Source organism: Streptomyces sp. G5(2025) (assembly GCF_049542075.1).
Classification (GTDB): Bacteria; Actinomycetota; Actinomycetes; order Streptomycetales; family Streptomycetaceae; genus Streptomyces.
Window position 1 is genome coordinate 1 of the sequence record NZ_JBMUZT010000002.1, and the last position, 115,343, is coordinate 115,343.

The 115,343-nt window shown below is 70.1% G+C and carries 91 protein-coding genes and 13 pseudogenes (1 of these 104 running past the window's edge); 42 read left to right on the plus strand and 62 right to left on the minus strand.

Going from position 1 to position 115,343, the window contains the following annotated elements:
• The 6 genes and pseudogenes from ACOBQB_RS00390 to ACOBQB_RS00415 form a co-directional block, all read left to right on the plus strand.
• The coding region (locus ACOBQB_RS00390) for a Helicase associated domain protein (protein WP_423587891.1) at positions 1–1,251 on the plus strand (1,251 nt) is incomplete at its 5' end.
• A gap of 58 nt (positions 1,252–1,309) precedes the next feature.
• Positions 1,310–3,418 (plus strand): annotated as a pseudogene (gene tap, locus ACOBQB_RS00395) (telomere-associated protein Tap).
• 5 nt (positions 3,419–3,423) lie between these two features.
• On the plus strand, positions 3,424–3,981 hold the full coding sequence (tpg, locus tag ACOBQB_RS00400) for a telomere-protecting terminal protein Tpg (protein ID WP_307718047.1): 558 nt from the start codon (positions 3,424–3,426) through the stop codon (positions 3,979–3,981).
• Between the two features lie 109 nt (positions 3,982–4,090).
• Positions 4,091–4,501: pseudogene (locus ACOBQB_RS00405) on the plus strand (TniQ family protein); the annotation flags it as partial.
• A gap of 18 nt (positions 4,502–4,519) precedes the next feature.
• Positions 4,520–7,267, plus strand: coding sequence for a helicase associated domain-containing protein (locus tag ACOBQB_RS00410; RefSeq protein ID WP_423590298.1), 2,748 nt, complete (start codon positions 4,520–4,522; stop codon positions 7,265–7,267).
• 147 nt (positions 7,268–7,414) lie between these two features.
• Entirely contained in the window at positions 7,415–9,280 is a 1,866-nt protein-coding gene (locus ACOBQB_RS00415; protein ID WP_423587892.1) for an ATP-dependent nuclease, read from the plus strand.
• A 353-nt stretch (positions 9,281–9,633) separates the two neighbouring features.
• On the opposite strand, the gene ACOBQB_RS00420 is transcribed toward ACOBQB_RS00415, so the two are convergent.
• Complete coding sequence (locus ACOBQB_RS00420; protein ID WP_423587893.1) at positions 9,634–11,055, minus strand: hypothetical protein; 1,422 nt, start codon at positions 11,053–11,055, stop codon at positions 9,634–9,636.
• On the minus strand, positions 11,052–11,660 hold the full coding sequence (locus tag ACOBQB_RS00425) for a hypothetical protein (protein WP_423587894.1): 609 nt from the start codon (positions 11,658–11,660) through the stop codon (positions 11,052–11,054). The genes ACOBQB_RS00420 and ACOBQB_RS00425 overlap by 4 nt, the downstream gene beginning before the upstream one ends.
• 189 nt (positions 11,661–11,849) lie before the next feature.
• Here ACOBQB_RS00425 and ACOBQB_RS00430 point away from each other — a divergent pair, with 189 nt between their 5' ends.
• From ACOBQB_RS00430 to ACOBQB_RS00450, 5 genes and pseudogenes are all read left to right on the plus strand, one after another.
• Complete coding sequence (locus ACOBQB_RS00430) at positions 11,850–13,244, plus strand: DNA-binding protein (RefSeq protein WP_423587895.1); 1,395 nt, start codon at positions 11,850–11,852, stop codon at positions 13,242–13,244.
• A 160-nt stretch (positions 13,245–13,404) separates the two neighbouring features.
• Entirely contained in the window at positions 13,405–14,163 is a 759-nt protein-coding gene (locus ACOBQB_RS00435; protein ID WP_423587896.1) for a TnsA-like heteromeric transposase endonuclease subunit, read from the plus strand.
• A pseudogene (locus ACOBQB_RS00440) lies at positions 14,160–16,262 on the plus strand (Mu transposase C-terminal domain-containing protein). Before ACOBQB_RS00435 ends, ACOBQB_RS00440 begins: the two are co-directional and overlap by 4 nt.
• Positions 16,263–16,348: 86 nt before the next feature.
• A complete protein-coding gene (locus tag ACOBQB_RS00445) occupies positions 16,349–17,317 on the plus strand; it encodes a TniB family NTP-binding protein (RefSeq protein WP_423590300.1) in 969 nt (322 codons plus the stop codon).
• A 272-nt stretch (positions 17,318–17,589) separates the two neighbouring features.
• Positions 17,590–17,931: a helicase associated domain-containing protein gene (locus tag ACOBQB_RS00450; RefSeq protein WP_423587897.1), complete on the plus strand. Its 342-nt coding sequence runs from the start codon at positions 17,590–17,592 to the stop codon at positions 17,929–17,931.
• A gap of 51 nt (positions 17,932–17,982) precedes the next feature.
• Here the strand turns inward: ACOBQB_RS00450 and ACOBQB_RS00455 are convergent, their stop codons facing one another.
• Positions 17,983–18,480 (minus strand): DUF6262 family protein, encoded by a 498-nt coding sequence (locus ACOBQB_RS00455; RefSeq protein ID WP_423587898.1) that lies wholly within the window; start codon positions 18,478–18,480, stop codon positions 17,983–17,985.
• Positions 18,481–19,087: 607 nt separating this feature from the next.
• Between ACOBQB_RS00455 and ACOBQB_RS00460 the strand changes: the two genes are divergently transcribed.
• The 3 genes and pseudogenes from ACOBQB_RS00460 to ACOBQB_RS00470 all read left to right on the plus strand — a co-directional run bounded on the left by ACOBQB_RS00460 (position 19,088) and on the right by ACOBQB_RS00470 (position 20,933).
• Positions 19,088–19,756: a HEAT repeat domain-containing protein gene (locus ACOBQB_RS00460; RefSeq protein WP_423587899.1), complete on the plus strand. Its 669-nt coding sequence runs from the start codon at positions 19,088–19,090 to the stop codon at positions 19,754–19,756.
• 154 nt (positions 19,757–19,910) lie between these two features.
• A pseudogene (locus tag ACOBQB_RS00465) lies at positions 19,911–20,094 on the plus strand (hypothetical protein); the annotation flags it as partial.
• Between the two features lie 107 nt (positions 20,095–20,201).
• A complete protein-coding gene (locus tag ACOBQB_RS00470; protein WP_423587900.1) occupies positions 20,202–20,933 on the plus strand; it encodes a maleylpyruvate isomerase family mycothiol-dependent enzyme in 732 nt (243 codons plus the stop codon).
• 326 nt (positions 20,934–21,259) lie between these two features.
• On the opposite strand, the gene ACOBQB_RS00475 is transcribed toward ACOBQB_RS00470, so the two are convergent.
• The 13 genes from ACOBQB_RS00475 to ACOBQB_RS00535 form a co-directional block, all read right to left on the minus strand.
• The gene (locus ACOBQB_RS00475; protein WP_423587901.1) at positions 21,260–22,072 is read right to left on the minus strand and encodes a hypothetical protein; all 813 of its coding nucleotides are present in this window, start codon (positions 22,070–22,072) and stop codon (positions 21,260–21,262) included.
• Positions 22,062–22,796, minus strand: coding sequence for a class II glutamine amidotransferase (locus ACOBQB_RS00480; protein WP_423587902.1), 735 nt, complete (start codon positions 22,794–22,796; stop codon positions 22,062–22,064). The genes ACOBQB_RS00475 and ACOBQB_RS00480 overlap by 11 nt, the downstream gene beginning before the upstream one ends.
• A complete protein-coding gene (locus ACOBQB_RS00485; protein WP_423587903.1) occupies positions 22,727–24,070 on the minus strand; it encodes an ATP-grasp domain-containing protein in 1,344 nt (447 codons plus the stop codon). Before ACOBQB_RS00485 ends, ACOBQB_RS00480 begins: the two co-directional genes overlap by 70 nt.
• A gap of 3 nt (positions 24,071–24,073) precedes the next feature.
• Complete coding sequence (locus ACOBQB_RS00490) at positions 24,074–25,585, minus strand: PqqD family protein (protein WP_423587904.1); 1,512 nt, start codon at positions 25,583–25,585, stop codon at positions 24,074–24,076.
• 48 nt (positions 25,586–25,633) lie between these two features.
• Positions 25,634–28,192, minus strand: coding sequence for a lantibiotic dehydratase (locus tag ACOBQB_RS00495; RefSeq protein ID WP_423587905.1), 2,559 nt, complete (start codon positions 28,190–28,192; stop codon positions 25,634–25,636).
• A 39-nt stretch (positions 28,193–28,231) separates the two neighbouring features.
• A complete protein-coding gene (locus ACOBQB_RS00500; protein ID WP_423587906.1) occupies positions 28,232–29,464 on the minus strand; it encodes an MFS transporter in 1,233 nt (410 codons plus the stop codon).
• Between the two features lie 28 nt (positions 29,465–29,492).
• Positions 29,493–30,734: a hypothetical protein gene (locus tag ACOBQB_RS00505; protein WP_423587907.1), complete on the minus strand. Its 1,242-nt coding sequence runs from the start codon at positions 30,732–30,734 to the stop codon at positions 29,493–29,495.
• A 114-nt stretch (positions 30,735–30,848) separates the two neighbouring features.
• A complete protein-coding gene (locus tag ACOBQB_RS00510) occupies positions 30,849–31,676 on the minus strand; it encodes a class I SAM-dependent methyltransferase (RefSeq protein WP_423587908.1) in 828 nt (275 codons plus the stop codon).
• Entirely contained in the window at positions 31,673–32,794 is a 1,122-nt protein-coding gene (locus ACOBQB_RS00515) for a hypothetical protein (RefSeq protein ID WP_423587909.1), read from the minus strand. Before ACOBQB_RS00515 ends, ACOBQB_RS00510 begins: the two co-directional genes overlap by 4 nt.
• Complete coding sequence (locus ACOBQB_RS00520) at positions 32,791–34,011, minus strand: GNAT family N-acetyltransferase (RefSeq protein WP_423587910.1); 1,221 nt, start codon at positions 34,009–34,011, stop codon at positions 32,791–32,793. Before ACOBQB_RS00520 ends, ACOBQB_RS00515 begins: the two co-directional genes overlap by 4 nt.
• 33 nt (positions 34,012–34,044) lie before the next feature.
• Positions 34,045–35,418 carry a DUF6002 family protein gene (locus tag ACOBQB_RS00525; protein WP_423587911.1) on the minus strand — a complete coding sequence of 458 codons (1,374 nt, stop codon included), beginning with the start codon at positions 35,416–35,418 and terminating at the stop codon, positions 34,045–34,047.
• Positions 35,415–35,837 (minus strand): aspartate 1-decarboxylase, encoded by a 423-nt coding sequence (gene panD, locus ACOBQB_RS00530; RefSeq protein WP_423587912.1) that lies wholly within the window; start codon positions 35,835–35,837, stop codon positions 35,415–35,417. The genes ACOBQB_RS00525 and panD overlap by 4 nt, the downstream gene beginning before the upstream one ends.
• A gap of 20 nt (positions 35,838–35,857) precedes the next feature.
• Positions 35,858–36,598 (minus strand): TauD/TfdA dioxygenase family protein, encoded by a 741-nt coding sequence (locus tag ACOBQB_RS00535; protein ID WP_423587913.1) that lies wholly within the window; start codon positions 36,596–36,598, stop codon positions 35,858–35,860.
• 846 nt (positions 36,599–37,444) lie between these two features.
• On the opposite strand from ACOBQB_RS00535, the gene ACOBQB_RS00540 reads away from it, so the two are divergent.
• Positions 37,445–37,771 (plus strand): hypothetical protein, encoded by a 327-nt coding sequence (locus tag ACOBQB_RS00540; RefSeq protein ID WP_423587914.1) that lies wholly within the window; start codon positions 37,445–37,447, stop codon positions 37,769–37,771.
• A 90-nt stretch (positions 37,772–37,861) separates the two neighbouring features.
• Here the strand turns inward: ACOBQB_RS00540 and ACOBQB_RS00545 are convergent, their stop codons facing one another.
• Positions 37,862–38,074 (minus strand): hypothetical protein, encoded by a 213-nt coding sequence (locus ACOBQB_RS00545; protein WP_423587915.1) that lies wholly within the window; start codon positions 38,072–38,074, stop codon positions 37,862–37,864.
• A 114-nt stretch (positions 38,075–38,188) separates the two neighbouring features.
• Positions 38,189–39,433: an aspartate aminotransferase family protein gene (locus ACOBQB_RS00550; RefSeq protein WP_423587916.1), complete on the minus strand. Its 1,245-nt coding sequence runs from the start codon at positions 39,431–39,433 to the stop codon at positions 38,189–38,191.
• Between the two features lie 255 nt (positions 39,434–39,688).
• On the opposite strand from ACOBQB_RS00550, the gene ACOBQB_RS00555 reads away from it, so the two are divergent.
• Positions 39,689–40,948 carry an MFS transporter gene (locus ACOBQB_RS00555; RefSeq protein ID WP_423587917.1) on the plus strand — a complete coding sequence of 420 codons (1,260 nt, stop codon included), beginning with the start codon at positions 39,689–39,691 and terminating at the stop codon, positions 40,946–40,948.
• A 1,201-nt stretch (positions 40,949–42,149) separates the two neighbouring features.
• Here the strand turns inward: ACOBQB_RS00555 and ACOBQB_RS00560 are convergent.
• A pseudogene (locus tag ACOBQB_RS00560) lies at positions 42,150–42,706 on the minus strand (IS110 family transposase); the annotation flags it as partial.
• 52 nt (positions 42,707–42,758) lie between these two features.
• Positions 42,759–42,965, minus strand: a pseudogene (locus tag ACOBQB_RS00565) (TIGR04222 domain-containing membrane protein); the annotation flags it as partial.
• Between the two features lie 270 nt (positions 42,966–43,235).
• On the opposite strand from ACOBQB_RS00565, the gene ACOBQB_RS00570 reads away from it, so the two are divergent.
• The gene (locus ACOBQB_RS00570) at positions 43,236–43,568 is read left to right on the plus strand and encodes a DUF6233 domain-containing protein (protein ID WP_423587918.1); all 333 of its coding nucleotides are present in this window, start codon (positions 43,236–43,238) and stop codon (positions 43,566–43,568) included.
• A gap of 451 nt (positions 43,569–44,019) precedes the next feature.
• On the opposite strand, the gene ACOBQB_RS00575 is transcribed toward ACOBQB_RS00570, so the two are convergent.
• Positions 44,020–45,138, minus strand: coding sequence for an abortive infection protein (locus tag ACOBQB_RS00575; RefSeq protein ID WP_423587919.1), 1,119 nt, complete (start codon positions 45,136–45,138; stop codon positions 44,020–44,022).
• A gap of 202 nt (positions 45,139–45,340) precedes the next feature.
• On the opposite strand from ACOBQB_RS00575, the pseudogene ACOBQB_RS00580 reads away from it, so the two are divergent.
• From ACOBQB_RS00580 to ACOBQB_RS00595, 4 genes and pseudogenes are all read left to right on the plus strand, one after another.
• Positions 45,341–45,789: pseudogene (locus ACOBQB_RS00580) on the plus strand (serine/threonine-protein kinase); the annotation flags it as partial.
• Between the two features lie 20 nt (positions 45,790–45,809).
• Positions 45,810–46,226, plus strand: a pseudogene (locus ACOBQB_RS00585) (carboxylate-amine ligase); the annotation flags it as partial.
• 35 nt (positions 46,227–46,261) lie between these two features.
• Positions 46,262–46,564, plus strand: coding sequence for a hypothetical protein (locus ACOBQB_RS00590; protein ID WP_423587920.1), 303 nt, complete (start codon positions 46,262–46,264; stop codon positions 46,562–46,564).
• Between the two features lie 459 nt (positions 46,565–47,023).
• On the plus strand, positions 47,024–48,010 hold the full coding sequence (locus tag ACOBQB_RS00595) for a KamA family radical SAM protein (RefSeq protein ID WP_423587921.1): 987 nt from the start codon (positions 47,024–47,026) through the stop codon (positions 48,008–48,010).
• 254 nt (positions 48,011–48,264) lie between these two features.
• Here the strand turns inward: ACOBQB_RS00595 and ACOBQB_RS00600 are convergent, their stop codons facing one another.
• Complete coding sequence (locus ACOBQB_RS00600; RefSeq protein WP_423587922.1) at positions 48,265–49,194, minus strand: LysR family transcriptional regulator; 930 nt, start codon at positions 49,192–49,194, stop codon at positions 48,265–48,267.
• Between the two features lie 114 nt (positions 49,195–49,308).
• Between ACOBQB_RS00600 and ACOBQB_RS00605 the strand changes: the two genes are divergently transcribed.
• The gene (locus ACOBQB_RS00605; protein WP_423590302.1) at positions 49,309–49,836 is read left to right on the plus strand and encodes a sugar O-acetyltransferase; all 528 of its coding nucleotides are present in this window, start codon (positions 49,309–49,311) and stop codon (positions 49,834–49,836) included.
• A gap of 341 nt (positions 49,837–50,177) precedes the next feature.
• On the opposite strand, the gene ACOBQB_RS00610 is transcribed toward ACOBQB_RS00605, so the two are convergent.
• Positions 50,178–50,300: a hypothetical protein gene (locus ACOBQB_RS00610; protein ID WP_423587923.1), complete on the minus strand. Its 123-nt coding sequence runs from the start codon at positions 50,298–50,300 to the stop codon at positions 50,178–50,180.
• Between the two features lie 478 nt (positions 50,301–50,778).
• A pseudogene (locus tag ACOBQB_RS00615) lies at positions 50,779–51,116 on the minus strand (transposase family protein); the annotation flags it as partial.
• Positions 51,117–51,327: 211 nt separating this feature from the next.
• On the opposite strand from ACOBQB_RS00615, the gene ACOBQB_RS00620 reads away from it, so the two are divergent.
• On the plus strand, positions 51,328–52,371 hold the full coding sequence (locus ACOBQB_RS00620) for an SGNH/GDSL hydrolase family protein (RefSeq protein ID WP_423587924.1): 1,044 nt from the start codon (positions 51,328–51,330) through the stop codon (positions 52,369–52,371).
• 495 nt (positions 52,372–52,866) lie between these two features.
• Here the strand turns inward: ACOBQB_RS00620 and ACOBQB_RS00625 are convergent, their stop codons facing one another.
• The 3 genes from ACOBQB_RS00625 to ACOBQB_RS00635 all read right to left on the minus strand — a co-directional run bounded on the left by ACOBQB_RS00625 (position 52,867) and on the right by ACOBQB_RS00635 (position 56,357).
• The gene (locus tag ACOBQB_RS00625) at positions 52,867–53,355 is read right to left on the minus strand and encodes a glutathione peroxidase (protein WP_423587925.1); all 489 of its coding nucleotides are present in this window, start codon (positions 53,353–53,355) and stop codon (positions 52,867–52,869) included.
• 99 nt (positions 53,356–53,454) lie between these two features.
• Positions 53,455–54,654, minus strand: a complete 1,200-nt coding sequence (locus ACOBQB_RS00630) for a DegT/DnrJ/EryC1/StrS family aminotransferase (RefSeq protein ID WP_423587926.1) — start codon at positions 54,652–54,654, stop codon at positions 53,455–53,457.
• A complete protein-coding gene (locus ACOBQB_RS00635) occupies positions 54,651–56,357 on the minus strand; it encodes a carbamoyltransferase (protein WP_423587927.1) in 1,707 nt (568 codons plus the stop codon). Before ACOBQB_RS00635 ends, ACOBQB_RS00630 begins: the two co-directional genes overlap by 4 nt.
• Positions 56,358–56,673: 316 nt before the next feature.
• Here ACOBQB_RS00635 and ACOBQB_RS00640 point away from each other — a divergent pair, with 316 nt between their 5' ends.
• Positions 56,674–57,750 carry a radical SAM protein gene (locus ACOBQB_RS00640; protein ID WP_423587928.1) on the plus strand — a complete coding sequence of 359 codons (1,077 nt, stop codon included), beginning with the start codon at positions 56,674–56,676 and terminating at the stop codon, positions 57,748–57,750.
• A 58-nt stretch (positions 57,751–57,808) separates the two neighbouring features.
• Positions 57,809–58,888: a methyltransferase gene (locus ACOBQB_RS00645; RefSeq protein WP_423587929.1), complete on the plus strand. Its 1,080-nt coding sequence runs from the start codon at positions 57,809–57,811 to the stop codon at positions 58,886–58,888.
• A gap of 44 nt (positions 58,889–58,932) precedes the next feature.
• On the opposite strand, the gene ACOBQB_RS00650 is transcribed toward ACOBQB_RS00645, so the two are convergent.
• From ACOBQB_RS00650 to ACOBQB_RS00660, 3 genes are read right to left on the minus strand one after another with little or no spacing between them, the layout of a single operon-like run.
• Positions 58,933–59,478 (minus strand): hypothetical protein, encoded by a 546-nt coding sequence (locus tag ACOBQB_RS00650; protein ID WP_423587930.1) that lies wholly within the window; start codon positions 59,476–59,478, stop codon positions 58,933–58,935.
• Positions 59,478–60,110: a winged helix-turn-helix domain-containing protein gene (locus ACOBQB_RS00655; RefSeq protein WP_423587931.1), complete on the minus strand. Its 633-nt coding sequence runs from the start codon at positions 60,108–60,110 to the stop codon at positions 59,478–59,480. The genes ACOBQB_RS00650 and ACOBQB_RS00655 overlap by 1 nt, the downstream gene beginning before the upstream one ends.
• Positions 60,111–60,165: 55 nt before the next feature.
• On the minus strand, positions 60,166–61,089 hold the full coding sequence (locus ACOBQB_RS00660; protein WP_423587932.1) for a PIG-L deacetylase family protein: 924 nt from the start codon (positions 61,087–61,089) through the stop codon (positions 60,166–60,168).
• A gap of 564 nt (positions 61,090–61,653) precedes the next feature.
• Between ACOBQB_RS00660 and ACOBQB_RS00665 the strand changes: the two genes are divergently transcribed.
• From ACOBQB_RS00665 to ACOBQB_RS00700, 8 genes and pseudogenes are all read left to right on the plus strand, one after another.
• On the plus strand, positions 61,654–63,555 hold the full coding sequence (locus ACOBQB_RS00665; RefSeq protein WP_423587933.1) for a KedN5 family methylcobalamin-dependent radical SAM C-methyltransferase: 1,902 nt from the start codon (positions 61,654–61,656) through the stop codon (positions 63,553–63,555).
• 80 nt (positions 63,556–63,635) lie between these two features.
• Entirely contained in the window at positions 63,636–63,863 is a 228-nt protein-coding gene (locus tag ACOBQB_RS00670; protein ID WP_423587934.1) for an acyl carrier protein, read from the plus strand.
• Between the two features lie 59 nt (positions 63,864–63,922).
• A pseudogene (locus ACOBQB_RS00675) lies at positions 63,923–64,612 on the plus strand (glycosyltransferase family 2 protein); the annotation flags it as partial.
• Between the two features lie 208 nt (positions 64,613–64,820).
• Positions 64,821–66,515, plus strand: a complete 1,695-nt coding sequence (locus ACOBQB_RS00680) for a beta-ketoacyl synthase N-terminal-like domain-containing protein (RefSeq protein ID WP_423587935.1) — start codon at positions 64,821–64,823, stop codon at positions 66,513–66,515.
• Positions 66,508–68,010, plus strand: a complete 1,503-nt coding sequence (locus ACOBQB_RS00685; protein ID WP_423587936.1) for a B12-binding domain-containing radical SAM protein — start codon at positions 66,508–66,510, stop codon at positions 68,008–68,010. Before ACOBQB_RS00680 ends, ACOBQB_RS00685 begins: the two co-directional genes overlap by 8 nt.
• 41 nt (positions 68,011–68,051) lie before the next feature.
• On the plus strand, positions 68,052–68,234 hold the full coding sequence (locus ACOBQB_RS00690; RefSeq protein WP_423587937.1) for a hypothetical protein: 183 nt from the start codon (positions 68,052–68,054) through the stop codon (positions 68,232–68,234).
• Positions 68,235–68,283: 49 nt separating this feature from the next.
• Entirely contained in the window at positions 68,284–70,020 is a 1,737-nt protein-coding gene (locus tag ACOBQB_RS00695; protein WP_423587938.1) for a B12-binding domain-containing radical SAM protein, read from the plus strand.
• Between the two features lie 4 nt (positions 70,021–70,024).
• On the plus strand, positions 70,025–70,990 hold the full coding sequence (locus ACOBQB_RS00700) for a Gfo/Idh/MocA family protein (RefSeq protein ID WP_423587939.1): 966 nt from the start codon (positions 70,025–70,027) through the stop codon (positions 70,988–70,990).
• Between the two features lie 7 nt (positions 70,991–70,997).
• Here ACOBQB_RS00700 and ACOBQB_RS00705 read toward each other — a convergent pair whose 3' ends face one another.
• From ACOBQB_RS00705 to ACOBQB_RS00725, 5 genes are all read right to left on the minus strand, one after another.
• Complete coding sequence (locus tag ACOBQB_RS00705; RefSeq protein WP_423587940.1) at positions 70,998–71,762, minus strand: alpha/beta fold hydrolase; 765 nt, start codon at positions 71,760–71,762, stop codon at positions 70,998–71,000.
• A 121-nt stretch (positions 71,763–71,883) separates the two neighbouring features.
• The gene (locus ACOBQB_RS00710; protein ID WP_423587941.1) at positions 71,884–77,268 is read right to left on the minus strand and encodes a beta-ketoacyl synthase N-terminal-like domain-containing protein; all 5,385 of its coding nucleotides are present in this window, start codon (positions 77,266–77,268) and stop codon (positions 71,884–71,886) included.
• Positions 77,265–78,326: a ketoacyl-ACP synthase III family protein gene (locus tag ACOBQB_RS00715; protein WP_423587942.1), complete on the minus strand. Its 1,062-nt coding sequence runs from the start codon at positions 78,324–78,326 to the stop codon at positions 77,265–77,267. Before ACOBQB_RS00715 ends, ACOBQB_RS00710 begins: the two co-directional genes overlap by 4 nt.
• Before the next feature lie 12 nt (positions 78,327–78,338).
• Positions 78,339–79,778 (minus strand): class I adenylate-forming enzyme family protein, encoded by a 1,440-nt coding sequence (locus ACOBQB_RS00720; protein ID WP_423587943.1) that lies wholly within the window; start codon positions 79,776–79,778, stop codon positions 78,339–78,341.
• Positions 79,775–81,091: an aspartate aminotransferase family protein gene (locus ACOBQB_RS00725; RefSeq protein ID WP_423587944.1), complete on the minus strand. Its 1,317-nt coding sequence runs from the start codon at positions 81,089–81,091 to the stop codon at positions 79,775–79,777. The genes ACOBQB_RS00720 and ACOBQB_RS00725 overlap by 4 nt, the downstream gene beginning before the upstream one ends.
• 176 nt (positions 81,092–81,267) lie before the next feature.
• Here ACOBQB_RS00725 and ACOBQB_RS00730 point away from each other — a divergent pair, with 176 nt between their 5' ends.
• Complete coding sequence (locus tag ACOBQB_RS00730) at positions 81,268–82,020, plus strand: SDR family NAD(P)-dependent oxidoreductase (protein WP_423590303.1); 753 nt, start codon at positions 81,268–81,270, stop codon at positions 82,018–82,020.
• 38 nt (positions 82,021–82,058) lie between these two features.
• Positions 82,059–82,763, plus strand: a complete 705-nt coding sequence (locus tag ACOBQB_RS00735; RefSeq protein ID WP_423587945.1) for a histidine phosphatase family protein — start codon at positions 82,059–82,061, stop codon at positions 82,761–82,763.
• A 329-nt stretch (positions 82,764–83,092) separates the two neighbouring features.
• Here the strand turns inward: ACOBQB_RS00735 and ACOBQB_RS00740 are convergent.
• A pseudogene (locus tag ACOBQB_RS00740) lies at positions 83,093–83,422 on the minus strand (PucR family transcriptional regulator); the annotation flags it as partial.
• 354 nt (positions 83,423–83,776) lie between these two features.
• Here ACOBQB_RS00740 and ACOBQB_RS00745 point away from each other — a divergent pair.
• Entirely contained in the window at positions 83,777–84,523 is a 747-nt protein-coding gene (locus tag ACOBQB_RS00745; protein WP_423587946.1) for a hypothetical protein, read from the plus strand.
• A 98-nt stretch (positions 84,524–84,621) separates the two neighbouring features.
• Here ACOBQB_RS00745 and ACOBQB_RS00750 read toward each other — a convergent pair whose 3' ends face one another.
• The gene (locus tag ACOBQB_RS00750; protein WP_423587947.1) at positions 84,622–85,311 is read right to left on the minus strand and encodes a hypothetical protein; all 690 of its coding nucleotides are present in this window, start codon (positions 85,309–85,311) and stop codon (positions 84,622–84,624) included.
• A gap of 307 nt (positions 85,312–85,618) precedes the next feature.
• Here ACOBQB_RS00750 and ACOBQB_RS00755 point away from each other — a divergent pair, with 307 nt between their 5' ends.
• Positions 85,619–85,921, plus strand: coding sequence for a hypothetical protein (locus ACOBQB_RS00755; RefSeq protein WP_423590509.1), 303 nt, complete (start codon positions 85,619–85,621; stop codon positions 85,919–85,921).
• Between the two features lie 365 nt (positions 85,922–86,286).
• Here the strand turns inward: ACOBQB_RS00755 and ACOBQB_RS00760 are convergent.
• The 9 genes and pseudogenes from ACOBQB_RS00760 to ACOBQB_RS00800 all read right to left on the minus strand — a co-directional run.
• Positions 86,287–86,451, minus strand: a pseudogene (locus tag ACOBQB_RS00760) (hypothetical protein); the annotation flags it as partial.
• Entirely contained in the window at positions 86,406–86,720 is a 315-nt protein-coding gene (locus tag ACOBQB_RS00765; protein WP_423587948.1) for an AzlD domain-containing protein, read from the minus strand. The gene ACOBQB_RS00765 and the pseudogene ACOBQB_RS00760, both read right to left, overlap by 46 nt.
• Complete coding sequence (locus ACOBQB_RS00770) at positions 86,717–87,487, minus strand: AzlC family ABC transporter permease (protein WP_423587949.1); 771 nt, start codon at positions 87,485–87,487, stop codon at positions 86,717–86,719. Before ACOBQB_RS00770 ends, ACOBQB_RS00765 begins: the two co-directional genes overlap by 4 nt.
• Positions 87,488–87,620: 133 nt before the next feature.
• Positions 87,621–88,211, minus strand: coding sequence for a hypothetical protein (locus ACOBQB_RS00775; protein WP_423587950.1), 591 nt, complete (start codon positions 88,209–88,211; stop codon positions 87,621–87,623).
• 741 nt (positions 88,212–88,952) lie between these two features.
• Positions 88,953–89,600, minus strand: a complete 648-nt coding sequence (locus ACOBQB_RS00780) for a hypothetical protein (RefSeq protein WP_423587951.1) — start codon at positions 89,598–89,600, stop codon at positions 88,953–88,955.
• 507 nt (positions 89,601–90,107) lie between these two features.
• Positions 90,108–90,557: an SRPBCC family protein gene (locus tag ACOBQB_RS00785; protein ID WP_423587952.1), complete on the minus strand. Its 450-nt coding sequence runs from the start codon at positions 90,555–90,557 to the stop codon at positions 90,108–90,110.
• A 321-nt stretch (positions 90,558–90,878) separates the two neighbouring features.
• On the minus strand, positions 90,879–91,655 hold the full coding sequence (locus ACOBQB_RS00790; protein ID WP_423587953.1) for an NAD-dependent epimerase/dehydratase family protein: 777 nt from the start codon (positions 91,653–91,655) through the stop codon (positions 90,879–90,881).
• A gap of 368 nt (positions 91,656–92,023) precedes the next feature.
• Positions 92,024–92,449, minus strand: coding sequence for a tautomerase family protein (locus ACOBQB_RS00795; protein ID WP_423587954.1), 426 nt, complete (start codon positions 92,447–92,449; stop codon positions 92,024–92,026).
• A gap of 55 nt (positions 92,450–92,504) precedes the next feature.
• Positions 92,505–93,206, minus strand: coding sequence for an SDR family oxidoreductase (locus ACOBQB_RS00800; RefSeq protein WP_423587955.1), 702 nt, complete (start codon positions 93,204–93,206; stop codon positions 92,505–92,507).
• Positions 93,207–93,252: 46 nt separating this feature from the next.
• Between ACOBQB_RS00800 and ACOBQB_RS00805 the strand changes: the two genes are divergently transcribed.
• A complete protein-coding gene (locus tag ACOBQB_RS00805; RefSeq protein WP_423587956.1) occupies positions 93,253–93,885 on the plus strand; it encodes a winged helix-turn-helix transcriptional regulator in 633 nt (210 codons plus the stop codon).
• A 70-nt stretch (positions 93,886–93,955) separates the two neighbouring features.
• On the opposite strand, the gene ACOBQB_RS00810 is transcribed toward ACOBQB_RS00805, so the two are convergent.
• Positions 93,956–94,471, minus strand: a complete 516-nt coding sequence (locus tag ACOBQB_RS00810; RefSeq protein WP_423587957.1) for a hypothetical protein — start codon at positions 94,469–94,471, stop codon at positions 93,956–93,958.
• A gap of 464 nt (positions 94,472–94,935) precedes the next feature.
• On the opposite strand from ACOBQB_RS00810, the gene ACOBQB_RS00815 reads away from it, so the two are divergent.
• Complete coding sequence (locus tag ACOBQB_RS00815; RefSeq protein WP_423587958.1) at positions 94,936–95,862, plus strand: hypothetical protein; 927 nt, start codon at positions 94,936–94,938, stop codon at positions 95,860–95,862.
• Between the two features lie 21 nt (positions 95,863–95,883).
• Here the strand turns inward: ACOBQB_RS00815 and ACOBQB_RS00820 are convergent, their stop codons facing one another.
• Positions 95,884–96,387 (minus strand): flavin reductase family protein, encoded by a 504-nt coding sequence (locus ACOBQB_RS00820; protein WP_423590305.1) that lies wholly within the window; start codon positions 96,385–96,387, stop codon positions 95,884–95,886.
• Between the two features lie 1,152 nt (positions 96,388–97,539).
• Between ACOBQB_RS00820 and ACOBQB_RS00825 the strand changes: the two genes are divergently transcribed.
• Positions 97,540–98,235: a L,D-transpeptidase family protein gene (locus ACOBQB_RS00825; protein ID WP_423587959.1), complete on the plus strand. Its 696-nt coding sequence runs from the start codon at positions 97,540–97,542 to the stop codon at positions 98,233–98,235.
• Between the two features lie 110 nt (positions 98,236–98,345).
• On the opposite strand, the gene ACOBQB_RS00830 is transcribed toward ACOBQB_RS00825, so the two are convergent.
• The 14 genes and pseudogenes from ACOBQB_RS00830 to ACOBQB_RS00895 form a co-directional block, all read right to left on the minus strand.
• On the minus strand, positions 98,346–99,575 hold the full coding sequence (locus ACOBQB_RS00830; protein WP_423587960.1) for a lytic transglycosylase domain-containing protein: 1,230 nt from the start codon (positions 99,573–99,575) through the stop codon (positions 98,346–98,348).
• Positions 99,576–99,621: 46 nt separating this feature from the next.
• On the minus strand, positions 99,622–100,362 hold the full coding sequence (locus tag ACOBQB_RS00835; protein ID WP_423587961.1) for a hypothetical protein: 741 nt from the start codon (positions 100,360–100,362) through the stop codon (positions 99,622–99,624).
• 26 nt (positions 100,363–100,388) lie between these two features.
• Complete coding sequence (locus tag ACOBQB_RS00840) at positions 100,389–100,982, minus strand: hypothetical protein (RefSeq protein ID WP_423587962.1); 594 nt, start codon at positions 100,980–100,982, stop codon at positions 100,389–100,391.
• A 26-nt stretch (positions 100,983–101,008) separates the two neighbouring features.
• Positions 101,009–101,767, minus strand: coding sequence for a hypothetical protein (locus ACOBQB_RS00845; RefSeq protein ID WP_423590307.1), 759 nt, complete (start codon positions 101,765–101,767; stop codon positions 101,009–101,011).
• Between the two features lie 128 nt (positions 101,768–101,895).
• The gene (locus ACOBQB_RS00850) at positions 101,896–102,348 is read right to left on the minus strand and encodes a hypothetical protein (RefSeq protein WP_423587963.1); all 453 of its coding nucleotides are present in this window, start codon (positions 102,346–102,348) and stop codon (positions 101,896–101,898) included.
• Positions 102,349–102,409: 61 nt separating this feature from the next.
• On the minus strand, positions 102,410–103,699 hold the full coding sequence (locus ACOBQB_RS00855; protein ID WP_423587964.1) for an MCE family protein: 1,290 nt from the start codon (positions 103,697–103,699) through the stop codon (positions 102,410–102,412).
• Complete coding sequence (locus ACOBQB_RS00860) at positions 103,696–104,994, minus strand: MCE family protein (protein ID WP_423587965.1); 1,299 nt, start codon at positions 104,992–104,994, stop codon at positions 103,696–103,698. Before ACOBQB_RS00860 ends, ACOBQB_RS00855 begins: the two co-directional genes overlap by 4 nt.
• Complete coding sequence (locus tag ACOBQB_RS00865) at positions 104,991–106,148, minus strand: MCE family protein (RefSeq protein WP_423587966.1); 1,158 nt, start codon at positions 106,146–106,148, stop codon at positions 104,991–104,993. Before ACOBQB_RS00865 ends, ACOBQB_RS00860 begins: the two co-directional genes overlap by 4 nt.
• Positions 106,145–107,254 (minus strand): MCE family protein, encoded by a 1,110-nt coding sequence (locus tag ACOBQB_RS00870; protein ID WP_423587967.1) that lies wholly within the window; start codon positions 107,252–107,254, stop codon positions 106,145–106,147. The genes ACOBQB_RS00865 and ACOBQB_RS00870 overlap by 4 nt, the downstream gene beginning before the upstream one ends.
• Entirely contained in the window at positions 107,251–108,309 is a 1,059-nt protein-coding gene (locus ACOBQB_RS00875; protein ID WP_423587968.1) for an MCE family protein, read from the minus strand. The genes ACOBQB_RS00870 and ACOBQB_RS00875 overlap by 4 nt, the downstream gene beginning before the upstream one ends.
• On the minus strand, positions 108,306–109,568 hold the full coding sequence (locus ACOBQB_RS00880) for an MCE family protein (protein WP_423587969.1): 1,263 nt from the start codon (positions 109,566–109,568) through the stop codon (positions 108,306–108,308). Before ACOBQB_RS00880 ends, ACOBQB_RS00875 begins: the two co-directional genes overlap by 4 nt.
• Position 109,569: 1 nt before the next feature.
• Positions 109,570–110,376 carry an MlaE family ABC transporter permease gene (locus tag ACOBQB_RS00885; RefSeq protein ID WP_423590309.1) on the minus strand — a complete coding sequence of 269 codons (807 nt, stop codon included), beginning with the start codon at positions 110,374–110,376 and terminating at the stop codon, positions 109,570–109,572.
• A 5-nt stretch (positions 110,377–110,381) separates the two neighbouring features.
• Positions 110,382–111,146, minus strand: a complete 765-nt coding sequence (locus ACOBQB_RS00890) for an MlaE family ABC transporter permease (RefSeq protein WP_423590311.1) — start codon at positions 111,144–111,146, stop codon at positions 110,382–110,384.
• Between the two features lie 661 nt (positions 111,147–111,807).
• A pseudogene (locus tag ACOBQB_RS00895) lies at positions 111,808–112,809 on the minus strand (ABC transporter ATP-binding protein); the annotation flags it as partial.
• Positions 112,810–113,384: 575 nt separating this feature from the next.
• Between ACOBQB_RS00895 and ACOBQB_RS00900 the strand changes: the two are divergent.
• Together ACOBQB_RS00900 and ACOBQB_RS00905 are read left to right on the plus strand one after the other, a co-directional pair.
• Positions 113,385–114,017, plus strand: a complete 633-nt coding sequence (locus tag ACOBQB_RS00900; RefSeq protein ID WP_423587970.1) for a hypothetical protein — start codon at positions 113,385–113,387, stop codon at positions 114,015–114,017.
• Between the two features lie 93 nt (positions 114,018–114,110).
• Positions 114,111–115,343, plus strand: partial view of a DUF6801 domain-containing protein gene (locus ACOBQB_RS00905; protein WP_423587971.1) — the 5' portion only. The gene runs 393 nt beyond the window's last position; only the first 1,233 of its 1,626 coding nucleotides appear in the window; its start codon is at positions 114,111–114,113; the stop codon falls past the right edge of the window.

Consider the following 115,343-nt stretch of genomic DNA (forward strand, 5'->3'; position numbering starts at 1 on the left):
GCTCCGCACGACATCGTCCAGGCCATCGGCCGGGCGCTCCGTCAGAAGCCCGGACAGGGCAAGGTCGCTTCCCTGATCGTGCCCGTCTTCCTCCAGCCCGGAGAAAAGCCGGAAGATATGTTCACTTCCGGCTCCTACCGGCCTCTGGTGAAAGTCCTGGAGGGCCTGCGGGCTCACGATGAAGAGGCCGTGGAATTGCTGGCAATTCCACAGGAGCCGCAGAAGGACGTCGCGCAGCCGTCCGTGAACATTGGCTCTGCGCCCGAGGAAGGCGAAGACGAGTCCCGTCTCCTGCTCCGTTTTGCCGCCCCCAGGGATCCGGTGATGGTCGCGGACTGGGTCTCCTTCAACGTGATCGACACCGAACGCCAGGACTGGGCACGCGGCTGGGCGAAGCTGAAGACGTACGTCGAGCGGGTCGGGAACGCGAGGGTGCCCTACGGACACCGCGAGGGCGCGACACCACTTGGACAATGGGTCGCGGAACAACGACGCGCCTACGCAGCCGGGCAGATGACCGGCCAGCGCGCCCGACGGCTCGAACAGCTCGGCATGGTCTGGTCGCCGGCCGATGAACGCTTCCAGGAAAACCTCGAAGCCGCCAAGGCCTACTACGACCAGCACTGGACACTCTGCGCCCCCCGCACTGCGACAGCGCTGGGCAAGCCGTTGGGGATGTGGCTCGCGAATTTGCGGCGACCCGGCGCGCTGGAGGGTCACCCTGAATGGAAGACGGCACTGGAGGCCGTGGACGAAGACTGGAACCCGGACTGGCCGGCGGAGTGGCAACGGCACTACGCCGCACTGCGCGAACTGGTCGCCGACGAAGAAGGCCAAGCCGGCCAGGTGGAGGTCCTGTCCGGCGTCACCGTCCACGGCATGGACATCGGGAAATGGCTCGCCAAGCAGCGCAAGCCCGAGGTCTGGCAGACCCTGACAGAGGGACAGCGCCAACGCCTGGAGGCCATCGGCGTCGTACCGCTGGCTCCGCCCGCGGAACCGAAGGCACCCGCCACGGCGCCCCAGACTGCCTTGAGCGCCTTTGAGAAGGGCGTTGCGGCCCTGGCGCAATACAAGACCCGCACGGGCTCCCTGACCGTCCCACGAGGGCACGCAGAGGCGTTGCCGGACGGAACCGAAGTCCGGCTCGGAGTATGGCTGACCAACACCAAGACCCGCCGGGCCAAGCTCCCCGACGACAAACTCACCGCACTCGCCACGCTGGGACTGGAATGGGCACGGCAGGGTTAAAGAGTGGGTTAAGTTGTTGGTTAAGAAGTATCGGGTTCTGGCGTGAAGGTGCAGGGAAATGGCATCTGAGGAAGAGCTGTTCGCGTCCGTCGACGCTCTGTTGAACGAGGAGCCGCACCTGCCACCGCCGGCGGAGCGTGCCCGGCTGCGTGAGGCCGCCGGTATCACCCAGGCCCGCCTCGCCACCGCGTTGAAGACCACGACTCAGTCAGTGAAGAACTGGGAGAACGGCCGCAGCGAGCCGAAGTCGCCGCGCCTGGACGCCTACCAGCGGCTGCTGAACGGATGGGCGGCGAAGTACCCCGCCCCAGGCGCAGCTCCGACAGCCTCGGTTGCCGCAACGGCTCCCGCGGCGTCTACCGAACCGGCCGCGTCCAGGGTGGAGACGGCAGATGCCCCGCAGGCTCCCGCCGTTGCGGCTGCGGCTCCGGCGCGCCCCGCCATCCGGCCCGCTGCGACATCGCGGCGTCCGGCCATGAAGAAGGCGTCGCAGCCCGCGGCCGACCCGCACTTCCCGCACGGGCCCCTCGCGGTCCTGGACGGTGACGGCTGCGCGTACGGCGTGGACGGGATCGTGCTGGACTGCCCGGCGAGCACCGTGGTGGGGCTGGTGGAGTGGACGCTGCGCGAGTCCGGCCTCGGAGCGCCGAAGCTCAACCGGTACGGCAAGGACAGCGACCCGCTGATCGTGCTCACCGCCGCGGCTGCCGTGAAGCTGGGGCTGCCGGAGCGCCTGGAAGGCCACGAGCAGCGTCGCTCCCTGCGCCTGCCCGAGGACCATCCCGTGGTCAAGCAGGTGGTTAAAGCGAAGTGGCGGCTCACCCAGCGCGGGTTCGGCCCGTGGGCAAGGATCTACCGCAAGGCGCAGGGCCGCGAACGGCAGTGCGTGCAGCTGGCGGTCCTTTCCTGAGACGCCCTTGATGAGCGGTCCTGGCCTGGCGTGAGCGAGATGGAGCCGGCCGACATCGCCCGCGTTCTGGGCGTGTACGCCACCCGGGTCATCAGCCCGCGCGGATCGACGGCCGTGTCCGGGCTGGAGCTGATGACGGCGCTACGCCCGCCGACGAAGCCGGAGCGCGATGAGGAGACCGGCAACTGGGTGTCCGCCTACAACCCGGGATCGCTGGGGACGGAGCCGATGGACCCGGCGCCGCCGGAGGCCACCGCTGAGCACCCCGTCGTCGTGGGCAGCGGCTGGACCAGTGGCTTCCTTGATGAGGAGGCGTACCAGTGGGTGCGGCCGGTGGACCTGCTCACCGATGAGGAGTGCACGCTGCCCTTCGCGGTCGGCCTGGACCTGAACACCGCCTTCCTCGCCGCCGCGGCCCGCCTGATCGTCGGCCTGTCCGCCCCGGACCACTTCCACGCCCCGAAGTTCAACCCGAAGATCCCCGGGAGCTGGCTGGTCGACCTGAGCCACATCGAGCTGGACCCGCGCCTGCCCTCGCCGTTCACGCCGGACGGCTCCCGGCCTACGGGCCCGGCCTGGTACCAGACGCACACCGTCGCCTACGCCCAGGAGCTCGGCTACGACGTCCACCCGATCGAGGCGTACCTGCGGCGGGAAACCGGTGCGTACCTGGACCCGTGGCACGACCGGCTCAAGAACGCCTACGTCGACACCCTCGCCGACCTCGGCGTCACCCGGGAGCTCTCCGACACCGAGTTCCTCGCGGCGATGGAGCGGCACAAGGACGTCGACCCGGCGATGGCGGCCGTCCTCGCCGCCATCAAGGCCACCGTCAAGGGCGGCATCGGCAAACTGCGTGAACGCCCCCAGGGCAAGAAGTACAAGGAGGGCGAGCGATGGCCGGCTCTTCAGCGGCCGACCTGGCGGCCCGACATCCGTGCCGCCGTCATCTCCAAGGCCCGCATCAACATGCACCGCAAGATGCGCAACATGGCCACGATGACGGGCCTGTACCCGCTCGCCGTGCTCTCCGACTGCGTCGTCTACCCCTCACCGGGCGACAGCCCGCTCGACTTCCTCCCCTATGCCGCCTCCGGCAAGCCCCAGCCCGGCGCCTTCCGCCTCGGACCCACCCCCGGCCTGGCCAAGCTCGAGGGCGTCCAGCCGATGCTGTGGGCGGTCGACCTGATGGAGAAGGGTTACAACCCGGCCCGCCACATCAAAGGCGGCGACGCCGTCCTGGACGAAGGCGAGTAGGCGCTGTGGGAGAGATCGACGACGCCATCGAACGCGCCGACCGGGAGGGCTTCACCCGCCAGCCGCCCAAGACCCTCCAGGCACGCATCAACTTCCTGATGAAGCAGCTCAGGACGACCAAAGCCGTTGCGCAGGAGATCGGGGTCAGCCAGCGGTCGGTGGAGCGCTACCGCAAGGGCGAACGCAAGCACCCGCCCCAGGCCATCGCCGAACGGATCGACGCGGCCGTACGGGCGCGTTGGCAGCCCCAGGTACGCAGACGCCGCCGGAAGCAGGCCGCCACCACCACGGGCATCACGGTGGAGACGAGGGCCAGGTTCGGCTACACCGCACCCATCGGCACCACCGACGACGGACGCTTCCGACGGCTCACCGTCCACCTGCCCCCCACCTACGCACAGCGCCTGTTCAACGCCCGTGACGCCGGAGCCAGCGACCAGCAGATGCGCCAGATCATCGCCGAAGGATTCAAAGACATCTACTTCCAAGACGGCGGAGCCCGCGCCCTGGGACTCTCCGACGTCACCCTCAACGACATCGACTACCTCGACCTCGACTACTGACCCGGCAGCGACCGGGAGACCGGACCTGCTCGTTGAGCCGAAGCACGATCGTTGTCACAAGCCACGGGATGGGTTGGGGAAACTGTTGCTGACTGCGGGTGCCTTTCGGGTGGCTCCCCTGCAGGGTGAGATGACCCTGTCGTTCCTGGGGCGGATCGCGGACAGGTACGGCCTGACGGTGTCGAGTCTGCTGTCGGCGGTTACCGAAGTGGCCGGCCAGCAGGGCGTCGCCGGGGCTCTACGGGGCGACAGTGAGGTGTTCTTGAACGCCTCGGCCCGGGACCGGGTCACGGCGCTGTGTCGTGTGCCGCAGGTGGGCTTACACCGTGCGTTGCCGGCCTGGACGCGGGAGGAGCCGCTGGGCCCCTCGAAGGAGAGGCCGGCGGCGCGGCTCCACAACGGGGTCGAGACGGTTGCCGCCTGGGGTCCGGCCTGCCCTGGCTGTGTGGCTGCGCGGACCGGCCGCGTGGCACCAGCCCGGGTGTACCGGGCGGCGCACCAGCGAGTCTGTCCACGCCACCGGTGCTGGCTGTTGAGCGTGCCTGGCAGCGGGGGCCGTGTCGTCGGGCTGGCCGGATGCCCGGAGGTGGTCCAGGCGCAGGAGGACCACCGGAGGCTGCTGCGCCGCTCCCCCATCGCTGCTTCGGCATTCGAGGTTGCTGAGGCGGTCACCGCCTCGTGGTGGGCGCAGAAGTGGCCCGAGGAGCGCCTGTGGCCGATGCGGCTGGAGGCGGCCATGCCCGCGGGCGAGGATCCGCAGCGGTGGCGGATCATGGCGCGGGATCTGGTCACCTACCCAGAGACCGTCGCCCTCGCCACGCTTCTGGCCAGCCGGGCCTGGCGGCTCCGTGTCGCGGCTGACGGTGGTGGTCACCTCCCCTACCGGTTGGCTGATGTGCCCTGCGTGCCCAGCGAGCTGGGCCATCTCTTGCGGCGACCGTGGCTCACCGAGCATCTGGCCGCCTGCACCCACGGACCGCTGTTTGCCTGGACGTACCAGTGCACCCGTACCAAGGGCGTCAGCGGAGACGCCGAACAGCGGCTGTGGCAGGTCCCCTTGGCGCTCCGGCCCTGGCCTCTCGCCGACATTCTCGCGGGCTACCAGCATCGGCAGACTGCAGGCACAGAGGGTCTGCAGTCTCAGAAACGGCTGCGAGGCCACAGCGTGCACGCCGACGGGGCCTTCGCCGCCGGCCTGGCCCACGCGCGCACCTACGCCACCCAGCACGACCACCTCGCCACCCAACGCGACACGCGAGTCGGTCCCTTCGCCCTGGGGAAATGGGTGCACAACCAGCAGGCCCACGCCCTGGCCCTGCCTGAAGAAAAGGCCGCCGCCCTGAAGGAGGTGGATCCGTGGTGGAACATCCCCTGGTCGGTGAAGTGGCAGCGCTCCTACTACCGCGCCCGCGACCACGTCAGGCGCCACGGCCCCCTCAACGCCGCCGACGGCTTCCCCGACACCCACGTGCTGACCGGGGAGTGGCTGTATCTGCAGTGCACGGACTACAGCTCACTCCACCCCGAACAGCGTCGTCTCCTGGCCGACATCGGCCTCACGGCCCAGGCCGCCGGCAGCGCACGCCCGCGCCGAACGAGCCGGACAGCGGGCATCGATAAGGCTGTTGCCTGTGCGCGCGCCTTCGTCGCCGAACACGGATGCCTGGCCCTGGCCACCAAGAACATCTCGTACCAGGGGTTTTTGCTCGGGAAGTGGCTCACTGCCCAGCGTGTCCTCGCCCGCCGCCAGGACGAACCCGGCGCGCATCTCCAGGTGCTCGACGCGATCGACTTGTGGTGGAACCCGCCGTGGCCCTTGGCGTGGCAGCGCACCTGGCACCGGATCCGCGCTCATGCCCAAGACCGGCGCCAACGGGCGGCAGAAGGGGGCTGGCCGGAGGGCAGTGACGGCTGGGCCACGTGGCTGTCCGTACAGTGCACCGGCTACAAGCAGCTGCATCCGCAGCAGCAGCATCTGCTGGCGCAGATCGGCATCACCGCCGAGACCGCCGCTGCTTGCCCCCACGAGATCATCGCCCAGCTCTGCGGTACGGGCCCCGGGCTGGCCCACGCGCGCACGTACGCCGCCGCACACGGCCACCTCGCCACGCCCCTGAAAGCTTGTCCTGAGGGGTTTCCGCTGGGCCGGTGGCTGAGCGAACAGCGCCACCAGGTGCGGGAGCACCATCGCAGTACAGGCGGGACATGGCCGGTCAGCACGCTCCTCGCAGCGCTCGACCCCTGGTGGAACCCGACCTGGTCCTTGGAGTGGCAACGCAATTGGAGTCGCGTACGCGAGCGGTCAGAGTCCGCGTCCGCAGCCGACGGCAGCGGTACCGGCATTCCCGGCCTTGAGAAGGAGCTGGCCGACTGGCTGAGGCGTCAGTGCACCGGCTACGGCACACTCCAACCCGAACAGCACCGCCTGCTGGCCAAGATCGGCATTACCGCCGAAACAGCCCGAGCCGCCCAACCACCGGCTCTCCGCGCCGAGCCCGGTCTCCTGGACACCGCGCTCGCACAAGCTCGCGCCTACGCAGCCGAATACGGCCATATCGCCGCGCCCACCAGCACCGTCCTCGACGGGTTCCCGCTGGGGAAGTGGCTGGCCTGGCAACGACGACGCGCCCGTCAGGGCCGCCTCTCCCCCACCCGGGCCGAAGCCCTGACCATGATCGATCCGTGGTGGAATCCGCCCTGGCCCCTGCCATGGCAGCAGGCCTACCACCGCCTCCGCACAGCAGCCACGGGCGCCGCCGGCGTGCCGACCACGAACCTCCCCCGAGGCCTGTGCCGCTGGGCCCGTGTCCAACAGGAGTCCTGGGAGCATCTCCACCCCGGCCAGCAGAACCTCCTGACCGCCCTCGGCGTCACCCCCCACGCTGCCGTAGGCGAACGGCCCGCCCCGGCCACACGCTCCTACCCCGTCAGCCCCGGACTCGACCACGCACGCGCCTACGCCACCCGACACGGCCACCTCACCCCGGACAAGCACACCCGACAAGACGGCTTCCCCCTCGGCACATGGCTGTGCCAGCAACGCCGCAAAGCCCGCGCCGGCGTCCTCTCCACCACCATCGAGGCGCTCACCGCCCTGGACCCGTGGTGGAACCCACCCTGGCCCTACACCTGGCACCGCACCTGGCAGCAATACCGCACCCTGATCAGCGGGAACGAGCCCCTCTCTGACACACTCCACCACTGGATTGCCCAGCAACGCGCCCATTGGCAAACCCTCCACCCCCGCCAACAACACCTCCTCACCCACACTGGCATCACTGAATGAGATCGCAGTGTCCAACAAGCCAGTCCAGCTCTCCCACGCCTCATCAGACGCTAGAGTTTTCCCACCTCGTCCCGAAGTGGTGTGTTTCAACGGCGCGTTGGCGGCTGCTGCCACCCTCGTGTCCGTGCCGTGCAGCAAGGGAGCATTGTGCGACTCGTCGAACTCAGCGTCACCAACTTCCGCTCGCTGGGCGACGTCCAGGGCATCCCAATCCACAAGCAGACCATCCTGACGGGCCACAACGACTGCGGGAAGACAGCGACCCTGGACGCCATCGCCTTCCTGCTCGGCGAGCGCCCTCTCGCGGATAGTGACATTTCTCAGTTTGCCGAGAGTGAACCCGCGCGCGCTGCCCTGCCATCGGACGATGACGCTGCGGAGCCGATCGCAGTGACGGTGGAAGGTCGGTTCGACCCGTCCGAAGCCGAGAAGAAGGCCCTGGGTCTCACCTCTTCCATCCAGGTGCGCCGTCGGCACGTAGAAGGCGAAGGCGTCTGCCTTGAGTGGCTGGCGCAGGTGCCGCAGAACCCCGCGCTACGGAACATCTCTTCCCTGAAGGTGTCCGAGCTCCGCAGCCTTGCCTCCGATGTAGGCGTCAAGTTGCGTGAGGGCCAGCCGAACGTCAAAGCGAGCTGGACCGAGCTTCTCGAGGAGCATGCGGCCTCAGCCTCAACAGTTGCCGGTTGGGCGCCGGCGCCCGAGCACGTCGTCAGCGCCCTGCCGCAGCTCCTCTATTTCCGGGGCGATGCCGCGGAGACTCCCGACACCGTGGTCCGCAGCATTCTGACGGCGAAGTTGCGCGAGTACACCCTGCGTGAGGAGACCCGGCAGAAGATCACCGATCTGGAGACCGATTTTTCCGGCCTGCTCAAGGACGATGCCGCCCGGCTGCAGAAATTGGTTGAGGAACGATGCGGCTTCGACTCCTTCTCGCTGGAGCCGACCGTACAGTTCCGGCCGACGGTGAGTGGTGTCTCGATGACCGCTGCGGCACCGGGCCAACGGGCTGTGTCACTGGCTGCGGCCGGGGCGGGCCGGTCCCGCCGGATTTCGCTGGCGCTGTGGGAGGCCAGTCAGCAGCTTCTGTCGGAAGCAGCGGAGGACGGCGTCACAGGCGGTGTGATCATCGCCTATGACGAGCCCGACACGCATCTCGACTACGAGCACCAGCGTCGCATCATGGACATGATCAAGGTGTCGGCGTCCGCCGCACAGTCCACCGTGATCGTTGCCACCCATTCCCTGAACCTGATCGACGGTGTCGACATCCAGGACATCGTGCATCTCAACAGCAGGGACGGACGAGCCTACGTACAGTCGCTTGGCGCAGAGGACACCGACGAAGACACCCGGCGCTTTCTGTCGAACATGGCGGTTTCTCTGGGCTTCCGCAACAGTGTCCTCCTGCACGAGCGGTGTTTCGTCGGTGTGGAGGGCCCCACCGAGTACGCGGCGCTGCCGGCACTGTTCAAGCTGGCGTTCGGTTATCCGATCCAGTCCGCGGGCATCGCACTGTGGGACTGCGGTGGCAACGACGGCGCCCTCAACTTCGCCAAATTCCTCAAGAAGCACAAGCGCACCGTCTTGTTCCTGGTCGATGGGGACTCGATCCGCGACAAGGAGAAGGAGTTCAGCCTCAATCGTCTGGAGAAGTACGGTTTCACCGAGAAGGACTGCCTCTTCCTCGGAGACCCGAACGAGCTGGAGGACGTCTTCAGCGACGAACAGTGGGCCGACACCATGAACGCCGAATGGCCTCGCAAGGACGAGCAGCAGTGGACGCCCAAGGATGTCGCAGACCTGCGCAGCAGCGCCAAGTTCAGCAAGTCGCTTCACAGCCTGCTGTACCAGCACTCCGAACAGGCTCCGCGTAGAAAAGAGAGCATGGTCGTCGAGCTGGCACAGCGACTGCGGCAGCCCTCAGACGTTCCGCCTGCCCTGGTGAAGTCGTTCAATGACGCAATCAGGGTGGCCAGCGAGGCAGGGCTGCGTCATTGGTCCGAGGACGAATGAGCCAACCGTGCTGAACGGCGGGCTTTCATCCTGCTCAGACGTTGCTCACGGGTAGGAGCCTCCCATGAGTGCACTCCCGCAGAAGCCACCCACCGTCGGCCGTGTCTGCTCTTTTCCTCACCGCACCACCGGCACCCGGACGGCGCGGGTGGATCTGTATGCCGAACACGCACAGCCATGGCACGCCCCTCAACACTCTCCACTCGGTCCGTCACTGGCGTACTCAAAGAGTCCCATGGAGCACTGACAATCGGCAGAGCGAGCACCGAGCCAGGCAGGCGGAAATCAGCACTGTTGTGCCTGCCCTCATGGCTCTGTCAGCGCCCACAGCGCTGACAGAGCCCGCGCAAGTCCTATACGTCGTCGAAGCTGGGCTGACTCCATGGCTGGTCGGGGGGTGGACCTTGGGCGCCGAGAAGCTGAGTGATCTTGTCAGCTTCATCGCTTGAGAGATCGGAGAGCAGGCGCGTCGTTGTACCGAGGAGGGCGTCCAGCGGTACCTGGGTACGTGCGCCGCGGGCGCTGGCGATTCCGGTGCCGAACAGGCACTGGAGAGTCTCGCCGGAGGGGATGCGGGCTTCAGCCTCGATGACTCCCTCGGCCTGTCCCAGCGCGTCGCTGATGCCGTCGAGTTGGGCGTCGTGGGAGATGTCGTCGCCGGGGCCGCCGTATCCGACGTGGCGGTTCGTCACGACCATGCGAAGAGAGGTCAGCGGAATGCCGAAGCGGTCGGCCCTGTTCCTCACCTCGTCGAGGCGGGGCAGGTCGTGCTCCTGTCCCTGCGGGAGCTGGCGCCGGGACTGGGCCACCAGTACATGGAAACGCGGAGTCTGAAGGATCAGCTGTCCAGCCTTCACCGCCCAGCGCCACGGGCTGATGTCCGCGTCTGCCGCACCGGGCACGATCATGCAGACGCGGCTGGTCCAGAGCCGAATCGCCTCACGCATCAGGTGCTGGAGATTGCCGGTGCCGGCGGCCGGGGTGCGCAGCAGGACGGGAAGACTGATCATGCGGACGACCCGGTCCCAGAACGCGGCGTCGGCAATGTCCTCGGATTCCAGCAGGTACATCAGGGCCGTCTCGTCGAGATGGCCGACACCTCGCCGGGGTGCGGGGAAGCTGGCAAGCGTGGATCCGCCGCCCTGCCAGAGCGCAGCGAGGAAGGCTGACATCCGGTCGGCGACGTCGGTGGTCATCCGCGCGGTGAGGGCCTCGACGGCGTCGCGGGTGGGAACGCGTTCTCCCGCGCGAGCGGCCTCGGCTCCCTGGACGACCGTGTTCACGAACTCCTCGGTCGCCGCTTTGTCGAGGGTGCCGCGGCCGCCTTCGAGAACGGAGCGGGACACCAAATGGGGGATGCCAGGAGAGTCGTCGGCCGGCTGGAGCGCGCCGAGCGCGGAGGCGTCGAGAAGCAGCGCCGTGCTGCTGCCAGGCAGCGAGGGAAAATCCCCTTGTTGCCGGGCAGTGGGCAGTTGACCGAGAGCGAGAAGCACTGGCCGGTCGGCGCGGGGAAGGCGATGGAGGTCGTCCTCAAGTTCGCGCTGGTCCGATGTGGTGCGCAGATAGATGAACCGGCGCGGTGTGCGGGGTCTGCCGGGCCATTCGAGGACCATGTCGGGGACATGGGTGTGGTTGAAGAACTCGGTCCTGGTGATGGTGGCGCCGGGGTCCATGCGGCGCAGGTGCCGGGCGACGATGTCTTTGACCCGGGTGAACATCATCCGGTCGTCGGGCTCGTCCATGGCCTGGGAGATCGACTGTTCGACGATGTTCACCACGAGCCCTCTCTGCGGGTGAGTTCGGCGGCGACGATGGCTGCCCAGTCCTTGAGCGGCAGGAGGGTCTCCTGCTTGTCCGAGAGCACGATCAGCCACAGGCGTGCGGCGACCGACTGGGCAAGTTCAGTGTCCAGAAGTTCTCGGGCTTCCTCGGTGTCGCTGGTGCCGAAGACGCGGCTGCTGTGCTGAAGGACCGCGGCTTCCACCTGGCCGGGTGAGTTGAGGGTGGACCAGGAGTTCGCGCGGAAGGGTGCCCAGGTGATCCACATGAAGTGATCGCTGAGGTGGTGCTGGGCCTGGGCGGCTACGTAGCACTTGGCGAGGAACTCGTCGAACTGGGTTCCCTGATCGCTGGGTTGCGCGTAGTTCTTGACCTCCGCGCAGAACATGTCGTTCTGGTAGGGGTCGCCGCGCATGGCGCCCCCCAGGTCGAAGGAGAACGTCCGGCCTCCGTACGGCCAGGACAGAGTCAGCCGACGGCCGCAGGACTCCGAGTCCGTGTTCGCGTACGCGCCAAAGATACGCATCGTGCCTTCGAGCCACTGCTTGGCTCTGCGGGCCCCCGAGAAGCCCTTCACCTGAGCATCTTCGCCAACCACCACAGGCGTAGCTTAGTGCGATCGGATCATCACGATGCGCTCGAACGGGCCAATCCCCCGCCTCACCGACGCCCGCCGGCTCCGAGAAGGGGAGGCCCACGGCCTGGGAAAGTAAGCAGACGACAGGGTCGAAGACCGGACGACTCCTGCGAAAACGCCCGCCCGCAGCGGTGAACACGAGACCGTGGCGTAGTGATCCCTGACCTCGGCCTGCGGCGGACCGCTCCTCTGCGGAGGGAGACAACCTCGTCGCTGATCTGCCGCATCGCCAGCCACTACGGGATGGAAGCGAAGGTGCTGCGGTCGTACTGGAAGTGGCGCAACTACCCGCTTAGGCACGAGGGCGGAGGCGCACGGGCCGACGCCGAGGTGCTGCTGAACGCAGCCGGACGCCAGCTCCTGGCAGGCATATGCGGCGTCGAGGAAGACGTGCTGGCACGGGCGTTGCCGTCCTGGGAAGAAGGGGACGCCAAGCTGCGCGTCGAGGATGGCGATCCGGTGGGGCTGTGGCGGATCGGTGGCGCGGTGGCCGGCCCGGTGGCGTTCAGCTGCCGGCTGTGCACGGCCCGGCGCACGGGGACGGCCCTCCGGGCAGTGCGATACGCACCGCGGTGGGAGCGGGCGTGTGTTCGGCATGGGCGGTGGCTGCTGGCCGCGGACGCCAACCAGCCGCTGGAGCACCTCGACCTGCGTGGCCTGCCGGAGGTAGTGGCGGCGCAGCGGCGGTGGGCCTCGGTGGCGCGGCGGGCGGCGCGGGCCGGAGCGGAGCCGGAGCGGGTGTTCGCGCTGGCGCAGGCGGTGGTGGCCCGGTGGTGGGAGCAGGCCCTGCAGTGGGAGCGAGAGACGATCTGGCCGCGGCGCCTGCACCAGGTCGCGGGCGGGGATGCAGGTGGTGATCTGGAGCGGTGGCGGATCGTAGGGCGGGACGCGGTCGTCTTCCCGGAGGTGGTGGCGGTGGCCGGCGCACTTCTGGACCCGGCCATGGCCGAGCTGGTGTGGGCCGACAGCGGTGCCGGGCGGCCGCGGGCGCTTCCCGCCGACGGGATGTTCTGCCACAGGCTCGGTGAGCGGCTGGGGCGGGGATGGCTGGGGCCGCTGGCCGCGACGGACCACGGCGGGCCGCTCATCGCGTGGATGGGCAGCGTCATCCGCGTTCGCCGCGGCGTCGGCGGGCCGCCCGGGTATGACAACGACCCGTGGTGGCTGCGCCAGGAACACCAGAGCGCGACCATGGCCGGCCAGCTGCGGGTGCTGGGCAAGGAGAAGAAGGCGCCCGGCTCGGGGACGATGTGGCGGGCTGCGGTGCCCGCCGAGCAGCGCAGGCTGATCACCAGCGCTATCTCCAGCGCCGAGGAACCGCTGCTGCAGCTGCGCGGGGTGCAGACCGGTCCGACCGCCGAGGTCGCCCGACGGCTGCTGCACGGGCTCGGTCACAGTGCCGGCCTGATCGAGAACGCCTGGAAACGGACCGCGGTGGCGGCGGTGAACGGCGGGGTGCCGCTTCAGGAGGTGGCCCGGTGGGTGGACATGCCCGTTGAGGTGCTCAGCCAGATGCTGAGGGAGGGCAGGCAGGAGAACGGCGGCTGAGAGCGATGCGTCGACGGGCAGGTCGGCTGTTAGCTGATACGGCACTCGTTCGTGGCAGAAATACTGAAAACGGGGGCTTGTGTCGGCGGGAGCGGCTTGGCTGGCGCGGGTGACCAGCACAGGAGCGGCCCGACACCGGAGCCGGGCAGGGCGAGCGGCCGTGGACCAGGGCAGCGGGTTCGAGGCGGTGTTCCTCGACCCGGTGGGGCAGGCGGTCCAGCAGCGGTGGGCGGACGCCGCCATGACCGTCGCGTTCGAGGAACTGCCGCCAGTGTCGGCGTTCCCAGTGGTCCCGGGGCGGCGCTGGGGGCCGGGCCTGTGGTGGTCGGCGACCACCAGGCGGCACGTAGCCGCGGGGTCGAACGCGATGCGTGTCCAGCTGATGGTCCTGGACCGCGACCCGGACGTGACGGGGCTGGCGGGGCGGCCCGTGCGGCTGCTGTGGCGTAATCCCCGCGGGCAGGTGCGTTCCTGGGTGCCGCAACTCTTCGCCCGCCGTGCCGACGGCACCGCGCTGCTCGCCGACTGCCCCAGCCATCCGGAGGCCGGTGGCGAGCGGGCGGTGAAGGCCGCCGAGGCGGTGGCGCAGGCGTGCGCGCACCTCGGCTGGACCTACCGGCGCCTCCCACCGCTCGACGACGTCCTGGCCGCCAACCTCAAATGGCTGGCCGGTTACCGCCACCCCCGCAACGCCGGCCGCCGGGGGCTGATAACGGCGGTCGTCGAGGCGTTCACGCGGCCGCGGCCGCTGATCGAGGGCACCGAAGCGGTCGGCGACCCGATCGAGGTCCTCCCGTGCGTATTCCACGCTCTGTGGCACGGCCGGTTGACGGCTGGTCTGGACACGCCGCTGCACGAACGCATCCTCGTCGGCCCGCGAGGCTGGAGCGACCAGGGCAAGAAGGGCGGTGCCAGGTGAGCGCGCGGCGCAATTCCAGGCAGGCCGTGAAGGTCGGTGCTCACGTCCGCTTCCGTGACGTGAAGTGGCAGGTGGTCGCCCTTTCGGGACAGGACATCCACCTCCTCGGCCCGGACGGCGGTGGTGAGGTCGTGCTCGCTGGGCATCTGTTCGCCGACCCCGGTTTCGCCATCGTCGGGGCCGATGCGCCTCAGGCGGCCCCGCAGTGGGGCCTGTTCGAGACCGCTCCCGCCGCGGCGCGCGAGAAGGCGCTGGCCTGGCAACGGCACGTTGCGGGAAGTCGAATGCGGCCTGCCTGGCGGGCCCGGCAGCGAAGGGACGGTACGGGAGCAGTACGCCCCCGAACGGCACACGCTGGCCGAGCGGGAGCAGGCCAAGGCCGAGGAGCTGACCGCGCTCGGCTTCGGCCGGGTGTCGCGCACCACTGTGCAGCGCATGCGGCTCGCCTACCGCAAACAAGGCCTGTGGGGACTCCTCGACCACCGCACCACCCGCGCCTCCAGCCCCACCGGGCGTTCCGACGAACGGGTCGTCGCCGCCGTCCGCGAGGCACTGCGCCGCCGCCGCGGCCGCTCGAAGGGCACCGTCAACGGCCTGTTCCCGCTGATCAACCAGATCCTTCAGGACCGGCACGGCCCCGACACGGTGCCCGCGCCGTCGCAGGCCACGCTGTACCGGCTCGTCACCAATCTCGCCCGGCCCGGCGAACTGCCCACCGGGCCCGTGAGGCAGGTGCCCGCGAGTATGGACGGGCGGGCCTTCACCCCCGCCACGGCGCTGCGTCCCGGCGAGCAGGTCCAGGTCGACACCACCCGCCTGGACGTCCTCGCCCTCTTCGACGACGGACGCCTGGCCCGGCCCGAGCTCACCATCGCCGTCGACGTCGCCACCCGCGCCATCCTCGCCGCCGTGCTGTGCCCGAGTGCGACTAAGGCCGTGGACGCGGCGCTGCTGCTGGCGGAGATGGCCGTCCCGCACCCCGCCCGGCCGACCTGGCCGGACATCCTGCGCATGGACCACGCCCCCGCATTCCCCCACCAGCGGCTGGCCACGCTGGACGAGCGGCTGGCCGGGGCTGCGGCCCGGCCCGTCGTCCTGCCCGAGACGATCGTCGTCGACCGCGGCAAAGTTTTCGTCTCCGCCGCGTTCACCGCCGCCTGCGAGCACCTCGGCATCAGCGTCCAGCCCGCCCCGCCCCGCCCCGCGCCCCCACCGCCAAAGGCATCGTGGAGCGGACCTTCGGCACCATCAACGCGCTGTACTGCCAGCACCTGCCCGGCTACACCGGCTCCGACGTCACCCGCCGCGGCCCCGACACCGAGAAAGACGCCTGCTACAGCGTCGCCCAGCTGCAGGACCTGCTCGATGAGTGGCTGGTGCACTATCACCACCGGCCCCACGAAGGCCTGCGTCACCCGATGATGCCGAGAAAGGCCCTCACCCCGAACCAGATGTGGGCCGCGCTCGTCGCCGTCGCCGGACACGTCCCCGTCCCGCTCACCGGCCGCGACTACCTCGAACTGCTGCCCGTGCGCTGGCAGGCCATCACTCCCGCCGGCATCACCATCCACCACCGCACCTACGACCACGATCTCCTCGCCCCATACCGCGGCCAGGCCTCCCCCGTCGCGGGCCGGGGCGGGAAATGGGAAATCCACTACACCCCCCACGACCTGCGCCAGATCTGGATCCGCCTGCCCGACGGCGAGCTCACCGAAATCCCCTGGATCCACCGCGACCACGTGCACCAGCCGTTCAACGACCACACCTGGCAGCACATCCGCACCCACGCCCACCACCACAACCACGACGACAGCCAGCAGCATGAGGCCGACCTGGCCGACGCCCTCGACCAGCTCATGCGCCGCGTCCACAGCGGTCACGCCACCACCACCGAACAAGCTCTCCTCGCCCGCGCCACCACGCTGCCGGTTCCCGCCGCACGGTACCCGCAATACGGCACCGGCCCCATCACCGGCGAGTCGGCGCACCACGGCGAGGACGACAGCATCGACGACCTCCCCGAGGACGACACACGCCCCGCCGCGGCCGCCGGATTCGGGCTCTACGACGCATACGAGGAAGCCGACAAGTGGTGAATAGCCGCCCCCACCCCGCAGCGCACCAACCGTCCAGCGCACCCGCCGACGCAGGCAGTGGCAACACGGCCGAGCTGTCCTGGCCCCTGACCACCTGGCAAGGCTGGCACCGCTTCGCCACCACCGAGCCGCCCGCACCTCCCCGGCCCGGCGACCCGCCCCGCAGCACGGAAGAACGCCTCGCCTACCACTCCGCGTTCGTCACCATCCGCACCCCCGCCATCAGCCAACTCGCCACCCAGGTCCGCACCCTGATGATCCTCGGCCGCCACCAGCAGACCACCGCACGGCCCTCCCTCATCGTCACCGGACCCGCCGCAGCCGGGAAAACCACCGCCCTGCTCAACGTCGGCCGCACCTGCCACCTCGCCCACACCCGCAAAAACCCGCCCCCGCCCGGATCAGCCCACGCCACGGCACCCGTGGCGTACGTCCTCGTCCCGCCCGGCGCCACCGCGAAAACCCTCATCACCGAGTTCGCCCGCTACCTCGGCATCCCCGTGGCCGCCCGCATGACCCAGACCCAGATCACCGACGCCGTCTGCCACACCTACACCCAAGCCGGCGTCCAACTCGTCCTCATCGACGAGATCCACCGCCTCAACCCCCGCACCACCACCGGCGCCCAGGCCGCTGACCTACTCAAAGACCTCACCGAACGCCTGGCCGCCACGTTCGTCTACGCCGGCATCAACGTCACCGACACACCCCTGTTCAGCGGCACCCGCGGCGCCCAGCTCGCCGGCCGCGCCACCCTCATCACCTGCGGCCCCCTCCCCGCCCGCCACGGCACCCGCGAACCCTTCCGCGACGTCATCACCGACATCGAGAACGCCCTCGACCTCACCCACCACAAACCCGGCACCCTCCCCCGCCACACCGCCTACCTCCACCAGCGCACCGCCGGCCGCATCGGATCCCTCACCCGCCTCATCCGCCAAGCAGCCATCACCGCCATCCACGACGGCACCGAACGCATCACCAAAACCGCCCTCGACGCGGTACAGCTCGACCACCTCGCCGAACAACACAGACGCCCCACCCGCAACCGCTAACCCCCACCCACCGAACAGGACAAACAGCCCTGACCAGCGAAAACACCAACCGAGCCTTTACACGCCAGCGAAACCCACAACGAACCCGGCCCCACTCAGCACACACGACACAACCCCAGCTCACACCCCCAACTGCCCCCCGGAACCGCGCACCCGGCCACTCTCAACGAACCCACAACACACCAGGCCAGCAAGCCCGCGATACACCAACAAATCCCCCTCCGAGCGTTACCGGCGTGACCTGCCACGGAATGGACATCGGACGATGGCTCATGAGGAACCGTCAGCCCGGCGTCTGGCAGGGACTGATGGACGGGCAGCGTGAACGCCTGGATCAACTCGGCATCACACCGCTCACCCCGCCCGCGGGGCCGGAAGGGCCCGCGAGGCCATCCAAGACGCCCGTAGGGGCCTTCGAGAAGGGCGTCGCGGCCCTCGCCCAGTACAAGGCCCGCACCGGTTCTGTGAAGGTCCCCAGGGCTCACACAGAGCGGCTGGGAGACGGAACCGAGGTCCGACTTGGGGTATGGATCATGAACCAGAAGACCCGCCGGGCAAAGCTCACCACCGACAGACTCGCAGCGCTCGCCAATCTCGGCATCGACTGGGTGTGACGGCGAACGAGGAAATGTGCCGTTTTCGGCCGGCGTTGCACTGTAGCTGGGTCACGGCGGCGGAGGTGGGGCGGCGAGATAGGGCGCGAGTTGGGCTTCAAGATCCGCGACGTGCTTGTCCAGGAAGCGGTTGTTCTGGCGGGCGTTGGCCAGACGATCTTGGAGGCGTTGGTTGTCCTGGGTGAGCTGTCGTGCTTGCTGCTTCAGGCTGGTGTTCTCGGTGACGATCCGCTGAAGTGGGCCTTTGGGGAGATCGTGTTCGAGGTCGCGGAGCTTGCCGAGGAGTTCTGTGATGCGGGTGCGTTGAGTGAGGATTTCGCGCTGTGTCTGGGCGAGTGCCTCTTCGGCATTGAGGGCGCGTTCTCTCCAGGCAGGCTGTGTCGGCTGCGTGTGGCTGCGGCGGTTGGAAGGTTCGGGGTGAGAGCTGCTTGTGCGGACGGCCTGCTCCACAAGGGTTCTGGCTTGCTGGTTTTGGTAGAGGAAGGTGCGTGAGACGCGGGCGGTAGGGGCAACGGCTGCAACGGTGACAGGGGTATGGTCGCGCGCCATAGCCGCCAGGGCGGTCTGGAGGCGTTGAAGCATCTTGGGTGGCTTGGCGGCGGGGTCGTACGGCCGCGTCGGTGCGGGAAGTCCTCATGGCTGCCCTGTGGTGTCGTCGGGGGCTGGCAGTGCTGCGAGGTCTCGGGCGCGGAAAGCGGTGCTCCAGGTGCGGTGGAAGTAGTCCTGTGGGCGTCGCAGGTCGAGGGTGCGGGCTTCGTCGAGGATGCTGAGGGCGGCCAGTGCGTGCTCGGGTCCTTTGATGGCCTGGGCGGTGGGTTCGAAGACGGTGTGGAGGTAGTCGGCAGTGGCATCGTCGGGGGTGTTCTCGGCGATGGAGCGTCACGCCTGCCGTCGGCTGTGCCAGTAATACGCCAGCGGAGGCGGCAGGGACACCGCGGGGCCACGGCCCTCCTGGCCGACTGACAGGTGGGCGGCCCGTCTGTCGCGGAGACCGCCCGAGAACTGGCCGACACCGTGCTGGCCGGACCGGACGGGTCCGTCCGCCCCTTCTCTTCCATGGAAACCACCGCACGGCAGTGCGCGGCTTACCTCACAGCGTGCTGCAACGACCACGGCAGCGTGAGCACAGGCGAGCCGACCAGCCTCCTATGCGAACGTGTCGCTGCGCACCTGCTGTTGTGGGCCGAAGATCGCAACGACATTGCCGACGGACGCTCCGAGGCCGTTCGCGCCCTGTCCATCCTCGCTGAAACCCTGTCGGCGCCTGTCCGAGACGGCACATGCAAACGGCTCATGGGACCTATACCAAGATCTCACAGAGCAGCTGGCCAACGCCCTCGACGGACACACCCAGCACCCCCTGAGCCGCTACAAGATCAACACTGGAGGAGACTGGCGTCTGCCCACAGAAATTCTGCACGCCACCGCCGTCCTGGCCACCAGCGCCGAACAAGCCAAACGCGTCGAACAGCGCCTGCTCCCCCACCTGACCCATCCCGAACAAAAACCAGACCACGGCCGGCTCCAGGCGCAGACCGTGCTCACACTCGACCGCCTGCCCCCCACGCCAACGTCCCTGACGGCCACCCACCCCTCACCACTCATCCGGCAGACCGCCGTAATCTGCTGGGGCCGCGCCGATCACCGGGATCCTTCCCTGGCACGCGTCTTCGCCGAGGACTCCAACACCGGCGTACGCCACAACCTGGCCCGTACTCTCGCTGAGCTCCCCCCAGGCGAGCGCCTGAAGTACGAAACCGTCACCGAACGCCTCCGTACCGACAACAGCGCACGTGTCCGCCGAGCCACCGCGCTGATTCCGTAAACGCGACGCTCAACGCCACAAAGCTGCGCCCGAGGCACCAACGGCATACACGTCATCGACCCCGTGACTGTCACCTCAAACCATGCGTCGCAAACATGTCCGCGACGCATCGGAGCAGCTCAAGAACATCCCGATCATCTTCAGGGTCGGTAAAATGGACGAGGCACATCGGACTTCGGGGTCGATGGGGAAGGCGTGGGCCGATATCCATGACCAGAGCGTGATCCCCTCGCGCCGTCGGCTGTATCTGACGGCGACGCCGCGGATCTGGGAGGAGCGGCTGAACCCGGGAGGTCGCTGAGGGGATGCGGAATCCGCTACCACCCGAGATGGCGGCAGAACGTCCTCAACACACCCGTGCGCTCAGAATCACAGCACCGACGCAGTGCACGGCATCGCCAACCGGGCACGGATAGAGCGACGCGTCGTCACCGATCGGAGGCCCATGCCGCACGATGAGAAAGACAACCCCGCCACCCTCCTGCCCCTGCTGCGCACCAGCGTCGACCGGTTGCTCGCGACGGCGGCCGCGCTGTCGGACAAGGACGTACGGGGCCCCTCCCTGCTGCCCGGCTGGACCCGCGGCCACGTCCTGACCCATCTCGCTCGCAGCGCCGACTCCCGCACGCGGCTGCTCACCTCCGCCCGTACGGGAGCCGACCTGCCGCAATACGCCGACGAGAACCAGCGGGAACGGGAAATCGAGGAGGGCGCCGGACGGCCTGCCAACGCACTCCTCGACGACATGGCCACCGCGCTGCGCCGCTTCCTCTCCGCGGCGGAAGACCACCCGTCTGACGCCTGGGACGTGCCGGTGCGCTGGCTCGGGGGCGGTCTGCGGCCGGTACGCGGCGCTGTCGCCAGCATGTTGCGCGAGGTCGAGGTGCACCACACCGACCTGGACGCCGGACACCGTCCGGTCCACTGGCCCGCCTCGTTCACCGCCCGCGAACTGGAGACGACCACCGCGCAACTGCGTACCGAGCCCACCGTCCCGCCCATGACGCTGTGCGCCGACGAGGACCAGGTCCCACGGGTGATCGGCAACGGCCCGGGGCCGCGGGTGGCCGGCCCGGCGGCTGAGCTGCTGGGCTGGCTCACCGGGCGGACCGACGGGCACACCTTGACCGTCGAACCGCGAGGGCCCCTACCGACGCTGCCGACCTGGCGAAGCTGACCGTCACAGCCGTGCCTCACGGGGCGAGGTCGAGCCGGGCGGCGTTGAGGAACATCTCTGGCTGCTTCAACAGCCCGAGGTCGACGAGCAGCCCGAGGGAAGGCTCGAAGGACAATGATGGGGTCGCGCCGCTGACCGTGGCCGCTTGGTCCAGGCGGTTGCCCCGCAGCGCACTGACCGTCTCGGTGTGTCCTTGCGCCGGGTGCTCGATGATGCTCCAGTGGGCGCCACCCGGCGTCCAGCAGGTCGAAGATGCGCTGACAGGTGGCGTTGCCGTCGGCCGCTGCTCTGCTCCCGCCGTGGGCCACGGCGGACGGGTGCCTCCGTCATCCCCACGCCACGGCGTGGTTCAGGGTGCCGTCCGTGAAGCCGATGAAGAAGCCCAGGGTGGTACGGGTGGCTCCGTGGACCTCTTCGATCTCGTGATAGTAGGTCGGGTTGATGAGGTAAACGTCGTATGTCTGCGGCCGGAAGATGTGCCGTGGCGCGGTGGCGACGACCTCGCTGCGGTAGCCCAGTTCGCCTGGGACCTTCCACCGCTCGTCGCGCGGTTCCCACGGTTTCCTGTAGGTGACCAGCTCGCCGCCCCAGTCGCACTCCTGGAGGCAGACGATGCAGCTGAGTTGGCCCACCACGTCGGCCACCCTCCAGGCCGTGCCTGCCGCGTCGCGGGCGATGTGGTCGTTGTGCAGGGGGTTGCGCACGCCATCGGCGTGCAGGCGGATGACGGCCTCGCCGTACGAACGGCCGTCCGGCCCGCTCGCCGGTTCCAGGGCGGCGAGTTCGAATGTCTGGCGCAGCGCAGCGCGGACGCGGGCGGGCAAGTCGAAGCCGGCGTGGGCCATGCGCTCGTTGGCGCGGGAGGCGATGTCGAAGTAGTCCTGGGCATCGTCGAGGTGGGCGGCCAGGTAGGGGCCGACGGTGGTCAGGGAACCGTTGGTGTAGTTCACGGTCGAGGCGAGGCTCAGCAGGTCGTGGGCCTGTCGGCGGGCTGTGTCTAACTCTTTCTCCCCCAGCAGCCCGCGGAGGCGGACGACCGGGGTCTCGCCCGTGATCAGTCGGCGAAGTGGTTCGGCCCCGAGGACGGTGCCGTCCGATATGTCGTAGGTGGCGCGGTTCCACGTGGGTTCATGCTGCACGGTGCGAGCTCCTCTCGTGCAGGGCGAAGGGCAGTTCGATGACGGTGGCCGGCGGGAGTGTTTCCCAGCGATGGACGTCGGCGAGCGCGGGGATGGGTTCGGAGGCGATGATCTCGGCCTCCGGCAGGCGGAGCCTGCGGAGTGTGAAGTACTGCTGGTAGGGGGCCTGCGGCGCGGTCCAGTGCACGACGTATGCCCGTCGGGGGTTGAGCAGGAGGGCGTTGCCGCTGGTACCGCCGGGTGGAATGGCTCGTAAACGCGCCAGAGTTCGTTCGATGTCGAGTTCCTCTTCTCCCCGTGGCAGCAGGTAGTCGAAGTACTCGGCCGAGTCGAAGGCCGACGCGCTCAGGCCGAGACTCTGGTACACGGTGGGCAGGAAGCCGTTGTGCATGAAGTACCAGGGGCCGGAGTCGTCCAGGCGTTCCAGGGGATGGGTGAAGCGCGGACCGATCCGGTCCGGCAGGGTGGCGTGCCGGACGTGGAGAGCGAGCATGTCGGTGCGCAGCGCATCCATCCCGGCGTCCCTGCGGCTTTCGGCCAGTGGCCGGTGGTCCCGGTGCGTGGCCAGGGTGCCCTGGGCGGTTCGCCAGACCGCGCCCCAGCCGTTGGGGTGGACGCGTGTGGGGACATCGTCCAAGGCTGTGACGCCGGTGCTCATGCCGAACGCGGCGTCGAGGATGGCGGCTGGGTCGAAGCGGCCGCACGCGATGATGAAGCGGCACATGGGTCCTCCCCTTGAGCGGTGGCACAGTGGGTGAGCAGTCGCCGGGCGCCCTCTCGCGTCTGCGCCTGGACGATGACGCGCCCGAGGACGACAGCGTGACGCTGTCGGTCGGAGACGAGGGCGGCGGCGTGTGCGGGGTCGAGGGAGACCTCGCCGGGCACCGGGGCGGCCGGCAGTATGTCCACCGAGGCGTCGGTACGGGCGAGTCGGGCCGCGCGGTCGAGTTGGGCCGGGCGGGTGCAGGCCAGTTGGCCGAGGAAGGGCCCCTGGTTCTCTGGGGGCGCCTGGAGGTCGGGGGGCGATACCTCGCCGAGGTGGACGCCGAGCGCGAGATCTGCCCAGCGGACGCCGAGGGCCCGCTCGGTGAGGGCCACCAGCCCTCCTCCCGACAGCCGGAATCCCATCTCGACGAAGTACAGGCCGCCGTCACGAGCGGCGATCGCGTCGAGGTGGAAGGGCCCGTCGTGGTAGCCGAAGGCCTTCAGGCAGGTCTGCGCGAGGGCCGGCAATCGCGGGTCGGCCGTGGCCGGTGGCATCACCAGGTGGCCCGCTTCGCGGAAGCCGCACCATTCTTCATCCGGCGCCGGTTCGAGCAGCACCAGCTTCTCGCAAACACTGAGTACGTGGGCCTGGCCGTGCCGGGCGACGCCCTGCACCGAGAACTCCGTGCCGGCCACGTACTCCTCGATCAGCGTGCCGGTGAAGGCGCCGCCGCCGTAGTTGACGGTCCGCGCCAGGACGCGCCGGGCGCGCCGCTCTTCCTCGGCGTCCTGGACGAGGAAGACGCCGAGCCCGCCTCCGCCGTCCACGGGCTTCACCACCCGCGGGTAGGGGACGGCGGCCTCCGAGGGGTCCTGTCCGCCGAGTGCGTGGCGCGGCTGACTAACCTCCGGTGCCGATCGCGCCAGCGCTGTCCGTTGGCCGGCCTTGTCCGGGGCGTGGAAGGGCGGCTGGTTTGCGGAGGCGGGAGGCACGGACAGGGCCGCGGCCGCGTCGAAAGCGGCGGCCGCGTAACGTTCGAAGCCCGCGAGCAGGACCGCGGGGCGCACGCCGGCGGTGTGCAGCGCGGCCAGGAGCCGACGGGGGTCGTGTGGGCGTTCGACGGCGATTTCCTCGTCGAAGGAGGCGCGTCCCAGCTGCCTGCGCCATGCGAGGTAGCCGGGGGTCTCCACGAGCACGGCGGTCATGCCCCGGGCGGCGGCGCCGGCCCGGTAGGGGTCCAGGCCGTCCCGGGTGGCACCCACCTGCACAAGGGCCGGAGCGGAGGCGGCCATGCCTCACCGTCCCGACAGGAGTTCGTAGACGATCGGCCCGTTCGCGCTGTGCTGCGTACGTATCCGCTCCTTGTGCGGATCGTCCTGCAGGACGAGGTCCAGCAGTTCACCGGCTTGCGGCTGATCGCTGGCGTACAGCTGCCGCATCTGGGGAACCGACAGACCACTGATGTCCTCCAGGGTCGCGCCCAGTTCGTCTGCGGCCGTATCCGGCCCGCTCGTGGGAGCGGACAGCAGGGCGCGGATCTCGGCCTCCCGACCGGCCAGTGCAGGGTGCTCGCACCGGAGGAAGGTGCTCAGCGTCTGGCCGCGGGCCGTGAAGGGGGCGTGGACGAGGCAGACCAGATGCGTGCCGGTGAGCCCGTACGCCTCATGAGCGAAACTTTCCACTGCCTGCCGTACGGCTGTTCGTCCCGTTGTGCTCTCGTAGCGTTTGGCCATGTGGTCGATGAGCCGCTGCGGAAAGTCCTTCTGCCGCATCAGCCGCAACGCGAAGGCCACGTACTCGTCCATGCCGTCGTCATAGGTACGGCCGTAGACGTGCTCACAGGTCAGACCTCGCAGATGGGCCATGAGAGCGGGGTTGGCGCAGTCGGACTCGGTGAAGCTGAAGGCGAGGTCGTCGAAACGGAACCCCAGGAAGTCCGTGAGCAGGGCCCAGTGACTGCCGGAGTCGTAGCTGGTGTCGTCGAAGATGGAGAAAAAGGACAAGTCGGCGGGTACGTCGGCGTGGACACCACGGTCGTCGGTGGGCGTGTCCTCGCCGTGGATGGTCCGGGCGTAGGTACGGCCGACGGCGTCCAGCGCACCGAGCACACGAGGGAAGCCCGACCGCTGCTGGGCCCGCGGGTCACGGCCGACCTGGCGGGCCAGGCGGTTGATCCACACCGCGTAGTCGCGTTGTTCCTCCCGTGAGTCGCCGGTGACGATGAGGTCGGCTCCACGGCCGTGGGCGGCGGCGAGGCCGAAGGAGTTCACCATGGACAGGTTGCATGCATTGCAGAAGGTAGGACGGGCCTGGGCAGCGGTGCGGTGACCCGTCATCAGGATGTCGGCGCGGCTGCGAGCCGTCACCGCGGGGTCCGGCGGCAGGTCGGGGCGGAAGGGGTGGATCAGGTCGCCGTCAAGCAGCAGCAGTTCACAGGAGGGGTCCTCGTACATGCCCAGTGCGTGGTAGACCCGGTCGATATTGTCCATAACAGCGCGTGGCATGCCCGGGTGCCGGTTGGTCGCACTGCGAAGAGTGAACAGGATTCCGTCCCGTTCGGCCAGGACCAGTTGGACAGCGCGTATGAAGGCGAGCGTGTAACTGCTGTCCTTACCGCCGCCGTAGCCCACCAGGACGGTCCCGTCCGTCGCCGAGCCGTGCTGCTCCAGCACCTCCCGCAGGCGATCAGCGGTGGTCTTCGTCGCGGCGCGGTCCTGGTCGGACAGGTGGTCGAGGAGATGGGCGAGCACGGCGGAGCGGCCGGTCGCCGTAGGGGCGGGAGTGGTCAGGGTGTCATCCAGGGACATGGGGCCTCATTGGGGTCGGAGTGAGGGGTCTTGCCGGAGCGTGTGTCACTAGGTGTGATGGGGGGCCGAGGTGCTGGTGAATACGGCGTAGCGCACCTCGCAGGTGCGGCTGCCCGACTCGTCGCCGAACCACAGTTGGTGCGGGCCTGGGAGCATCTCGCTGATCTCCAGCAGTGCGTCCGCGGGCACGCCCGCCGCCATCCGGGCGAGTTGCCCCACGAGCAGCGGGCTGTCCATGTCGCAGTAGACGGGCTTGGGTTCGCCGGGGCAGCGGACGTAGATGTGGCGTGGCAGGCGGAGCCGCTCGCGCAGTGCCTGCAGGCGGACGAAGGCATCCGGCTCCTCGGCGACGGTGGCCGCGGCAACGGTGGCCGGGTCCAGTCGCCACAGTTCGCGCTGGAGTACGACGTCGCCGACGTGGACCCGCGGCACGTGCGTACGACCGGAGCCGTGGACGGCGCTCGCGTCGGTGGTCGTGGGAAAGCCGAACGGTGCGAAGGGGTTGTGCCGCAGCATCGGCCAGGCCAGCGGCGGGAGGACGAGCCGCAGCCGGGTGCCGTCCGGAGCGGTCAGCCGTAGTCGGCCGTCGGTCAGCTCCACCGAGAGCTCCGCCAGCCGCAGCCGGTTCGGCGGTGCCGCGCCGGACCGGTCGTGTGCCTCGATGTCCAGGCCGAGCGGGGTGATGCGGGGGAACGTCTTGTTCAGGTGGCACTGCGTCACGTCGGCGATCACCTCATCCGGCTCCACCAGGGCTGCGTACCGCCGCGCCATCTCATGGCGGTAGCCGGGGAAGGCCTCGTCCACGAAGGGAGCGATGGAGCCATGGCTGAGGTGGTCGTCCATCGCGTGCAGGTCCCCGATGACGAGCATCGCCTCACCGCGGGCCAGGTGTTCCGGGCTCTCCGCGGCGATCATCAGGTCGGGGTTGCACACGGCCGGCTCGTCGAGTCCATACCGGTCGAGCAGGGCTGTGACGCGGGCCCGGTCCACTCGGTGTTCCTGGCTCGTGGAGCCGGCAGGGGGCAACAGGGCGCTCTCCAGTTCATCGGCGACGGCGCGTACGTGTGCCTCGCAGTCCCGGTAGTCCCGTTCCAGGGCGTCGAGGTCGGCGACGAAGGCGCTGAGGTAGTCACCGGCCGTTACCCGGGCCCCCGGGCCGAAACGTCGTTCGAACCACCGGGTCAGCAGTTCGCGCTCCAGGCTCAGGCGTCGGCGCGGCCGCAGCAGGAACAGGTCATAGAGCAGGCCCAGGTCGCCGCTCATGCGGCTGACCAGCGGCTGCCCCAGCACCAGGTCGCCTGCGACACCCACGCAGTGCTCGTGGAACACGCTGTTGTCGCTGTAGAAGCCGTGCCGGGGGCGGTGCGACTGCTCCCCGGTGATCTCGGTGAACAGCTGCTTGAGGGCGTCCAGTGCCCGCGGCCGTGCGTCGGGGCCGGCCGCCTGCAGGTCGGCGACGGCCTGGGCGAGGCGGGCGCACTGCCGCACGGCGGGGTGGTCACCGCCCAGGGGCGCCAGTCGCGTGCGCAGCGCCCCTAGGGCGTCCTCCACTCCGTACGGCAGGTCCGGACCGTCGACCAGGGCACCCGCCTCCCGCAAGGTGGTGATGTGCCGTTCGACCACGTGGCCCGGCCGCCCCGTCAGCGAGGCGAGTTGCCCGATGCTCCGGTCCCCGTCACACAGGGCGAACAGCCGGGCCGGCTCGGGGTCGAGGACTATCGGCGGCACTGGGCGGACCGCCTCACGCACCGCGGTGCTCATGCACCGCTGGTCGAGGCGTACCAGGTGCACGGTGTCCCCCCTCATCTGGGCTCCAGGGGCCCGGCGGGGCCGCGCGAGCAACCGCACATCCTCGTGATCGCGGCCGAGGGCGGCGGCGACAGCCTCCACTGCCCAGCGGGACAGCTCTGTGTGGCGGCGCAGCCGGAACGGCTTCCACTCCACCCCGTCGCGGGTGGCGTCCAGGCGGGCCGGTGCGAGGGGGCCGAAGTGGCTGGTGGTGTCGTTCTTGGCGCACACGCGCTGCAGGTAACGCACCAAGGTCGTCAGGTTGTTGCGGTCATGTTTGCGCCAGGTCGCGGAGCCCGGGTCGGCCCGCCGTAGCCAGCGCACCAGACGGGAGTGTGCCGACTCGTTGGAAACCAGCAGCATGTCCTGCAGGGAGGGGGTGTTACGGAAAAGGTCCAGGACCTGTGTGGCGCCGTTCACGGCCGCGTGGCTGTGGGCCGCCCGGTAGGCGCGCTCGGCGTCGTCACGACGGCGTAATGCCTGGGCGTACCGGTGATGCGTCTGGGCGAATGGCGGGGACAGGGGTTCCTCTCGCGGCGGGTAGGGGCGGCCCCGGCGCAGTGCGCGCAGCAGGGAGCGATCCGCGGCACCGGCCGCCTGCCCGCGCAGTTCCTCCGCCTCCCGGGCGAAGGCGTCGACCTCGCTCCGCGCGGCCAGGAGGTGGCGTGCGAGGTCGACGCAGCCGGAGCCGTCCAGCGCCTGTAGCCAAGAGAAGGGGTAGCCCGCCATCCGCAGGACGGCTACAGAAGCCGGTTGCCAGGTCAGGGTGGGATGCCCGGTCGTGGGCCGGGCGGCGGTGTCGGGAAGGCTGGCAGTCATGGGGCTCCTCAAATGCCGCAGGTGAGTGCGCTACCGGTGTCAGGACACTGATTCGTGCTTGACCGTCTGTTCCGACAACACGACGCGACGGGGATCGCGCCCGGCCCACCGAGCCAGGGGGCCGACCGGCGCCGCGCTGAGCAGGAACAGCACCCCCAGCAACACCCAGCCGGTCTCCCGCAGCCCGCTGACCAGCGCGGTGACCAGGGCAGGCCCCAGTGCGGTGGTGCCGGACTCGGTGGCCGCCGTCAGTCCCTGGTATTGCCCCTCGGCTTCCTTGACCATGAAGCCCAGGGAAAGCCCCCACCGGGAGGAGACGAAGTACAGCTCGCCGATGATGTGGGCTCCCATTCCCGTCAGAATGATCAGAGTGGCAAGCAGCGGGTGGTGCGCCCAGGCCGCCATGGCAAAGATCACGCAGCAGGCGGCGAGGGCCAGGGCGGAGATGCGGCTGGCGCGCACGGAGCGCGGGATGTTCACCGCCTGCCTGGTGACGCGCACCTGGAACAGGGCGATCGCGAGAGAGCTCACCGCGACGGCCAAGCCGACCGTCCACAGCGGGGCGCTGGTCCCTTCCATGATCCACAACGGCAGTCCGCTGGACAGCAGCGCCCAGCACAGCGCCAGCAGCGATGTGACGCTCATCAGCGAGAGGTAGGGCAGGTCGCGCAGCACCGCGGTGCCCGAGTGCTGCCGTTCGACGGGGGTGGGCGCCACCGAGGGCAGCGTCAGCATCAGCACGGCGGTGACGAGGAACGTGGACGCGTTGACCAGGATCGACGCGATGAACACCCAGTGGCGGCCGTCCGCCAGTACCAGCATGGCGACACCAGCACCCGCGGCATAGGCGATGTGCTGTACGACGCGCCCCTGCGCCAGGACACGCAGCCTGTCATCCTTGTCCAGCAGCTGGTAGACCAGGCTGACCCGCACGCCGACGCCGGAGCTCTGCACCGCGGAGTAGCAGCACGACACGATGAGCAAAGACCAGAAGTCCCCCGCGAAGATGTAGGCGACCGAGGCCAGCCCGCGCAGCGCGATGACGACGACGAGGACCTCCCGCGGGCCATACCGGTCGGCTGCGGTGCCGACAGGCACGGCGGCGAGGAAGCCCGCCACACCGCCGATACCGATGGCCAAACCCATACTTTCGGCGGGGATGTCCTGCACCCGGGTGAAGAAGATCGCCCAGATGCTGAACCACAGGCCGTCTCCGAAGCCGTTGACGCCCTGTCCGGCCAGTAGCCGCAGGACGATGCCGCGCTTGCTCATCGGTGCTCCATGTCCTTCGTCCCGGTCCTCACGCCGCCACGGCGACGTTCTGCGCGGCTCCGTGCCGCTCCACGCTGATCACCCCGTCCTGGCCGTCGTCGAAGTACCGCGCCAGGCAGCCGGCCGGCGCGTCACCGATGACGAACGGTCCCAGCACGGGCGCCACGCGGGACGTGTACACCTCACCGTTCTGGGCCAGGGTGGACACCGGGTACCGCAGGGACTCCACCCGCTGCTGAGCGATGCTGTCCTGGCGGACCACGGCCTCGCGCACGGCCTGCGCCCAGGAGGCGGCGTCGCTGTCGCGGCCCATGATCACCTGCTCCCCCTTCATGCCGGTGGCGCCCTTGAGCAGGAACTCCTCGGGCCGTGCGAGCAGCAGGTCCGCCAGCGGCCATGTCCTGCCCTCGTAGACCACGTCGCGGTCACCGGTGACGCGGGTCCAGGGAACGTAGTGGTCCACGAGCCGGCGTTCCTCCTCTGTCAGGGCGGGGTGGCCTTCGGAGGCGATTCCCAGAAGCTTCTTGTTGAACAGCAGGGACGACGTCTCGGAGGCGACCAGCTGGCATCCGGCCTTGATGACCTCGCCCACCGGCGAGAAGTCCACGCCGAGTTCGGTCCACTCCTGAACGGTGAAGTGGCGAAGACCGACCGGGTAGCGCAGTCGGCCGCCAGGCCCGATCACGCCTTCCACCAGGTCCTCCGGCTCTAGGAAGACCGCCTCGAAACCCCGCTTGCGCAGGTAGTCCACTTCGACGTCGAAATAGCGGGTGCTGCTGACCCCGCGCACCAGGTCGGCCACACTGCCCTGCAGGACGACCGCGTGCGGCACTCCCTCGGCGCGGCACATACTGTCGAACATGTCGGCGCGCGCCGTGAACGGGCGGTAGGCGAACAGGTGCTGGTCGCTGTAGATCGCGTCCACCCAGGTGTCGGCCAACAGTTGGGTCTGCACCGCGGCGCCCACCCCGCCCCCGGCGTTGTACTCGATGAACTTCACGCCGTCGGCTGTGACGAAGGCATCCGGCCGAGCGATGCACGCGGCGTAGCGCCACTCCCACGCCTCGTCGGAGGTGAACAGGGGGCATTCGGCGGGGTCTACGCCGAGTACCGCGAGCCGTTCGGCACGGTCGCCGCCGAGGTGATACGCCACTTTCGTCAGCACCCGCAGCACCCGGGCGGCCGCCGTATGCAGCTCCTCGTAGACCGGACGGTGCAGCAATACCGGCTGCAGGGGGACGGCCCTGGGCGGGAAGGGCACGTCGCGCATTCCGTGGAGCAGCTGTTCACGGACCCCTTCCGCGGAGGAGGCAACGAGGTGGGTTCCGGTCGGCCGCAACGATGTTCGGGGCATACGGGGCTTCCCTCTCCTGGGCGCGAGTAATCAGACGGCGGTGTCCTGAGGGCGTCGACCCCAGGCCTGGAAGAGCAGCGGATGGACGACCACGGTGCCGGGTTCCGCCAGGTGGTGCCGGAGCTCGGCGACGCAACGGTCGAGTTCGCCGGATGTGATCAGTCCACGGTCCACGAGGGAGTTCCGGCACAGCTCGGCCCGCTCCACCAGCAGCGTCTGGTAGGGGTGGTCGGGCTGGAACACCCGGGCTGAGGCGTCCACCTGCACGTCCACGAGGCCGGCGTCGCGCAGCAGCCGCGGCAGTCGGCGGCCCAGGCGTACGTCCATGCCGTTGAGCCGCCACAGTTCGGAGATGACCTCGACCAGCCGTTCCCACGCCGGGTGCGGCGGATCGCACAGCCGGGTGACCCAGTCGACGTCCTGCACGGCGACGATCCCGCCGGGCCGTGTCAGCGCGACCATCTCTTGGAGGACGGCGTCGGAGTGGGGCACGTTCATCAGCACCAGCCGGGTGTGCACGAAGTCGAAGGTGGCCGGCCGCTCCCCGCTCTTCGCGGCGTCGCCGTGCACCAGCCGGACGTTGTCCAGGCCGCGGTCGGCGGTCTCCAGCCGGGCACGCTCCACCATCTCCGCCTGTACGTCGAGCCCGACGACCTCCCCGTCCGCTCCGACGCGCTCGGCGAGCAGGTCGACGATGCCCAGCGGTCCGCAGCCGACGTCGAGGGCTCGGGCGCCGGAGCCGGGGCCACACCGCTCCAGCAGTCGCTCCGCCTCCGGGCGGAACAACTCGCCCTGGAAGAGCATGCGGTCCAGCTCGCTGGTGGCGGCACCCATGAGGTACCTGTCTGCCACGGTCACGGGGCGACTCCTTGGAGTGAGGGTTCGGGGGACGGTCCGGCCGGCGCCGGAACGGGCAGGGAACGCAGCCGGTCCCGCAACCGCAGCAAGTCGTCGCGCAGCCAGGTCAGGTCGGTCGCGGACCACTGGCCGGGCGCGTCCGGCCAGTGGCGGCGCAGCGCGGCCAGCGCTGGCTCCTCCAGCCGGACAGTGCCGTCGGAGTCGACGGCGGCACCGTCGAGCCGACCGCGTTCGGTGTTCCAGGCGATCGCCTCGCTGCGTGTCACCCCGGGCGGCAGCCGCAGGTCGACGCGCCGGTGTCGCACCGTCACGGGATAGCCGCCGGGCAGACCTGCGGGTGCCGGCAGATGGCCGTGGTGGGTGGGGCCGGCGCCCACCAGGGCGGCCAGCGGCGCGGCGGCCGCCGCGGCGCCGACCTCGTTGAGGTGAGCGCGATCGCGGCGACGGAGCGACGCGAGGTGACGGGTGAGGTCGGTGCCCTCGCCGTCCAGCCACGCCCGCGCTTCATCGGCGGGAGACGCCGGCGTGTGCAGGTGGGCGTGGTGGGCCAGCAGTTGGAGGGGACGCTGGCCAACGAGGTCCAGTCGGGCCGCGAGCACCGCGGCAAGGGTCGCCACGTTACCCAGTCCACAGGTCACCGGGGTGCCAAGGGCGGCGAGCACGGGATTGACGGCGTCCGGGAAGCAAGCGTTGACCAGCATGGTGTCGGGTGTGACCCGTCGGCAGGCCTGGCCGTAGCGCAGCACGTGGGTGGCTTGCAGCGGCAGTGTCAGACCGAAGCCGGCCTCCGCCAGCAGGGCGGTCCAGGCGGACGGAGCGGTCGTGCGCTCGGCCGGGCTGTGTTCGGAGGTGCAGACGACCAGGGCGTCGGCTCGCACCTTGGCCAATAGCCGATCCAGCTCGCCGGGGTGGCCGATGTTCACCCTGTGGGCCGTGCAGGTAGGGGGCGCGCCGGTCAGTGCCGCGTGGTCGCGGCCCAGTTCGGCGAGGTCCGCGGCGCGTCGCGCGTCCGAGCTGAGGACGTGCAGGGACAGCGGTTGGGGGTGCCGCGCCAGCGCCCGAACCAGTGCTCCGGCGAAGGCCCCGGTGCCCGCGACGGCGATGCTCGGCTGAGTCATGCGCACCCCCGGCTCAGGACGTCGAGGTCAAGGAGGCGCGGTTCGGGCAGCCCGGGGCAGCGCGCGCTGAGATCCAGACGCGGCGGCCGCTGAGCGTCGGTGAAGTACGTGGGTACCAGTTGCCGGCCGCCCGGGCCGTTCTCCCAGCACAGCAGCGGATTGGCCACCAGCAGGTCCCGTACCCGCGGAGTGTCCCGACGGATGTACAGGCGGATCTGCTTGTCCGCGAAGTGGTTGGGAGGCAGCACCACGCGAGGGGAGAACTTGCGCTTCCACTGGAAGATGCCCTTGCTGATGAACGCCTCCGTACCGAAGAAGTCCACCTGGGGGACCCCGCGTTCGCGTGCCCACCGCAGCAGCAGGTGGTAGACGGCCTTGAACGCCCCGTCCGCGTAGTGCCGTTCGTCGCCGCCCAGGACACCGAGCAGCCGAGTGGTCAACGTGCGGCGGTCCGCGGACCAGTGGCACAGCACGCCGGCCACCCGCTGCCCGTCGGCGGCGGTGACGAACAGCAGGGTGCCGTGCGGGAGGATGGCGTGCCTCGCTGCCGCGGCGCTCTCGCTGCGGCTCCGGTCGCCGTGCCGCCGCTGCATGGTCGGCCGGTGCATTCGCCAGTAGAAGAAGGCGAGGGCTTCCGGTGACGGGTCCTCCTCCAGATGCCAGTGGTGCGCACGCTGGTTGCGGTTGAACTCCCAGCGTTCACGCTTGGAGATCTGTCCCTGCAGCTCCTCGGCGTCGGCAGGCACGTCGACGACCAGGTGGACGCGGAAGGGAGCGGTGACTGCCGCGGCGCCCGGCAGCCGACCTATGCGGTTGCTGTCGGCGCCGACCACCATGAGGTCGGCCTGCGGCCAGCTGCCGGCCGCCAGCCGCTCCCATGGGACGCGCTCTCGCCTGCGCTCTGGTTCTGCGGCGGGTGCGCTTGTGCCGCCGAGCCGGGACCGTTGGTGCTCCAGGAGTTGAAGGATGTTGGCCTCCCCCTGTGGAAGGCCGAGATAGGCGATGACGGGTTCCCCCGGCGGGCCGTGGGAGATGGTTGCTGTGACCGATCGGCCGGTGGTGTCGACCAGCCGGCGCGCGGTGCGCCACACGGTGTGCGGGCTGTTGTTCCAGGCGTAGGCCAGCCGCGAGCGGACCACCGCGAGAGGGCGGGCCCGGCCGCCGGGCGGCGTCGGAGGCGTCACGGCGGCGTGCCATGCCGAGGGGAGGGCAGTCACAGGTGTCCCCCTGAGGGAAGGAACGGACGAGGATCAGGAGGCGGCGGCTGTCCGTACCAGGGCGCGCAGGTCGTCGAGCGAGTCGATCGGCCTCACGTCATCGGGCCGGGCGGGCAGGAAGTCACCGGCGCTGTACGAACCGGAGGCGTGCACCAGGACGTCGGGGGCGGTGAGCAGCCCCCGGTCGATGGCGTTGAGTACGCCGGTGAGCGCCATGACGAGGGACCATTCGCGCAGGTTGCGGAGGTCGACGGGAAGTTGCACGCCGTGTGGCGCGAGCATCTCGCGGATTGCCGCGTAGCGCTGCAGGCACTCCGTCAGCGACACGACGATGCCACCGCCGCCCTGTCGGCGGATGATCTCGTTCATCCGAGTCGAGGTGGCCGGCGTCCGGGTGTAAAACGTTGGGTCCAGCTGTTCGTCGGGAGAGTAGGCGGCGGAGGGGAAGTGCGGGTCCTCGTCCTGGACCACGAGTCCCTCCCGGGCGGTCCAGCGGGGCCGGTAGTCGAAGCGGTCGTGGTAGAGGCCGGCGACCATGTCCGGGGTGCCGAGATGCTGGACGAGGAAGTAGCCGGCGCCCTCGGCGGGCCATTCGTGTCCGGTGTGCCACTGCTGCCCGTGGAAGTGGCCGAGCAGCCCGTACGCGCTGGAGACCGCGTGGGCGTGAATGCGCGGCCGGGTCGGCAGGACGTCTCGCTCGAACAGGGCGCGTACCGCGTCGGCGACCATGTAGTTGCCCAGGTCGAGGGTGTGCCACAGCCTCACCCCGTGGGCGGCGAGCAAGGTGTTGGCCTCCTCGTCGACGACCGCCCGTGCGAGTTGCTTGACTTGGCCGGGGGCCCCGGTGCGCAGCACCGCCACCGGGTTGGCGCGACGCAGGTCCTCCTCGTGAGCCAGCGGCGAGTCCCAGACTTTGGCGACGGAGGCGGCGGGCACCACGGCAACGATGCGCAGCTCCTCCGGGGAGGCCAGACCCGTCTCGTGCGCCCGCAGCACGGCATCGCGCAACGCGGTGGCCTTGTTGGCGCTGGACGGCGTGATGATCATGATCGGCTCGCCCGTGCGCCTGATGTGGGCGACAGCACGGGCGACGATGACCAGGGACGCGAAGGTCTTGGTCGTGCGGGTACGCGGGTTGTGCATCAGGTTCAACAGGCTGATGTCGGTCGCCGCCCACTGTCCGAGCTGATGGGCGCTCATGGTGGAGGGGGCGAAGAAGTCCTCGAGCGCGGGGCTGGGATCGGGCAGTTCCCAGCGGGGCGCGAACCCCGGGGCGGTCGAGCCGGCGGCGGCTGCCGCGAGGATCTGCCTCAGCTCCCGGTCGTAGCGGGTGAGCACGGCCGGGCAGACGGCTTCGTTTGCGGGCGCGGGGGCCGGGGCCTTGGCGGGACGCGTCGTGGTGGTCATCGGGCGGCTCCTTGCAGCACGTCTCCGCGGGTCAGTTCCGTGATCGGGGCCTCGGCCGGGTCCTCCCCGACGCTGACGGGTCGGTTGCGCTGGTCGACGAAGACGATGTGCGGGCGGGCGGACCGCGCCTCGGCCTCGCTCACCATCTGGTAGCCGATGATGATGACGAGATCGCCGGGAGCAATCAGCCGGGCCGCTGCGCCGTTGATGCCGATGACCCCGCTGTCGCGCTCGCCCTCGATGACGTAGGTGGTCAGCCGGTTGCCGTTGTTGATGTCGACGATGTCGACCTGCTGGCCGGGAAGCAGGTCGGCGGCTTCCATCAGCGTCTTGTCGATGGTCACCGACCCGACGTAGTGCAGGTCGGCCTGGGTGACGGTGGCACGGTGGATCTTGCTGTGGAGCATGGTCCGAAACATGGTGGCCTCTGCAGGAGTCGTCAGTCGGCGATCTGGATGCGGCGCAGGTGTCGGCTGCGGTCGCTGAAGGCGTTGCGTGCGTGCAGGAGGCGCCAGTTGTCCCACACGAGCATGTCCCGCTCTCGGTACTCCACGGCGACGTGGTCACGTTCAAAGGTCTTGTGCCAACGGGTTTGCAGCTCCGCGGCCAGATCCTCGTCGTCACGTATGAGGTTGTTGCAACTGAACCTGACGATGGTGCCCTTGGGGTGGTCCTCCAGAATCGGGTGTCGCGTGTGCAGGTCGAGTCCGAGCCGCTGCACGCCCTCGGTGGTCTTCCACTGGTAGTCCGTCGTCAGGAAGTGCTGCCTCTCCTGGTCGGACAGCCCCTCCACCAAGGGGCGGGTGTCCATGAGCGTCGTCTCGCCGCCCGGGCCGCTGGCAGGTGTGACGCACCACAGCGCGATGTATCGGGGCGGGGTGATCGCGAAGTCGTAGCCCTCGGAGTGCGGGGTGAGTGGGCGCGTGTTACCGGCGTGGTACACGTCGTCCATGCCCGGTTCGGGACGTACGTCTCCCACCACGGCGCCCGTGTAGTTGGGGACGAACTCGCCGAGCCCCCGGCAGAAGCGCACGGGCTCGAACTCCTCGGTCACGTTGCACAGGACCACGTACCCGTGCTCGTCCATGAGTTGCTGGAATGTGCGCTGAAGCAGGTCCTCCTGCAGCGGCTGACCGTTGAAGTCGAGCTGCGACAGGATACTGATGGGAGAATGCGCCATAAACTCCTCCGTGCCATAGGTAGGGGTGGGTTTTGATGGCCTGTCGGCGCCTGACTTCTGCGAGAGCGCCGCGCCTGGGGCCCGACTGAGGCCTCTCCGAGTACTGCGCGCCATGCCACCGGTGGTTCTGTGGTGTCCAGGCAGGGGTTATGGCCTGCACGGCATCGATTCGAATAGGCACCGGAAGCGCCGGCGCCTGCTCTCAACGGGACGAAACCTTGTCAGAACTCTCCCAAGGCTGAATAGCCCGCCTCTCCAGTAACTCGTGTCCCTAACGGCCTAGTTCAGGCCGAAGCCACAGATGTCCTTGAGGGCCGTCGGCCGGGCCGTAGGGCCAGTTCGGGCAGGGGGACACTGATGTCTGCGCCGCCTGCGACAGCCTCAAGGTCGTCCGGAACCAGGTGTTGCAGATGAGCCACTCCGGTGAAGGATGTTGCGGGCGGGAGGCGGCGCCCTCAACGCGCACGAAGGGTCGGCTTACGACTCCCCTGGCCGGCGGCGGCCGGACGCGCCCGTCCGGGGGCAGGTTGCTGGCGAACGGACATGCTCGCCAGCAACGACACGGAGGGATGCCGCCCCCTTGTTCCTCCTGGGCTCCTGCCCGGCAAGAGAACGTGCCGCCCCGGGAAGCGTCCGTGCCGCCCCGAAGGCATGGAGGGCGGGGTGATTCACTTACGCGCCGCAGGGCTGACGCGAGCCCCGCTGGTCCGCGTCCGTGCACCCTCCGCGATCCGGGGTGCCGCGTCCGCACCCGGCCGCGTTAACTCTGCTTGTTCGACAGGCTTTGGAACGCGAGGCTTATCCCGGTGATGCGGCCTTTACGGGCCCTGGCCAGCGCCTAGGGGCGTGGTGACAGCCTGCTTCGTCCGCCGCCTGGGCATCCGCGAACTGCGCAACCTGACGCGGCGCGGCACCCACGCACGCATCGCAACGCTCCTGGCCGGCCGGGAGCGGCACCGGACCGACCTGGGGGCCACCACGGGAACCACCATGGAGGTCGGCCGCCCGGACACCCAGATCATCCTTGTCGAAACCGGCGGCGCCCTGACCCAGTTCGCTTCCGATCGCCATGCCCGGCATGTCCTCCACGAACAAGCCCGCTACCGAGAACTCGCAGCCGAGTACTCCGACCCCTGCTTAAAGCCATCGCGGCAGGCTGACCTGCGTGAATAACTCTACTGTCGTGTCAGACCTCACCGCGGCACCCGTGTCATCGGTCCGGGCGACCGACCGTGTCTCCTACCAGAGGGCGCCAGTTCCCGGTCACCGGCGGGCGCAGCCGCCGACCCCCGTTGTCCACGATGGCAGGCACCAGGACACGGTGGCCTCCGCTGGCACCTCGGCGCGGAGGAGCACCACCCCGACCGTGCACGCATCGATGAAACCCGTCAGACCCACCTGTCGATGCTGCGGGCAGCCGTTGTGGTATACGACTGCGTCGCCGTGCCCGGTCACGGCGGCGATGGCCTCGGTCATGGCGGCCATATGCCCCCGCAGCCTCCCACCGGGTCTGAGCAAGGTTCCGTCCACGCCGAACGGGACAAACGACGTTGATCGGTACCCTATGGTCGGCACAACCTCGCCGCTCCCTCAGCCGCGGGCCGCGGCGATCTCCGCCGCCCGGAATCCGGCCGCGGTGGCGTCGAGAGCGGTCTCGATGTCGTCATGGGTCATCGCGGCATTGATGTACCAGTGGTGGTTGGGGTGAAACAAAGTCCCACAACGCGTGGTTTCGGCGTAGAAAGCGTCCTGAATCCGGTGTTGCGTATCGTCGTCGGTGTAGCGAAAACGCATGAAGGGCATCTGCGGGACACCCAGTACGTGGGCGTCCAACCCGGACCGGTCAATCTGCTCGGCCAGGCCGCGCTGCAGGAGCGCACCGAGTTCCTCAATATGTTGCAACGCGTCGGAATCACGAAGCTGGGTGATCGTCGCGACGGCGCCGGCCATTTCCGCACCGTTCACGTGGAAGGTCGACCCGATGTGGACTTCGCCGACGGCTCGCATGACCTCCTCGCGCCCCACCACCGCCGAGATGGGGTAGCCGTTGGCCATCGCCTTGCTGAAGGTCACGATGTCCGCCTGCACCTCGTACCGCTCCTGCGCACCGCCCAGGGCGACCCGGAAACCGGATCGCATCTCGTCGAGCACGAACAAGGCGCCGTGTTGCCGAGCCAGCTCAGCCGCGGCGGCCAGAAAGCCATCAGCCGGGGGCTCCTCCTCGAACGGCATCATCAGCAGGCACGCCACCTCGCCGGGATAGCGGCGGAACTCCTGCTCCAGGCTGGTCAGGTCGTTGTACCTGAACGTGCTGACCGTCTGCTGAGCGGTCTGGGGCACACCCGCCGGGCGGTTGGCGCACCAGTCGTGCCAGCCGTTGTACCCCCAGCGGATCACCCGCTCGCGCCCGGTGTGTGCCCGGCTCAACCGCACCGCCGCACTCGTCGCATCCGACCCGCTCTTGAGCAGGAACACCCGATCGGCGTGCGGCACCACCGAGATGAGCAACTCGGCGAGTTCCACCTGAACTTTCTTTCGGAGGGTGATGGCGAACCCGTCGCGGATTTCGCGGATGACCGCTTCGGACACCACCGGATCGGCGTGGCCAAGGATGACGGTGCCGTAGGCCAGAATGAAATCCACATAGCGATTTCCGTCAACGTCCCACACGTACGCACCAGTTGCCCGCTCCCCGTACAGCGGGTACGCGCCGTCCACCAGGCGGTCGCGGGCCAGCACATAGCCGGAGTAGGCCTGGGTGGCGTCGACACGCGTCGCCCTTTCCAGCAACCGTCGGGATTCGCTCAAGTCCAGGGGCAGATTTCGCTTGACCATCGCGTCTCCTCGGTGGGGGGCGTTGTGCTTAACATCTCCTCGTTCCTGTACAGAGTCTGATGGGGTGTCGGCTGGCCGCGCACCTGCAGGGCGTTAACCTGCCATCTGTTGGCGTGAACCCGCCACCACAGCCGACGGGAGCTCAGGCGAACCTACGCTCGGCCCCATATGTAGGATCCACGCGGGTCTCCGCAGGTGTGCCACGGCGCCGGGGCGACCGTGGCTCGCCCACACCCGGCCGGGACGGAGCTGACAATGACCGCTACCCATCCGGACCGAGCCAGCGGCAGGGACCCGGAAATCATCGCGATACTCGGCGCATTCGTGCTCAACGGCGCGCTGCTTGGCTCGTGGGCCCCTCGGGTACCGGCGCTGGCCGCACAGATCGGTGCGCAGGAGGGGGCCCTGGGGCTGTCCCTGCTCGGTGCCAGCGTAGGTATGATCGTCGCTTCGATTGTCGCCGGTCGGCTGTGCGCGGCCTTCGGCGCGCGCGTCGTGATGACGGTGTCCGGCGTTGCCGGTTCCGCGTTGCTTCCGGCGCTGGGGCTGGCGAGATCGCCCGCGACGCTCGGCCTGCTGTTGGTCGCACTCGGCGCCATGGTCGGCGGGATGGACGTGGCAATGAACGTGTCCGGCGTGACCGCGACTCGGCGGACCGGTCGGGCGATCATGCCGCTGTTCCACGCGGCCTTCAGTTTCGGCACGCTGGCCGGTTCGGTCAGCGCTGCGGTCGCAGCCGGACAAGGGCTGGCACCCAGCCGTCACTTCATCATCGTCGCGGTGATCTGCGGCGGCGTCACCGTCGGCATCGCCCGCTGGATTCCCGTCGAGGAACGACTGAGGGTGCCCACAGAGGGCGGGCGCGCCGGGCGGGCGCCGTTCAGGCGACCTGCGCTGTGGCTGCTTGGCGGCGTAGCACTGTGTGCCTCGATAGCCGAAGGAGCGACCGCGGACTGGTCGGCGCTGTTCGGTGTGCAGGAACGTGGTCTCAGCGAGGCCACCGGCGCCCTGATCTACTCGTGCTTCTCGATCACCATGGCATCCACCCGCTTGTGCGGTGAGGCGATCCAGCGTCGTTGGGGCGCACCGCGGATGCTCATCGGCGGTGCGGCGATCGGCGGGCTCGGGCTGGTCACCGCGGTTATCGCGCCGTCACCGGCGCTCACCTTCGTCGGCTTCGCTGTCGCTGGTGTGGGTTTGGCGTACGCCTCCCCTGTGGTCATGGAGTTGAGCGGTTCGGCCGGGCGACGGGCCGATGGGGGCGGTGGTGAGCGCGAGGTGGCGTTTGCCACAACCATCGCCTACAGCGGGTTCTTGCTCGGCCCTCCGATGGTGGGCGGGGTCGCCGAGCTGACCAGCCTGCCGGTCGCGCTCAGCGCTGTCGCGGCGCTCGTGTTGTTGATCGGCCCGCTGACCTTGGCCGCAGGTGCTTTCCGGCGCCGGGAGTTGTCGTCGGCCGAGGAATCAGTGCCACATCCGGCCCGGGCCACAGCGAGCCGGCACAAGATGGACTGATCCCGCCCGCCGCGGTCGGGCGCAGAGTTCGTCAGGATGTGCAAGCGTCAAGTTGTCCTGCCTTCCAGGCATGGGTCTGAGCTGGCCCTTCGTATGATCAGCGGGTTCAAGGCCTGCGTATGGCTGTGAACTTGTCGCCATTGGATGGCTCAAAGAACGTGGGCGCCTGGAGCCCCGCGACGACTCGACCGCTTATTGGGATACGCGACTCGCTCGCCGTGCAGAACAACGTCGGCGAGGCCGTCTGCGGGAGGAGACCGACCGGGAGGTTCTCTGCCGTAATGAAGGTGAAAGCGGCCAGCATCAGGGCCAAGAGCACAGCCAGCCTCCGCCATGCAGCTGGTGGCCCCATGATCGCGCGGCCTCTTCCTGCCCTCGCCCGTTGCTCCTGCTCCGTGGCACCGCCCATGGAGGTACCTCACCGGGCCCACTGGGCCCATCGCAACCGGATTCATCCGGCGTGCCGGGGTGAGCTCGAAGCAGCAAGCGTGGCCCGTCGGGATGGCGACACGCGGCGACAGCTGGATCGATCAGGAGTCATCTCGTGCGAAAAGTCGCATCAGCTTCGACAGCCCAGGACACATGTGGCCAACTGTCGCTGATGTCCTGGTGACATCGATTCCTCATGCCGTTTGTCAAGACGTTCTGGTTGGGTGCGTGGGGGGCAGTCGGCCGATGGCTCGCACCTCTCGATCTTTGTAGCGACCGACCGGCGTTGCAGCCAGTCGGCAATGAACTCCATCTCGACCAGCGTGCCAACCAGACCGGTCTCTTGGAGCGCACTGGCCATCACCCGTGCCTGGCCCAAGGACAGGCGGAGCATCTCGCGCAGGACTCGCAGGACGGGGACGAGGCTCGACTCGTCGTCCGCGAGGCGAAGCCGTACGGGCCCATGCTCTGCCAGCAGGGCATTCCTGATCTCTTCCGGAGTCGCTCCGCCTGTGTCCTGCTCGCACCACCCGTTGGGGCAGGTAGTGCAGGCACCATCGGTGCCCCACCACAACTGCCCCTGGTCGATGTACTGGCCGACGTCGCGTATCAGCACGCCACCGCAGGCGTCGCACTGCGCCGGGACCTTTACTCCTTGAGTGATCAACGGGCTCCTCACCGTGGGATGCCAGCAAGCGGATACTCCCGCAAGCCTGCCTGTCAGTCGACCGTGTTACCGCTGACCCGGCAGATCGGCGGCAGGACTGAGGCGTCACGCTGCAAGCGCCGCCGGCGGCAGGGGCTCATAGGGCCGTCCGTCACGTAGCAAGGGTCCAGAGGACGTTGACGCGACGACGGGCCGGGGCGAGGACGCCTGGGTGTGGCGCTTGCCCTCGGCTCGCTTGCGGTCGTAAAACCGTCGGAAGTCCTCGCAGCTTCGGATGCTGAACAGCGCCGAGGTGTAAAAGGCGGCCAGGAACTCGGTGCCGAGGATGATGCCGACGCCGAGCATGCTCGTGATTGACGTCGAAGTGGTGGTGCTCGCGAAACCGGGCCTCGATGAGCTTGTCGAGCTCGGCGACCTGCTGGTTGAGAGCCATCACTTCCTTCGCCAGCGTGTGCACCATCTGGGCGGTCAGGTTCTCGCCTGGGAGGCTGGTGTGCTGGCGTTCGGCGGCCCGGACGGCCGTCGCGGCGAGCTGGTCGGCGTTGCGAACCCTGCGGTTGCGGAGCCAGGTTTCCAGGCTTGGCGCCGAGGCGACGCAGAGCAGCCGGCGTCTGGTAGCGGGTCAGCGGGGTGAGAGGGCCGGTGTCGGTGAGGTCCAGGGCGGACGGCTCGTACGATGTCGATGTTTGTCGGGTGCCTGCAGAAGTCGACCATCGCGCGCTCGACCGGATGCAGAGGTTGCTTCCCCTCCACGGAATGGACCTGTGCGTTGTGCACCACGAGCAGCCCCCGCTGGTGCAGCGCGGTGACCGCGCTGTCCACCACATGATGGACCCCGCCCGCCAGGAACGCGACGTCATACACGTCCAGGGGTCTCGTCTCGCCCGAGCCCCTGACGATCCACCGGAACACCCACCGCATACCAGCCCCCAGTCACGTGTCACCTGGCAGTGCAGCCTTCCCTATCCCTCAAAGTCTGATGGCACGCGCTCAATTTTGCGTGGCACAGGACAACCGGCTACAGGCCCGGTGGCAACCGGCTCAGAAATTCAAACACGTGCTCTACTGGCGGCATGGTGCACAACAACTACTCCCCCGCTCCTCTGTCCACTACCAACTGCGCCGCCTGAAGCAGGCCGCCGCACTTGTGCGCGCGGACAGCGGCAGCTGGAGGGACTACCGGCTCGCGCGATGCCCGACATTCGCCGTATCGATGTGCTCCGCTTCCGGGAACGGATCCAGGAGCGGGACCCGGCACGCACCCGCAGGTGGATCGCGGATGAGGAACGGCGAGAGGCGGAACGGATCCGCGGGCAGCAGGCCCGGCCTCCGGCCCCGGACTGGCTGATCGAGCTGGGCATCGGCCAGGGGAAGCCTCAGGTGTGCGTGCATGTCGGCGGATGTCGCATGGCCGGGACCCGCAGCCGCAGTGCCGGCCCGGCCCAAGCGCACCAGGCCCTGCACGAGGGCGTCGCCGCTTGCATCCACTGCCGGTCCGACACCGAGTTCGGCGTATTGGACTGAGGAACCCGGCTCACCTGCACCTGCGGGCCAAGATGCGGTGGCACGGAAACAACCGCGGCGCGGCCGGGCATGGCAGCGGCGGCGGAACTTCCTAGGCCGGTCGTTGTAGCGTCGCCCCGCCGGAGGCCGAACGCGCGCCCATGACCTGGCGCTTCTCGGGGTGTCTCACGCCGTGGCCAAGCTGCTCAGTCTCACGACCGTGGCCAGCCTGCCTCGGCCCGTTGTGCAATGCGGGGCCGTCCGACTTCCGCATCGGAGCCCAAGAATGTGGAGGCCGATGGTCTACGAACCCTTGAAGTCGACTCGACATTCGTAGCCCCCCTTCTGCAGACCGTAGGACTCCAGTGGCCCAGAAGCTCGTAAGCGACCTCAAGACACCGGCGTCATCGATACCGCGCGCCCTGCGGCTGAAGGGAGAAGGCCTCTTCGTCGTGCACCTGTTGGGCGAGCGCTATGAGGCCTGGAACCGGCGGGCCACTGAGTGGAAGGAGCGCTTGGGTTCCCACTGCCCGGTTTCCGCGTAGCCGCGCCGGGTCCCGGTGGGGAAGGTCTTGGCCAGCGCGAAGCTGGCGATGTCCAGGTCGTGGCGGCGCTGTGGGGAGTAGGGCGAGTCGGGGGCGATGAAGTTGTAGACGAACGCGCCGTGCACGCGCTCGGCCGCGTAGAGGTCCAGGAGTTCACCGACCTCGTCGGCCTGTTCGTGTTCGTCGCGCAGGTAGCCGTCCTTGACCACCGGGGGTTTGTGCTCCCAGTCCGCGACGTTGAAGCCATCCCCACCGTGTTGCTTGGCTCCCGTGAAGGTGCAGCAGCCGAACTCGGTGATGACGACGGGCTTGCCGTGCCGGTGCAGGGCGCGTAGCTGCTTGGTGTAGGTGGCCCTGTTGTCCGCGTTCCGGTAGAGATTGGCTCCGACGACGTCGAAGCGGCGCCAGTCGACCTCCTCCCAGCTCCCGGAGCAGTAGGTGACCGGCCCCTTGAACAGCAGTCGTACGGTTTTCAGTGCCCTGTCCAGAAAGGCGTTCAGCCGCTCCTGGTAGCCGGCCGACTCAGGGCGCCCCAGCGCCTGGCCGCGCTCGATGTAGTCCTTGCCCGGCACCAGGCCGGACATGAAGATGGTCAGTTCGGTGCCGAGTGCCATGCCCACGCCGGGGTGCCGGGCGCGCAGCCGCTCGGCGGCGCGCGCCACCGAGCCGAGGAAGGTGAGGGTCTGCTCCGCGTCCTTGTCGAACTGCCGCGGCTCGAACCAGACGAACAGGCCGTGTGCGGCCGCGATCGACGCAGCCTCCGTCAGCCGGTCGAGGTCGTGGCCGAGGAGCAGGACCGCGTTGCAGTGCAGTTGCTTCTTGATGGCGGCGATCTCCTGGCGGACGTACTCCGTCCGCCAGACCTCGCGGTCCGTGTCGAAGTTGACGCCCTTGTAGGTGAGCGGTCCAGGAGCCGGGGGCGACGCCGCCGGATCGGTGGACGTCGTACGGGCAGCCGCGTTGTCGGCGGCGAAGACAGTGGCCGTGGCGGCCAGGGCCGCGGTGCCCGCGAGCATGGTCCGGCGGGCGATCGGTGCTGATGTCATGTCGTGAGCCTGCATGGAATGCGCTCGGCCGCGCATTACCCGAAGGGCTCGCGCCCATCGACCAAAGTCGCTGCACCGCTCGACCTTTGGCGCGAGCGCGGGCGTCTGCTCCGGTCCCGCAGGTCGGGGATCGACGACCAGTCAGCGGCGGCCGTTATGAATGGCCAGTTGTGGTGCGGAGCGTGCGGTGTCGGCGAGGGAAATGAACGGTGGAGAGCTGATAGGCCAAATACTCGGAGGGTGTTACCGGGTGACCGCGATGGTCGGGCGCGGCGGCATGGGCGTGGTGGCCCGGGCGGTGGACGTTCTGCTCAACCGAGAGGTCGCCGTCAAGGTCTTGCCGGCCTACCCCGACGCCTCCGCGGCCGAACTGGCCGATCCGCGGACGCGGATGCAGCGGGAGGCGCAGGCCGCTGCCCGTACGCGCACAGGGCGTGGTCACCGTGCCTGATGTGACCGAGGAGCAGGGCATGCCGGTCATCTCATGGAACTCGTCGTTGGGCCCTCGCTCGACGACGTGTGACGGAGCGCGGCACGCTGGAGTCGCACGAGGTCGCTGCGATCGGTGCCGAGTTGATGGACGCGTTCGACGCCGCGCACCGGGCCGGGGTGCTGCACCGGGACGTCAAGCCGGGGAATGTGCTGCTGAACAGCGAACCCGCTACGCCGCGCTCACCCAGACTCTGGTCTACTGCGGCTGTCACGTCCACGTCGGCTCGCTCGACGTCGCCAGCGCGCTCCGGGTCGCGGACCACGTCCGTCCATGGCTGCCCACTCTGATCGCGCTGAGCGCGAACTCCCCCTTCCGCCAAGGACGCGACACCGGCCACGCCGGTTGGCGCTCGGCCCACGGCACGATGTGGCCCGCCGCCGGCGTCCCGCCCCGTCTGGACTCGCCGGCGCACTACCGGCGCACCCTGGACTCCCTGGTCTCCTCGGGCGCGATCATGGATGCCAAGATGGTCTACTGGGATGCTCGCCCGTCCTCACGCTGGCCCACCTTCGAGGTCAGGGCGCCTGACGTGTCCACAAGTGTCGACGAGGCCGTTCTCCAGGCCGTCCGCATCCGTGCCCTCGTCGCCGACGGACTGCGTGCCGTCCGCGAGGAACCTCACGCCCCGACGTGCGCGACGAGATTCTCTCCCTGGCCCGCTGGCGGGCCGCCCACGACGGGCTCGAAGGGCACGCCGTCCACCCGTACACCGCCGAGCTTGTGCCCGCGATGTCCCTCGTCGACGCCCTGCTCGACCAGCTGCACGTCGGCCTCCAGGCCGCCGGCGACCTTCGCCATGTCGCCGACACCGCCGCCGTGTTGCGCCGCGACGGCTGTGGCGCACGCCGTCAACGCCGGGTGTACGAGCGGCGGCATCCCTTCACCGACGGGGTGCGCCACCTCGCGGACACCACCGAGCGCCAGCACGCCTGACTCGATCGGCAACGCCGGCGCCCCAGCCGCTTCCTCGCCACGCCCCGCCGCCCCTGGACCTCGCGCCCACCAGCCGTCCGAGGAGTTCGCCATGCCCAAGACGCTCACCACGTTGATGGACACCGCCCGCCACCGGGCCCAGGGGCTGCGTCAGCTCGACGAGATCGCGGATCGGTACGGCCTGTCCGACGACCTGCGCGACTCGTTCCGCGTCACCTCCCAGGTGCTGCCCTTCCGGGTCAGCGAGTACGTGCTGTCCCACCTCATCGACTGGGACGACATCCCCGACGACCCGATCTTCCGCCTGGTCTTCCCCCAGCGCGGCATGCTCGACCCCCAGGACCAGCGCCGGGTGGCCCGCTTGATGGCCGAGCCCCGCGACAGGGCCGAGCCAACGCCGTCGTCCAGCGGATCCGCGACGGCCTCAACCCGCATCCCTCCGGGCAGAAGCAGCTCAACGTGCCTCACCTGGGCGACGCCGAGATCCCCGGGCTGCAACACAAGTACCGCGAGACGGTGCTCTACTTCCCGGGCCAGGGCCAGACCTGCCACGCGTACTGCGCCTACCGCTTCCGGTGGGCTCAGTTCATCGGCGACGCCGACCTGCGCTTCGCCACGACCGACCCCAGTGGGCTGGTGGCGTACCTCGCCGCGCACCCGGAGGTCGAGGATGTCCTGGTCACCGGCGGCGACCCGATGGTGATGTCCACGGAGCGAAGCGCCTGTGTGGCCACCTCGATCCCATACTGGACGTGGAGAGCGTACGGACCATTCGCATCGGCACGAAGTCCGTCGCCTACTGGCCAACGCTTCGTCACCGACCGGGACGCCGACGACGTACTACGCCTGTTCGAACACGTCATCTCGTCGGGGCGCGATCTCGCCGTGATGGCGCACTTCAGCCATCCCCGTGAACTCGGCACGGATCTCGCCCGCCAGGCGCTGACCCGCATCCGCTCCACCGGCGCCCTCGTCTACTGCCAGGCTCCCCTGATCGGGCACGTCAACGACGACGCCCGCGTATGGGCCCAGCTCTGGCGGGCCGAACTCGCGGCCGGCGCGGTCCCCTACTACATGTTCGTCGAGCGCGACACCGGCCCTCACGCGTACTTCGCGGTCACCCTGGCCAAGGCCGCCGAGATCTTCCGCTCCGCCTACCGCACGCTGCCCGGTCTCGCCCGAACGGTCCGCGGCCCGGTCATGTCCACCACCCCCGGCAAGGTCGTCGTCGATGGTGTCCAGGAGTGCGCCCAGGGCCGGCACTTCCAACTGCGGATGCTCCAAGCCCGAGACCCGTCCCTGGTCGGCCGCCCGTTCCGCGCACCCTACGACACCCGCGCCACCTGGCTCGACGAACTCACCCCGGCCCCGGACACCCCAGCGGACATCGCCGCCGCCCTCGCCACCCATATCCGCCGCCCGTGCCCGGAGGGGAAGGTGCCCTGACGATGACCGCATGGCGCACCTCTCCCAACCTGGCCCTTGACGAGCTGGTCGCCCGCCGCCGTGCCACCGGCGCACCCGTCGTGCACCTGGGCTTCGGCGAATCCCGTCTGCCGGTGTTCGCCCCGCTGGTCGAACACCTGGTCAGGGGTGGCGAAGCCACCGCGTACGGTCCGGTCACCGGCGGACCATCTCGCCGGCGCCGAGTGGTGGGACGACCAGCACTGCACCGACTACGGCCTGGGCCCTGCGTCTGGTCAGCGGACGACCCAGTCCGGTGCCCACAGGTCGTGCGGGGTTCGCGGGCGTGCGGTGCGCAGATGGTCGCGCAGCGCGGTCAGCACGGGGTGCTGGTCTCCGCTGCGGAACACCAGCACGTGCGGGTAGACCGGGGTCGGGTCGTGCAACGGGATGCGCCGTAGGTCGTGGGTCTGAGGCCACATGTACCGGTCTCCGCTACCGACGAGGGTGGACAGTGAGGCCGAGTCGGCCAGCGCGTCCATCAGGGCCTCGTCACCGAAGTTGGGGCCGAGCGCGTCGATGCTCAGGCCGAAGGCCTCGGTCAGCGCCCGGTAGAACGCCGCCCACTCCGTGCCCGGCCTGATCCCGGGGACCCAGATGCGGTGACCGGCCAGGTCCGCAGGCCTGACCCAGGGCGCGTCACCCAGCGGGTGGCCAGGTCCGACCAGGAGCTCCAGAGGTGCGTCCAGGAGACGTTCGGTGCTGATTCCGGCCGGAACCTCATCTGCCGGCAGGGCGCGGAATGACGCGTCGACGGTCCCTTCGAGCACCGCCTGCGCGGCCTGGGCGGCGTTCTCCGTGCCCAGCGTGACCGCGTCCAGGTCCGTCTCGGGGTGGGAGCGGTAAAACCGGTAGACGGCCTGGGCCGGGGAGATGCGCCGATTGAGGACATCGACGCGCAAGGGACGGCTTCCGGGACGCACGGCCTGCTCGGCCTGCTCGATGGCCGCCAGGACCTTCTTGACGTGCGGCAGGAAGACCTGCCCGTCCAGGCTCAGCCGGGAGCCTCGGGAGGTCCGTACCAGGAGTGTGACCTCGATGTGCCTCTCCAGAGCCGCGATCCGCTTGGAGGCCGCCTGCTGGCTGATTCCCAGTTCGTCGGCCGCAGCCTGGAACTGCCCGGTCTCGGCGACGGCCACAAACGTCCGCAGTGCTTCAACATCCACGCCCGCACCCTACTTCTACACCCATTGGTTGTGGCTGGTGCGGGGCACGGTTGTTTGAACGAGAGCTCTGCGCGGTGGTGGGATCAGCACATGTCTACCCGCACAGAGCAGGTCATGTTTGTCCATACGCCTGAGTTCGCGCGTCATGCGGAGCGGATCGTGGAGGTCACCGATGCGACGTCTCGACTGAACGTGCTTCCGTTCAGCGACAGCGAAGGCCGCGCAAAACTACTTTCTGTTGTGTTCGGTGGCCCGCTGCCGAAGTCGGTGATGATCTACCCGCCGTTCTTCACCGAGTACGGGCTGAACACGACGTTCGGGGAGAACGTCTTCGTCAACCAGGGATGCACCTTCATGGACAAGGGAGGCATCCGTATCGGGGACGGCGTCATGATCGCCCCGAAGGTCAGCCTCATCACCGGAGGCCATCCACTGCCCCTGGCTGAGCGCCGCGAGTTCCTTTCCTTCGCCCCGATCGTCATCGAGGACGACGTCTGGATCGGGACGGCTGCCGTGATCACTCAAGGGGTGACCATCGGTGCCGGTGCGGTGGTCGCTGCCGGTGCGGTGGTCACTCGAGATGTTCCTGCCGGCACCGTGGTCGCGGGAGTACCCGCCCGGGTGATCAAGACGATCGACTGAGCCCGGCCGGTCCGCCGGCCCGGGTGCGCAGCACCTCTGCCGTCTGATCCTGACACCTCGTCACGCCCGCACGCCCGGCTGACCGACCGGCAGTGGGACCGCATCCGACCTCTGCTGCCCTCCCGAACCGGTCGTCGTGGCAGGCCGTGGGCGACCACCTCCGCATGGTGGAGGCGATCGTCCACCAGCACCGCTCCGGTATACCCGGGCGAGGCCTCCCAGCCAGGTTCGCATCCTGGGAGGCTGTGTGGGCCCGCCACCGCCGCTCGGGCGCCGATGGAACTCTTGCTCTGGCGGACCGTTTCGAGGTTGAGCGGTCTTGGCTTCGGGCGGTGGTCTACCTACCGCATGCCGGGGTTCTCGCCGAGGCCGCGGGGCCAGTCGTGGGCGTGCATGGTCTCGGTCTCCCAGTCCTCGAACAGCTGGGGCGTGCCCTGGGGTCGCGGTCGGTGTCGCGGTGACACCGAGTGCACGCGCGCGTGTTGCGGAACGGTGGGCGTCGCGGGCCGGGCAGAGTTGAGCGTGCAGACCTCTTGACGCTGGTCAGCGGGCGGGCGGATCGTGCCGGTTCGCGTCATGTTTACCCCGCCGCGGTCTGTGCGCAGGAGCTGGTATCCGCCTTGCGGCGCGGGCGCGCCGTATCGGGCAAGTAAGGAGGAAGGGGCCGCGTCGACCTCCCCAGGTTGTCGCGGCCCTTCCCTGATCATCCTTCAGCCACTACCCCGACCTGCCGCTTCCACGCCTTCGCCTTCCATGCCGGCGGTAGGGCCGGTCGTAGCCGACAGGACGGCATCGTGGTTTTTGGTGGAAGAAATCCGGCAGGACGTGGACGCTGTCGATGCTGTGCTCGTCGGCCAGTCCCTCGGCGGCCACACGGCCATGCTCCCCGCCGCCGCACACCCCACCCTCGTCTGTACGCTCATCATGGCGGGGCGACCCCCGGACGAGACTGGCGACAGCTCGGTAGGTGGTGGGCAGGCTCTCGCGTCGGTGTGTCCAGCGCATCAGTTGCTTCCAGCGTTTGTGGTCGGCGAGGGCGTGTTCGACGGTGATGTGCTTCGAGGAAGGACCTCGACGTCAGGAAAGTGCTGGAAGCAGATCCCGACACCTTCGTTGTGTGCGGCAGTCACATCATGCATCCGCCCGGGCCATAGGACATCGACCCATAAGGTGCGGCCCTGGTGCTCGGGGATGAAGGGGGCGTTCATGGTGTTCTGCTTCTTCTTGCCGAATGCAGGAGACCGGCAGCGACGTTGCCACCGCCCACGCCTTCTTCTTCTCTCGCCTTCTTCTTCTCTCGCGCGCGCGAGAATAGCAGGCTGTTCCGGGAGCCGACGTGAAAGATCCGAACAAGTAGTCCCATTGGATGATGGCGGACCGTTTCGCCGGACAGGGCGGGGCGACGGCGGGGATGATTTTGGATGAGGTGCGTTCCGCTCCGGACGTCGCGTTCCGGTCGTCCGGACGTCTTCCGCTGATCCTGGAGGATCTATGCGACACCCTGTCACCCGCCCGCGCACGCGAGCCCTGGCTGTCGGGCTCGCGCTCGCCGCGGCCACGCTCTTACCCTCCGGCTCCGCCGGGGCGAGCGACCAGTACGAGTGGGCCGCGCTCGGCGACTCGTTCACCGCCGGTGTCTTCGTCGGCGACCCGCAGCCCCCACTGGGGGATCCGTCGCAGGACGGCTGCGCCCGGACCAGCGACTCCTACCCCAGCGTGGTCGAACGGGAACTCGCCGAGTCCCCGCCGGGCAAGTCCGTCCGTCTGACCAACGTCGGCTGCAGCAGCGCCGTCATCGCGAACATCGCCAAGGTCAAGCAGACGCCGATCAGCCCGGTCGAGACCCCTCCCGGCGGCTGGCCCGCGGTGGACACGCAGATCAAGCGGGCCGGGCTCGACGACCAGACCGACGTCGTCACCATCGCCATCGGTGGCAACAGCCTGCCCTTCGGCGACATCTTCCCCAAGTGCCTCGACCAGGGCACGAACGGCAAGTCCTGCCGCGAGTACTTCACCGACCCCCCCGAGGGAGTGGAGAGCATCCGGGAGAGGCTCGCCCGGGTCCAGGACGAGTACATCGAGATGCTGGCCGAGGTACACAAGGCCGCGCCCAACGCCAAGGTGATCAACGTCGGCTACCCGGCCATCATGCCGGCCAAGGCAAGTGACTGCGACCGCGGGTCCCTCACCGAACTCGGCGCGACCACCCACGCCGACATCGACTGGCTCCGTGACGACGTCCTCAAGCCGCTGAACAAAACGATCAAGCGGGCCTCGTTGTCCTACGGCGACCGCTACGTCGACGTCTACTCCTCCAGCCAGGGCCACGATGTCTGTCAGCCCGAGGGCACCAAGTGGATGGAAGGAATCTGCGGCGACGCCGCGGACTACTGGCCCACCACGTTCCCCGGCACGTCGGTGGACTGCGCTCCCATCGAGAAGCACGCCACAATGATCCACCCCAACACCGCGGGACACGCCAACACCGCGGTCCGGGTGGAGCGAGCGGTCCGCATCGCCCTCCGCCAACACTGACCCACCCCGTCCGAACCCTGACGCCGGAGCCCGGCCTCCCGGCCGACGGCTCCGGCGTCGGGGCGTCTACGGGTCACGCTGAGTCCGTAACAGCCATGGGTACGCGGTCAGGCGGGCCGGTACTCCGCGTGAGGAATCGGCCCGTTCTCGTATAGCCATGGCGAGGTGTCATCCGTGGGTGGCCAGCCTGGTCAGCGGCGGGGAAGTCCGTCGCGGCAAACCGCCTGTTCGAACTGTGCCGACCTGGTCGAGGAACGTGGCGGCACGCCCGACAAACCCCGCAGCCAGCGCATCAACCGGCAGCCGGGCCGGTTTCGGCTAACGCTGCGGACCAGCCGTCGGCACTGCCCCGGCCATGGCCGAACGCCCGGTAACTCTCCTGCACGGCCAGTTGCGAGAGTCCTGCGAGATCCCGGCGCCACACTGCACGAAGGGCCCCGGCGTACGACGGAGGGCCCTGTGCTCCCCGTGGCGCGGCCCGACGCGGGGCGGTGATCAGGACGGCAGCAGTGCTTCGATCCGGGCGATGACGTCGGGGGCGTCCGGCTTGACGCGTGACCCGATGCGATGGGCCACCGCACCGTCGGGCGAGACGATGAACTTCTCGAAGTTCCACTCGACGTCCCCGGCCACCCCGCGTTCGTCGTGGGCGGCGGTGAGGATCTCGTAGACCGGGTGCCGTCGCGCGCCGTTCACGTCCACCTTCTCGAAGAGGGGGAAAGTGACGCCGTACGTGGTCGAGCAGAACTCCTGGATCTCCTCGGGGCTGCCCGGTTCCTGCTGCCCGAACTGGTTGCAGGGGAAGCCCAGGACGGCGAACCCGCGGGGTCCGTAGCGCCGGTGCAGCTCTTCGAGCGCCGCGTACTGCGGTGTGCGCCCGCACTGCGAGGCCACGTTCACCACGAGAAGGACCTTGCCCCGGTAGGGGCTCAGGTCACCGGGCTCCCCGGCGAGTGTGCGGACGGGTATGTCGTACAGGGACATGTCGGTGCGTCGCTCCGCTTGTGTCGGTGACGGTCGTTCGGATCGTTCGGTCACATCGGTCGGTCACATCGGTATGACGGGTCGGTCGGACGGGATCGTTCAGCCGGGCCCGGTGACGTCCTGGTAGCTCTTGCGGAAGGCGGTGACGACGGCGTCGACGTCCTCGTCGGTCATGGCGGCGCCCAGACCGATGGTGACGGAGCGGCCGAGGAGTCCCTCGCTGATCCGGTAGCGCGGGGGGCGCTCCCACTCCACGCCCCAGGGTGTCCGCCCCTCCCGTACGGCGCGGTTGGCCGTGACCGGCTGCCCCTGGTACATGGTGTGTGCCGGGACGCCGGCGGCGTTCAGGTCGGCGACGAAGGCACGCGCCTGGAGACGGGAGTCGAGGAACAGCGTGAGATCGCCGCCCGATCCCTCCTCGTCCGGCAGCCTCCGCCAGCGGACCGGCAGATCGGTGGTCTCGCCGCGCACATGGCGTGCCACGTCCCGCAGGCGCCGGCACATGGGGGCCAGCCGGGGAAGCTGCGCGGACAGGACGGCCGCGGTCAGCTCGGTCATGCGCAGGTTGACGCCGACGAACGGCGGGCTGTCGCCGCTTCCGCGCGTCGCGCCCTTGGAGGTGGTGAACTGGCCGCCCTGGTCCTGGTACCGGGCCACCCGGTCGTACACGTCGGCATCGGTCGTGGTGACCGCGCCGCCCTCGCCGGCGGTGATGTTCTTGTCGAGCTGGAAGCTGAACGCCCCCGCGTCGCCGAGGCTGCCGACGGGCCGCCCCCCGTAACGGACGCCGGCGGCCTGGGCCGCGTCCTCGATCACCCGCAGTCCGTGCCGCCGCGCGACCTCAAGGATCGGCTCCATGTCGGCGGCGACGTTGTTGAGGTGCACCGGCATGACACCCCAGGTCCGCTCGGTGATCCGCTCTTCCAGCAGCGCGGGGTCCAGGGTCAGCGAGTCGTCGACCTCGGCGAAGACGGGGACGCCGCGGGCGGCGACGACGGCGCCCACGCTGCCGATGAAGGTCACGGCGGGCACGATCACCTCGGCCCCGGCCGGGATCCCGAGACCGATCATCGCGGCGGTGAGCGCGGCGGTGCCCGACGACACGGCGACGGTGTGCGGCACCCCCGCGACCTCCGAGAACGCGGCCTCGAACAGGTCGGTCCGGTGGCGCAGGTCCGGCCCGTAGTAACGGAACAGCGACCGTGACCGGATCACCTCCAGGGCGGCGGCCTCCTCTTCCTCACCCCACAGCGCGAGGGCCCGCCAGGTCTCGTACCGCATCCCCGGGTCGCCCGTCACGCGCCCGCCTCCGTCACCGTGTCGAGGTCCGTCGCGCTGTGCGCCACCACGAAGTCCTCCAGGAAGAGATAGTCGAGCTGGCTCGGCCCGAAGAAGGCCAGCGCCTGCTCCGGGGTCTCCACGATCGGCTCACCGCGGTCGTTGAAGGAGGTGTTGAGCACCACGGGCACGGAGGTGAGCTCACCGAACCGTTCCACCAGTTCGTAGAAGGCTCCGTTCGCCTCCGGCGTCAGCGTCTGGACCCGCGCCGTTCCGTCCACGTGGGTGATGGCCGGCACCTCCCGGCGCTTGTCGTCCCGCACCGGCGCGACGATCAGCATGTACGGCGACTCGATGTCGAGCTCGAAGTACTCGAAGGCCCGGTCGGCCAGAACGGCGGGGGCGAACGGACGGAACGCCTCGCGGTGCTTGACCTTGCTGTTGAGGATGTCCTTCATCTCCGCTCGGCGGGGGTCGGCGAGGATGCTGCGGTGGCCGAGGGCGCGCGGTCCGAACTCCGAGCCTCCGGTGAACCAGCCGATGAGCGCGCCCTGCGGCAGCAGGCCGGCGGCCAGCCGGGCCGGCCGGTCCACACGTCGGTAGGGCAGGCCCGAGGCGTCGAGCGCGCGCTGGATCTCCTCGGTGCCGTACGGGCGGCCGAGGTAGGTGTGTCGCTGCGGCCGGGGGGCCGTGTGCGGGGCCTTCGCGCCACGCGGCCGCGGCTGCTCGCCGAGGACGTGGTAGCCGTAGTAGGCGCAGCCGACCGCGCAGCCGTTGTCGCCCGCGGCGGGCTGGGCGAAGACGTCGGTGAACGGCGTGTTCCGCAGGATCTTGCCGTTGGCGACCGAGTTGAGGATGACGCCGCCGGCCAGGCACAGGCGAGTGAGGCCGGTCTCCCGGTGCAGCCAGTCGGCGGCGTGCAGGACGGCGGTCTCCAGCAAATCCTGGGCGGCCCAGGCGAGGTCGGCGCCGCGCGCGAAGCGCTCGTCCCCCTCAAGTCCGTCCAGGGCGTGCTCGACGAAGTGCAGCAGTCCGCCGTCCTTCAGGTGCAGCTCGAACCGGCCCTCCGGCAGCAGGTCGAGGTGGCGCCGGAACTCCGCCCGGTAACGGTCGGTCCCGTAGGGTGCCAGCCCCATGGTCTTGCCGTCCTCGGTCAGGTACCAGGGGCCCTCCTCGTAGAGGGTGAAGCCGATGGCCCTGCTGACCGCCTTGTACATGAAGCCCAGCGAGTGGTCGCTGTCACCGGCTTGGTAGACCCGGGCCTCCCGCAGGCCGTCGGTGCTCCAGTTGGTCCCGTACACCTTGGAGAGCTCGGTGATCTCCGTGCCATTGCCGACCGACATGGTCATGGTCTCGACGCCCTGGCCCTCGAACAGGCTGCCGGCCCCGTCGACCACGAGGACCGCGGCCTCGGGGAAGGGCGAGGGCAGGAAGGCGCTGGCGGCGTGCGCCATGTGATGGCGGATGAGCGTCGTCCGGCTGCGGAACGGAAAATAACAGCTGGGCAGCAGGGTGTCGTCCGCGACGATCGCGTCCACCTCGGCGAGACGGACCCCGTGTGTCGTCAGGCAGTACCGCCAGCACTGGTTCACCAGAGAATTCACATTGACCGCGTATTTGCGGCGGGTCAGCCGCTCTTCTTCAATACCGACGGTGATCTCACCGTTCTCGACGAGACAGGCCGAGAAGTCGTGGTTGGAACCGCCGAGCCCCAGAGCGAGCATACTGCCGTCCTTACTCCCGTTGCAGGTCTGCGGATTTGGCGAGTACGTGGGGCATAACGCTACCCGGTCGCAACGGGTCAGTCAGCAGGCGGATATGAGCCATCCTCAGGCCGGATCAAGTCGAGTTCCAGCCGACCGACAGCGCCCCCGGTAGCCCTTATTGACCCTGTCTTCCAGGTGAAGTTAGGATTGTCGATCAACGGAAGAGTCATGCGCGAATACGACTTGGGTGCGGTGATAAGGCATGGCCCTGAAAAGTCATTATCGTGATGCGATGTTCGCGCATCGCGATGGGCAGAACCGTCTAAAACTCCTGATGAACGACATGGTCATCGAGGAGCAACTGTGCCAGATGCGGTGCTCCTACTGCCTCACCGAGGACTTCAACCTCCTCATGGCAGTCCCGGACGCCCGACTGCGCCTGACCACCGACCGGCGAGCGGACTGGCACGAGATCCTCGACGTCTATCACCGCCAGGTGGACAGCCCCATCATGCGCTTGAGCGGTGGTGAGTTCTTCTGGCTGAAAGGCTCCACCGAGTTCGTCGCGGAGTGCAGTGAGAAGTACGAGGTCGTGCAGGTCATCACCAACGGAGCCTTCCTGACGCCGCACCGGCTGGAGGCGCTCGCCGCGCTGGGCAACGTCCAGCTGTGCCTCTCCCTCGACGGCCACACGCTGGAGATGAACGGCCACCGGCTGCCGCCGAAGCAGCACAAGCTCTTCGACGTCATCATGCGGCACCTGGACCACGCGGTGGAGCTGGGCATCCCCATCGAGATCCAGTCGGTGATCAGCGACCTCAACGCCACGGGCCAGGCGGACTTCGCCGAATTCCTGCTCGAACGGTACGGGCGCGGCGTGATGCTCTACTTCTTCCCGGTACGCGGCGAGACCAGGACCACCCACGCACCACCCCTCGGCGACCATTTCGCGCCACTCCTCGAACGTTACGACGAACTGTCCGCGGTGCTTCCCCCGCGGGCCTTCGTGGAACACATCGGGAATCAACTGCGCACCGGAGTCCGCACCCTGCGGTGTTACGCGACGGCCACCATGGTGCAACTCTTCGGACAGGGAGACGTCTCCTGCTGCCCATACGCCTGGCTCAAACCCATGGGCAACATAAAGGAGAATCCCGAACTCATCCACGAACAGTTCGGGAAACACCAGCACTACGATATGTTCATGCAGCCCCGGCCGCGTTTTCCGTATTGCAAGAGCTGCACCGGACCGATCGACGTGGTCAACCTCTATCTGTTCGGCGGCATCTCCGAGCAGGAAATCGCGCGCTGCGCCCCGTACGCCGGACCCCGCGCTCTGGAACGGCTACGAGAGCTGAAATCGGCGTTCACCTCGGTCTCCGAGCCGACCGGGGATCCGTCACCCCGTTGATCCCGTGGGCGACGGAATGCCAGAAGACCAGAGCATACCGACGCCTTGAGGAGACGAAATGATTTCCGTGGACGGGATTTCCGGCGACGATTTCGCGGGTGCCGGGCTGCAGAGGCTGCTCACGCTCCCGCAGCACGATCTGCTCACGCTCGCCGGGGACTGGCTCGGTGAGCTGGCGCCGTGGCGGAACGCCGAGACCCTGGCGGCGATCTCCACCACCCTGGCCGCCGAGTCCGTCCTGTCCTCCCTGTTCGTCTTCGGGGAGCGGGTGGCGGAGTCGGACGTCCGCTCGGAGGTCCCCGGACCCCTGCTCGACCTTCTGCTCCGCGCCCGGGTGCTCTCCGAGGAGTCCGGGAAGGTGTCGGCCGACTACTGCCTGGTCCGCGGGGACGGGATGTCGCTGCTGGCCGCCTGGCGGGCGGCGGGACGGGACGCGGGCTCGTACGCGCCCTGGGTCGGCACCGACTCGATGACGCTCTCCCGGCTGGTGGCGGCGCGCCGCGGTGCCCGGTCGGCACTGGACCTGGGATGCGGCACCGGCATCCTCGGACTGTCGGCGGCCCGCAACGGCGCCGAGGTGCTTTCGGTCGACGTCAACCCGGAGTGCACGGCGGCCGCGACGGTCAACGCCCATATCAACGGGCTGGCGGACCGGCTGACCGCCGTCGAGGGGGACATCATGTCCCTGTCGCTGGACTCCCGGTTCGACCTGGTGGTCTCCAACCCGCCCTGTCTCCCGCTGCGCCGTGGCTCGCTCGGCTGGCTGGCCGGCGAGGCGGGGCTGGACGGCCTAGAGTTCTTCTGGGAACTCCTGCGCCAGGTCCCCGGGCTCCTCACCCAAGAAGGTGAGGCGCTGCTCCAGGCCGCGGCCTACGGGGACGAGCGCGGGCCGTTCTTCGTCCCGGAGTTGGAGGCCGAGGTGCGACGGCTGGGTGTCTCCGGGCGGCTGCTGCTGCGGCCCTCCACTCCCCCGCGCTGGCCGGCCTTCGCGCCCCGCGACGAGGAGCAGCAACTCACCGGACCACTCGGCGACGAGGTCCGGGAGTACGTCACTCGGATCGGTGCCACCCACTACTACGGATTCGTCCTCTCGGTGCGACGCGACGACGAAGGCCTGGCGGTGGGCCGCTTCCAGTGACCCGGCACCCGGGGGTGGAGCCGGCCCACGGCTCCACCCCCGGGTCATCCGGTGACCGTCGGAGCACCGGCCGCCCCGAGCCACCGCGGCCCGAGTTCGGCGCGTTCCAGGGCCGTGACCGCGTCGGCCGCCTCCATCAGCGTCAGGTGCGTGGTGTCGACCAGCCGGACGCCGGGCACGTCGGCTACCTCCGCGTCGAGGTGACGCTCCGCCAGCCGGCCCTCCACGAACAGCCGGCCGCCCGCGTCGTTCTCGATCCGGGTGGCCAGCGCCTCCGCGTCCGCCCGCAGGCCGTAGTAGACCGCCTCCGCGCCGAGTTCCTCGAACACGTGCTGGAAACGCTCGTAGGCACGGCCCGCGAGGACCACCCCGGTGATGATCACGACGCGAGCCCCCCACTCCCGGTAGACGGGCAGGGCCGCGCGCACGGCCGAGGCCATCAGGTTGTACACCTCCTCGCCGCCGTTCCACGGGTGGACGATGGGATCGCAGTCCATCGCGGCGGCCGGGACGCCGTACCGCGTCACCAACTGGTGCCCCAGCCGGGTCTTGCCCACGCCCGGGGCGCCGGTTATCACCACGGCGCGCATCAGTTGGCCCCCTCGCGGACCGTGCCGACCAGGCGGAAGCCCAGGTGAGGGATCTTCAGGAGCTTCGCACCGGAGTCGATGTCCAGGAACTTCTGCTTCAGGACCGAGGTCACCTTGTTCACGTCCTCCCCGCCGGTGGCCTCGGAGAGTTCCTCGCGGGAGACGATCTGGCCCGGCCGGTTGGACAGCAGGCGCAGCAGCTCCGCCTCGGCGTCGGTCACGGGCGACGACTTCGCGGCGGAGCTCAGCGAGCCGTTCGCGAGAGTGAGCACCTGGGTGTTCTCGGACGGCGTGACCGTCTTGAGGTAGCTCAGGGTCTCCACGAGCCGGGACCGCCGAAGGGGGCTGGCCAGCGTGAAGCTGTAGCCGGAGGTGACCGCCGCCAGGACCTCGGTGGCGGAAACGCCGTCCAGTACGGCGACGGCGTAACCGCCCCGGCGTTTGAGGTCCGCCACGGACAGGTCGTCCGGCCGGGCGGCGGCGACCCGGTGGAAGGAGACCAGCAGCGCGCCGGGCGGTGGGGCGTGGCCCGTCGCGGGGTCCGTGACATGCAGGGTGAGACCCACCTCGCCGCATGCCTCCGCGAGGACCTCAAGGTCCGCCGGTATCAGGGACTGAGCCAGTGCGTACATGGGAAACCCTTCACAGAGCGGCGGGGCCGCGGTCACTTGTCGGGTCGGGAGAGGGTCAGAGGCGCATCAGCCAGATCCGCTCGGCGGCCGGGAACCCGGAGCCCTGCGCGAGGCGCACGCCGTGTCGGCGGATGCGCTGGATGATGCCCTTGCGTACCTGGATGCGATAGGCGCCCAGCGCCTCGCACTTGGTGAGCGCCGCCTCGTCGTCCACAGGCAGCAGCTCCGGGCGCAGTGCGCCGAGTCCCTGTTCGGCCAGGCGCACGCCGAGGTTCTTCGCGGTCTCCTCCGCGGAGGAGAACAGGGAGTAGGGCTGGTCCTCGTAGAAGGCCACCCGCGCCGTGCCGAGGCGGCCGGTCCGGACCAGTTCCAGCACCGCCTCCCGGCAGGCGACATGGTCGACGTGGCCGCCGACGCCGAGGGGCGCGTAGATCGGGCCGGCGCTGTCCAGCAGGGGGGCGAGCCGTTCGGTGAGGGCGTCGAAGAGCTGCGGTTCCTCCCGTGCGAACCCGTCGGACCAGGCCGGGTCGGTGAAGAACCGGTCCCGTCTGAGGTCGCGGTCGGCGGCGTCGACGAATCCCAGCAGCTCCACCCGGGCGCGCAGCACACGGGCGGCGACCTCCTCCTCGTCCAGGAGCAGGCGCTGGGTCAGCGCCGGGCGTTCGGTGTAGTACGGGTCCTTGGTCCACGTCTCGACGCTGAAGACGTCGAGGAACCGGGCGCCCTGCCGGGCCACCGTCCCGCCGAGGGCCAGCGCGGCGTCGTCCGGATGCGGGGATACGACCACCGCGGGTTCGGTGGCCGGAGGGCCCGGTGTGAGAGGGGGTGCCATGAGCAGCAGCCCGTGCCGGCGCCACAGGTCGATGGCCTCACGGTTTGCCGCGGGGAACCCGTCGAGGGGCCGACTGCCGTCGCAGTGGGACAGCAGGGCTGCGTCACGGTCCGACAGGTGGTCGTACCCCTCGACCTGACGCCCCATGAAACGGAGCTCACCATCGGCTGTTTCCACGTGCGGCAGGGCCGTCGGGCACCAAGTGTCAGGAATCTTCGTCATGTAACTCCGAGCCCGCGGTGACGAATGACAGACGCCATATGGACGGAGCATACAGATCGCCTCCAGGCGCGCCCAGAGCCCGATCCAAAGAGGCAGAAAATGTGGGGACGGCTGGCCGAAAGCGCCTTGCCCGTGTGGTCACCGTCTTCTCCGGCAACCACCGGGACGATAGCTTTCCGGTCATTCATTTCGCTTCGGAGATCACTTCCGGGGCCCCGCCCCGGACCGCGGCGACAGCCGGGGCCGCGCCGGCGCGGGCGCGGCGAAGTTCCCATGTCAGCACCTCTGTCTCCGGAGGCGCTGCGAGCGGCCGGCCCGGGCCCGGACGGCGGCCGGCATCAGGCCGTCGGTATGGCCGAACACGTGCGAAACGCAGGGAATAGGCCATGCCGACGGCCCGGTTTCGGAGACGCCATTGCGGCGGGAATCTTCTGCTGTAGCCTCGAAGTGCGATTTGACCTGTCGGGCGATTAGAGGACGAGGCAGGGAATGGAGACTCGCGTACTGCTTGTTCAGCAAGGAGTCTGGGGGAATTCCGCGGCCTCCATGCCGCTGGCGATCGGCTACCTCAAGGCATACGCCGAGGCGGACGACCGCATCCAACGCCGCATGGACATCTCCATCAGGAACTACCCGGGCGACGCCGGTCTGAACGCCATGGCCCGGGACCTGATACGGGACGGCTGTCCCGACATCCTCTGCTTCTCCGTCCTCGGCTGGAACTTCCGCGCCTTCGGCACCCTCGCGGAGACGTTCAAGCAGATGAACCCGCAGGGCTGGGTTATCTTCGGCGGCAACCACGTCGCCCACCAGGCCGAGCGGGTCTTCCGTAAGTTCCCCCAGGTCGACGTGGTGGTGAACGGTGAGGGGGAGCTGGTCTTCCGGGATCTGCTGAACGGCTATCTCGACGGCGCCCACCGCGGGGAGCTCCACGAGATCAGCGGCATCTCTTTCCGCGAGGCCGACGGGAACCTGGTCACCACCCCCGAACGTGAGCGCATTCAGGACCTCGAGATCCTGCCGTCCCCTATTCTGACCGGAGCGGTACCGCTGGTCGACGAAAAGGGCCGTTTCCGCTACGACTACGCGTTGATGGAGACGAATCGCGGATGTCCGTACAAGTGTGCCTTCTGTTATTGGGGTGGCGCCACCGGGCAGAAGATGCGGGCGTTCTCACGGGAACGGCTGCGTGCGGAACTTGAGGTGCTGGGACGGCACGGCGCGGAAATCCTGATGCTCGCCGACTCCAATTTCGGACTCCTGCGCGAGGACGAGGAATTCCTGGACGATCTGCTCCGGGTGCGCCGCAAATACGGGTTCCCGAAGAGACTCGAAACATCTTGGGCCAAGAACAAGTCTCCCGGTTTCTACCGCATCATGGAGAAGATGAAGCAGTCCGGGATGCACAGCGCCTTCATTCTCGCCCTGCAGACGATGGATGACTCCGTGCTGGATCTCATGCGTCGGCGGAACATGAAGCTGAACGACTGGGAAAGCCTCGTCGCCTGGCTGACCGACCACGGCATCACACCGTATCTGGAGCTGATCTGGGGGGCGCCGGGCGAGACGGTCACCTCGTTCCTGGACGGTTATGACCGGGCGGCACGGCACACGCCGTTCATCGCGGTCCACCCGCTGATGCTGCTGCCGAACACCGAATACCACGACAAGCGCGAACAGCACGGACTGGTGACCGTGCGCGGCGAGCAGGACGACTTCGACTACGTGCTCTCCCATAAGACGATGACGCTCGCTGACAACGAGCGCATGCTCCGCTTCATCTGCTGGAACCGGGTCCTGGCCCGGAGTCTGTTCCTGCACAACATCTGGGTCGCGCTGCGCGGGCTCGCCGGCGTCCCGCAGTCAGAGGTGCTCCTCAGCTTCTCCGACTGGATCGAGAAGAGCGAAGACCCCGAGGCCAGGGAGCTGCACGCGGTGGCCGGGCCGACGAACTCCGCCAGTGAACTCGTCGACCCCAACGTCTGGCGACTGCTCACCAAACGGCTGCTGCGGCAGTGGTGGGAGGAGGCCATGCGTCCCGCTCTGCCCGAGCACCTGCTGCCGGTCCTCGACGAGGTGTTCCGCTACGACCTGCTGTGCCAGCCGGTGCGCCAACTGCCCGACGGATCGGGTCCCGAGGAGGACCTCCCGGTCGTCACCAAGTACGGCGAAAGCTGGTATCTGCGCAGCGACACGGAATTCACCCACCCCGTGCCCCGGCTGATCGCCGCGCTGCGGCGCGGAGAGACCGTGAGCACGGAGCCGGAGCGGCACACCGCGGACTTCTACTACCGGACCGAATTCGGCGGTGACCTCCAGCACTACTTCCGCATGGACCGCTTCCGCGGGCTGACCGAGCAACAGCTCGACGAACAGTTCACCAAGGTTTGACCGAGATCCTTCACCACGGGAGACAAGTGACGATGGACCGCGCCGGGCTCATTCGGGAACTCCACGAGATCGCAGCGGGCATGACCAAGGGAGAGCACCGGCTGGCACCCCAGGAGGGCGATGCCAGCCTTGTGGACCAGTACGGGTTCAGCTCCCTCGACGCCCTGGAGTACCTGCTGATCCTCGAGGAGAAGTTCGATGTCGTCTTCGAGGACGAGGACCTGACGGAGGAGACGCTCTTCTCCATCGAGGGCCTCGCCACCTACATCCTCCAGCAGAGGGCCGGCGAGAGCCGCTCCCTGACGTGACGGCCACGACACCGGCGGCCGCGCGGCCGGGTGGAGCGCCCGGGGAGGTGGCGGTCAGCGTGGTCGTTCCGACCCGTGCCCGGACCACCCGACTCCTGCTCACCCTGACGGCCCTGGGACACCAGACCCTGGACCGTGAGCGGTTCGAGGTCGTCCTGGTCGACGACGCACCGGAGCGCGGTGCGGTGGAACAGGTGCTGTCCGTCCTTCCCGCGGGCCCGCCGGTCCGGCCGACGACCACGGGCGGGCGCGGGGTGGCCTGCGCGCGCAACACCGGGGCCCGGCTGGCGCGCGGGGAGCTCCTGCTCTTCCTCGACGACGACACCATGGCCACACCAGGGCTCCTGGAGGCGCATCTCGCGGCCCAGCGGGGGGCCGGTGCCTTGGTGGTGCACGGCGCCGTCACCGACCTGTCCGCGTTCGCGCTGACGCCCGAACCCCGGACCCTGCGCACGGCTCTGACCGGTGCCCGCGGCCGCACGATCGAGCCCGCCACCGTCGCCGACCTCGACTCCGCCGTCCCTCTGTTCGGGCCGCGCCGCTCGTTCATCGAGAGGACCGCCCGGCAGGTGACGCGGTCGTCCGAGTACGCCCCGCTGCGCTGGCTGAGCTGCATCGGCACCAGTACCAGCGTCCGGCGCACGGTGTTCGAAGGGGTCGGTGGCTTCGACGAGCACTACGAACAGCTGTGGGGCGGCGAGGACCTCGAACTGGGACTGCGGCTCGCCGCCGCGGGCGCCACCTTCGAACTGCTCGACGAGACCGCGTACCACCTGCCGACGGCCCGCCGGGACACCGGCGACCTCCTGCCGAGGTTCTGGCGGCGGGTCGCCGACCGGCACGGCGACGCGCGCCTCGCGGACGTCGGTCCCTTCCTCGCCGGCGGCTCTCCCTCGGCGAGCTGGCCGCGCGGTTCGGTCCCGCGGACCGTGCCCTGGCACCCGGAACGGCGGTGTCATGACGTACCCGAAGGCAGACGCGGTGATCGTGGGCGGTACGGCGCCGCGGTCGCTGGACGCTCTCCGCCCCCGGCGGGACCTGTCCGTCCTCGCCGCCCGGGAGTCCCTGCCCGCTGCCTTCGTCGACGTGCTGTCCACAGCGCTGGACCGCCTGCCCGCCGCCCTGCGCGGCGGTGTTCCGGTGGTCATGGCGGCCACGGACTACTGCGTGGCGGCCACCTCCCAGTACGTCGGCCGGTGCGTGGAGGCGGAGGCGGGGGGCCGCAGGCTGCGGCCGTCCGAGGCCATGACCCCGGAGCCGGCGCAGCTGCTCCAGGAGCTGGCGGAGGCCAGTGGCTGGAACGGGACGGGCCATGTGCTGATCAGCCCGCGCGCGGCCACCCTGCAGGCGGTGCGCTGGGCGTGGGGCGCCGTCTCCGCGGGGCTGCACGCGGCGATGATCGTGTGCGAGGTCGTACAGGCCGCGCACGGCGACGGCTACCGGGTCGCGGCCGTCCCGGTGACCGGCGCCGACGGCGCCCGCGCCCCCCAGGCCGGCGGATCGTCCGTGGTCGTCTCCGGCACCGGCCTGGTCACCGCCTTCGGTGACGGAGGGGCCGCGTTCTGGCAGGGCCTGCTGGACGGCCGACGGGAACTGTCCGAGCTGACCCGGTTCGACGCGTCCCGCTTCCGCAGCAGGACGGTGTGCCAGACACCTGTGCAGGCGCCGCCCGGGCGGCCGACACGCCGTGCGCTGCTCGACCGGGCGCGCGCGGAGGCGCTGCGGGAGGCAGGACTCGACGAGCTGCCGGGCCGGACCCTGCTGGTGTCGGCCGGGGTGGTCCCGCACCTCCCGCAGGTCGGCGACGCCCCCCGGATCGACGAGATCGCGGTGGAACCCGACTGGGACGGAGACGGATCGGGTGTCGCCCCGCCGGACGCGGTGCTGATGGCCCACGCCTGCGCGTCGGGCGCCTTCGGGCTGGCCATGGCACGCGAATGGCTGCTGTGCGGGCTGGCGGACACGGCCGTCGTCACCGGGGTGTCGTCCCTCAACACCTACGACTACGCCTGCCTCGACGTGCTGCGCGCGACGAGTACGACCGCCGCCCGCCCGTTCGACGAGGACCGCTCCGGCGTCACCGTGGGGGAGGGTGCCGGAGTGATCGTGCTGGAGACCGCCGAGCGCGCGGCGGCCCGCGGGCAGCCGCCCCTGGCGACGCTCAGCGGGATCTCCTGCCGGGTGGCGGGGCAGGGCATCAGCCGGCTGAACGCGCATATCGGCGCCGCGTGCATGCGCGACGCGCTGGCCATGGCCGGCCTCACCACCGTCGACTACGTCCACGGTCACGCTCCCGGCACCCGGCAGGGCGACGAGGCCGAACTGCTGGCGCTGGACCAGGTCGGCGCCGAGCACGACTGGCGGGGCATCCCGGTCAGTTCGTACAAAGGGGCGGCCGGCCATCTGCTGCACGCCTCGGTCTTCCCGGGTGTCGTGGCGGCGGTCCGGGCCCTGCGTCATCAGGTGCTTCCGGGAACCCCCGGGCTGCGCAAGCCCCTCGACGCGCGGCATGTGCGGGTGCTGCGCGATCCGGAGCCCTGTGACGGGATTCGTTCCGTGCTGGTGAACAACTTCGGGTTCGGCGGCAACAACGCCGCGTTCCTCCTGACGGGGGGCGCGGCCGGGCGCATGGAGTGGAGTACGGATGGCTGACGCGGTGCTGATGACACCACGGGAGATCCTCACCGGGTTCTCCAGTGTCAACAACCAGAACGTCCTGATCAACGACGAGGAGTACCTCCGCCTGGACCCTGCGATGCGCCTCTTCTACGAGAAGGTCCGGGAGAACCTGGGGGTGGCCTGTATCGCCGGTCACCTGAGGTCGTGCGGCTATTCGGTGCGGGCGTTGAACCTGCACGGGCGCAATCCCAGCGACGAGGTGATCACCGACCTGATCCGGCGTGAGCGGCCGAAGTTCGTCGGGATCAGCATCATGTACGACCTGCACATCGTCGACGCGGTGCGGTTGCTGCGCTGTGTCCGTGAGGCCGATCCGTCGGTGTTCGTGGCGATCGGCGGTGCGTTTTGCACCTACAACGCCAAGCTCATCGCCGAACGGATCCCGGAGGCGGACTGTGTGGCCTTCGGCGAGGGTGAACTGACGGTGGAAGGCCTGATGGAGTGTCTGGCGGCGGGGCGCGACTGGCGCGGTGTGCCCGGCCTGTGGTTCTGGCAGGAGGGCCGGGTCCGCAGCAGCGGCTCGCCCAAACTCCCCGACCTCAGCCACGAGCCCTGGCCGGCCCGGGACCTGCTCGTGCACCATCGCAAGAACGGCATCCCCACTCCGGTGGCGTCGACCTACACGAGCCGCGGCTGCCACGCCAAGTGCACCTTCTGCTACGTGCCCCGGGCGCCGGGTGTCGTGGCAGGCAACGCCTGGCGGGTCCGCTCGCCTGTCGACGTCGTGGACGAGATCGAGTACCTGCAACGGGAGTTCGGCACCCGCTTCCTGTGGTTCAACGACGACAACTTCGGCGGCGCCTTCCAGGACGGCTACCACCACGCCGTCGGCTTCGCCGAGGAGATCCTCCGCCGCGACCTGGACATCTCCTTCCACTGCGAGTTCCGCGTCGACACCGGCCTCGTCGACCGGGAGGCCCTGCACACCCTGCGCCGGGCCGGTATGGCCTCCGCACTGCTCGGCATGGAGACCGGGGCCCCGGCGATGGCCAAGCGGTTCCGCAAGGGAACCATGGTGGAGTACAACTTCGACGCCGCCCGCCTGTTCAAGAAGGAGGGCATCGAGCTCGAACCCGGCTGGATCATGGTCGAACCGGGCACGACCCTCGACGAGCTCTGGGAGAACCTGAAGTTCATCGTGGCCGCCGACATCGCCGTGAGCGAGAACCCGTTCTCCTTCATCAGCCGCGCCATCGCACTGCGCGGCACGGAGATGTACGACAAAATCGCCGACCCGACTCCTCCGGAACTCCCGGGCGTCGAGGGGCCGGCCAGGGACGTCCTGCTGGAGGCCCGCCGGGAGTACCGCATTCCGGACCCGCGGGTCGAGGACGTTTGGGCGGGCTGGAGCAAGGTGAGCGCGGAGGTCGCCGACCGCAAGGAGGAGCTGCCCTTCGTCGCCCAGATCATCGTCGATGCCACCAGGGCGCGCAGGGCTCGGGGGAGCAGGGGCTGCGCCCGCTGCTGAGCCGGCTGCGCGGGTGGGCCGACGGCCTGCCGGACCTGCTGGTGGCCTTCCTCAACGTCGGGCTGCTCCTCGCGGACGAGAACCCGCCGCGGCTCGCCGAGCGGCTCGAGGCTGAACTGCACACGCTGGTCGACGCCTATGACCGCAGGGTCCTGGGTGAGCCCTACCAGGTGTTCGTCGAAGAGACCAAGAGGCTGTGCGGAGAGCAGGCCATGGCCGGCTGACCCGACCGGTTTCGGGACGCGCACGTGAAGACGAGAGAGGAGACCGGTCATGGCGGATGTGGTCCTGCTGACCCCCCGGGAGATCCCCACCGGCGCCGCGAGCCTGAACAACCAGAACGTCCTGATCAACGACGAGGAGTACCTGTCCCTGGACCCGGCGATGCGGCTGTTCTACAAGCGGGTCCGGGAGAACCTGGGGGTGGCCTGTATCGCCGGTCACCTGAGGTCGTGCGGCTATTCGGTGCGGGCGTTGAACCTGCACGGGCGCAATCCCAGCGACGAGGCCATCATCGACCTGATCCGGCGTGAGCGGCCGAAGTTCGTCGGGATCAGCATCATGTACGACCTGCACATCGTCGACGCGGTGCGGTTGCTGCGCTGTGTCCGTGAGGCCGATCCGTCGGTGTTCGTGGCGATCGGCGGTGCGTTTTGCACGTACAACGCCAAGCTCATCGCCGAACGGATCCCGGAGGCGGACTGTGTGGCCTTCGGCGAGGGTGAACTGACGGTGGAAGGCCTGATGGAGTGTCTGGCGGCGGGGCGCGACTGGCGCGGTGTGCCCGGCCTGTGGTTCTGGCAGGAGGGCCGGGTCCGCAGCAGCGGCTCGCCCAAACTCCCCGACCTCAGCCACGAGCCCTGGCCGGCCCGGGACCTGCTCGTGCACCACCGCAAGAACGGCATCCCCACACCGCGCGCGTCCACGTACACCAGCCGCGGCTGCCACGCCAAGTGCACCTTCTGCTACGCGCCGCGGCAGCCCGGAGTGGTGGACGGGCCCTGGCGGGTACGGCCGGTGGAGGACGCGGTCGACGAGATCGAGTACCTGCAACGGGAGTTCGGCACCCGCTTCCTGTGGTTCAACGACGACAACTTCGGCGGCGCCTTCCAGGACGGCTACCACCACGCCGTCGGCTTCGCCGAGGAGATCCTCCGCCGCGACCTGAAGATCACCTTCCACTGCGAGTTCCGCGTCGACACCGGCCTCATCGACCGGGAGGCCCTGCGCACCCTGCGCAGGGCGGGCATGGACCTGGCCCTCCTTGGCATGGAGACCGGGTCGCCCGGCATGATGAAGCGGTTCCGCAAGGGGACCACCGTCGAGTACAACTTCGACGCCGCCCGCCTGTTCAAGCAGGAGGGCATCGAGCTCGAACCCGGCTGGATCATGATCGAACCGGGCACGACCCTCGACGAGCTCTGGGAGAACCTGAAGTTCATCGTGGCCGCCCGGGTGCACGAGAGCGAGAACCCGTTCTTCCTGATCAACCGGGCCATCGCACTACGCGGAACCGAGATCTACGACAAGGCCACGCGGTACGAGGAGCCCGACATCCCCGGAGTGGAGGGCGCCGCCTGGGAGGTGCTGCGGCACGCCCGCCGCGACTACCGCGTCGAGGACGAGCGGGTGGAACACCTGTGGACGGCCTGGAGCCGGGTCTCCTCGGAGATCAACGACCGCAAGGAGAACGAGGTCCCGTTCCTCGCGCAGAGCATCGCGGACGCCGTCCGGGCCCGACGCGGCACCGGCGTCGAATCCCTGCGCCCCCTGCTGGGCCGGCTGCGCCACTGGGACCAGGGGCTCGCCGGGCTGCTGATCGCCTTCCTCAACGCGGGGCTGCTGCTCGCGGACGAGAACCCACCCGGACTCGCCGACCGGCTGGAGACCGAACTGCGCGCCATGATCACCGCGTACGACCGCGAACACCTCGGCCACGCCTTCCCGGACTTCGTCGTCGAGACGGCGAAGGCGTGCGGCGAGCACGCCCTCGCCCAGGTGAGGGGGTGAGGCGATGACCAGCGAGCGGATCCGGTTCGCGGCCGTGGGCTGCGGCAGGGTGTTCCAGCGCTACCACCTGCCCTGCGCCGACGAACGGGACGCCATGGAACTGGTGGGTCTGGTCGACGCCGACGTCGAACGGGCCCGGTCGCTGACGGCGGACCGCCCTCAGGTGTGGACCGGCACCTCCGTCGACCGCCTCATCCACGAGACGCGGCCGGACCTGATCAGTGTCTGCACGCCCAACGACGCCCACGCCGAGCCGGTGCTGGCGGCGCTGGACGCCGGCATCGCGGTGCTGTGCGAAAAGCCCCTCGCCGCCACGGTGGAGGAGGCGCGGCGGATGGCGGCCCATCCGGCGGCCGAGAAGCTACTGGGGGTGAACATGCCCTTCCGTTTCCATCCGCTGCTGGAGGCGTTCGCCGACGCGGCACGGCCCGGCGCGCAGCGCGTCGACTTCTCCTTCGCCACCCCCGGCAACAGGGTGTGGCGGGCCTGCACACCGTGGTACGGCGACGCACGACGGGCCGGCGGCGGCGCGCTCCTGGACCTCGGGCCGCACGCCATCGACCTGCTCATGACGGTCTTCGGGCCGCCGGACGTGGAGGCCTGCGAGGTGGATGCGCCGGGCGTGGAGGAGCGGGTCCGGCTGGACCTGTCGTTCCAGGGCGTGCCAGCGACGCTGCGCATCGACCGGGCCGCACGCAGACTGGAGACCTCGGTGAGCGTCACCACCGCGGACGGTGACCACATCCTGGATCTGCGCCGTAACGAACTGCGCCGGGCGGACGGCGCGGTCGAATCGGCCGGACATGGGCCCGAACTAGCCGCGATTTCAGCCTACTTCGACCTGGTGACGGGGGCTCCCGCCCCGCGTCCGAAGGTGACCGCCCAGGACGCCCTGGAGGTCCAGCTCGTCGTGGAGTCGGCCTACCGGCGCGCCAAGACCGCGGCGGCGCCCCTGCCGCAGGGCAGGTGACGGACGGTCATCGGAGGAAGCGGGCCACTTCGGCGCAGAAACGCTCCGGTTCGGTGCGATGCACGTAGTGGCCCGCGTCGATGGCCAGCAGCCGTCCCCGGGGCACCGTCTCGGCGACCTCGGCCAGCAGGGAGCGAGGGACCGGGCTGGACAGTCCGCCGCTGATCACCAGCGTCTCGGCGGTGACGTCGGCGAGCCGCCGCCACCACACGGGGTCCGCTCTCCGGAGGTCGTCGATGACGGGGCGTACCGCGGCGCTGTCCAGCTCCCCGGCCCGGCGCAGCTCGCGGAACTCCTGGTACAGCGAGATGACGTGCGCCTGTCCGTCGGCCTGCCCGGACCGCGCGAGCAGCTCCGCCGCCGCGTCCCGTGGCGGCGGAGGCGTGTCCTCGATCACCAGCCTGCGGACCCGTGCGGGATGACGCTGGGCGATGAGCCAGGCCACGTGACCCCCCATGGAGTGGCCCACCAGGTCCACCTCGTCCAGGCGGTGACGATCCAGCAGGGACAGCACGTCCTGGTACATCAGCTCGAACGTGTATGCGTCCGCCCGGGGGCTGCGCCCGTGTCCGCGAAGGTCCGGTACGAACAACCGGCGTCCCCGGGGCAGCAGCGCGGAGACGAGCCGGTCCCAGCTCCGTCCGGTGTTCCCCAGCGCGTGGAGCAGAACCGCCGGTCTCCCCGCCGGATCACCGGTGACCCGGCAGTTCAGCGTCAACGGTGCCTTGCTCGTCCCACCCCGGCCCGGCGTCTGATCCACGTCACGCAGCACCCCGCGATGCTATCCGCCGCGGGCCGTGACAGACAGAGGCCAGGAGCGGGGGCCCGGCCGACCGATCCGTCCTTCCGTCTTTCCCTCTTTCCCTCTTTCTGTCTTTCTGTCTTTCTGTCCTTCAGGAGCGTGAACTGGTCACGAGGTAGTCCACGATGGCCGTGACCGTCTGCTGGTGCCAGACCAGGTTGGCCGGCAGCTTGCGCTCCAGGAGCCGTTCCAGGCGGCGGCGGATGACGATCGCCATCACGGAGTCCAGGCCGGTCTTCAACAGCGACCGGTCGGGGTCGAGTTCGGCCGGATCCAGCTTCATCTCGCTGACGATGACGGAGACCGTCTGCTCGTACAGCAGAGCCCTCAGCGCCTCCTCCGACAGCCCCTCGGACGGCCGGGCCCCGGCCGAGGTCCCCTCCCCCGCCTGCCCTCCCGGGTCCTCGTCGGCGAGGTCGCGCAGCAGACCCGTACGGCGGCCCCCGTCCGGGAGCGGCACGGTGCGCAGCACCGCGAGGGACGCGGCGCCGGTCCGGCCGGCGAGGTCCCAGGCGGCGAAGGCCTCGGGTGCCGTGATCGCGCCGACACCGTGCGCCCGGAGCTCGGCGTCCACCGCGGCGTTGGCCGCCATGCCCATGCCCCGCCAGGACGTCCACGCCAGGCTCATGCTGCCGACGGCACCGAGGGTGTGGTCGTACCCGGCCATGGCGTCGAGGAAGGCGTTGGCCGACGCGTAGGCGGCCTGGCCGGTGAGGCCCAGGTACTGTCCGCACGACGAGAAGTGGACCAGGAAGTCCAGGGTGCCCGGCGGGAACAGCCGGTGCAGGGTCAGGGCACCGCCGGCCTTCGGCCGCATCACCGCCGCCAGGGCGTCGGCGTCGAGCCGGTCGACCAGCTGGTCGTGCAGCACGCCGGCCGCGTGCACCACCCCACGGACCGGGGGCATGCCCAGCGCGTCCGGGGTCAGGGCGGCGGCCGCCGCCTCGGCGTCGGACAGGTCCAGGGACAGCACCCGTACGGTCGCCCCGAGGGCCTCCAGCCTGCGGACGGTCGCGACGCGGCGCGCCTGGACCTCGTCGGTGACGGCGTCCCACTCGGAACGGGGCGGCAGGGCACCGCGTCCGGCGAGCACGAGGCGGCGTGCGCCCCGCTCCACCAGCCACCGGGCGATCTCCCCGCCCAGGCTGCCCAGACCGCCCGTGACGAGATACGTGCCGTCCTGCCGGCACCGCAGCGGGGCGCGGTCCGCACCCGCGCCCACGGAGCGGACCAGCCGGTTCGCCCAGGCCCCGCCCGCACGGACGGCGACGACGTCCTCGCCCGGGTCCGCAGCGACCACGCGCAGCGCGACGACCAGGTCGTCCCTGGTGGGCCGTGGGCCGAGATCGACCGTGCCGCCCCACAGTCCGGGGTGCTCGCCCCCGACGACCCGGCCGAGACCCCACCGGGCCGCCTGAGCCACCGCCTCCAGCCGGTCCGCCTCGCGGACACCGCTGGTCAGTGACCAGAGCCGCGCCGTACCGGGCGGCCACGCGCCCAGCCGCCGCGCCGCCGACGCGAGCTGCCACGCCTCGCGCACGGCACGGTCCGCGGCCTCGGTCTCCCCGGCCGGACGGTCCGTCAGGGGCAGCAGGAGGACGTCCACGGGACCGGGGACCTGCCCGCGCAGGCCGTCGAGACCATCCGGATCCTCCGCCGCCAGGCACGGGATCCCGCGCTCGTCGGCCGTGGCCCGCAGTGCCGCCGTCAGCTCCCCCTCCGCGCCGACCAGAACCAGAGACCGGTGCGGGCGGGGGGCGTCGGAGCCGTCGAGGGGGAGGGACTTCCAGTCCGTCCGGAACAGCAGTTCCCCGGGCGGGGCCGAACGCCCCTCGACCTCACCGTCCGCGTACCGGACCCCGGCCAGCACGGCCACGGTCCGTTCGCCCTCCGCCGTGATCCGCACACCCACCGCGCCCCTGCCGTCGGCGTACGCCTCAAGGCGGGCGCGGGACGGGGGCTCGCCCGTGGTCCACACGCGGCCGACGCCGGCCACCACCCGTAGCGCGGCGGGTCCGGGGAAGGAGACGGCCGCCATGGACAGCGCGGCGTCGAACAGTGGGGCCCATGTCGCCGGGGTGGACGCCGGCTCGTCGGCCGCGACGATGTCCGCGCGCAGCCCGTCCGGGATCCGCTCCAGACGGTCCACGCGCCAGGGGAAGGCCATGGTCGGCACGCCGACCGAGGCGAGGTCGGTGGCGATCCGGTCGGGAGGGAGCGCCGTCCCCGGCCCGGCCGCGGCCGGCGGAAGAGGTGGTGGCGAGCCGTCGCCGGACACGGACGCCACCGCGTGGGTCAGCGACGACCGCTCGTCCCCGTCCGGCCCGTCCGCGACCGGATCGCCGGGACCCGGCTCCTTCGGGTGGGCGGTCCGGGACAGCAGGCGGATCACGCCGCCTTGCGCGATCACGTCGACGTCCTGGGCCGTGGACAGGGTCAGCGGCAGCTCGAACGACACGTCGGAGAGACCGCCCGTCCCCCGGCTCCCCCCGGCCGCGTCCAGGAAGGTCTGGAGGACGACCGCCGCCGGGACGATCTCCACGCCGTGGATGGTGTGGCTGCCCGGATACGGCCGGGACTCCAGGTCGACGCGGGTGCGCCAGAGGTCCAGCGGCGAGGTCCCGGCCAGCGTGGTACGCGGTCCCAGCAGGGTGCGGCTCGCCGGGTCATGCCGCCCCCGGTCGGCCCGGTGGACCGGCAGGTCGCGCCAGTACCGCTGGCGCCGCCAGCTGCGGACCGGCAGCGACAGGGGCCGCGCGCCCGGGGCGCAGGGCCAGTCGAGGGAGACGCCGTGGCAGTACAACAGCCCCGCGTTCAGCAGCAGGTGCTCCCGCTCCCCGGTGTCGCGGCGCAGGGAGGCGGCGAGACAGTGCCGGTCGGCCCCGACGGTGTCCAGCGTCTCCTGCACGGAGTGCCGGACCACCGGATGGGCCGACACCTCCAGGAACGTGCGGAGCCCGTCCTCGGCCGCCGCGGCCACGGCGCCGGACAGCCGTACCGGGCTGCGCAGATTGGTCGCCCAGTAGGCGCCGTCGCGGACGGCCGCGTCGCGGGGGTCGTCCAGCGCGGTGCTGTAGACGGGGATGCGGGGGGTGTGCACGGTGAGGTCGTCCGCGGCCTCGGCGAGCTCCTTCATCAGGGGCTCCATCTGCGGACTGTGGAAGGCCACGTCAGTGTCGACGCGGCGCACCAGCAGGGACGGGTCCGCGCCCAGCTCCCGGGCGAGGGCGTCGATCTCCGCGACCGCGCCGGCCACCACGGTCGTGGTGGGCGAGGCGAGGACCGCCGGCGCCACGCCGGTTGTACCGCCGAGCCGTGCCGCGGCCTCGTCGGCGGGCAGGCCGATCATCAGCATGCCGCCCGCGCCGGCCACCCGCCGGAGCAGGACACTGCGCCGGCACACCAGCCGGGCGCCATCCTCCAGCGACAGGATCCCCGCCGTCGCGGCGGCCGCGATCTCCCCCATGGAATGGCCGATGACGGCCGCGGGCCGGACCCCGAGCGACCGCCAGACGGCGACCAGGCCCATCTGCACCGCGTAGATCATCGTCTGGGCCACGTCCACGCGGGTGACGTCGCCGACCTCGATCAGATCCCGGGCCGTCGTGCCGAACTCCTCGGCGAAGACCGGCCCGATCCTGTCGATCACCTCGGCGAAGACAGCGTCCTTGGCCAGCAGTTCGCGGCCCATGCCCGGCCACTGGGCACCGGTCCCGGAGAAGACCCACACCACCTTGTCCAGGCCCTCGTCCGTCACCGTGCCGTCGACGACGCCGGGCGCCGCTTCACCGGCGGCGAAGCGGCGCAGCCTGCCCTCCAGCTCCGCGCGGTCGGCGGCGACGACGGCGACCCGGCGGTCCAGGTGGCTGCGCCGGGATCCCAGGTGCTGCGCGAGGGCGGCGAGCGGAACGCCCGCGCCCGGCCCGTCCAGCCAGTCGGCGAGCCGGGCGGCGTCCTCTCGGACGGCCGCCCCGGACCGGCCGGAGAGCGGGAACAGACGGGGCGGCGCCGGGACGGCCTCGGACGCGGCGGACGGCTCGCGCCGTGCGGGCACCTCCCGCTCGGCCGGCGATGCGCCCTCCAGGACCGTCCGCGCCTCCTCGGGGACCGCCGGTGCCTCCACCGGAACCGTCGTTGCCTCCTGCGAGGTTGCCGGTGCCTCCTCCAGGACGACGTGGGCGATGGTGCCGCCGTAGCCGAAGCTGGAGACACCCGCCCGGCGGGCACGCTCCCCACGGCGCCACGGGGTGCGCTCCTGCGTCACCCGCAGCCGTGACTTCGCCCAGGGAATGCGCGGGTTGGGGGTGGAGAAGTGCACGCTGGGCGGGATCTCCTCATGGACGAGCGCGAGGATCGTCTTGATCATCCCGGCGATCCCCGAGCCGGCCTCCAGGTGCCCGATGTTGCCCTTCACCGAGCCGATGAGGCACGGGCTGTCCGCCGGCCGGCCCGTGCCGAAGACCGCGGCGAGCGCACCGGCCTCCAGCGGGTCGCCCGCGACGGTTCCGGTGCCGTGGGCCTCCACGTAGTCGACGGTCTCCGGGGCGATGCCGCACTGCGCGTACGTCCTGCGCAGCAGGTCCGCCTGCGCCTCGCCGTTGGGCGCCATGATGCCGGCGGTCCTGCCGTCCTGGCTCACCCCGCTGCCACGGATCACCGCCAGGATCCGGTCCCCCGCCCGCTCGGCGTCCGTCAGGCGCTTCAGGACGAGGACGCCCGCCCCCTCGCCCCGGCCGTAGCCGTCCGCCGAGGCGTCGAACGGTTTGCTGTGGCCGTCCGGCGAGGTGGCTCCCGCACGGGCCAGGGTGACCGAGAGGCCGGGCGCGACCATGAGGTTCACGCCCGCGGCCAGCGCCACGTCGGACTCCCCGGAGAGCAGGCTCCGGCACGCCAGGTGGACTCCGACCAGGGAGGCGGAGCACGCGGTGTCCACGGCGAGGCTGGGGCCGCGCAGGTCGAGGCTGTGGGAGATGCGGTTGGCAGTGGCGCACAGGGCCGCGCCGATACCGGTCCAGGGCTCGATACGGGCGAGGTCCTCCAGCAGCCGGCGCCCGTAGTCGTCCGAACCGACGCCCACGAAGACTCCGCAGTCGGTGCCGCCCAGACCGAGGGGCGGGAGCCCCGCGTGTTCCAGGGCCTCCCACGCGAGTTCCAGCAGCAGCCGTTGCTGGGGGTCCATCAGCTCGGCCTCGCGCGGCGCGATCCCGAAGAACTCCGCGTCGAAACCGGCGATGTCGGCGAGGAAGCCGCCACGGGTCGGGGTCTCCCGTACGACGGCCGCGTGCTCGTGCCCGGTGTCCGCGTACGGAGCCCAGCGCTCCGCTCCGTCGCCGATGCCGTCCCGGCCCTGGACGAGGAGGTCCCAGAAGGCGTCGGGAGAGTCGGCGTCACCGGGGAACCGGCAGCTCAGCCCGACGACCGCGATGGGCTCCCCGGGCCCGCCGGTCTGCCCCCGCGGGGCCACCGGGCTCGTCACACCGGGCTCCCCTCAGCGCCCGTGGCGCGCCAGGCGGGAGGTTCCAGCACCGTTACCACCGCCGCGGTGATCATGAGTCCGGGGCCGGCGCTCAGCAGCAGAAGGTGGTCCCCGACGTTCACCTGCCCGTCCTCGACGAGGTGGTTGAGCTGCAACCCGACATCGGCGGCGCCCGCGTGGCCGACGTCGCGGAAGAAGTCGACCGCACCCAGCGACGCGTCCAGGCCCATCGGCCGCAGATGGCTGTCCAGGAAGTCCGTGGTGCCCGCACCGAGATGGAGCACCTTCGACAGGTCCGCGACAGTGATCCCCGCCTCGCCCGTCACCTGCTCGACCAGCTTGGCGCCGCTCGCACCGTACTCCTGGACGATCTCGGACGCCTTCGGGCCCAGTTCCTCGACCATCGCCTCCAGGTGCTCGTTCATGTCGAGTGCGCGCCCGGTGGTGACCGCCGGAGGGAAGATCGGCACGTGCCCGCGGTTGAGGATCTCGAACTGGGGCAGCGACACCGACTCGACGGAGCGTAGCGCGGCCCAGCCGGACCGCTTCGACAGGACGACCGCCGTGGCCGCGTCGGCGAGCACCGTGTCACGGTGGGCGTACCACCGGTCGACCGAGGGGGCGCCGAAGTTGTCCGCGCTGCTCACCACGGCGCCGGTGCGGGACGGCGCGCACAGCAGGTACTGGGTGGCCATCTCCAGGGCGGCGAGGAACGCGTTGCACCCCTGCTCCACCGTCAGCGCCGGGACAGGGGAGCCGAGGGTGGAGCGCAGGATGTAGTGCGGTGCCGACCAGCCGTCGGGGCCCTGGTGGTACGCACAGGAGTGGACGAGGATGTCGATGTCCTCAGGGCCGAGACCCGAGCGGTCCACCGCCTGCCGGACGGCCGCCACCGCCATGTCCGGCGCGGAGGTGCCGTCGGCCACGGCGATGTTCCGCCACCCGCAGGACTCCATCCGCTCACGGTCGTACGCGCCGCGCCGGACCGCTTCCTCCACGCTCACCCTGGGCGGAATGAACGCCCCGGTCCCTGCCAGGAAGATGTTCTCTGTTCTCACTCTCACATGTCCTCACTGACCGGTCCGGGGCCTGATGACCTTCCCGGTCTCGGTGGTCGGCAGTTCCGTCCTGGAGGCGAAGATGTGGGGGACCCACGAGGGCGACAGCCGCTCCCGGCAGAAGCGCTCCAGCTTGTCGAGGTCGACCGTGTCGGGCGTCACGGTCGCGCTGATGCGCTGTCCCAGGGCAGGGTCGTCCACACCGGACACCAGACAGGTGGCGACATCCGGGAAGGCGAGCAGGACGGCTTCGATCTCCTCGGGGCTGACCTTGGCGCCCGCGACGTTGAGGCTGGTGGACAGGCGCCCGGCGAGGACGAGGTCCCGTCCTTCCCAGCGGGCCAGGTCGCCGGTGGTGAACCCGTCCCGCAGCGGGGTCGCGTCGACGGCCCCGCCCTCGGCGTACCCGAGCATCATCGACGGCGACCTGACGGTCACCAGCCCCGTCACGGCGTCGCCGGCGCCGTCCCCGGCTCCCGGGACCGGGGAGAGCTGGACCCGCACTCCGGGCAGGGGGGCGCCGGGCCCAGAGACACCGGCCTGCCACGGAGCCGGGCGGCTCACACAGATCGGCCCGGTCTCCGTGGTGCCGTAGACCTGGCCGACGTGTCCGCCGAGCCGGGTCGCGACCAGTTCGGCGGTGTGCGCGTCCAGCGCCATGCCCGCGGAGAGGAAACCGATCGCGGGGCCGTCGTGCGGGCGGGTGCGGGCGGCCTTGGCGAGCAGCCGCAGCATGGGGGGCACACCGACGAACAACGTCACGTCCCCGGCGGCGAGTTCGCGCAGCAGCAGGCGCGGCTTGTCCGGCGTCGTACAGCGCACGGGCGCGCCCGCCAGGGCAGCGGCGACGGCGCACAGGCCGAAGCCGTACGCGTGCTGGAGGGGTACGGGGCAGAGCAACCGGCTCTTCGGCCCCAGCGCCAGAGCCGTACGGTAGTGCTCCGCCTCGGCCAGCAGAGCGGCGGCGGAGCGCAGCGCGACCCGGGGGTATCCGGTGGTGCCCGACGTGATCTGCGCCGTCGCCGCCTCCTCGAAGGCGGGCCGGCGGGCTCCTTCCCGGCCGACGCTCAGGATCCTTTGCCCCTCGCCCGCGGCTGTGGCCGGGAAGGCCGACGACGAGCTCGGGGCCGAGAGGAAGTCGAGCGGACAGCGTTCCTGGATCCGCTGGAGCTCCCACGGCGTCAGCCGGCGCGGGAGCGGCACCGCGACCGCGCCGGTGGTGATGATCGCGAACACGTCGCCGATGAACTCGGCCGCGGGCCAGGCGACGGTTCCCACCAGGGTGCCCGGCCCGACGCCGGCCTCCCGCAGGGTACGGGCCCTGGCATCGACGCGCTCGGCCAACTGCGCCGCGCTGGTGGTCCCGGAGTCGTCGCTTACCAGCGGCGCGCCCCCGGCACGGGCGCCCTGGGCGCGCAGCAGGGAGAGCAGCTCCGCACGCGCGGCGGTCATCCGAGACCGGTCAGCGCTCGCCGCAGCGCCCCGACTGCCTTGTCGAGGACGTCCCCGGTGTGCGCGGTGCTCAGGAACCACGGCTCCAGCGCGTTGGGATGGAAGTAGACGCCCTCCCGCTGGGCGAGGGTCTGGAAGCGGCGGTGCCGGGAGAAGTCGACGGCCTCGGCGAGGTCGCGCAGGGTGTCGCTCTTCTCCAGCGGTTTCCTGAGCAGGGTCACGCCCATCAGGGTGCCGACCCGGTTGATATGCACGGGCCGCTTCTCCACGGCGAAGACCTCGCGCACGGCGTCCTCCACGCCGGCGCCGATGGCCTCCAGCTCCTCGTAAAGGCCGGACTGCGCGCGGATCTTGGTCAGTACGGTGACGACCGCACGCAGGGCCGCGTGGTTTCCGGCGTAGACGCCTGCGTGGTGCGCCTCGTTCGTGGCGAGCATCCGCATCGCGGCCTTCCGCCCGCCGAAGGCGGCGACCGGGAACCCCCCGCCCATGACCTTGGACAGGATCGTGAGGTCGGGCTCGACGCCGTACAGCTCCTGCGCCCCTCCTCGGGCGACCCGGAAACCGGTGATCACCTCGTCGAAGATCAGCATCGCGCCGCTGCGCGCCGTGAGGTCGCGCAACAGCTGGAGGAAGCCGGGTACCGGGGCGATCACGCCGGCGTTGACCAGAACCGGCTCCAGGATGACGGCCGCGATTTGGTCACCGTCCCGCGCGAAGAGCTCCTCGACGGCCTCGGCGTCGTTCCACGGCAGCTGCGCGGTGTGGGCGAGGGCCTCGGGGATCATTCCGAGCGCGCCCGCGACGACGTCCGTCGGCCGGGTGCCCTGTATCTGGAGCGTGGTCTTGCCCGCGCGCAGGACCGTCTCGCTCCAGCCGTGGTAGTGGCCTTCGAAGGTGACCACCAGGGAGCGGCCCGTGGTGGCGCGCGCCAGCCGCAGCGCGGAGGCGACCGCCTCCGTGCCGGAGTTGGCGAACCTGACCTGTTCCACGCCCGGCACCAGTTCGGCCACCAGGGATCCGGCCTCGGCGTCCAATTCGTGCGGCAGGCCGGTCATGTGGCCCTTGGTGAACTGGTCGGCCAGGGCGTCGGCCACGTCGCGGTCGGCGTAACCGAAGAGATTCGGACCGTAGCCCATGTTGAAGTCCACGATCTCGCGGTCCTCGACATCGCGGATCAGGCAGCCTTCCGCACGCCGCACGACCAGTGGCACGGGGACGGCCGCCGCACGCATGCTGCTGCTGACACCACCGGCGATGACCTCTTTGATGCCCTCCAGACAATCAGCGTTCGTCCGACGTTCGGCGTCCATGGCACCCACTGAAATCCTCCAGCTTCGTCGGCCTGATCCGGCATCACAGAATGCCCCAGGGATTTCGGGCCCGTCAGCGGTCGTTACCGGAATGGCCGGATCGCGGGGGTGATCGGCCTGTCTTGGATGGCAGTATCGGACGGGCTGATCGGCGCGCGTCGCGGAGGGGGAATGTGATGTCGTCTCGGGCCGTCGCCGTGGTCACGGGGGCGGGATCGGGCCTCGGGGCCGCCATCGCCGTACGGCTGGCCGCCACCCACGACCTGGTGCTGACCCATCTGACCCGCGACACCGGGCTCGCCGACACCGCTGACCAGGCGTCAGCGGCCGGCGCGGACGTCGTCGCCACCGTGGTCGGGGACCTCGCACGCGAGGAGACCGTGGACCGTCTCGGACAGGCCATGGACTCCTGCGGGCCGCGACTGGACGTCCTGGTCTGCAACGCCGGGGCGTACACGTACACCCCCTGGCAGGACACCACGTGGGACGACGTGCGCTCGGCCGTGGACGTCAATCTCCTGGCGCACATCGCCTGCGTCCGTGCCGCCACACCCCATTTGGTGGCGCGCGGAACCGGCCGGATCGTGGCCGTTTCCACGGTGCTCACGCGGATCGGGCGGGTGGAACTCGCCCCGTACATCGCGGCAAAAGGGGGCCTGGAGGCATTCGTTCGCGCGTTGGCCCGCGAACTCGGCCCGCACGGCATTACCGTGAATTCCGTCAGACCGGGGCCGATCGAACTGAGTACCGGGCAGAGGTCCCACCCGGATTACCCTTCCTGGCGGCAACGGGAATTCGCCCGGCAATGCATCAAACGGCATGGACACCCCGAGGACGTGGCCGCGGCCGTTGTGTTTCTGACTTCTCCCGGAGCCGGTTTCATCACGGGCCAGAGTCTGACCGTCGACGGCGGTTGGGATCTCCACTGACCTGCCCGCGCAGGCCGATCCAAGGAACCATGACGCGAATGGCGCACGAACAGGAACAGACCTCCACCACCCGGGTACTGCTGGTGCGGCACGCCCAGTCACATGCCAGCGTGAAGAAGCTGATCGCCGGGTCCCGCACCTGTCCCGGTCTCACGGAGCAGGGGCGGGAACAGGCCGCCCGGCTCTCGGCACGGCTGGCGGCCGAACCCCCGCGGCCGCACGCGCTGCTGACCAGCCCGGTGCGCAGAGCCCGCGAGACCGCCGAAATCCTGGCGAGCGGGCTGGAGCTCGGGGCACCGGTCGTCGAGACGGAGGCGCGGGAACTCGACTTCGGGGCGGCGGACGGTCTCTCCATCGACGAATACCAGCGTGTGCACGGGGCGTTCGACATGACCGCCCATCCTGATCGTCCGTTCGCCCCCGACGGTGAGACCTGGAACCGGTTCCGGGCCCGAGCCGGCCGTGTCGTCGACGACCTGGTCTCTCGCCACCTGGGCGGAACGGTCCTCGTGGTGTGCCACTCCGGGTTCATCGTCGCAGTGATGTCCGCGCTGCTGGACGTCGTCCCGCCCGTGCTGTTCACGGACGCGACGCCCGCCGCGACATCGATCAACGAGTTCGTCCACGACGGCTCACGGTGGCGCCTGCTCCGGTTCGACGACGCGCGGCACCTCGACACGTATGAGGACGGTGGCACCTCTACGGGGCCATACGAAGGCAGTGGCACCGCGACGGTGCCGTAGGAGGGCAGGGGCACCTCGACGTGACCGGATGACGGAAACGGCACCTCGTCTCGGCCGTACGAGGACAGCCGGTCCGTCCGGACGTTCCGGCCTACGGCCGCCCCGGGAGCGGACGGCGGCGCCCCGGTCCGCCGACGGGCGGGCCGGATGCACTGCGCCGCCCGGAGCGAGGCCCGGTTACAGGCGAAGATCCTGCGGAGCTGGCAGCGGAAGAAGGCGCTGGGCCGTCCCATGAGGGAACGCAAGCGCGGCCCGCAGTTCTCCAGCCGCCGCAGGGACAACTCGCTCTCCTCGACCGCCGCGAGCACCGCGCCGCAACGGTGCGAGGGCTCGGGCGGGTGGTCCTCGGTGTCGCGCATATCGGAGGAGAGGGAGCGCGCGCGTACGGCTCGTGCGCAGGAGGCGGACGCACGAGTCCACGGCCGGGCCGACCACGGCGGTGCGGTCGGTCAGCTGCCTCAAGAGATGTGATCGGTCGGCATCGGGGACGAGCAACATACCAAAGGCGTCCGGCAGATCGTCGAGGACGAGGGTGCTCGGGTCGAGCACGCGGTAGGCAGGCCGAGCCTGGACGGCAGGCAGCGAACCCGCTCGTGGGCCCGGCCCCGGGCGGCCAGTTCGTCGGCGTGGCCCGCGGCGCTCGCGGCGGAGAGCCCGTCACCCGTCTCGGGGGGCGCGGACTCGATGCGCCAGGGTGCCGCGGCCGTCGATGACGCGCGCGGTGGCCGGTCGGGCGGCGAGCGTGGTCGGTCCAGTGCTCTTCGGTGGCGTCGAGCAGGCCCGCGCGGCCCTCGGGCCGAGGTCCGCGCTCGGCCCAGTCGGGCACGACCTCGCAAGGGAACACCGCTCATGAAGCTCAGCGTCGTCGGCCCCTCCCTGGCCCTCTGACCGGGTTCGCTACTCGGCCTTCTGTTTTCTCACTTGCCGTCAACTGCACTGCGTCGCAGCGAGGTTACGGGGTACGTGGGAGGAGCTGCGGCCACCGGGGCCGGGCGATGAGGAGGGGTGAACACGTGCGTGCGAGCAAGGTTACGGGCGTCATCGGGATCATGGGGCTCTCGGCCGTTCTGCTGGCCGGGTGCGGGGACGGCGACGGGGGCGGCTCCGACAAGCCGTTCGCCAAGGACAGCGCCGACCAGATCGCGGCCAAGGCGGTGGCGGCCACCAAGAAGGCGGACTCGATGCGCCTCAAGGGCGACATGCGGCAGGCCGGCGGGAAGTCGGTGAGCGTGGACCTCGCGGTCGACCAGGAGAAGAACTGCGAGGGGACTGTCGATGCCGAGGGCGCCAAGGCCGAGCTGCGGCACACGAACGCCGCGCTGTATGTGCGCGGCAACGAGCAGTACTGGAAGAACTCCCTGAAGAACCAGCCTGGTTCGGACAAGGTGTTGTCCAAGGTCGTCGACAAGTGGGTCAAGACGCCCGCCGACGACGCCGCGACGACCGGCCTGTGCGACAAGCAGGGTCTGATCGCCTCCATGGACGAGGACAAGTCGACCCGCAAAGGCATGAAGAAGGGCGACACCACGTCCATCGACGGAAAGGAGGCCATCACGCTGACGAAGAAGGCCTCCGGGGGCGAGATCCACACGATGTACGTGGCCACGGAGGGCAAGCCGTACATCCTGCGCACCACCGTGAAGGGTGGCGACAAGCCCAACGAGGCGACGTTCACCGATTACGACAAGCCCGTGAGCCCGAAGGCTCCGGACAAGGGCGACACGGTCGACCTCAAGGAACTCGCCGCCTCGGGCGGCTGACCGGGGCCACCGGGCCACGGCGCCCGGGCATTCGCTGACCTGGCCGGGGTGGAGCTGGCGTTGTTGGTGACACAGACGACCGGCGGTTCACGCGTCCGTCATGTGCGGATGCCGGAGGCCGGGGTGAGGACGCCCTCCGACCGCAGGCGGGTCAGGAGGTGCTCGCGCTGGGCGGGGTCGAGGGGCGGGGTGAGGCCCTTCGGGCGGAAGCGATCGCGGGACAGGAGACCGGCGAGGAACGGGGCCATGGTTGCCGGGACGGTGAGACCGCGAGCGCCGAGGGTGAGGACCAGGCGGTCTCCGCGGATCTCGGCTCCCACCTCGGGCGGTACGCCGTGCCGGGCCCGCCATGCGGTCAGCGCGAGCAGCCGGTCGGCGTCGCCGGGGCCGGCCGTGAGGGCCTTACCGAGGTCCTCCCCCGCGTACCAGCGGCGCCTGGACAGCACCACGTCGCCGGCGGCGAACCGCGGGTAGCCGTGCGTGGCGCGCGGGTCGGCGCCCGCGAGCCGGTGACGGGCGCCGACCACGTCGTTGACCAGCCGGGCGCCGCTGAGCAGCCAGGTCGCGATGCGCAGCGGGGCTGGGTACAGCTCAGGGAACCCGGCACCCAGGGTGACGACCCGCAGCTCGCGGCCGTCAGGACAGTCCGCGGTTGACGTGTCGGCGTCCATGTCGTCTGCCCGCGCCGCCGCCAGTTCGGCCAGTATCTCCGGCAGCGCCGGGTCGCCGATCGCGGTGACGGGGAAGACGGGCGGCTTCGCGCCCCCGGCGTGCGGCAGGGGGCGCACCCCCGCTCCCGGGTAATCCACTGCGGCAGCTCTGTCCGGGACGCACTCCGCACAACGCCTTGACCAGCACGGACAGTTGCCACTGTCCGGGACAGCCGGCTCTCGTTGCTTCTGCCTGTCGATGGTCAGCAGACTGTGTGACGTCTGGCTGGCCGAACGGCCGCCACAGCAGAGTCCGTTGCGTCGATGAACCGCTTTCAACACAGCGGGCTGATGCGGTGTCACGACAAGCCGTGAAGCGGAGAACACGCCGCTGGCGTGTTGTCGGCCATGGCGACCCTCACCCCAACGAACCGAAGGAGCATCTATGCGTTTTCGTGCGGCTGCGGCAGGACTGGGAATTGGAGCGGCACTGGCGCTGGGCGGTGTGTCGGCGCCCGCGCAGGCCGCCTCTCACGACGGAGCCTCTCTGGCGGCCTCGTGCACCAAGGGCAAGAACCTCACCAACGGGTGGGGCAAGTGCACCACCCCCGGGAGCTACAAGTGGCGTGTCCTCGTCGACTGCACCCTGGGGGGATCCGGGCAGAGCAGCATCGTGACCGGCCCGACCCGGACCAACGCGTACTGCAGCTGGGGCAATGTGGAGAGCGTGTCCATCGAGTTCGTCTGATCACCCCTGGTGGCACTGACGCCGGTGCTGAACCGTGTCCCACTGAAACGGTGATCGGTGCCGGGCCGTTCCTTGCCGATGGCTCCGCAGGGGCGTGCCGACTCCGGTCCGCATGCCCGGAGGGACACCGGATGCCTTGCTCCGGATAACCCCGTTGCCGCAGCCCCCGCACCGGACCACCGGGCGGGGGCTGCTTGATCCCTACGCAACCCGCGTCGATGTTGCGGGCCGTGGTGATTGCACGCCGGTGGTCTCGCGTCCAATCCGAGGAGGCCGGTCCACACCGCCCACCGTTGGCGAGTCGGAGGGCGTCGTTCGTCAACGCTCGACGGCTGGACGGTAATGACGGGGCCGAAGATCTCCTCTTGGACGGCCCGATCGTCTTGTCGCAGGCCTGTCACCACGGTGGGCTGGCAGCGGTCCCGCAGGAAACGGTGAAAGGGAGGCGGCCGGGGCGGAGAACAGCGGCCACCCGGCCCCTGCTTCACCAGCGTGGCCACCACTCCCGTACCACCGCGTACACCACGCACCCCGCCACCACGCTTACCAGCAGGGGCGCGCGCCGGGCCGCCGCCGCGGCCACCACGGTGGTGGCCAGGACGGTCGGCGGGGGCGGGGCCGTCGTCCCATCTCCCGTCACGGCGGATACCGCCAGCACCAGCAACACCGCCAGGGGCACGTGCCGCATCCATGGGGCGTCCGAGAGGCGGTGGCCGAGGTCCGTCGCACCCGCGAGCCGCATCAGCAGCGTGCCGACGCCCGTGACGGCGACGGCCAGCAGCACCGCGGTCGTGTTCACGCCGCCTCACCGCCCCCGGCGGCGGTGTCTCGTCCGCCGTTCGCGGGCTGCGCGGTGGCCCGGTGGCCGGCCGTCGCCGTCAGCAGCGCCGTCACCGCGGCCATCGCCGCGAGTTGGGCCAAGGCGCCCGCCGGACGGCAGGCGAGGACCAGCGCGACCGCCGCGGCCGGCACCCAGGCCCGCGCCCACCCGGGCACCGGCCGGAGTGCGTCCACCGCGAGGGCGACGAACAGCGCCGGCAGCGCGAACGCGGTGCCGCTTTCCGGGACGACCGGCCCCAGCGCCGCCCCGGCCGCCGTACCGGCAACCCACGCCGTCCAGCAGGCGGCGTGCACACCGTGGTGGAAGCCGGTGGGCCGGTCGGGCCGGCCGAGGTCCAGCGCGAACGACTCGTCGGTGAGAGTGTGGGCCAGCGCCAGCCGGCCCGCGGGGCGGGCCCGGCGCAGGAGCGGGCCTGCCGCCAGACTCATCGGCACGTGCCGCAGGTTGACGACCAGTATGCTCGCCGCCGCGAGGAGGGGGTGCAGTCCGACGGTCAGCGCCTGCAGCCCGGCCATCTGCGCCGCGCCCGCGTACACCCACGCGGACGTCAGGACCGACAGCCAGAGGGGCAGGCCTGCGCGGGTGGCGATGGCGCCGAAGGCGACGGCGACGGGCAGATAGCCGACCGCGGCCCCCAGCGCGTGCCCCGCACCCTGGAGGAACGGCCCTCTGCCCGGCGCCCGCGCCCGGGCGGCACGGGCCGGACGCAGGGGGAGGATCCGCACGACGCGCACAACGGCCTCCAGGAAGGGGAGGGACGGTCGTGTCCCACCATAGGGAGGCCGCACGCCCGGCCAGGTGGGCTTCGGGGCCCGCCACCCGTTCGGTCCAACGCGCAGAGGACGCGCCCCGGAAGCGTCACGCCGCGACGACGGCCTCCCGGGCCGGGTCGCCCTCGTAGAAGGCGCGGATCCGCGGCGCAGCGGGATCGACCATGGAGACGATGAGGACCCACATGCCGCTGCCGCGCGCCAGGGCCGTGTCGAAGGCGGTGCAGGAGTCGCGCACGGGGTCTTCGGGCCAGGCGATCCGGTGCGTGTGGTAGTTGCCGAAGAGGATCCACCCGTGCGCGTCGGCGTGTTCCTCGGCCTTCAGGACATCGCCGGGGTGGGCCACCCAGCCGCGCTGCTCCTGGGGCGTGGCGGTGGGGCGGGCGTGCTCGCGGTAGATCTCGTCGACGGTGTCGGCGTAGGCCGGGTCGGTGCGGACGCTGTGGGCCAGCGGATAGACGGCGGTCACGCTCAAGGTCCGGGGTTCCGGCCAGGCGCCGGCGAGCAGGCCGAACGCCCGGCGCTGCGGGGGCTCCCCGGGCAGGTGGCGCCCGGTCACCTTGCGGCGGGCGTCTTCGACCAGCCGGTCGCGCGGTCCGGCGGGCAGGACGATGGTCCGCGCCGCGGCGAAGTCCCAGGGGGACCGCGAGGAGGCGCTTCCGTGCGGGATGACGGTCATGAGGCCCGCCTTAACTGAGGCTCGGTCAGTCGTGTCAACGCCAGAGGGTAGGGCCGTCCCGTCCGCCGGAGAAGGGGCACGTCGGCGGCTGCGGTGCGCCTGCCTCGCGGTTTGCGCCAAGGTCGGGGAACGCGGACGGATCGCCGCGTTCCGGGTGGTCTACCCGGGTAGGCCGGGTAGGCGGGGCAGACCGGGTAGGGGCTGCTCGGATCGGCGCAGAGTCTTCTGGAGTGTGCCGTGGCCGCACGACCTGATCACCTGTGCTCGATGCCGAGGAGGCGCAGCGGGTGAGAGGCGCAGGCGTTTCTCTTGCTCGGGTGGTGTGCCGATGCCGTACATGTTCTGGAGGCAGACCACCGGTGCGATGGCCTGGGCCTCGGCCAGGTGATGGGGGCGGATGTCGGACAGGCCTAGGCCACCTACCTGCTCTGCCCGGCCCGCGTTCCTCAACCGACCGGAACCGGGCCTGGACGCCCTCCCAGCTCGAAGAACCGGCGGCCGCACCGACGCCCCGTCCCATGGGTGGTTGATCCGTTCAACCTGAAGAGCGCACCGATCTCGCTGATCATGCAGTGTCTCCCCGGAGCACGGATGAGGTGCTGTTCACTCTGATATCAGGGCCCGGCCCGGGACGTCGGGCTGCTCCCGCCCGGGGAGCGTCGAGCCTCGGCCAGAACGCCGGACTCCTGGGTGTACGGCGGCTCGTCGCCGGCGATCCCGCCATCAGTGGTGATCTCCGGGTTACCAGTCGGTGAGGTCCACGACGCGGGTGCAGTGCGGATCGGAGTCAGCGTTTGTCCAGTACTGCTCCTCATCGAGCAGCGATGGCAGGGATGCAAGCAAGGCAGTAGTGGCATGTGACGGACGCACGTCGACGGCGATGAACCCGGGGGCTTTGGAGGTGTTATCGGCGTCGAGGTAAAGACGCAGTCGGTCCCTGGCCAGAAAGCAGAATCCGCACAGAAGAGGGTTCGGCTTCTCCTCCGTGCACGGCTGAGCGAAACAGCGCAGGGTTACGAGAGCGCGGTCGTCCGTGGTGGGACCCGGTACGTCCAGGGCTGAGGGGTCCGCACGGACGAGGAGCATGCCCATCACCTGGCTGATGTGATCACTCGAGTAGATATGTGTACCAGTGACGAGGGTACGGAGAACCGCCGTAATGTCCTGCGCCGTGGCCGGTTCCTCGCCCCATTGCAGAGGGATCTCGTAGGCGATCAACTCATCCGGCGTGTAAGCGTCCGCGTCACCCACCACAACGCGAATGACCGCAGAGGGCGCAGAGGTGGGGAGGACACCCCGCATGAAGTGTGTGCCGGTGACAGGCGCATGGACATGGTGGAGCAGCAGACGGGTGATGTTCGCCTGCCGCTCCGCGAGTTCGTCGTGCATGGATGTCATTGACCTACCCGGTTGGGACGCTTACTGCGGGGCTGATTCTTGCAGAACGCGATGATGGCGCCGCTGTATGGCGATGTCCGCATGGCTGCTCCGACGTGGAAGGAGAAGTGTGGCGCTCGGCTATGTACGGCTGGGTCAACTCCACTTCAATGGGTGGAGTGTTCAGCGCAGGCTTCTCGGGCAAGTACCGGCTGCTGGACCAGGCCCCGTACTGGGTGGACTTCCCTGGATTCGCACACTCGATTCGCACGCTGCGGCGCGTCCAAGGTGACCGTGGCCTGCACGGTTCCCAAGCCGTAGGTTGCTGAGCGCCGGTGGGGCGCCCACAGCCGTTGTGCACCGCTTCGAGCTGGGCACCGGCCGGGAGGCCGTGTCCACGTTCTCGAAGGACTGGTCACTGGAGTTGGGCGGCCGCGCCGACTGGGGAAACCAGCCCCTTTGGTGGCTGCCCGGACCTGAGACACCACTCCCGAAGGCATGGTGATCGTCAAGCTGGGCTCAGCGCAAGACGCTGGCGAGATAGGCGTTGCGGGTTCTGATGAGGCGGGGCATGTACCAGCTCAGGACTGCGCGGTCGGCGACACGTCCGAGAAGTCCGAACGGCGAGGCGAATTCGATGACGTCCCTCATGACGGTGCCGCCGGTGCCGTCCGGCTCGAAGTGGTGGCTGTGATGCCATCGCTTGAAAGGACCGGCATCCTGCTCGTCCACGAAGCACCGGGGCGGGTCATACGACGTAATGCGGGCGGTGAGGCGCCAGGTCAGGCCGAAGTGGCGGGCTTGGAAGGTCACCGTGTCGCCGAGTGAGAGGCCGCCTCGGGTCCTGCCGCCGACCGCCCGCTCCGATGAATCGGCCATGGACTGCGTGTGCGCCTCCACGTCAAGGCATGCCTCGAACACCCGGTCCTGCGGCGCGGTGACGGCTGTCACGATTTCGAAGTGCGGCACCGGGCCATCCTAGACTTCGGCGCGAGTGGTGCAGTCGTCGCGGTCGTCATCCACCCAGCGCCTGAAGCTCGCGCGGGGTGTAGCCGGTGCGCGCTTCGGTGGCGAGCGGCAGCAGTGGTGATAGCGCTCCCCCGTAAGGGAGTTGGGCGTGCAATGGTCGGGCCGTCACCGTCCTGGGTGGGTCAGTCGTACTGGGGAAACGAATCCGCGAGCCCGCGGGCGGGAGGGTTCTCCACGGGCTCTACCGGTGTGCGGATGTCGGCCGTATCGTGCTGCCCCTGTTGAGCGCAGGCGGCGCAATGCGTGCAGCCGAGCCGGCCTTCACATGTGTCGGAGGGTGTATTCCGCGCTGGCATACTCGCCGCCCTGCGGATCGCTCTCGGCCGGATCTTGGCCCGCCGGAAGACACGAAGCGAAGGCTTCGGCATCGTCCACGGGTACGTATCCCACATTCGCCCCGGCATCGGTATCCCAGAAACGGCGGGTGTTGGCGGAGACCGCATAGACAGTCTCGAAGCGCACGTCCGGAGCGGTGAGAGCCGCCCGGACGAAACCGAAGCCGTCGCGAGCGCTCAACCACGTGGACAGATGCCGTCGCTCGCTCGGCGCGTCCTCAAAGCTCCCGATCCGCAGGCACACCACCGACAGGCCGAACTTGTCCGCATACAGGCGCCCGAGCGCTTCCACTGCGACCTTGCTGACCCCATAAAGGCCGTCCGGACGCGCGGGCATCTCGGGTGTCACGGTCTCCGCGACCGGATAGAAGCCGCTCACACGATTGCTGCTGGCCAGCACGACCCGCCGCACTCCCTGCCGACGCGCGCCCTCCAGCACGTTGTGCGTCCCTCGGACATTCCCGTCCAGGAGATCCGGCAATGGCGCCTCATCAGGGATCCCGCCCAGATGCACCACCGCGTCCACGCCCTTCAGGGCCGCTGTCACCGCTTCGGCATCACGCAGATCCAGCTGGTGAACGTCCTCCGTCGGCGTCTGCGCTGTGAGCTCAGCACGATCGATGAGTACCAACCGCGCTACCTCATCACGCAAGCCCGCCCGCACCACCGATCCGATTCGCCCAGCCGCACCCGTGATCGCCACAGTCTCAAGTCTCGTTCCCATGACGACCACTCTGCCGCACCCCACCGACATCCTGACCTCCGCGAGCCTTCAACAGGCAACTCGGAGCAAGGGCAGGTTGTGGTCTGCCTCACTGCGGCCCTTCGGCAATCGCGACACCGCCCCTCACCACCAAAGCGAAACCGGCCGCGGCAGTCGCCCCGCTCAACGGCCACACGGAGCTATCCGCGTACGGCCTCTGCGGACACAAGACATGGCAGGTGATCAAGGAGATGGGCTGTGAGTGAACGCGGCATCGGGCTCTCGCGCGGGCAGGTCTACCGGCTGGTCACGCAACCACCACAGCGGATGAGCCGGCCCGCAGGCTCGGCGACGGGCTCGGCGGCGGCTCAGTAGGGCGACGTCGCGTTCTGCTGCGCCCAGTTCTTCTCGGCGTCCGAGCCCTCCGGGGGCGGCACGATTCCGTTGATCATCCAGAGGTCCCTGCTGGTTTCGTCGACGTGGAACTCCCAGTGCAGCCCTGTGTGCCGTTCGATGTGGGGCTGCAGCATCCCCCTGATCCACTGGGCGGTCCGGCGGCGGGTCTCCTGGTCGGGGTTGCGCCGGGCGATGTGGTCGATGGCGATGCGGATCCCGGCGGGGGCGGGTTCCCCGCCGACGTAGAAGTCTTCGGGCCGGGTTTCCTGGAACAGGGTGACCACATAGAACCGGGGCAGCCCGACCTTTTCGTAGTGGTCGGTGATGTGGGAAGCGAGCTGGTTCTTGTCGTCGCCGGTGAAGATCCCGGGCGTGTGGTGGATGGTCCACAGTGGCATGGCGGTTCGGTACTCCTCGGGTGATGTGGGTGTTCCTGGGTGATGGGGTCGGCGGTCAGCCCGCGGCTGAGAACGTCAGCTGCTCCACCGGGCCGGAAAGCGCCGCTTTCACCGTGGCGGTGACCTCGTCGGCGAGCACTTCCGCGACTCCGGCCTCAAGGCCGTCGACGATGCGCGCGGCGATCTGCGCGGGCGCGGCCTTCGGCCGGTCGATGGCGGAGACCATGTCGGTGTCGATGAATCCCGCGTGCACACCGACGACCTCGGTGTTCTGAGGTGCCAGTTCGAGTCGGAACGAGTTCGTGACCGACCACGCCGCGGCTTTCGATGCCCCATAGGCGCCGCTGCCCGCCAGCCAGGACAGCATGGAGTGCATGTTCACGAACGCGCCGCCGCCGCTGGAGGCCAGGATCGGCGCGAACTCCCGCACCATCCGCAGCGGCCCGAAGACGTTGACGTCGAACGTCTCGACGGCGTCCTCCAAGTCGCCGGTCAGCAGCGGGGCCGGCCGCAGGGCACCGGCGTTGTTGAACACGATCTCGGCGTCGTCGGCGACCTTCGCGAGGGCGGCGACCGACTCCGCCGAGCAGACCTCCAGCTCGGCGGTGACCACCTCCGGACGGTCATCGACGTGCGCCGAGCGCGCGGTGGAGTACACCTTCCGGGCGCCGCGCGCCAGCAGTTCGTCGACGAGCGCCGCGCCGAGTCCGCGTCGGCCACCCGTCACCACGGCCACCCTGCCCGCTACCGCAACCATTGCGCTCTCCCCACCTAAGTAACGTTGTCGTTAGCTAGACAGAATCATGATCCTGTTGGGTAACGCAAGCGTTAGTTACAATGTCCGGGTGGCGATGAAGTTCGAGGAGCGGTTGTGTGACCGGGACGCCTGGTCGATCGGCGACGGGTGTTCGGCGGAGCGCGTGCTGGACCTGCTGAGCACCAAGACGGTGTTCCTGGTCGTCCGCGAATCCTTTTACGGCGTCACGAGGTTCGAGGACTTCGTGACCCGTATCGGAACCTCCGCGCCCGCGGTGTCACGAGCCCTCAAACAGCTGGAAGCCGCGGGGATCGTCGTGCGGACCCCCTACCGGGAACCTGGCAGAAGGGCCCGCGATGAGTACCGGCTGACCGCGGCAGGCGAGGACTTGCTGCCCGTGTTCATGTCCCTGATGCAGTGGGGCGACAAACACTTGCAGGACGGCTGCCCGCCCTTGTTGTTCGTGGAGACCGACACCGGCCGCCCCGTCAGGGTCCGCGTCAGCGCCGACCCGACGCCGGAGACGACGTCCGACCACATCGAGATCCGCCTGAACCGGGCGTGGCGGCGCGACCAGGGGGCCTCCCCAATGAACCGGTGCCGGTCGACCGTCACGACGGAGGGCAGGTACGGGCGGCGCCCTCGGCGGAGGTGGCCTGGAGGCGGCGCCGCGGTGTGAGCGGTCAGCAGTCGGGCACCCACTCGTGGGTGCGGGCGCGCAGACCTTCGTCGCCTGGGAAGGTAGCGACCTAGCCGTTGTAGCCGTTGTTGAAGAACGGCTTCGGGGCGGTGCCCTTCGCCCAGTCGCAGGTGACCACGCCGCCGAACCAGTCGTCCTCGTAGTCGAAACAGCCGCACATCTCGCGCCGCTCGCGTAGCGCAGCACCGCGCTCCGGCGCGCGGCCGGGGCCGCCCCGAGGAACGGTGGGCCGCCGGTGAGGACGAGGAGGGCGAGGAGGGCGAACGTCCAGATGTCGGCGGTGCGCAGTGATCGACGGGGAGTTCCCGCTCTGCGCTTCGCCGTTGAGAGCGGGCCGGTGCCGGGTGAGACGCGCTGGAGGCAGGCCTTGCGCATACCGGCGGTTCGGGTCGTTGCGCCGTACGACCTTCGTTTTCCGGTCGATGTCACTGCCGTAGCCATGGGTCCGCGCCCAGCCGACGTCGTCGAGGACGAACCCGGGGTCGTACTCTTCCCCGCAGCCCGTCAGCCTGCCCGGCGTGCTCGTCATGACCGCGCCCAGGGCGGTCAGGGCTCGTCGTCCCACGCCTCGTCTCCCCCGTGAGAACGCCCTTCCGCCGTGGTGGGCTTCGCGCATCGCTGGGGGACACATGCCGACGAGGGGTACCTATCGCGTTCATCGCGTTCCAGAGTGAGGGGCGGCGCGGCCGTCAACGCGGGGTGAGGTGTCCAGCCGGGGACCAACTCGACGTGGGTGTGCGGCGAGTGCGGGTGCGTTCCTGCTCACCGGAACGGACATCGCGCGCGTCGAAGCGGTCCAGTACGTCGTCCCAGGCGACCGGCAGAGCGCGGACGGCCGCGAGTGGGGAACTACTCTGCGCGCCCTTCCCCTCCCCCTCCCCCGGCACCCGCCGCACCGCAACGGCAAGCACGGCTCTCCGTTCGCTGGACGCAGGCTGAGTGTGCCCTCCGCTCTGCCCTGGCGTACCTGGCCCGGGCGCCCCGGCCACGTCTACGCTCGGCCGCAGCGACCGGAAGGACGGGATGAGCGTGCGCGAGACACACAGGGCCGGGGGCCGGCAGGCCACGGCGCCCACCGTTGCGGGGCAGGGCGCGGCGCGCCTCACGGGGGTGGCCGCCCTGCAGCAGCGCGCCGGAAACGCGGCGGTGACGCGCTGGCTCCAGCGCCAACCGGACCCCTTGACCCAGCAATACGCCACCCGAGCCACCGAGCATCCCGAGTGGGGGCCCTACCAGGAGCTGACGCGAGCCGCCGGCATCCCGCAGTCCCAGGCCGATGACGCCTGGCAACTGCTGCTCGGCGGGGTCGACTCACAGGGCGCCCTGAACGACAAGGCCATGGCGAGCACGAACGTCCGCCAGGAGCAGCGCGACCTCCGGGCGTCCAACACCTGGTATCAGGAATTCGTCAAACTCATGAGCGAGCACCTGGAGATCAGGACACCCACCATGGCCCTGTGGTCGGGCGGCCTGGAGACCAGCGACTACGCGTACGGCAAAGGCCACACACCACTGGAGCGGACCCGGATCGGCGGCGTCCTCAACGTCCTGCGGCTGCACCCGGACTGGTCGCTGAAGACGCCCATGTGGAACGTCCTGTCCAAGGCCTTCGTGGCCCGCGCGACCGGCCCCGTGCACATCTTCATGCGGGCCTACGCTCCGGAAAGCGTCCTCATCTCGCAGGAGATTCCGCAGCTACGAGTGGTCCAGCAGCTCAACCCGGGCGTGAAGCTGGTCTGGCACCCGGTGTACACCACGCCCGACGGGCAGCTGCGGGAGATCACGAAGGATTACCACCTGGTCGAGGACGCGGAGTACGACGAGCGAGACGCATGTGTGAGCGTCCTCATCCAGTACCTCCGGTTGTTCCACGACGAAAGCAATACGAAGGCCACCCGCGCTCGTGAGAACGCGGAGCAGCTCATCATCGCGAACGGCCACAAGGAGGGTTTCTGAGGCAGCGGCTCCAGGCGGGCGTCAGGCCGGGTGGCCCGCTTCGATGTCGCCCGCGTCGTGCAGCGTGAGTACGACTCGGCCACCGGGACCGGCCGCGGTCGCTTCGGTGTGGGCGGTGATCGGGTCGAGGACGAAGGCGACGTGATCGCCGCCGTCGTACCGGTCGTGGATGCGCCCGGTGAACCACGCGAGGGCATCGGTCAGGACGAGGGCTCCCTCCGGACCTTCGTGCCACGCCAAGCCGTCGAACTTGTCGGTCTCGGCACTGCAGTCGGAGCCGAAGCGTGCGGCGATGTCGTGCCGGTTTCGCGGCAACAGGTGGACCGTCAGGGTGTTTGCCGCCTGGGCGAGGCGGTAGGTGTGGTTGGCCTTGGAGAGCCACACGGCGAAGCGCACGGGGTTCAGCGAGCACTGGCTCGCGAAGCCGACCAGGCAGCCGGCTCGCCGTCCGTCGGCCGCGGCCGTGACCACGTACACGGCGGGATCCGCGCGCGCGGTGAAGGCGGTGATGCCCTCGTCGTCCATGTCCACCTGCCCAGCGTTGTTTCTGTGTGCCCGCTGTCGGGCTGTCGGCCACCTACGATCGCAGCGTCCGTCCGGCATGCCCCGCCTGACACTCGCGACACTCGCCTCCGGGAAGCGGTGGTGGAACACGGTTGCCCCGGACGGACGTAGTGATGCGTACCGAGCCGCCGAGAGCCTGCTGCGGCGGTTCGGGGCGGGGACCGCCATCCCGTGAGCGACGACGGCCGGGCTTCGGACCTGGCCTGGATCGCGGCCCACATCGGCCCGGTCCGGGTGGCGCGGCTGATCCTGCTCAGGTGCTGGACCGGCACCCGCACCACCTGCGGCCAACCCTGCCGACCAGCAGACGAAGAACCTGACGAAGCACTACTGGTTACCGTCCGCGCCTGTGCCGGCTTTCGCCGGGGCAAGCCGGTCCGGCCTGCCGGCGGCGGACCACAGCGGGCGGGCCACCTCGTCCGCCGAATCCGGCCGCTCCCGCGCATCCTTCGCCGGCAGCCGTAGCGCAGCGCGTCGAGCACCGGTAGCACCTTCGGGCGGATCTCGCGCACGCTCCGCGGAGCCTCCTCCACACGCCGCCTCATCATCACCAGTGGCGCACCGTCGGCGCCGAACGGTGGGGCGCCGGTGAGCAGGGCGTACAGCGCGCATCCCAGCGCGTACAGAGGCGGGAGTGGTGGCGGACGCCGCCGACCGCAGTGGGCGGCGACCGGCTCCCCCGTGCCGCTGTTCCGGGGCTGTGTACGGGGGCGTGGCGATCATCCAGCCACTACCGGTGATGACGGTCGACGCGTCCACGGTGCTCCCGACGCCGAAGTCGCGGCCCGGCCCATCACGGGGCCGACCGCCGTCCTCGGCGTCCGGGAGCGATGGCCAGGGCTGCGGACCAGCGCGTACGGGCCCTTCCAGCCCGGGTTGGCTCCTGGTCGTCATGCCGAGGAACCGTGGTGACGTGGCACTTCGCCTTCGGATGCCGCCCATGGCGCGGCCGGGCGGTGGAGTCCCCGATCCCGAGGCGGTCGCCCGGCAAGAGATCGCCCGCCGTTACCGTTACGCACCTGTCTCAATGCGTCCTGCAACGAACCCCGGGTATGCGGTGTCTAACAGGTGAGAGCCGACCCGTGGACGAATGACGAAGAGGGGCAGGCAGCAGTGGGGGATATCCGCAGACGAGGGGCCGTGGCCCTGGGGATCACCGTGCTGGTGGCCCCACTCACGGTGGCGTTCGGCACCGGCAGCGCGCAAGCCGCCTCGTGCTCGACACAGACCGGGCCGTATCAGAAGCAGGTCGAGAAGTTCCTCGGCCGTCCCGTGGACGGCAGGCAGTCGGCGGCCGACTGCAAGGCCATCAAGGCCTTCCAGACCAAGCACAAGATCACCCCGAATGCCGGGTACGCGGGCAGCGTCACCTGGGGCGTCATGACCCTCATGAACCAGCAGAAGGCGGTGGGCGACAACCCCAACAAGGCGGGCAAGTGCCCGACCGACAAGGGGCGCATCGCCTGTGTCGACCTGACGCTCCAGCTCAGCTGGATCCAGGACGGCAAGAACCTCAAGTACGGACCGGTCCCGGTGCGCACCGGCCGCAACGGCCACGAGACCCGCACGGGCCTCAAGAAGGTCTACTGGCGGGACATCGACCACGTATCGAGCCTGTACGACGTACCGATGCCGTACAGCCAATTCTTCGACGGCGGCCAGGCCTTCCACTCGGTCGGCATCAGCGTCTGGTCCCCGCCGGGCTCCCATGGCTGCGTCAACATGACGAAGAAGGACGCCGTGAAGTATTGGAACACGCTGCGCAAGGGCGACGACGTCTTCGTCTACGGCCGCAAACCGGGCACCTGATCCACGGCAGTCGGACCGCCGCCGTCGAGCCGTAGCGGGCGCGCCGTGGCGGATGTGCCGTAGCGGATAGCGCGGCATCGAAGCCTGCGAAGGCGGCGGTCCCCTACCGCCTACAGCACGGGAGCAGCCGACGCGTCGGCGGTTGGCGACGCGCCCGTGACCGGTGAGGGGCTCGCCGAGCCGGGTGGGCAGTTCCGCGGGACGGCCGGGCAGTCCCGCGGGGTCGACGGGTCGGGGGTCGGCGTGGGTGAGGGAGTCGGTGGCTGGGAGTCGGACGGGGAGGGCTTCGGTGATGGGGAGGGGCCCGGCTCCGTCGGGGACGGGGAGGGCCGGGGTGACGGCGAGGACGGCGCCGGGTGCGAGGGAGACGGGGACGGGGTGGGCCTGGGGTCGGGACCGATGATGATGTCGTCGTCGCCGTCATCGCCCGTGCCGCCGGTGCCCCTGCTGCCGCTCTTGTCGGCCGGCCTCGTCGCCGCAGTGTCGCCGCCGGCTCCGGGAGACCGCGGAATGACGCCCTTGCCGTCGGGCAAGGCGCGCACGCCCCCGCGGTAGAAGTCCAGCCAGGAGCGGACCAATTCGAGGTAAGCGCGGGAGTGGTTGTAGCTGAGGACGGCCCGGTCGAGATCGGCGGCCTGGCTCAGGTCGCGGTCTCCGGCGCACAGGTAGTGCCCGGCGGCCAGGGCCGCGTCGAAGATGTTGTCGGGGTCGCGGCGGCCGTCCCCGTTGCCGTCCGCGGCCCACCGCGCCCACGTCGACGGCAGGAACTGCATCGGCCCCACCGCCCGGTCGTACACCGTGTCGCCGTCATGGACGCCGCCGTCGCTGTCCAGGATCAGCGCGAAGTTCCGGCCGTCGAGCGCAGGACCCGTGATCCGGCCGAGCGTGGTCCCGTGCCGGTCGACCGCGCCGCCGCGCGCCTGCCCGGACTCCACTTTGCCGATGGCGGCGAGCAGTTCCCAGGGCAGCGCGCAGCCGGGGTCCGTCCGGCCGACGGAGCGCTCCGCGGAGCGGTAGGCGCGCAGCACCGTTCTCGGGATGCCGGACGCGGACGCGGCACGCTCCCGGGCGATCCGCTCGGTGCGTGGCGGGGCGTCCGGGGTGACGAGCGGCGGGAGTTCGGTGTGGTACGAACCGTCGTCGGGCGGGGCTGGTTCGGCGTACGGGAGGGCCGCGGCCGGAGCTCTTCGGTCGTCGGCGGCCGGACGGGCGCTCGCCTTCTGCGGGAGTCCGGGGGCCTGGGAGGCGGTGAGCGCCGCCACCGCGGTCACGGCGATGGCGGTGGCCCGCAGACCCCGCCGGGTCCGGACGGGCAGGCGTCGGGCACGGTGTTCGGGCATGACCTGTCAACTCCCTGGTGGCCTGGTGGTGAGGTGCGTGCGCGGTTCAGCGGCTGAAGGTGTCGATGCCCGAGACGAGCCAACGGCCGTCGCGCCGCTGGACGTCGACGGCGAACATCGCCCCGGCGTAGGTGCCGTCGTCCTCGGCCTTCTTGCCGCCTGCCGTGCTGACGCTGCTCTGATCGGCGTAGACCAGGACGCGGGCCCGGTCCCCGTCGATGCGCTCGACCGCGCTGTCGGTGACCGTGGTGGTGATCACCGCCTTCTGCTTGTCCGCCCGCGTACGGAGGTCGCCGAGCAGGTCCCGGTGCTGGGCGACGGCGCGTCCCGTCAGCCATTGCCGCGCGGCTCTGTCGAGGGCGCGGGGGTCGGCGTGGTCGTACGAGAAGAGTCCGGCGACGGCCTTGGTCGACTGGCCCTTGATCTCGCTGGTGCGGGCGGTGTCGGAGAGGGCGGTGTTGCGTGCGGCCGGGGTGTCGCGGAGAGCCTCCGTGCGGGCGTGCGCCCAGCCGGCGAAGCCGCCGAGGACGAGGGTCAGCAGGCAGAGCGCCACGAGTGTGCGGCGGCGGGGTGCGGGTGGGAGCTGATCCCGCGGTTCGCCGCGCCGTTTGGCGAGGTTGGCGGTGACCGCGGTACGCAGGGTCCCCCGTGCCTGGGGGGCGCTGGTGGACGGTGGGATACGCGGGGTCTCACGGGACCCGGAGGTGTCGGTCGTCACCGGGGCGTGGAGGGCTTCGCGGGCCTGGCGGCGGCGTTGGTTGTTCAGGTGGTGGCGGGTCGTCGGCATCGCGTGTCGTCCTCTCCTGCGGCCGGTCAGCCGGCCGGTGTGCCGCCCACCGGGGCCTGGCCCAGGGCGCTGAGTTTCCAGTGGCCGTCGGTGCGGGTCAGTTCGCCGAGCATGCGGGTGTCCTTGTCGGTGCGCTTGTCGGCGCGCTTGCCGGCACTCCTGTCGGTGCGCTTGTCCCCGGGGGCCCTCACCGTCACCCGCAGGGCGACCAGCACCCGGGCCCGGCCGGCCCGGTCGTCGAGTTCGGTGAGCGCGCCGGAGAGCACCTTGGCCGTGGTCACGGTCTTCGCGGCCTTCACCTGGGTGGCGAACTCGCTCCGCCCGGAGGCAAGTTGCTCGTGCAGCTCACCGGTGGTGGAGGACTCCCACAGGTCCAGGCCGCGGTCGAGGCTGCGGTGGTCGAGGGTATTGAGGTTCTGGACCGCCTGCTCACCGGCGGCGAGGGCCGCGTCGCGCTGCTCGGCGTAACCCGCGCTGCCCTCGTGGGCCGCGTCGTACCAGCCCCAGCCCTCCCACGCGGCGAAACCGCCCGCGACCAGGGTGAGTACGAGGGCGATCGCCGTGACCGGCAGTGCCCCGAGCGGCCCGGGCCGGGCCGGGCCGCGTATCCCGCGTTCCATCTGTGTTCCCCTTTCCCCGCGCCCGTTCAGCGGGTCCTGATGTCGACGATGCGCCACTGGTCGTTCTCCCGTCGCGCGGTCACCGCGAGCTGGGCCGCCGCGGCGGTGGTTCCGGCCTTTCCGCGGTGCGAGATCTGGTCGAGGAAGACCAGCAACCGTGCGGCGTCGCCGTCGAGTTCGATCACTCCGGTACGTACGGCCTGCGTGCTGAGCGTGACGCGCTGCGCGGCGAGGTCCGCACGGACCCTGCCCATCAGTTCCGTGTACTGGCGTTCCGCCCGCCCCGCGAGGACGGACCGCGCCGCACGCTCGGTGGTCTCCAGACCGTCCGGCGCGTACGAGAACACGCGGGCGAGGGCGTTGCCGATGTCACCGGCGACGCGCGTGGTCGCCTCGGCGTCGGTCAGCGCGTGATTCCCGGCGGACGGGGTGGACCTCAGCTGATGGGCGCCGTAGAAGAACCCGGACCCGGCGAGGACGAGCAGCGCGGCGCATATGGCGGGGACGAGGCGCCGGACGCTCCGGCGGGGCCTTGCCGGTTCTTCGTCCGGGGCCCGTTGACCGGATCCGGCGTGCGCGTCGGTGGCGGACTGGTTCTCGGTACGGGGGTCGGGACGGGCGTTCTCGGTACTGAGGCGGGACTCGGCACCGGGCTTGGTACTGGTACTGGTGCGGGGCTCAGCCCCGGTGCCGGACTGCGCGTCCGTACTCGGTCCGCCGTCGGTGACCGGGTGCGCGTCGGCTCCGGACTCGGTGCCGGACCGGTTCGCGACGACGGACCCCAGGTCGGTACCGGAACCGCGACCGGCACCGCCGCCCGGGCCACCCCCACCCCATCCGGCGGGCCGCCCGGCCTTCGTCGCGTCGTCCGGGGCGGGCGAGGTCCGGGATCGTCCGAGACGCGGCAGCCGTGTCATCGGCTTTCGTCCTCCTTCGCCGTCCGTGCGAGCGGTACCGCACTCAGTGCCTTGACCTTCCACTCGCCCTCGCCCGTGCGGGCAAGGACCGCCTCCAGTCGCTTGCGGTCCGTGGTCGGCGGCTTCGTTCCGGTGGGCGTGACCTCGACGCGGACGGTGGCGACGAGTTTGGCCGTGCCCGCGCGTGGGTCGAGGGCGGTGAGCGCGGCCTCGGTGACCGTGCCCCGTGCCGAAGCCCCCTTCCTGGGGGCGGTGTCACCCAGTTCCGCCCGGAGCGGACCGGTCGAGGCGGCACGCCAGTCCTGGATGCCCGCCCGCGCCCGCTGCCGGGACGAGGCGTCGAGGGTGTTCAGGACGGCGAGCCGCTCACGGCCGTCGCTCAGCGCCTCGTCGCGTTCACGGCCGTACGCGAGCGAGTCGTCGCCCCGCGCCTGCGCGTACGTCCACACCCCGGTGCCGCAGAACGCCAGCGCCAGTGCCAGCCCCGCCCCGGTGAGGACGCGCGCCCCCTCATCGGCCCGCCCCTGTGCCCGCGCCGAGCAGCCCCGGCAGCCCGGCCGCCCCGGTGCCGCCCGTATCCGGCAGGGCCAGCGCGCCCGGCAGCGGTGCGGTGGCCTTCGACGGAGCCGACGCGGCGGCGCCGGCACTGCCCGAGGGCAGGGAGCCGGGCCTGGCCGGATCGGGCAACGCGCCGCCCCGGGGGGCGTTGGCGGACCCTCGTACGTTGACACCGCTCGCGGCCGGTGCCGTGCAGGAGGCGCCGGTGTTGAGGGCTGGGGCGGTGCCGAGGTCCAGGCCGGTGCGGTACCGGGTGGCGCCATAGCCGTCGGTGCAGGGCAGGGGCTTGAAGAAGGTGACGGCCAGGCCGAGCTTCATTTTTCCTCCGTCGACGGCGGTGGCGCCGGCCGAGACGGCCGCCGGGTACTTCACGAGGAGTTCCTCGATGCCGCGCTGGCGGGTGACGGCGACCTCGGAGGTGGTGACCAGGTTGGCGAGGACCACGCCCAGGCTGGGGTCGAGGTCCCGGAGCAGCCCGCTGACCTGGGTCGCCGCGTCCGGCGTGACGGTGAGGAGCCGGCGCACGTCGGCGTCGGAACCCTTGAGGGTGCGGGCCAGTTCCGTGGCGCCGTCGGCGAAGCCACGGATGGCCTTCGCCTCCTCGGCCTGGGTACGCAGCACGGTCTCGCCGTCGGCGAGCAGGCGGGTGGTGGAGGGCAGGTTGCGGTCGGCGGCCTCGATGAAGGCACCGCCGTTGTCCAGCAGCACCTGAAGGTCGTCGCCGTGCCCCTCGAAGGACTTGCCGAACTCGTCGACGACCGTCCGCAGATCCTCCAGCGGCACGGACCGGACGAGCTCGTTGACGCTGGTGAGTACATCGGTGACGGGCGCGGGCACCTCGGTGTCGGGCTGTTCGATCCGGTTGCCGTCGGCGAGGTGGGGCCCGCCGTCGCTCTCGGGCCGCAGGTCGATGTACTGCTCGCCGACCGCGGAGAGCCCGGCCACCACGGCCCGCGTGTCGGAGGGGATGCGGGGGGCGGACTTCTTGATGCGCAGCTCCGCGACCACCCCGTCCGCGCTCAGGTCGATCGGGCCGACGCGGCCCACCGACACGCCACGGTAGGTGACGTCTGAGTGAGTGAAGAGGCCTCCGGTGCGCGGGAGTTCGACCTTCACCGTGTAGTAGTCGGCGATGCCGACGTACCGGCCTAGGTCGGCGTAGCGGATGCCGAGGAAGCCGAGGACGAGGACGGCGATGAGGAGGAAGGCGAGGTTCTTCAGGCGTACGGCGAGCGTGATCATCCGCGTGTGCCTCCGTCCCCGGAGCTCTCGGCAGGTGTCGTCGGTGCGGACGTGGGCGTGGGCATCGGCGTCGGCGTCGGCGTCGACGTCTGCGTCTGCGTCGGTACGGAGGGCAGGGGCAGCGGCGCCGACGGGGACGCCGTGGCCCCGGTGCCGGACCGCTTCGGAGCCGCGGCGCCCCGGGGTGTGGCGGTGGGTGAGGGCGGCCTGCTCTGCGGCACGAGGGGCGGGATGACCCGGGTGCCGGGGGTGGCCGTCATGTGCAGGTACACGTTGAGGTAGTCGCCTTTGACCCCGGTCAGCACCTCGTCGGTGAACGGGTAGGTGAGCAGCACCTGGAGGGAGTCGGGCAGGTCGCTCCCCGCGTCGGCGAGGGCCTTGAGGGTGGGGGCGATGGCTTTGAGGTCGGCGACCATGTCGTCCTTGCTCGCGTTGACGGTGGAGACGGCGACACCGGACAGCGTGTCCAGGGAACGCAGCATGGCCAGCAGTGAGCCGCGCTGTTCGTGCAGGGTGTTCAGGCCTGGCGAGAGGCCGGTCAGGACGGTGCGTACGTCGTCCTTGCGGCCGGCGAGAGTCGTGGCGAGCCGGTTGACGCCGTCGAGGGCGTCGGTGATGTCACCGCGGTGGTCGTCGAGGTTCCCCACGAGTTTTTCGACGCGTTTCAGCATGGAGCGGACCTCGGGTTCGCGTCCGCCGAGGGCTTTGTTGAGTTCCCGCGTGATGGTCTTGAGCTGGTTGACACCGCCGCCGTTGAGCAGCAGGGACAGGGCGCCGAACACCTCCTCGACCTCGGTGTTGCGGCCGGTGCGGGCGAGCGGGATGACACCGCCGTCGCCGAGTCGGCCCGCGGCGGATGGCGTGGCCGGCGACGTGGCGGGCGCGACCAGCTGGACGTACTTCTCACCGAGCAGGCTGGACTGTTCGAGGCGGGCGCCGGCGTCGCGGGGCAGCCGGACGTCGCCGTTGATCTCCATGGTGACGCGGGCCGACCACGCGTCGCCGTCCAGGCGGATGGCGGTGACCCGGCCGACGGCGACGTCGTTGACCTTGACCGCGGCCTGCGGCACCAGGCTGAGGGCGTCGTCGAACTCGGCGGTGACGGTGTAGGGGTGGGAGCCGAGGTCGGCACCGCCCGGCAGGGGCAGGTCCTCGATGCCGCCGAAGCGGGGGACGGGGAGGGAGAACGCGCCCAGGGCGAGCGCGAAGCCGAGGCCGAGGGCGAGAAGCCCGCCGAGGCCGGTGCCCGCGGCGGCTCCGGTGGTGAGCGCCCGCCGCCGTACGACACGTTTCACCGCTCCCCCTCCCCCGTGGGCGACGACGTGGGCGATGACGAGGGGGACGACGAGGGTGAGGGAGCACCGGGAGGCGCGGAGCCGCCCGTCGCCGGCAGGGGCAGCAGCGGGCCGCCCATGCTGATCTCGTTGAGGTTGGCGCGGCCGTCGATTCTGCCGGTGCCGGTGTCGTAGGCGCCGACGAGGTTGTCCGCGGCGAGCGGTGCGACGTCCAGGGCTTCGGCCAGCGAGGTGCGCTGGCGGGCCAGTGTCCGGGTGATCGGGACGAGCCGTTCGACGTTCTTCTTCAGCTCGCCCCGGTTGTCCTTGATGAAGGTCTTCACCTGGCCGAGGGCGCTGCCGAGTTCCTCCAGCGCGCCCGCGAGGTCGTCCTTGTTGTCGGCGAAGTAGCCGACGACCGTGTCCAGCCGCTCTTGTGCGGTGCGTACGTCGGTGTCCTTGTCCTTCAGCATGGTGGTGAAGGTCTGGAGGTTGCTGAGGGTGGTGAACAGGTCGTCGCTGGAGCCGTCGAGGGTCTTGGTGGCCTTGCCGAACTCCTCGATGCTCTCGCCGATGGCCTCGCCGTTGCCGTCGAGGTTGGCGGCGCCGGTCCTCAGCAGCTTCGACAGGGCCCCGGCGGAGTTGGCCCCGTCCGGCCCGAGTGCCTTGCCGAGGTCGGTGATCGAGGCGTACAGCTGGTCGATCTCGACGGGGGTGCGGTTGCGGGAGGCGGGCAGGACGGCGCCGTCGTCGAGGGCGGGTCCGGAGCGGTAGGCGGGGGTGAGCTGGACGTAGCGGTCGGCGACGATGCTGGGCGCGACCACCAGGGCCCGCGCCGACTTCGGTACGCGTACGCCGTCGTCCAGCGTCAGTTCGACCCGCACCCGGGTGCCCTCAGGGTGGACCGACGCCACCTCGCCGACCCGGACGCCGAGGACGCGCAGGTCGGAACCGGCGTAGATGCCGACGGCACGGTCGAAGTAGGCGGTGACGCGGGTGCCGGAGGAGTCCAGGGCGCGCACCGTGACGAGTCCGGCGGCGACCACGGCGAGGGCGAGCGCGGCCCCGAGGAGCTTTCTGCGCGCGGCCAGGGGTCTTCTGCGCGCGGCCAGGGGTTCTCCGCGCGCCGCGAAAACTCTTCCGCACGCCCTGAGGAGTTTTCCGCGCTTGCTCATCGCTCACCGCTCCCCCGGGCCGTCGCCGGCTGCTTGGGCGGCATGCACGACGTCTTGGGCTGGGACTGCGCGGGCAGGTAGTCGCGGGGCACCACCCCGCACAGGTAGCTGTCGAACCAGCGGCCGTTGCCGAGGGTGTTGCCGACGAGCCGGTAGTAGGGGCCGACCAGGGCGAGTGTGCGGTCCAGCCGGGTGTTGTTCTCCTTCAGGACGGTGGTGACGCGGCCGAGCGCCTTCAACGTGGGGCCGAGCTGCTTCTCGTTGTCGTCCACCAGGCCGGTCAGCTCGGTTCCGAGGAGGCGGCTGCCCTTCAGCAGGGCGGTGATGGCCTTGCGCCGGTCCTGGAGTTCGCCGAGCAGCGGCCCGGCGTCCTCGATGAGGGTCTCGAAGCTGGACTTCTTGTCCTTCAGCGTCTTGGTGAACTTGGCGCTGCCCGCGAGGAGTTCGGACAGCTCACGGTCGCGCTTGGAGACGGAACGCGACAGGTCGGACAGGCCGGCGGCGGCCTTGCGGACGTGCGGCGGCGAGTTCTCGAAGGTCTTCGAGATCGTCTCGAAGCTCTTCGCGAGCTGCTTGGTGTCGATGGCGTCGACCGTGGAGCCGAGGTCCTGGAACGCCTGGGTGACGTCGTACGGAGAGGTGGTCCGGGTCCGCGGGATACGGTCGCCGGGGTCCTGCTCCGCCGTGCCGAGCGGGTCGAGGGCCACGTACTTGTCGCCGAGCAGGGTCTTGATGGCGATGGCGGCGGTGGTGCGGTCGCCGATCCAGGCCTGCTCGACCTCGAAGGTGACCCGCACGCGGCCGCCGTCGAGGGCCACGCCGGTGACCTCGCCGACCTTGACCCCGGCGACGCGCACCTCGTCGCCCTCCTCCAGGCCCGCCGCCTCGGTGAAGTCGGCGCTGTAGCTGGTGCCGCCGCCGGTGAGGGACAGCCGGTCGGCGTTGTACGCGACGACGGTGAGCAGCGCCAGCAGGAGCAGGCCCACGAGGGCCACGGTGATGGGGTTTCGGTCCTTGACCGGCTTCAGCCGCGGTGGGCGAAGGCGGCGGGACGCGGGGGCGGGAGCGGGAGTGTCGTGGCGTTCGGGCCGCAGCAGCAGAGTCATGCGCCGCACCTCGCTTCGGTGACCGCGATGCCGGTCGGCGGCTTCGCGCCGGTGGAGGTGGTCACTCCGTCCACGCGGGCCTCGCAGAGGTAGAGGTTGAACCAGGAACCGTAGGAGGAGAGGCGGCCCAGGGCGGTCAGCTTGGCGGGAGTCCGCTCCAGGAAGTCCTCGATCTGCGGGGTGGCGTCGCCGAGGTTGTCCGACAGGCGGCCCAGTTGGCGGATGTCCTTCTTCAGGGGCGCGCGGCCCTCGTCGAGGAGGTCGGCGGTCACGGTGGTCAGGTCGCCCATGGCCGCGACGGCCTTGCCCAAGGGCTTGCGGTCCGCGTTGAACCCGGTGACGAGTTTCTGGAGGGTGTCGACGAGGTCGTCGAAGTCGGCCTCGCGGTCGTTGAGGGTGGTCAGGACCGTGTTGAGGTTCTTCACCACCTTGCCGATGATCTTGTCCTTGGCGGCGATGGTCGTACTGACGGAGCCGATGTGCCGGAGGAGACTGTCGACGGTGCCGCCCTCGCCCTGGAGGATCTGCACGATGGACCCGGCGAGTTCGTTGACCTCCTTGGGGTCGAGGCCCTCGAAGAGCGGCTTGAAGCCGTTGAAGAGCAGGGTCAGATCGAGGGCGGGGGCGGTCCGGTCGAGCGGGATGGTGTCGCCGGCGTCCAGGGCGCCGGACAGGTCGCCGCTGCCCCGGCCCAGGGCGATGTAGCGCTGGCCGACCATGTTGAGGTACTTCACGGCGGCGGTGGTCGACGCGGGCAGAGCGCGGTCGTCGCGGACGGTGAAGGTGACCTGGGCGGTGCGCCGGTCGACGACGCGGACGTCGGTGACCTCGCCGACCTGGACCCCGGAGATGCGTACGCTGTCGCCGTCGACGACTCCGGTGGCGTCGGTGAACAGTGCCTTGTAGGAGAGGCTGTCGTCGCCGACTTGGGTGCCGGAGACACTCAGGCCGAGGACCGCCGTGGCCAGTGCGGTGACCAAGACGAAGGCGAGGGACTTGAGGACCGGGCCGGTCAGCGGACGGCGCCGGGTGTGGGCGGCGCGCCGGGATGTCATCGCAGGGTCACCTCCGTGCCGCGCAGTGCCGGGCCCGCGAGGAGGCTGCTCCACTCGGGCAGTTCGGCGGGGGCTTTGCCGGTGGCGGGTGCGAGGAGTTCGTTGACGAGGTCGTTCTCCTGCGGGGAGTTGGCGGGCCCGAGGTTCTGCCCGGCCGTCGCGGGGGCCTGTACGGCCGGTTTCGTGGCGAGGCCGAGGTAGGGCACGGGGTAGCAGCGGGGGCCGCCGCCGGCGCCGTAGGAAGGGGTGTCGCGGCCGGGACGGTAGGGGCCGCGCGAGGGCACGGTGGTGACGTCGACGCGCAGACCGGGCCGGTCGGTGCCCTTGCCGAGGGCCTTGTCCATGGCCGGGATGAAGTCGGTGAGGGCGCGCAGGGTGCAGGGGAAGGCCGAGGAGTACTCGGCGAGCAGTTCCAGGGTGGGCCGGGAGGCGGCGGAGAGCCGGATGATGTTGTCCTCGTTCTGCCGCAGGAAGGCGGTCATGTCCTCGGCCGTCCTGGTGGTGGCGCCGAGGGTGCCGGCCAGCTCGCTCTCCTTCTCGGCCAGGGTGCCGCTGGTGGTGGTGAAGTCGGTGAGGGCCGTGAGGATGTCGGGGGCGGCATCGGCGTAGACATGGCTGACCTTCACGAGCTCTTTCAAGTCACGGTTGAGGGTGGGCAGTTGGGGGTTGAACTCGCGCAGGTGGGAGTCGAGGAGGGTGAGGGTCTCCCCGAGCCGGTCGCCGCGCCCCTCCAGGGCCTGGGAGACGGCGGAGAGGGTGGCGGAGAGCTTCTGCGGCTGGACGGCGGTCAGCATCGGCAGCACATTGTCGAGGACCTGCTGGAGTTCCACGGCGCTCGCGGAGCGGTCCTGCGGGATGACGGCGCCGGGGGCCAGTGGCCGCGCGGAGGGTGACGTGGGCGGGACGAGGGCGACGAAGCGTTCGCCGAACAGGGTGGTCGGCAGCATCTGGGCGCGTACGTCGGCCGGGATCCGGTCGAGGGTGCCGGGGCGCAGGGCGAGGGTGAGCCGGGCGCCGTCGCCGGTGGCGTCGATCTCGCGGACCTCGCCGACGACGACGCCGCGCAGCTTCACCTCGGCGCCCAGGTGCATTTCGTTGCCGACGCCGCCGGTCTCCACGACCACGGGGTCGGAGTCGGTGAACCGTTTGTCGTAGACGGCGACCGCGAGCCACACCAGCAGTGCGGGGACCAGCAGGAAGGCCACTCCGGCGAGTCTGCGGCGCACGGTCGCGCCTCGTGCTGTGTTCACCGCGGTCATGTCAGCCTGCCACCTTCACGGTCGTGGTGGCGCCCCACAGGGCCAGCGACAGGAAGAAGTCGGTGACGCTGATCAGCACGATGGCGTTGCGCACCGACCGGCCGACGGCGACGCCGACCCCGGCCGGGCCGCCGGTGGCGCGGTAGCCGTAGTAGCAGTGGGCGACGATCACCATCACGCTGAAGATCAGCACCTTCAGGACGGAGAGCAGCACGTCCGTGGGTGAGAGGAACAGGTTGAAGTAGTGGTCGTACGTTCCCCGGGACTGGCCGTTGAAGAGGACCGTGACGTAGCGGGAGGCCAGGTAGGAGGAGAGCAGCCCGATCGCGTAGAGGGGGATGATGGCGACGACGCCGGCGATGATGCGGGTGGTGACCAGGTACGGCAAAGAGCGGATGCCCATGCCTTCGAGGGCGTCGACTTCCTCGTTGATGCGCATGGCGCCGAGCTGGGCGGTGAAGCCGGCGCCGACGGTCGCGGAGAGGGCGAGTCCGGCGACGAGCGGGGCGATCTCACGGGTGTTGAAGTACGCGGAGACGAATCCGGTGAAGGCGGCGGTGCCGATCTGGTCGAGGGCCGCGTATCCCTGGAGTCCCACGACGGTCCCCGTGAACAGGGTCATCGCGATCATCACGCCGATGGTGCCGCCGATGACCCCGAGGCCGCCGGTGCCGAAGGCGACCTCGGCGAGGAGGCGCTGCACCTCTTTGAGGTAGCGGCGCAGGGTGCGCGGGATCCAGAGCAGGGAGCGTACGTAGAAAAGGAGTTGGTCGCCCGAGCGGTCGAGCCAGACGAACGGGGAGGCCACGGACCTCAGCCTCCCTTCGGCGGAACGAGTTGGAGGTAGACGCCCGTCATCACCATGTTGACGAAGAAGAGCAGCATGAAGGTGATGACGACGGACTGGTTGACGGCGTCGCCGACGCCCTTGGGGCCGCCGCGCGGGTTCAGGCCCCGGTAGGCGGCGACGACACCCGCGATGAACCCGAAGACCAAGGCCTTGAGTTCGCTGATGTAGAGGTCGGAGAGCTGGGCGAGGGCGGAGAAGCTGGACAGGTAGGCGCCGGGGGTGCCGTCCTGGAGGAAGACGTTGAAGGCGTAGCCGCCGAGGATGCCGACCACGGAGACCAGGCCGTTGAGCAGGACCGCGACCCCCATGGCGGCCAGGACCCTGGGCACGACCAGGCGCTGCACGGGTGAGACGCCCATGACCTCCATCGCGTCCAGTTCCTCGCGGATGGTGCGCGAGCCGAGGTCGGCGCAGATGGCGGAGCCGGCCGCGCCCGCGATCAGCAGGGCGACGATCAGCGGGCTGGCCTGCTGTACGACGGCCAGCACGCTGGCGCCGCCGGTGAAGGACTGGGCACCGAGCTGCTGGGTGAGCGAGCCGACCTGGAGGGCGATCACGGCGCCGAACGGGATCGAGACCAGCGCGGCGGGCAGGATCGTGACGCCGGCGATGAACCAGAACTGTTCCACGAACTCCCGGAATTGGAACGGCCGTCGGAAGATGGCACGGGCTACCTCGGCGGCGAGCGCGAAGAGCCGGCCGGTCTGCCGCAGGGCACCGGCGATCATGCGCCGCTCCCGCTGGTCGGCGGGGGAACGGCGTGGTGGGGGTGTTGGGAGCGCCGGGCGCACCCGGAGCGGCGAGAGCGCCGGGAGTAGCGGGAGCGCCGGGAGTAGCGGGAGCGCTGAATGCGCCCGGAGCAGCGGCAGCGCCGGATACGCCCGGAGCAGCGAGAGCGCCGGGCGTAGCAGGTGCGCCGGATACGCCGGGAGCAGCGGCAGCGCCGGATACGCCCGGAGCAGCGAGAGCGCCGGGCGTAGCAGGTGCGCCGGATACGCCGGGAGCAGCGGCAGCGCCGGATACGCCCGGAGCAGCGAGAGCGCCGGGCGTAGCAGGTGCGCCGGATACGCCGGGAGCAGCGGCAGCGCCGGATACGCCCGGAGCAGCGAGAGCGCCGGGCGTAGCAGGTGCGCCGGATACGCCGGGAGCAGCGGCAGCGCTGGATGCGCCCGGAGCAGCGGCAGCGCCGGATGTGCCAGATGCGCCGGGCATAGCGCGGGTGCCGGGAGTAGCGGGACTGCCGGGAGCAGCGTGGGTGCTGGGAGCGGTGTCGGTGCCGGGAGCACCGTGACTACCAGGAACACCGTGGCTACCAGGAGGCGCGTCGGTGCCGGGAGCGGTGTCGGTGCCGGGAGCACCGTGACTGCCGGGAGGCACGTCGGCGCCGGGAGCACCGTGGCTGCCGGGTGGGTCACCGGCGGTGGGCAGGGCGGCGTATGTGCGCTCGATAGCGGTGCGGGCGGCGGGCGGGAGCCGGTCGAGCATGCCCAGGACCCGCTCCCGGCGGCGGGTGACGGCGCGGCGCGGCGGAAGCCCGGGGGACGGCTCCAGTTGCGGGACGATCTCCCGCGGCCCGTCGGCGCCCGCGCCCCGCGATCCCGCGGCCTCGGCGGCGAGGGTCGCGGCGTCCTTCTCCTCGGACATCCCGATCGGGCCCTCGCGGCGGCCGGACAGGAACTGCGCCACGACGGGCATCTCGCTGGTGAGGAGCACCTCGCGCGGGCCGAAGGTGACCAGTTCACGCCGGAAGAGCATGCCCATGTTGTCGGGCACCGTGGCGGCGATGTCGAGGTTGTGGGTGACGATCAGCATCGTCGCGTCGATCTGCGCGTTCAGGTCGATCAGCAGCTGGGAGAGGTAGGCGGTGCGGACGGGGTCGAGCCCGGAGTCGGGTTCGTCGCACAGGATGATCTGCGGGTCGAGCACGAGCGCGCGGGCGAGTCCGGCCCGCTTGCGCATACCGCCGCTGATCTCCCCCGGCAGCTTGCCCTCGGCGCCCAGCAGCCCGACGACGTCGATCCGCTCCATGACGATACGGCGGATCTCCGACTCCTTCTTCCGGGTGTGCTCACGCAGCGGAAAGGCGATGTTGTCGAAGAGGGACATGGAGCCGAAAAGGGCGCCGTCCTGGAACATGAGCCCAAATTTCTTGCGGGTCTCGTAGATATCTCGTTCAGGACTGTTCACCATGTCGACACCGTCGATGAGGACACGGCCGCGCTCCGGCTTCAGCAGTCCGATGAGTGACTTGAGAAACACGGTCTTTCCGGTACCGGAAGGACCGAGCATGACGCTGACCTCTCCGGCGGGCAGGGTGAGGCTGACGTCCTGCCAGATCTTCTGCGTGCCGAAGGATTTGGTGAGACCCTCGACCACCACTTCGATTCCCATATCACCTCCAAAGTGGGTGAGGGCAGGCAGCGCAGTCTGTATGCGGGGTGTGGGTGCGGCCGCAGTGCGGGATGGGGTCCGCCAGGAGATCAGCGCCGTGCCCGGCACGCTACGACCGAGTAACCTGGGCGAGCAAGAGAGGGATCGGATTTTCCCGAAGATTTGAGTCCGGCTTCCGTTTGTTTGTCAGCGCGGCGACAAACTCCCGCCTTCCTCTTGTCACTCGGTGAGCAATACGGGGCTCGGCGGAGCCCGGGGAGCAGGCACTCGCACCGCCCGTGGACGGTTTACCGCGGCTTGAGCGGGAGGTTTCGGCCACGATGCCTTTTTAGCAGCGGCTGACTAAGCGGGGCGCCGGACTGCTCACCTGGGGAACAGGCATTTCCACTTCTCGAAAGAATCATGGTCTGCGCCATTGTTCGCCTAAGTTTCCCGCAAGTAACGTCGTGGCTTGCGGTCGAGGATTTCCGAGCCGCGGACCGCCCGTTCCTCCGCTCCACCAGGACGCGTTCTTCCGCTCCACAAGGGCGAGCGCGGCCCCCTCTGCCGGTCAATCCACAAGGGAGTCCCAAGTCATGAAGAAGCCTCTGACAAGAATCGCCGTCGTGGCGGGCGCGGGCGCCGCCGCCTTCGTCATGGCCGTCGCCCCCGCCTCGGCCGTCCCCTCCACGGTCTGGACCGTCACTCCGTCCCCGGCCAACTTCACCGCGGTCAACAGCGGGAACATCGTACTGACGGCCAACATCCCGATGACGTGTACGACATCCAGCGCCTCGGGCACGATGGCCAACGCCACCGGCAACCCGGCGACAGTGGCCACCATCAACGCCATCAACTTCGGCACCAGCGCCTCGCCCTGCACCAGCGTCCTGGGCAACGTCACGACCGTCGCGACCACTCCCTGGACCGTGGTCGCCCAGGACTACAACGCCTCGACCGGCGTGACCAAGGGCTACATCGGCGACGTCAAGGCCAAGGTGACCGCCGGCGCCTGTGTGTTCAACGTGCAGGGCAAGGCCACCGGCACCTACACCAACTCCACCGGCATCCTCGCGGTCACCAGCGTCAGCGGCGACCTTGCCGTCACCTCGGCCTCCGGCTGCGGCACCGTGGTCACCACCTCCACCAAACCCACCTTCAAGGGCAATTACGCGGTCAAGGTCACGGGCACGAACACCATCCCGAAGATCGTCGGATCCAACCCGTAGGCCGAGCACGGCTCGCCGCCGCCCGGCCGGTCCTTTCGGCCGGGCGTGTGGGCCGCACGGCCGGAGCGACCGATGACCCGAGCGGAGCGACTGATGACAGGCCCCCGTACCACCACCGCCCGACGGCCGGTCCGCAGCCGCGCCCGAGTCCGCGCCCGGAGCGCGGCGATCGCCGCGTTCGTCGTGCTGGTCGCCACGGTCCCCGCGGCGGCCGGGGCGTCCGGTGAGCAGAAGGTCGACGCCGCACTGCCCTACGTATGCCTGTTCCCCTCCGGGAAGCACTCCGCGACGGTACGGATCTCGGCGGTCTTCCCCGAGCGGGTGGCGGCCGGTGAGCCGATCGAACCCGCGGACGTGGCCACGACGGTCGAGCTGCCCGAGCCGGCGGTGGCGGACCTCGTGGCGCTGGGCGCGGCCGACGTCCGGGGGGCCACCCGGCTCGACGTGGGCGTCGCCCAGAACAAGGCCACCGCCGAGGCGACCTGGCGCGGCGACACCGCGCCCGCGGCCCTGCCCTCGACCGGGCCGCTGACGCTGACCGCGACGGGGGACGTCCCCTCGGTGACCGGGCAGAGCGCGGGCGAACTGACCATGACGGCTGGGGACTTCGCCCTGGATCTCGCTCTGACCACCGCGGACGGCGGAGTCACCGACCCCGCCTCGGTGACCGTCGACTGCGATCTCGCCGAGGACGCCCCGGGCGGGGGCCGACTGGTCGGCGTCCGGGTCGGCACGGACGAGGAAGGCGGCACGGACGCTCCCAGCGGACCCCCCTCCGGGTCGCCGTCCGGATCACCGTCCGGTGCGCCGTCCGCCTCCGGCCCACCGGGGCCGTCGGGGAAGGATCCGGCGGGCCGGCCGGGCGGGCGCGCCCCGAAGGTCGGCGAGCCGGGTCCGGGCCGTGGCGGTAGCGGTAGCGGCCAACAGACTGCGCCGACCTGCAAGTACGACGACAAGTACCCGGCCGGACCGATGTCGCTGAACGCCTACATCACCGGCTACTCCAACGTGAACAAGCTCGACGGCGCCGCGCTGATCCCGCCGTTCTGCACCCTCATCACCCAGGGCGAGCCCCAGTTCGTGTTCTTCCCGGACTACAGCGGCGCCACCATCACCCAGCACTCCACCGCCGACCTCTACTACCGGCAGCGCAAGCAGACCCAGCCTTTCGAAGCGACCTTCCTGACCTTCGACTTCACCCCCACGACGGCCACGATGGTGCTGGAGCAGACCGGTCCGATGACCATCGACTCGCACGGCACCACCGACTTCGTGTTCACCAGCACGGACACCTACGTCCGGGCACCGGTCGTGCTCCGGGTGACG

Excerpts from the sequence above, each read along its gene's own strand:
- ACOBQB_RS00450 (WP_423587897.1), top strand. The coding sequence starts at position 17,590 with ATGAGGAACCGTCAGCCCGGCGTCTGGCAGGGACTGATGGACGGGCAG.
- ACOBQB_RS00455 (WP_423587898.1), bottom strand. The coding sequence starts at position 18,480 with ATGGCGCGCGACCATACCCCTGTCACCGTTGCAGCCGTTGCCCCTACC.
- ACOBQB_RS00470 (WP_423587900.1), top strand. The coding sequence starts at position 20,202 with ATGCCGCACGATGAGAAAGACAACCCCGCCACCCTCCTGCCCCTGCTG.
- ACOBQB_RS00480 (WP_423587902.1), bottom strand. The coding sequence starts at position 22,796 with ATGTGCCGCTTCATCATCGCGTGCGGCCGCTTCGACCCAGCCGCCATC.
- ACOBQB_RS00485 (WP_423587903.1), bottom strand. The coding sequence starts at position 24,070 with ATGGCCGCCTCCGCTCCGGCCCTTGTGCAGGTGGGTGCCACCCGGGAC.
- ACOBQB_RS00490 (WP_423587904.1), bottom strand. The coding sequence starts at position 25,585 with ATGTCCCTGGATGACACCCTGACCACTCCCGCCCCTACGGCGACCGGC.
- ACOBQB_RS00495 (WP_423587905.1), bottom strand. The coding sequence starts at position 28,192 with ATGACTGCCAGCCTTCCCGACACCGCCGCCCGGCCCACGACCGGGCAT.
- ACOBQB_RS00500 (WP_423587906.1), bottom strand. The coding sequence starts at position 29,464 with ATGAGCAAGCGCGGCATCGTCCTGCGGCTACTGGCCGGACAGGGCGTC.
- ACOBQB_RS00505 (WP_423587907.1), bottom strand. The coding sequence starts at position 30,734 with ATGCGCGACGTGCCCTTCCCGCCCAGGGCCGTCCCCCTGCAGCCGGTA.
- ACOBQB_RS00515 (WP_423587909.1), bottom strand. The coding sequence starts at position 32,794 with ATGACTCAGCCGAGCATCGCCGTCGCGGGCACCGGGGCCTTCGCCGGA.
- ACOBQB_RS00525 (WP_423587911.1), bottom strand. The coding sequence starts at position 35,418 with ATGACCACCACGACGCGTCCCGCCAAGGCCCCGGCCCCCGCGCCCGCA.
- panD (WP_423587912.1), bottom strand. The coding sequence starts at position 35,837 with ATGTTTCGGACCATGCTCCACAGCAAGATCCACCGTGCCACCGTCACC.
- ACOBQB_RS00535 (WP_423587913.1), bottom strand. The coding sequence starts at position 36,598 with ATGGCGCATTCTCCCATCAGTATCCTGTCGCAGCTCGACTTCAACGGT.
- ACOBQB_RS00545 (WP_423587915.1), bottom strand. The coding sequence starts at position 38,074 with ATGACCGAGGCCATCGCCGCCGTGACCGGGCACGGCGACGCAGTCGTA.
- ACOBQB_RS00550 (WP_423587916.1), bottom strand. The coding sequence starts at position 39,433 with ATGGTCAAGCGAAATCTGCCCCTGGACTTGAGCGAATCCCGACGGTTG.
- ACOBQB_RS00555 (WP_423587917.1), top strand. The coding sequence starts at position 39,689 with ATGACCGCTACCCATCCGGACCGAGCCAGCGGCAGGGACCCGGAAATC.
- ACOBQB_RS00570 (WP_423587918.1), top strand. The coding sequence starts at position 43,236 with ATGCCCGACATTCGCCGTATCGATGTGCTCCGCTTCCGGGAACGGATC.
- ACOBQB_RS00575 (WP_423587919.1), bottom strand. The coding sequence starts at position 45,138 with ATGACATCAGCACCGATCGCCCGCCGGACCATGCTCGCGGGCACCGCG.
- ACOBQB_RS00605 (WP_423590302.1), top strand. The coding sequence starts at position 49,309 with ATGTTTGTCCATACGCCTGAGTTCGCGCGTCATGCGGAGCGGATCGTG.
- ACOBQB_RS00620 (WP_423587924.1), top strand. The coding sequence starts at position 51,328 with ATGCGACACCCTGTCACCCGCCCGCGCACGCGAGCCCTGGCTGTCGGG.
- ACOBQB_RS00625 (WP_423587925.1), bottom strand. The coding sequence starts at position 53,355 with ATGTCCCTGTACGACATACCCGTCCGCACACTCGCCGGGGAGCCCGGT.
- ACOBQB_RS00635 (WP_423587927.1), bottom strand. The coding sequence starts at position 56,357 with ATGCTCGCTCTGGGGCTCGGCGGTTCCAACCACGACTTCTCGGCCTGT.
- ACOBQB_RS00640 (WP_423587928.1), top strand. The coding sequence starts at position 56,674 with ATGAACGACATGGTCATCGAGGAGCAACTGTGCCAGATGCGGTGCTCC.
- ACOBQB_RS00645 (WP_423587929.1), top strand. The coding sequence starts at position 57,809 with ATGATTTCCGTGGACGGGATTTCCGGCGACGATTTCGCGGGTGCCGGG.
- ACOBQB_RS00650 (WP_423587930.1), bottom strand. The coding sequence starts at position 59,478 with ATGCGCGCCGTGGTGATAACCGGCGCCCCGGGCGTGGGCAAGACCCGG.
- ACOBQB_RS00655 (WP_423587931.1), bottom strand. The coding sequence starts at position 60,110 with ATGTACGCACTGGCTCAGTCCCTGATACCGGCGGACCTTGAGGTCCTC.
- ACOBQB_RS00660 (WP_423587932.1), bottom strand. The coding sequence starts at position 61,089 with ATGGGGCGTCAGGTCGAGGGGTACGACCACCTGTCGGACCGTGACGCA.
- ACOBQB_RS00665 (WP_423587933.1), top strand. The coding sequence starts at position 61,654 with ATGGAGACTCGCGTACTGCTTGTTCAGCAAGGAGTCTGGGGGAATTCC.
- ACOBQB_RS00670 (WP_423587934.1), top strand. The coding sequence starts at position 63,636 with ATGACCAAGGGAGAGCACCGGCTGGCACCCCAGGAGGGCGATGCCAGC.
- ACOBQB_RS00680 (WP_423587935.1), top strand. The coding sequence starts at position 64,821 with ATGACGTACCCGAAGGCAGACGCGGTGATCGTGGGCGGTACGGCGCCG.
- ACOBQB_RS00685 (WP_423587936.1), top strand. The coding sequence starts at position 66,508 with ATGGCTGACGCGGTGCTGATGACACCACGGGAGATCCTCACCGGGTTC.
- ACOBQB_RS00695 (WP_423587938.1), top strand. The coding sequence starts at position 68,284 with ATGGCGGATGTGGTCCTGCTGACCCCCCGGGAGATCCCCACCGGCGCC.
- ACOBQB_RS00700 (WP_423587939.1), top strand. The coding sequence starts at position 70,025 with ATGACCAGCGAGCGGATCCGGTTCGCGGCCGTGGGCTGCGGCAGGGTG.
- ACOBQB_RS00720 (WP_423587943.1), bottom strand. The coding sequence starts at position 79,778 with ATGACCGCCGCGCGTGCGGAGCTGCTCTCCCTGCTGCGCGCCCAGGGC.
- ACOBQB_RS00725 (WP_423587944.1), bottom strand. The coding sequence starts at position 81,091 with ATGGACGCCGAACGTCGGACGAACGCTGATTGTCTGGAGGGCATCAAA.
- ACOBQB_RS00730 (WP_423590303.1), top strand. The coding sequence starts at position 81,268 with ATGTCGTCTCGGGCCGTCGCCGTGGTCACGGGGGCGGGATCGGGCCTC.
- ACOBQB_RS00735 (WP_423587945.1), top strand. The coding sequence starts at position 82,059 with ATGGCGCACGAACAGGAACAGACCTCCACCACCCGGGTACTGCTGGTG.
- ACOBQB_RS00755 (WP_423590509.1), top strand. The coding sequence starts at position 85,619 with ATGCGTTTTCGTGCGGCTGCGGCAGGACTGGGAATTGGAGCGGCACTG.
- ACOBQB_RS00775 (WP_423587950.1), bottom strand. The coding sequence starts at position 88,211 with ATGACCGTCATCCCGCACGGAAGCGCCTCCTCGCGGTCCCCCTGGGAC.
- ACOBQB_RS00780 (WP_423587951.1), bottom strand. The coding sequence starts at position 89,600 with ATGCACGACGAACTCGCGGAGCGGCAGGCGAACATCACCCGTCTGCTG.
- ACOBQB_RS00795 (WP_423587954.1), bottom strand. The coding sequence starts at position 92,449 with ATGCCACTGTGGACCATCCACCACACGCCCGGGATCTTCACCGGCGAC.
- ACOBQB_RS00800 (WP_423587955.1), bottom strand. The coding sequence starts at position 93,206 with ATGGTTGCGGTAGCGGGCAGGGTGGCCGTGGTGACGGGTGGCCGACGC.
- ACOBQB_RS00805 (WP_423587956.1), top strand. The coding sequence starts at position 93,253 with ATGATCCTGTTGGGTAACGCAAGCGTTAGTTACAATGTCCGGGTGGCG.
- ACOBQB_RS00820 (WP_423590305.1), bottom strand. The coding sequence starts at position 96,387 with ATGGACGACGAGGGCATCACCGCCTTCACCGCGCGCGCGGATCCCGCC.
- ACOBQB_RS00830 (WP_423587960.1), bottom strand. The coding sequence starts at position 99,575 with ATGCCCGAACACCGTGCCCGACGCCTGCCCGTCCGGACCCGGCGGGGT.
- ACOBQB_RS00835 (WP_423587961.1), bottom strand. The coding sequence starts at position 100,362 with ATGCCGACGACCCGCCACCACCTGAACAACCAACGCCGCCGCCAGGCC.
- ACOBQB_RS00840 (WP_423587962.1), bottom strand. The coding sequence starts at position 100,982 with ATGGAACGCGGGATACGCGGCCCGGCCCGGCCCGGGCCGCTCGGGGCA.
- ACOBQB_RS00855 (WP_423587964.1), bottom strand. The coding sequence starts at position 103,699 with ATGATCACGCTCGCCGTACGCCTGAAGAACCTCGCCTTCCTCCTCATC.
- ACOBQB_RS00865 (WP_423587966.1), bottom strand. The coding sequence starts at position 106,148 with ATGAGCAAGCGCGGAAAACTCCTCAGGGCGTGCGGAAGAGTTTTCGCG.
- ACOBQB_RS00870 (WP_423587967.1), bottom strand. The coding sequence starts at position 107,254 with ATGACTCTGCTGCTGCGGCCCGAACGCCACGACACTCCCGCTCCCGCC.
- ACOBQB_RS00875 (WP_423587968.1), bottom strand. The coding sequence starts at position 108,309 with ATGACATCCCGGCGCGCCGCCCACACCCGGCGCCGTCCGCTGACCGGC.
- ACOBQB_RS00880 (WP_423587969.1), bottom strand. The coding sequence starts at position 109,568 with ATGACCGCGGTGAACACAGCACGAGGCGCGACCGTGCGCCGCAGACTC.
- ACOBQB_RS00890 (WP_423590311.1), bottom strand. The coding sequence starts at position 111,146 with ATGATCGCCGGTGCCCTGCGGCAGACCGGCCGGCTCTTCGCGCTCGCC.
- ACOBQB_RS00900 (WP_423587970.1), top strand. The coding sequence starts at position 113,385 with ATGAAGAAGCCTCTGACAAGAATCGCCGTCGTGGCGGGCGCGGGCGCC.